This window comes from Fibrobacter sp. UWB3 (genome assembly GCF_002210405.1).
Lineage (GTDB): Bacteria > Fibrobacterota > Fibrobacteria > Fibrobacterales > Fibrobacteraceae > Fibrobacter.
The window spans coordinates 114,660-230,002 of the sequence record NZ_MWQJ01000005.1 but is presented as its reverse complement, the minus strand read 5'-3'; the positions used below and the strand labels follow the sequence as shown (position 1 = coordinate 230,002).

At 48.9% G+C, this 115,343-nt stretch carries 92 protein-coding genes and 1 tRNA gene (1 of these 93 only partly in view); 62 read left to right on the top strand and 31 right to left on the bottom strand.

Translation table 11 applies throughout. The features are described from left to right. The 9 genes from B7991_RS08035 to B7991_RS07995 form a co-directional block, all read right to left on the bottom strand. Positions 1-505 carry the 5' portion of an N-acetylmuramoyl-L-alanine amidase gene (locus B7991_RS08035; RefSeq protein WP_088630352.1) on the bottom strand. It extends 599 nt beyond the left edge of the window, so the window shows 505 of its 1,104 coding nt (coding positions 1-505); it begins with the start codon at positions 503-505; the stop codon falls past the left edge of the window. Between the two features lie 59 nt (positions 506-564). Further along, positions 565-1,047, bottom strand: coding sequence for an SsrA-binding protein SmpB (smpB, locus tag B7991_RS08030; RefSeq protein ID WP_103143257.1), 483 nt, complete (start codon positions 1,045-1,047; stop codon positions 565-567). Beyond that, on the bottom strand, positions 1,016-1,366 hold the full coding sequence (locus B7991_RS08025) for an HU family DNA-binding protein (RefSeq protein ID WP_088630351.1): 351 nt from the start codon (positions 1,364-1,366) through the stop codon (positions 1,016-1,018). Before B7991_RS08025 ends, smpB begins: the two co-directional genes overlap by 32 nt. A 32-nt stretch (positions 1,367-1,398) precedes the next feature. Next, entirely contained in the window at positions 1,399-2,400 is a 1,002-nt protein-coding gene (gene obgE / locus B7991_RS08020; RefSeq protein WP_012820189.1) for a GTPase ObgE, read from the bottom strand. Positions 2,401-2,593: 193 nt separating this feature from the next. Further along, positions 2,594-3,559: an N-acetyl-gamma-glutamyl-phosphate reductase gene (gene argC, locus B7991_RS08015; protein WP_088630350.1), complete on the bottom strand. Its 966-nt coding sequence runs from the start codon at positions 3,557-3,559 to the stop codon at positions 2,594-2,596. A gap of 126 nt (positions 3,560-3,685) precedes the next feature. After that, complete coding sequence (locus B7991_RS08010; RefSeq protein WP_088630349.1) at positions 3,686-4,183, bottom strand: YchJ family protein; 498 nt, start codon at positions 4,181-4,183, stop codon at positions 3,686-3,688. Positions 4,184-4,386: 203 nt separating this feature from the next. Beyond that, positions 4,387-5,007 (bottom strand): methyltransferase, encoded by a 621-nt coding sequence (locus B7991_RS08005; RefSeq protein WP_088630348.1) that lies wholly within the window; start codon positions 5,005-5,007, stop codon positions 4,387-4,389. Then, positions 5,001-6,074, bottom strand: a complete 1,074-nt coding sequence (gene rlmN / locus B7991_RS08000; RefSeq protein ID WP_088630347.1) for a 23S rRNA (adenine(2503)-C(2))-methyltransferase RlmN — start codon at positions 6,072-6,074, stop codon at positions 5,001-5,003. The genes B7991_RS08005 and rlmN overlap by 7 nt, the downstream gene beginning before the upstream one ends. Before the next feature lie 40 nt (positions 6,075-6,114). Further along, the gene (locus B7991_RS07995; RefSeq protein WP_088630346.1) at positions 6,115-6,480 is read right to left on the bottom strand and encodes a helix-turn-helix domain-containing protein; all 366 of its coding nucleotides are present in this window, start codon (positions 6,478-6,480) and stop codon (positions 6,115-6,117) included. A 293-nt stretch (positions 6,481-6,773) separates the two neighbouring features. Here B7991_RS07995 and B7991_RS07990 point away from each other — a divergent pair, with 293 nt between their 5' ends. From B7991_RS07990 to radA, 3 genes are all read left to right on the top strand, one after another. Then, positions 6,774-7,511 carry an SDR family oxidoreductase gene (locus B7991_RS07990; protein ID WP_088630345.1) on the top strand — a complete coding sequence of 246 codons (738 nt, stop codon included), beginning with the start codon at positions 6,774-6,776 and terminating at the stop codon, positions 7,509-7,511. Between the two features lie 271 nt (positions 7,512-7,782). Further along, positions 7,783-11,748, top strand: coding sequence for an EAL domain-containing protein (locus B7991_RS07985; protein WP_088630344.1), 3,966 nt, complete (start codon positions 7,783-7,785; stop codon positions 11,746-11,748). Between the two features lie 102 nt (positions 11,749-11,850). Next, complete coding sequence (radA, locus tag B7991_RS07980; protein WP_088630343.1) at positions 11,851-13,242, top strand: DNA repair protein RadA; 1,392 nt, start codon at positions 11,851-11,853, stop codon at positions 13,240-13,242. A gap of 72 nt (positions 13,243-13,314) precedes the next feature. Here the strand turns inward: radA and B7991_RS07975 are convergent, their stop codons facing one another. Beyond that, complete coding sequence (locus B7991_RS07975; RefSeq protein WP_088630342.1) at positions 13,315-14,634, bottom strand: pentapeptide repeat-containing protein; 1,320 nt, start codon at positions 14,632-14,634, stop codon at positions 13,315-13,317. Between the two features lie 122 nt (positions 14,635-14,756). On the opposite strand from B7991_RS07975, the gene B7991_RS07970 reads away from it, so the two are divergent. The 3 genes from B7991_RS07970 to B7991_RS07960 are packed head-to-tail and all read left to right on the top strand — an operon-like array spanning position 14,757 to position 17,106. Further along, a complete protein-coding gene (locus B7991_RS07970) occupies positions 14,757-15,953 on the top strand; it encodes an NAD(P)/FAD-dependent oxidoreductase (protein ID WP_088630341.1) in 1,197 nt (398 codons plus the stop codon). Positions 15,954-15,960: 7 nt separating this feature from the next. Continuing rightward, the gene (locus B7991_RS07965) at positions 15,961-16,407 is read left to right on the top strand and encodes a SufE family protein (RefSeq protein ID WP_012820171.1); all 447 of its coding nucleotides are present in this window, start codon (positions 15,961-15,963) and stop codon (positions 16,405-16,407) included. Positions 16,408-16,416: 9 nt separating this feature from the next. Next, positions 16,417-17,106: a hypothetical protein gene (locus B7991_RS07960; RefSeq protein ID WP_088630340.1), complete on the top strand. Its 690-nt coding sequence runs from the start codon at positions 16,417-16,419 to the stop codon at positions 17,104-17,106. A 161-nt stretch (positions 17,107-17,267) separates the two neighbouring features. On the opposite strand, the gene tsaE is transcribed toward B7991_RS07960, so the two are convergent. Continuing rightward, positions 17,268-17,681 carry a tRNA (adenosine(37)-N6)-threonylcarbamoyltransferase complex ATPase subunit type 1 TsaE gene (gene tsaE / locus B7991_RS07955; protein WP_088630339.1) on the bottom strand — a complete coding sequence of 138 codons (414 nt, stop codon included), beginning with the start codon at positions 17,679-17,681 and terminating at the stop codon, positions 17,268-17,270. 116 nt (positions 17,682-17,797) lie between these two features. Continuing rightward, a complete protein-coding gene (gene nspC, locus B7991_RS07950; RefSeq protein ID WP_088630367.1) occupies positions 17,798-18,925 on the bottom strand; it encodes a carboxynorspermidine decarboxylase in 1,128 nt (375 codons plus the stop codon). Between the two features lie 131 nt (positions 18,926-19,056). On the opposite strand from nspC, the gene B7991_RS07945 reads away from it, so the two are divergent. From B7991_RS07945 to B7991_RS07935, 3 genes are all read left to right on the top strand, one after another. Continuing rightward, positions 19,057-20,028 carry an iron ABC transporter permease gene (locus B7991_RS07945; protein ID WP_088630338.1) on the top strand — a complete coding sequence of 324 codons (972 nt, stop codon included), beginning with the start codon at positions 19,057-19,059 and terminating at the stop codon, positions 20,026-20,028. A 9-nt stretch (positions 20,029-20,037) separates the two neighbouring features. Next, on the top strand, positions 20,038-20,790 hold the full coding sequence (locus B7991_RS07940; RefSeq protein WP_088630337.1) for an ABC transporter ATP-binding protein: 753 nt from the start codon (positions 20,038-20,040) through the stop codon (positions 20,788-20,790). Positions 20,791-20,897: 107 nt separating this feature from the next. Continuing rightward, positions 20,898-21,728, top strand: a complete 831-nt coding sequence (locus B7991_RS07935) for a TraB/GumN family protein (protein WP_159462257.1) — start codon at positions 20,898-20,900, stop codon at positions 21,726-21,728. Here the strand turns inward: B7991_RS07935 and B7991_RS07930 are convergent. The 3 genes from B7991_RS07930 to rho form a co-directional block, all read right to left on the bottom strand. Then, the gene (locus B7991_RS07930; RefSeq protein ID WP_088630335.1) at positions 21,709-23,079 is read right to left on the bottom strand and encodes a sigma-54-dependent Fis family transcriptional regulator; all 1,371 of its coding nucleotides are present in this window, start codon (positions 23,077-23,079) and stop codon (positions 21,709-21,711) included. The two genes, B7991_RS07935 and B7991_RS07930, sit on opposite strands and share 20 nt — an antisense overlap. A gap of 3 nt (positions 23,080-23,082) precedes the next feature. Then, a complete protein-coding gene (gene proC / locus B7991_RS07925) occupies positions 23,083-23,889 on the bottom strand; it encodes a pyrroline-5-carboxylate reductase (protein ID WP_088630334.1) in 807 nt (268 codons plus the stop codon). A gap of 218 nt (positions 23,890-24,107) precedes the next feature. Continuing rightward, positions 24,108-26,174: a transcription termination factor Rho gene (gene rho / locus B7991_RS07920; RefSeq protein WP_369597609.1), complete on the bottom strand. Its 2,067-nt coding sequence runs from the start codon at positions 26,172-26,174 to the stop codon at positions 24,108-24,110. Positions 26,175-26,453: 279 nt separating this feature from the next. Here rho and folK point away from each other — a divergent pair, with 279 nt between their 5' ends. From folK to panC, 3 genes are read left to right on the top strand one after another with little or no spacing between them, the layout of a single operon-like run. After that, on the top strand, positions 26,454-26,963 hold the full coding sequence (folK, locus tag B7991_RS07915) for a 2-amino-4-hydroxy-6-hydroxymethyldihydropteridine diphosphokinase (RefSeq protein ID WP_088630333.1): 510 nt from the start codon (positions 26,454-26,456) through the stop codon (positions 26,961-26,963). Beyond that, positions 26,963-27,613, top strand: coding sequence for a deoxynucleoside kinase (locus tag B7991_RS07910; protein WP_088630332.1), 651 nt, complete (start codon positions 26,963-26,965; stop codon positions 27,611-27,613). The genes folK and B7991_RS07910 overlap by 1 nt, the downstream gene beginning before the upstream one ends. A gap of 2 nt (positions 27,614-27,615) precedes the next feature. After that, the gene (gene panC, locus B7991_RS07905; RefSeq protein ID WP_088630331.1) at positions 27,616-28,467 is read left to right on the top strand and encodes a pantoate--beta-alanine ligase; all 852 of its coding nucleotides are present in this window, start codon (positions 27,616-27,618) and stop codon (positions 28,465-28,467) included. 11 nt (positions 28,468-28,478) lie between these two features. Here the strand turns inward: panC and B7991_RS07900 are convergent, their stop codons facing one another. Continuing rightward, positions 28,479-31,442 carry a CHASE2 domain-containing protein gene (locus B7991_RS07900; RefSeq protein WP_254917887.1) on the bottom strand — a complete coding sequence of 988 codons (2,964 nt, stop codon included), beginning with the start codon at positions 31,440-31,442 and terminating at the stop codon, positions 28,479-28,481. A gap of 172 nt (positions 31,443-31,614) precedes the next feature. Between B7991_RS07900 and B7991_RS07895 the strand changes: the two genes are divergently transcribed. The 12 genes from B7991_RS07895 to B7991_RS07845 all read left to right on the top strand — a co-directional run bounded on the left by B7991_RS07895 (position 31,615) and on the right by B7991_RS07845 (position 44,891). Beyond that, on the top strand, positions 31,615-34,770 hold the full coding sequence (locus tag B7991_RS07895; protein ID WP_088630330.1) for a DNA translocase FtsK: 3,156 nt from the start codon (positions 31,615-31,617) through the stop codon (positions 34,768-34,770). Between the two features lie 36 nt (positions 34,771-34,806). After that, entirely contained in the window at positions 34,807-35,709 is a 903-nt protein-coding gene (ispE, locus tag B7991_RS07890) for a 4-(cytidine 5'-diphospho)-2-C-methyl-D-erythritol kinase (RefSeq protein WP_088630329.1), read from the top strand. A gap of 104 nt (positions 35,710-35,813) precedes the next feature. Further along, positions 35,814-35,885, top strand: a tRNA-Gln gene (locus B7991_RS07885). Positions 35,886-35,915: 30 nt separating this feature from the next. Beyond that, positions 35,916-36,542 carry a 50S ribosomal protein L25 gene (locus B7991_RS07880; RefSeq protein WP_088630328.1) on the top strand — a complete coding sequence of 209 codons (627 nt, stop codon included), beginning with the start codon at positions 35,916-35,918 and terminating at the stop codon, positions 36,540-36,542. A gap of 84 nt (positions 36,543-36,626) precedes the next feature. Next, entirely contained in the window at positions 36,627-36,779 is a 153-nt protein-coding gene (locus tag B7991_RS14840) for a hypothetical protein (RefSeq protein WP_015732304.1), read from the top strand. A gap of 22 nt (positions 36,780-36,801) precedes the next feature. Next, on the top strand, positions 36,802-37,356 hold the full coding sequence (pth, locus tag B7991_RS07875) for an aminoacyl-tRNA hydrolase (protein ID WP_015732305.1): 555 nt from the start codon (positions 36,802-36,804) through the stop codon (positions 37,354-37,356). A 121-nt stretch (positions 37,357-37,477) separates the two neighbouring features. Continuing rightward, the gene (locus tag B7991_RS07870) at positions 37,478-39,241 is read left to right on the top strand and encodes a hypothetical protein (RefSeq protein ID WP_088630327.1); all 1,764 of its coding nucleotides are present in this window, start codon (positions 37,478-37,480) and stop codon (positions 39,239-39,241) included. Positions 39,242-39,284: 43 nt separating this feature from the next. Continuing rightward, the gene (locus B7991_RS07865) at positions 39,285-40,388 is read left to right on the top strand and encodes a glycoside hydrolase family 11 protein (RefSeq protein WP_235002819.1); all 1,104 of its coding nucleotides are present in this window, start codon (positions 39,285-39,287) and stop codon (positions 40,386-40,388) included. Positions 40,389-40,507: 119 nt separating this feature from the next. Further along, positions 40,508-41,965: an IMP dehydrogenase gene (gene guaB, locus B7991_RS07860; RefSeq protein WP_073423085.1), complete on the top strand. Its 1,458-nt coding sequence runs from the start codon at positions 40,508-40,510 to the stop codon at positions 41,963-41,965. 196 nt (positions 41,966-42,161) lie between these two features. Next, a complete protein-coding gene (locus tag B7991_RS07855; RefSeq protein ID WP_088630326.1) occupies positions 42,162-42,917 on the top strand; it encodes a hypothetical protein in 756 nt (251 codons plus the stop codon). A 51-nt stretch (positions 42,918-42,968) separates the two neighbouring features. Further along, a complete protein-coding gene (locus B7991_RS07850; protein ID WP_088630325.1) occupies positions 42,969-44,060 on the top strand; it encodes an expansin-like protein in 1,092 nt (363 codons plus the stop codon). A gap of 78 nt (positions 44,061-44,138) precedes the next feature. Further along, positions 44,139-44,891: a hypothetical protein gene (locus B7991_RS07845; protein WP_088630324.1), complete on the top strand. Its 753-nt coding sequence runs from the start codon at positions 44,139-44,141 to the stop codon at positions 44,889-44,891. A gap of 96 nt (positions 44,892-44,987) precedes the next feature. On the opposite strand, the gene gatA is transcribed toward B7991_RS07845, so the two are convergent. The 5 genes from gatA to B7991_RS07820 all read right to left on the bottom strand — a co-directional run bounded on the left by gatA (position 44,988) and on the right by B7991_RS07820 (position 50,171). Then, complete coding sequence (gatA, locus tag B7991_RS07840; protein ID WP_088630323.1) at positions 44,988-46,406, bottom strand: Asp-tRNA(Asn)/Glu-tRNA(Gln) amidotransferase subunit GatA; 1,419 nt, start codon at positions 46,404-46,406, stop codon at positions 44,988-44,990. Then, complete coding sequence (locus B7991_RS07835; RefSeq protein ID WP_073423078.1) at positions 46,406-46,732, bottom strand: DUF4321 domain-containing protein; 327 nt, start codon at positions 46,730-46,732, stop codon at positions 46,406-46,408. Before B7991_RS07835 ends, gatA begins: the two co-directional genes overlap by 1 nt. Positions 46,733-46,803: 71 nt before the next feature. Continuing rightward, complete coding sequence (locus tag B7991_RS07830) at positions 46,804-47,940, bottom strand: cation diffusion facilitator family transporter (protein WP_088630322.1); 1,137 nt, start codon at positions 47,938-47,940, stop codon at positions 46,804-46,806. A 120-nt stretch (positions 47,941-48,060) separates the two neighbouring features. Beyond that, complete coding sequence (gene ung, locus B7991_RS07825) at positions 48,061-48,738, bottom strand: uracil-DNA glycosylase (RefSeq protein WP_088630321.1); 678 nt, start codon at positions 48,736-48,738, stop codon at positions 48,061-48,063. A gap of 2 nt (positions 48,739-48,740) precedes the next feature. Beyond that, complete coding sequence (locus tag B7991_RS07820; protein WP_235002818.1) at positions 48,741-50,171, bottom strand: class I SAM-dependent methyltransferase; 1,431 nt, start codon at positions 50,169-50,171, stop codon at positions 48,741-48,743. Between the two features lie 128 nt (positions 50,172-50,299). Here B7991_RS07820 and B7991_RS07815 point away from each other — a divergent pair, with 128 nt between their 5' ends. Continuing rightward, positions 50,300-51,814 (top strand): glycosyl hydrolase 53 family protein, encoded by a 1,515-nt coding sequence (locus B7991_RS07815; protein WP_088630320.1) that lies wholly within the window; start codon positions 50,300-50,302, stop codon positions 51,812-51,814. A gap of 55 nt (positions 51,815-51,869) precedes the next feature. Here B7991_RS07815 and B7991_RS07810 read toward each other — a convergent pair whose 3' ends face one another. The 5 genes from B7991_RS07810 to B7991_RS07785 form a co-directional block, all read right to left on the bottom strand. Beyond that, a complete protein-coding gene (locus B7991_RS07810; RefSeq protein ID WP_088630319.1) occupies positions 51,870-53,027 on the bottom strand; it encodes a GTP-binding protein in 1,158 nt (385 codons plus the stop codon). Positions 53,028-53,063: 36 nt separating this feature from the next. Continuing rightward, positions 53,064-53,480 (bottom strand): Fur family transcriptional regulator, encoded by a 417-nt coding sequence (locus B7991_RS07805; RefSeq protein WP_073423067.1) that lies wholly within the window; start codon positions 53,478-53,480, stop codon positions 53,064-53,066. A gap of 74 nt (positions 53,481-53,554) precedes the next feature. Further along, on the bottom strand, positions 53,555-54,784 hold the full coding sequence (locus tag B7991_RS07800) for a glycoside hydrolase family 18 protein (RefSeq protein WP_235002816.1): 1,230 nt from the start codon (positions 54,782-54,784) through the stop codon (positions 53,555-53,557). 3 nt (positions 54,785-54,787) lie between these two features. Further along, on the bottom strand, positions 54,788-55,660 hold the full coding sequence (locus B7991_RS14645; protein ID WP_141099852.1) for a hypothetical protein: 873 nt from the start codon (positions 55,658-55,660) through the stop codon (positions 54,788-54,790). Positions 55,661-55,727: 67 nt separating this feature from the next. Next, a complete protein-coding gene (locus B7991_RS07785) occupies positions 55,728-58,241 on the bottom strand; it encodes an ABC transporter (RefSeq protein ID WP_088630316.1) in 2,514 nt (837 codons plus the stop codon). 149 nt (positions 58,242-58,390) lie between these two features. On the opposite strand from B7991_RS07785, the gene B7991_RS07780 reads away from it, so the two are divergent. Continuing rightward, the gene (locus tag B7991_RS07780) at positions 58,391-59,275 is read left to right on the top strand and encodes a fibrobacter succinogenes major paralogous domain-containing protein (RefSeq protein ID WP_254917885.1); all 885 of its coding nucleotides are present in this window, start codon (positions 58,391-58,393) and stop codon (positions 59,273-59,275) included. Positions 59,276-59,442: 167 nt separating this feature from the next. On the opposite strand, the gene B7991_RS07775 is transcribed toward B7991_RS07780, so the two are convergent. Both B7991_RS07775 and B7991_RS07770 read right to left on the bottom strand, forming a co-directional pair. Further along, on the bottom strand, positions 59,443-60,045 hold the full coding sequence (locus B7991_RS07775; RefSeq protein ID WP_088630315.1) for a hypothetical protein: 603 nt from the start codon (positions 60,043-60,045) through the stop codon (positions 59,443-59,445). After that, positions 60,042-61,007, bottom strand: a complete 966-nt coding sequence (locus tag B7991_RS07770; protein WP_014547088.1) for a YihY/virulence factor BrkB family protein — start codon at positions 61,005-61,007, stop codon at positions 60,042-60,044. The genes B7991_RS07775 and B7991_RS07770 overlap by 4 nt, the downstream gene beginning before the upstream one ends. Positions 61,008-61,277: 270 nt before the next feature. Here B7991_RS07770 and B7991_RS07765 point away from each other — a divergent pair, with 270 nt between their 5' ends. From B7991_RS07765 to B7991_RS07720, 10 genes are all read left to right on the top strand, one after another. Next, positions 61,278-63,905: a carbohydrate-binding protein gene (locus tag B7991_RS07765; RefSeq protein ID WP_088630314.1), complete on the top strand. Its 2,628-nt coding sequence runs from the start codon at positions 61,278-61,280 to the stop codon at positions 63,903-63,905. Positions 63,906-63,970: 65 nt separating this feature from the next. Then, positions 63,971-65,806 (top strand): GDSL-type esterase/lipase family protein, encoded by a 1,836-nt coding sequence (locus B7991_RS07760; RefSeq protein ID WP_254917884.1) that lies wholly within the window; start codon positions 63,971-63,973, stop codon positions 65,804-65,806. A 113-nt stretch (positions 65,807-65,919) separates the two neighbouring features. Continuing rightward, on the top strand, positions 65,920-67,668 hold the full coding sequence (locus B7991_RS07755) for a GDSL-type esterase/lipase family protein (RefSeq protein WP_088630312.1): 1,749 nt from the start codon (positions 65,920-65,922) through the stop codon (positions 67,666-67,668). 482 nt (positions 67,669-68,150) lie between these two features. Continuing rightward, positions 68,151-69,092, top strand: a complete 942-nt coding sequence (locus tag B7991_RS07750) for a TIGR02147 family protein (protein WP_088630311.1) — start codon at positions 68,151-68,153, stop codon at positions 69,090-69,092. Continuing rightward, complete coding sequence (locus tag B7991_RS07745; protein ID WP_176421781.1) at positions 69,082-70,776, top strand: right-handed parallel beta-helix repeat-containing protein; 1,695 nt, start codon at positions 69,082-69,084, stop codon at positions 70,774-70,776. The genes B7991_RS07750 and B7991_RS07745 overlap by 11 nt, the downstream gene beginning before the upstream one ends. 226 nt (positions 70,777-71,002) lie before the next feature. Next, positions 71,003-72,286, top strand: coding sequence for a serine hydroxymethyltransferase (gene glyA / locus B7991_RS07740; RefSeq protein WP_088630309.1), 1,284 nt, complete (start codon positions 71,003-71,005; stop codon positions 72,284-72,286). Positions 72,287-72,665: 379 nt separating this feature from the next. Beyond that, complete coding sequence (locus B7991_RS07735; RefSeq protein ID WP_088630308.1) at positions 72,666-76,265, top strand: fibro-slime domain-containing protein; 3,600 nt, start codon at positions 72,666-72,668, stop codon at positions 76,263-76,265. Positions 76,266-76,437: 172 nt separating this feature from the next. Then, on the top strand, positions 76,438-78,156 hold the full coding sequence (locus tag B7991_RS07730; RefSeq protein WP_088630307.1) for a carbohydrate-binding protein: 1,719 nt from the start codon (positions 76,438-76,440) through the stop codon (positions 78,154-78,156). A 227-nt stretch (positions 78,157-78,383) separates the two neighbouring features. Further along, positions 78,384-79,082 carry a hypothetical protein gene (locus B7991_RS07725; RefSeq protein WP_085490715.1) on the top strand — a complete coding sequence of 233 codons (699 nt, stop codon included), beginning with the start codon at positions 78,384-78,386 and terminating at the stop codon, positions 79,080-79,082. Beyond that, positions 79,079-79,906 carry an ABC transporter ATP-binding protein gene (locus B7991_RS07720; protein WP_088630306.1) on the top strand — a complete coding sequence of 276 codons (828 nt, stop codon included), beginning with the start codon at positions 79,079-79,081 and terminating at the stop codon, positions 79,904-79,906. The genes B7991_RS07725 and B7991_RS07720 overlap by 4 nt, the downstream gene beginning before the upstream one ends. 42 nt (positions 79,907-79,948) lie before the next feature. Here B7991_RS07720 and B7991_RS07715 read toward each other — a convergent pair whose 3' ends face one another. Together B7991_RS07715 and B7991_RS07710 are read right to left on the bottom strand one after the other, a co-directional pair. Further along, on the bottom strand, positions 79,949-81,886 hold the full coding sequence (locus B7991_RS07715) for a BamA/TamA family outer membrane protein (protein WP_088630305.1): 1,938 nt from the start codon (positions 81,884-81,886) through the stop codon (positions 79,949-79,951). Continuing rightward, positions 81,883-85,857 carry a hypothetical protein gene (locus B7991_RS07710; protein WP_088630304.1) on the bottom strand — a complete coding sequence of 1,325 codons (3,975 nt, stop codon included), beginning with the start codon at positions 85,855-85,857 and terminating at the stop codon, positions 81,883-81,885. Before B7991_RS07710 ends, B7991_RS07715 begins: the two co-directional genes overlap by 4 nt. A gap of 238 nt (positions 85,858-86,095) precedes the next feature. Between B7991_RS07710 and B7991_RS07705 the strand changes: the two genes are divergently transcribed. The 7 genes from B7991_RS07705 (at position 86,096) to B7991_RS07680 (ending at position 93,185) form a co-directional block, all read left to right on the top strand. Then, the gene (locus tag B7991_RS07705) at positions 86,096-88,177 is read left to right on the top strand and encodes a peptidyl-prolyl cis-trans isomerase (RefSeq protein ID WP_088630303.1); all 2,082 of its coding nucleotides are present in this window, start codon (positions 86,096-86,098) and stop codon (positions 88,175-88,177) included. A 41-nt stretch (positions 88,178-88,218) separates the two neighbouring features. After that, positions 88,219-88,671, top strand: a complete 453-nt coding sequence (gene ndk / locus B7991_RS07700) for a nucleoside-diphosphate kinase (protein WP_014547101.1) — start codon at positions 88,219-88,221, stop codon at positions 88,669-88,671. Positions 88,672-88,711: 40 nt separating this feature from the next. Then, positions 88,712-89,557, top strand: coding sequence for a succinate dehydrogenase cytochrome b subunit (locus B7991_RS07695; RefSeq protein WP_088630302.1), 846 nt, complete (start codon positions 88,712-88,714; stop codon positions 89,555-89,557). Between the two features lie 11 nt (positions 89,558-89,568). After that, on the top strand, positions 89,569-91,482 hold the full coding sequence (locus tag B7991_RS07690) for a fumarate reductase/succinate dehydrogenase flavoprotein subunit (RefSeq protein ID WP_085490711.1): 1,914 nt from the start codon (positions 89,569-89,571) through the stop codon (positions 91,480-91,482). Then, positions 91,482-92,258: a succinate dehydrogenase/fumarate reductase iron-sulfur subunit gene (locus B7991_RS07685; protein WP_014547104.1), complete on the top strand. Its 777-nt coding sequence runs from the start codon at positions 91,482-91,484 to the stop codon at positions 92,256-92,258. The genes B7991_RS07690 and B7991_RS07685 overlap by 1 nt, the downstream gene beginning before the upstream one ends. 275 nt (positions 92,259-92,533) lie before the next feature. Beyond that, positions 92,534-92,770, top strand: coding sequence for a hypothetical protein (locus B7991_RS14835; protein WP_159462254.1), 237 nt, complete (start codon positions 92,534-92,536; stop codon positions 92,768-92,770). Beyond that, positions 92,757-93,185, top strand: a complete 429-nt coding sequence (locus B7991_RS07680; RefSeq protein ID WP_176421780.1) for a putative toxin-antitoxin system toxin component, PIN family — start codon at positions 92,757-92,759, stop codon at positions 93,183-93,185. The genes B7991_RS14835 and B7991_RS07680 overlap by 14 nt, the downstream gene beginning before the upstream one ends. 93 nt (positions 93,186-93,278) lie before the next feature. On the opposite strand, the gene B7991_RS07675 is transcribed toward B7991_RS07680, so the two are convergent. Continuing rightward, positions 93,279-94,298: a T9SS type A sorting domain-containing protein gene (locus tag B7991_RS07675; RefSeq protein WP_141099851.1), complete on the bottom strand. Its 1,020-nt coding sequence runs from the start codon at positions 94,296-94,298 to the stop codon at positions 93,279-93,281. A 183-nt stretch (positions 94,299-94,481) separates the two neighbouring features. Between B7991_RS07675 and B7991_RS07670 the strand changes: the two genes are divergently transcribed. From B7991_RS07670 to B7991_RS07580, 19 genes are all read left to right on the top strand, one after another. Then, complete coding sequence (locus B7991_RS07670; RefSeq protein ID WP_088630299.1) at positions 94,482-95,273, top strand: amino acid ABC transporter substrate-binding protein; 792 nt, start codon at positions 94,482-94,484, stop codon at positions 95,271-95,273. Positions 95,274-95,291: 18 nt separating this feature from the next. Beyond that, positions 95,292-95,951 (top strand): amino acid ABC transporter permease, encoded by a 660-nt coding sequence (locus tag B7991_RS07665; RefSeq protein WP_014547112.1) that lies wholly within the window; start codon positions 95,292-95,294, stop codon positions 95,949-95,951. 8 nt (positions 95,952-95,959) lie between these two features. Beyond that, positions 95,960-96,781, top strand: coding sequence for an amino acid ABC transporter ATP-binding protein (locus tag B7991_RS07660; RefSeq protein WP_088630298.1), 822 nt, complete (start codon positions 95,960-95,962; stop codon positions 96,779-96,781). Between the two features lie 175 nt (positions 96,782-96,956). Beyond that, positions 96,957-97,883 carry a porin family protein gene (locus B7991_RS07655; RefSeq protein WP_088630297.1) on the top strand — a complete coding sequence of 309 codons (927 nt, stop codon included), beginning with the start codon at positions 96,957-96,959 and terminating at the stop codon, positions 97,881-97,883. Between the two features lie 110 nt (positions 97,884-97,993). Beyond that, positions 97,994-98,695 (top strand): DNA repair protein RadC, encoded by a 702-nt coding sequence (gene radC, locus B7991_RS07650; protein WP_088630296.1) that lies wholly within the window; start codon positions 97,994-97,996, stop codon positions 98,693-98,695. 170 nt (positions 98,696-98,865) lie between these two features. After that, positions 98,866-101,235 carry an OmpA family protein gene (locus B7991_RS07645; RefSeq protein ID WP_088630295.1) on the top strand — a complete coding sequence of 790 codons (2,370 nt, stop codon included), beginning with the start codon at positions 98,866-98,868 and terminating at the stop codon, positions 101,233-101,235. Positions 101,236-101,390: 155 nt separating this feature from the next. Further along, positions 101,391-101,651, top strand: coding sequence for a hypothetical protein (locus tag B7991_RS07640; protein ID WP_254917882.1), 261 nt, complete (start codon positions 101,391-101,393; stop codon positions 101,649-101,651). 114 nt (positions 101,652-101,765) lie between these two features. Further along, a complete protein-coding gene (locus tag B7991_RS07635) occupies positions 101,766-102,578 on the top strand; it encodes a thymidylate synthase (RefSeq protein ID WP_088630293.1) in 813 nt (270 codons plus the stop codon). After that, complete coding sequence (locus B7991_RS07630) at positions 102,578-103,576, top strand: metallophosphoesterase (protein WP_088630292.1); 999 nt, start codon at positions 102,578-102,580, stop codon at positions 103,574-103,576. Before B7991_RS07635 ends, B7991_RS07630 begins: the two co-directional genes overlap by 1 nt. Positions 103,577-103,651: 75 nt before the next feature. Further along, entirely contained in the window at positions 103,652-104,959 is a 1,308-nt protein-coding gene (locus B7991_RS07625) for a deoxyguanosinetriphosphate triphosphohydrolase (RefSeq protein WP_088630291.1), read from the top strand. Positions 104,960-104,972: 13 nt separating this feature from the next. Then, on the top strand, positions 104,973-105,671 hold the full coding sequence (locus B7991_RS07620) for a pyrimidine 5'-nucleotidase (protein WP_088630290.1): 699 nt from the start codon (positions 104,973-104,975) through the stop codon (positions 105,669-105,671). 18 nt (positions 105,672-105,689) lie between these two features. Beyond that, entirely contained in the window at positions 105,690-106,496 is an 807-nt protein-coding gene (locus B7991_RS07615; RefSeq protein WP_088630289.1) for a metal ABC transporter permease, read from the top strand. A gap of 10 nt (positions 106,497-106,506) precedes the next feature. Then, on the top strand, positions 106,507-107,619 hold the full coding sequence (locus B7991_RS07610) for a hypothetical protein (RefSeq protein ID WP_088630288.1): 1,113 nt from the start codon (positions 106,507-106,509) through the stop codon (positions 107,617-107,619). Positions 107,620-107,771: 152 nt separating this feature from the next. Continuing rightward, the gene (locus B7991_RS07605; protein ID WP_088630287.1) at positions 107,772-108,581 is read left to right on the top strand and encodes a PDZ domain-containing protein; all 810 of its coding nucleotides are present in this window, start codon (positions 107,772-107,774) and stop codon (positions 108,579-108,581) included. Between the two features lie 190 nt (positions 108,582-108,771). Continuing rightward, the gene (locus B7991_RS07600; protein ID WP_088630286.1) at positions 108,772-111,159 is read left to right on the top strand and encodes a putative LPS assembly protein LptD; all 2,388 of its coding nucleotides are present in this window, start codon (positions 108,772-108,774) and stop codon (positions 111,157-111,159) included. A gap of 73 nt (positions 111,160-111,232) precedes the next feature. Continuing rightward, positions 111,233-111,805 carry a nucleoside triphosphate pyrophosphatase gene (locus tag B7991_RS07595; RefSeq protein ID WP_235002811.1) on the top strand — a complete coding sequence of 191 codons (573 nt, stop codon included), beginning with the start codon at positions 111,233-111,235 and terminating at the stop codon, positions 111,803-111,805. A gap of 3 nt (positions 111,806-111,808) precedes the next feature. Then, positions 111,809-112,741, top strand: coding sequence for a helix-turn-helix transcriptional regulator (locus B7991_RS07590; protein WP_088630284.1), 933 nt, complete (start codon positions 111,809-111,811; stop codon positions 112,739-112,741). Positions 112,742-112,752: 11 nt separating this feature from the next. Continuing rightward, on the top strand, positions 112,753-113,337 hold the full coding sequence (gene hisB / locus B7991_RS07585) for an imidazoleglycerol-phosphate dehydratase HisB (protein ID WP_014547135.1): 585 nt from the start codon (positions 112,753-112,755) through the stop codon (positions 113,335-113,337). Between the two features lie 478 nt (positions 113,338-113,815). Beyond that, the gene (locus B7991_RS07580) at positions 113,816-115,177 is read left to right on the top strand and encodes a hypothetical protein (RefSeq protein WP_088630283.1); all 1,362 of its coding nucleotides are present in this window, start codon (positions 113,816-113,818) and stop codon (positions 115,175-115,177) included. Positions 115,178-115,343: the final 166 nt, after the last annotated feature.

Here is a 115,343-nt window from a genome sequence, read left to right as displayed (position 1 = left end):
CGAGGTTCTTGCGCAAGAGCTTTGCGACGGCGAGAACGATATCTTTTTCTTGGGACTTCTTGCCCGAAGCGCCGGGGTCCTTGCCTCCGTGTCCGGGGTCAATCACGATGGTGCGGACTTCGCGCGTGCCTGCGATTTCTTGCTTCGGAGCCTTTGGCTTTACGACAACCGGCTGTGCAGGTTTCTGTTCGGCTGGCTTCACAGGCGCTGTGCTAGTTGCTTTGGCCTGCGCTGTTCCGTTTGATTTTGTTTGTGCCGTTTCGGTCTTTGTTACTGGGACTGCCGCAACCTTACTGGAAATCTTCTTGGCGTCGTTTTCTGCAATCCACAGGTGCCCGTTGTTGAGTTCCGGTGCTGCCGACAAATCGACCGTGCGACCGTTGCGCGTCATGTACGGAATGCCGACGGCGAACTTGAGTGTGTCCTTTGCTGAAACAATCGAGAATGTTTTTTGTACCGGATACCAGTGGAACGAACCCTTGATTTCGCGGGCGACAGACTCCACATCGACCCTTGCCGTAGCAGCGAGGGTTAGGCTACATGCGACTAGCAGTAAAGCTAAAATTAGCGATGAGCCTTGGCGGCGCGAGCCATTTCCATCTTGGCATCGCGGACTAGAATGTCCTGTCGCTTGTCGTGTTGATCCTTGCCTCGGCATATTCCTACTTCGAGTTTTGCAATACGGTTCTTAAAGTACATTTTCAGCGGGATGATCGTGCAACCCTTCAATTCCTTCGCCTTGCGCATCTTCTGGATTTCGTGCGTGTGGGCGAGGAGCTTTCTTCTGCGTGCAGGGAAATGGTTGAAACGGTTGGCGAAAAGGTATTCGTCGATATGCGCACCGACGAGCCAGAGTTCATCCTTGTTTTCGTCGATATCAATCCACGCTTCGCCCAAAGTGCACTTGCCGTTACGGATAGACTTGACTTCCGAACCGATAAGCATGATTCCCACTTCAAAAGTTTCATCTACAAAATAAAGATGGTTCGCCTTGCGGTTCTGGATAACGGGCGTACTAGATTCTTTCTTGATCATCTTTTGGGACAAAAGCCTCTTCTAAGTCGAAAGGAACGTTGTTGATTTTTTCGATCAAGTCCTTGCTGGGCTCAAACACCGGACGCACCTTGGCGGGGATGTTCACGAGTTCGCCAGTCTTGGGGTTCCGGGTGCGGCGTTCCTTGCGCTGTTTATTCTTGAAGCGACCGAATCCACGCAACTCGATATTGTTGCCCTCGATAACGCAATTGGAAATAGCGTCGATGAGTTCTTCCACGATGACTTTGGTTTTTACTTGCGTAAATCCAGTCTGGGAAGCGATTTCATCAACGATTTCCTTCTTAGTTATGTTGGACTGAGCCGCCTTCATATTAAAGAATTTACAATAATTTTAAGCAACCGTTACGCTTTTTTGCTCCAACCGATGCTTTTTTTGTGCATATGGGGCACTGCAGCGTCCAAAGCCTGCTGCAATTCAGCGCAACCTTCGCCAGTGACTGCCGATGTGATGACCACTTTCTGGCGGTGCTTCTTGAATTCCTTGATGGCGTTTTCGATGCCGAGGTCGCTCTTGTTAAGCGCTACGACAAAGTTCTTTTCGGCAAGCTTCGGGTGGAATGCCTTGAGCTCTTCTTTGAGAACCTTGAACTGCTCGTAGGCGTTTTCGGCAAAACCGTCAATCACAAAGAGCAACGTGTGCGTACGTTCAATGTGCTTGAGGAACTGGTGGCCAAGGCCCTTGCCTTCGCTTGCGCCTTCCAAGAGACCCGGAATATCGGCAACCACAAAGCTGTGACCGTTCACCTGGACGATGCCGAGCACCGGTTCAAGAGTCGTAAACGGATAGTCACCAACCTTCGGACGTCCGCTAGAAATCTTGTTCACGAGGCTAGACTTGCCTGCGTTCGGGAAACCCACGAGACCCACGTCTGCCATGAGCTTGAGTTCGAGGAACAGCTGGCGGACTTCGCCCTTTTCACCTGGAGTGCACTTGCGCGGTGCCTGCACCTTCGGGGTTGCGAAATGCTGGTTGCCCATGCCGCCCTTGCCGCCGCGAGCCGCAATCCACTTCTGGCCCGGTTCAGTCAAGTCCGTGAGGATATGGCCCTGTTCGTCCTTGACGATTGTGCCGCGCGGAACGCTAATGATCAAATCTTCGGCAGATGCACCGGAGCAGCGCTTGGCGCCACCGGGCTGACCGCTCTTTGCCTTGTAAATGTGCGTGTTGCCCATGTCGAGGAGCGTGGTGTACTGCTCGTTCACCTGCAAAATCACGTGACCGCCACGACCGCCATCACCGCCATCGGGACCGCCGAGGGGTACAAACTTTTCACGATGGAAACTGCAGATGCCGTCACCGCCTCTGCCGGAGCGAACTTCAATATTTTTTTCGTCTAAGAACATAGCCCAAATTTAGAAATTTTTGATGAAATTCATAGAGTACAAATTTCACCTCCAAAAACAAAAACGCCAAAACTCACGGAGCTTTGGCGTTTTCTGAAATTTGACTGGATCCTGCTCCTACGAACCTAATTCAACTAAGGCAACAAGTTGCCAAGTTTCATATATCGCGTTGCTCAGGATGACGGTTCGTGGATTAAACTAATCCGATCGTTTCGTCGAGGCCGAGCGCGATATTCATGTTCTGAATAGCGGCGCCGCTAGCACCCTTGCCGAGGTTGTCGATGATCGTCGTGACCTGCATGATGTTTTCGTTGCCGAAAACCTGGATGCGGGCGTTGTTCGTGTCGTTGCAGACCGTCGGGTCCAAGCGGCCGTTGAAGAGCACCGGAGCGGCTTCGTACGGTAGGACCTTCACGAACTTCGATCCTTCGTAATGCTTGGCGAGGATTTCGGTCAAGTCCTGCGGACCGACCTTCTTCGAAAGCATGTTCGGGAAGATGGCGACCGTCACGGCCATACCCTTGTAGTAGGGGCCAAGCACCGGGTTGAAGAACGGGACGTTTTCGAGTCCGCAGTACTTCTTCATTTCGGGGAGGTGCTTGTGGGCGAGCGCAAGCGCGTACGGGGCGGGAGCCATGATAGCCTTCGATTCACCAGCCTTGTGGCTGAGGGCCTCTTCGGCTTCGTATTCGGCGATGAGCTTCTTGCCGCCGCCGGAGTAACCGGTGATGCTGTAAGCGGCGAGGTTAGCGCTCTTCGGGAGGATTCCCGATGCAACGAGCGGATGGACGCCGAGGATAAATCCCGAGGCGTGGCAACCGGGGTTTGCAATGCGCTTGCTCTTGGAAATCGCTTCGCGTTGTTCGGCCGAAAGTTCCGGCATACCGTATGTCCAAGCCGGGTTCACGCGATGAGCCGTGGAGGCGTCGATGATGCGCGTGTTCGGATTCGTGCAGAGGGCGGCGCTTTCCATGGACGCTGCGTCCGGGAGGCAAAGGAACGTCACGTCAGATTCATTGATCATCTTCTGGCGTTCGTTCACGTCCTTGCGGAGTTCTGGATTGATCTTGAGAATTTCCAGGTCGTTACGTTTGGCAAGTCTCTCGAAAATTTGCAGGCCAGTGGTCCCTGCTTCGCCATCTACGAATATCTTGAACATTTGATTTAGTTACTAGTTAATAGTTGATAGTTACTAGGATTATTAAGTTATTAGTTTATAGATTACAGCTACTAGAAATTCTTGTTATGAAATTCTAGTAACTAGTAACTCAGAACTCTTAACTTCCTACTTATTCGCGCCGCAGCACTTCTTGTATTTCTTGCCAGAACCGCACGGGCACGGGTCGTTACGGCCGACAACCGGACCTTCGTGGCGGACAGTTTCCTGCTTCACGGCACGACCGTCATAGAAGTACCAGGCACCGCCCACCTTGTGGAATTCACCAAGTTCGTGGTGGTTGCGGGTGATGTTGCCCTGCTTGAAGCGAGCGACGAATTCGACCCAGCCGATGTTCTTTTCTTCTTCGGTCTTGGTCTGCTTGATTTCGATGCCGAGCCATTCGGACTGACGGCTCCAGGCTTCTACGCTCGGTTCGTCAAAGTCGTCACGCTGAGTGGCTTCGAGGGAGTCCTTGAGCCATGCAATTTCGTGCTTGGCATAAGCGGTGTAGCGGGAGCGCATAAGGGCTTCCGGGGACGGGGCGAGAGTGGTCTTCTTAATAATCGGTTCGCAGCAGTCGCAGTAGGCCTTGCCAGAACCGCACGGGCATAAATCGTTAGCCATAGTAAAATCCTTATAAAAAACTGGGCTAAAAATACAAAAAAATGGTGCGCCTGTGGAGTCTATCGCGCTTTTTTTACAAGTGCAAAGTCTAGAAAAAAGAGATGCCCGCTCGGAGGCGGGCATGACAGCTAAAGTTGCAACGAACTCAAATTCTAATGACTAATGACCATTGACCAATGACCAATGACCAATGACCAAAGGCATTACAGGCACTTCTTCAAGAGCCAGAATTCTTCCTTGCCTTCGCGGCCCGGAATGCTGTTCGTGGGCTTAATGCGTTCAACAATGTCGAACACGCCGTCCAGACGAGCCATGAGTTCGCCTTCGCTCATGCAGTGCGGAGGGCCCTGCATGGTCTTGCCGTTCATGAGCGGGTACATGAGGCAGATGAACACGCCGTCGTCCTTCATCATCTTGTAGCAGACTTCGAAGAATTCGTCGCGGCGGCCCGGATGGATTGCCGAGAACGTGCCGTAGTCATAAATGATATCGAACTGCTGGCCACCGCGCTTGGCATCCTTCGGAGAAAGGGTGAACAAGTCGAGGTCGAGGGAGCGCAAGTTCTTGTGCTTGCGGCTCAAGTGGTCCAGTTCATCAACGGCGGTCGGAGCAAAGTCGACTGCCAAAACTTCGTGTCCACGCAAAGCCCATGCCTCGGCATCATAGCCGAACCCGGCGCCTGGAATCAGCACAGAGCCGGTTGCGGGGCAGGAGGGGTGCTTGAAAAACTCAAGCAGGGCCGGAGTCGCCTTCTTGAAATTCCAGTAGTCCTTGCCTTCGGCATAGAGATTGTCCCAGAATTCCGGGAGGTTTTGCGTTAACATTCTTTACCTTCCTTTTTGTACGCTAATTGTCCACACGCAGCAAGGATGTCCCTACCGCGTGGATTGCGGATCGTTATTTGAATTTCAGCAGCTCGCACGGCGGCGAGGAAATCTTCCACCTCTTCGGGGGTGGGGGCGTGGAGCGTCGGGTCGTCGCCGTCGTTAAGCACGATGGCGTTCACCTTCACGCGGCGCGGGGCGCAGATGCGGATGAGCTCTTTTGCGGCCTTGGGCGTGCAGGTGATGTTCTGGATGAGCACGAACTCGAACGTCACATAGTTATCGGTGCGGCGGATGTATTCGTCAACCGCTTCCAAAAGTTTTTCGATAGGCCAAGTCTTGTTCACCGGCATCACGGACGAACGGTATTCGTTGTTCGTGCTGTTGAGGCTCACGGCGAGGCAGCAGGGCGTGTTGCGGTCCACGAGTTCCTTGATCTTCGGGACGACTCCCGAAGTGCTCACGGTCATGCGCTTTGCGCCCATGTTGAAAAGTTTCTGGTTGTGTAGCGTGCAGCAGACGCGGTGGACGTTCTCGAGGTTGTTGAGCGGTTCGCCCATGCCCATGAAGATAATGTTCGTCACCTGGGCGACTCCGCCTTCTTCGTTCATGAAGCCGTTGTCCTTCAAGTACCAGTTGACGTTGATGATTTCTTCGAGAATTTCGCCTGCTTCGAGGTTACGCGTGAAGCCCATTTTTGCGGTGCGGCAGAAAGCGCAGTTCATGGCGCAGCCGACCTGGGTCGAGACGCAAACGGAATAGCGACCGTTTGCCGGGATCATCACGGTTTCAATATGGTGACCGTCTTCGGTCTGGAAAAGCCACTTTACCGTCCCATCGACAGAAACAGAACGCTGGTCTTCCTTGAGGCCGCAAAGCGTGAACTGTTCTGCCATTTTTTCGCGGAGGGCAGGGGAGATGTTCACCATCTCGTCGTAAGAACGCACCTGCTGGCAGAATAGCCATTTTTGAATCTGGTCGGCGCGGTAGGGCTTTTCGTCAACGTCCCGAAGCCAAGCTTTGAGCTCGTCGGTTGTCAAAGTTTTTATATTGCGCTGCCATTCCATAGCCCTAAAAGATAGAAAATTTTAAGATTCTTGTTAAGGGCTAGGGCTTGTGTAATCCACCTGCTCGCTGTATGTATTCCAAACAGGGGTCTTCGCTTTCGGCTGCGTTTTGTATTAGCGGTGGTGTGGCACTGTCGATCAGTTTTGGGTGTTTTTGCCAAAAAAGGTGCTGATAAATGTTATCGAGTTCAGCCATGAGTGTACAAATATTTGTTTTTAGGGCTGACGAAAGTTGAAAAAGCGTATCGATAGAGGGCTGCTTCTTGCCGCATTCCATTTGTGATATGAATTGCCTGGATATCCCAGATTCGATCGATAGCGACTGTTGGGTGTGGTGCCTTTGTTGCCGAATCGAAATCAGAAGTAGCCTTATGGCTTCATGGAGTAGAATGGTCTCGTAATACATGTAGCCTAATTTTATGAAATTAGCGGAAACGTTCGTGCATCCTTTAGTTTGCAAAATGACGTAAAACTTTGATATCTTTTGATTTTGTTGATTAATTATGACATAAAATGTCGGTTAATTTGTTGGCTCAAAATTTTTGTTGTTTAAAATTAAATTGGTGTGTTTTAAAGGGGTGGGTAATAAGTCGTTACATTTGTATACAGAATCGTCTAGTGCCTTGGCGCCTGTTTTGAAAAAGATTGATTATTTTTCGTAGGGCAAAATTTACCGCGCTTTGCGCAAAGGGATACGGAATGATTGATGTAAAAGGAAAATGGTGCTTGGTAACGGGCGGGTGCCGTGGTGTCGGCCGCCTCATCGCTATCGAAATGGCTAAACTCGGTGCAAATCTCATTTTGCAGGGCCGCGACAAAAGCCATGCCGAAAAGGTTTTCGCCGAACTTGCTCCGTATGGCGTGCAGGTGAAGGCTGTGGGCTGCAATCTCGAAAACGAAGATGAAATTGACGCTGCCCTTGCCGAAATCGATTCTTTTGGCGTGCAGGTGGACCTCGTGTTCAACAATGCAGGCCTTATGAGCCACTATTTCGCCGATTACACAACGAACACGATGGATGATTTTCGTCAGGCGATGGCGGTAAACTTCTTTGCACCGATGAAGATTGCCTACCACTTTTTGCCGGGCATGATTAAGCGCGGTTTTGGTCGCATGCAGCTCACTACGAGCGGTATCGCCAATGAACCTGAACTTGCCGCTTACGCCTGCGCTAAGGCAGCCCTCACGAAGTTCGTGAAGGATTTCGCCTGCAAGCTCAATGGCACTGACGTGATGATGAACGTCATGGATCCGGGGTGGCTTCGCACGGATCTCGGTGGTCCGAATGCCCCAAATGCTCCTGAAAGCGTTGTTCCGGGTGCCCTTGTAAGCGTGCTCCTCGATGACAAGAAGAGTGGCCGCTGGTTCAGTGCCCAGGATTATGTGGGCATGAGCATTGTGGATGCTGTTGAAAACGGTCGTAAAGTTTTTGCTTAATTGCAAATTTAGCCCAACAGGCGAATTTTTAATCCCGCAGTCCTTGCGGGATTTTTGCTTTTTTGTGAAATTTCGGCCTTTTTAATGTGTGTCGCCAGTCACACTAATATTTTAATTTTAATACGAAAATACTTCACAAAACTTGCGAATTTCAAAAATTTATGCTATTTTAATAAATAAAGGTTATTTTTAACCTTTAGAGGGACATAGGGAGGGGAGTGGTTTTGGACTGTTATGGGATGTAAATCCTTCGCTGCGGAGGCGTGTGGTTATGTCTGATGCTGGTGAAAAAAAGATTCCTGAGGGGATTCGGAATGAATTGGAGCATTCCGAAGTTCCGCTTGCTGTCTACCGATTTGTAGATGGTCATATTCAGACTATTCTTGTTTCTGATGGACTTGTTCGTTGGCAGACCCCTGGTTGTACTCGCGAAGATTTGTTGAAGTTCCTCGATACGGACATGTACAGAGATGTCCATCGTGAAGACATTGTTTTTGTAGCGACTAAGGCTAAAGAATTTGCAAAAAACAAGAATGGGCACTACGAGGTTGTTTACCGCCAAAAACTGTATGGCAAGGACGAATACCGTACATTGCATGCCCAAGGTTACCATCGTATTTTGGATGATGGCTCTGAATGTGCAATTGTTGTTTACGACGATGTGACCTCTGCTTTTGATACGTGCAAGGATTTCCGTAATGAATTTGATAACAGCTTGATTGAGTTTTTGAACAATGACAGCGTAGAGCCTTTTGTCATTGTCGATGCCAAGACTCACGAAATCTACATGCTCAGTGCGTCTGTAGATAAGGTCTGGACGCCTGTAAAAGCTTTTGATTCCGGCATTACATTTGAAGAATATTTCTTTGACCCTAATGAAGTCCAGCTCATTACTCTTGACGAGGTCCTTGAAAAAGGTGAAGTCCTTGTTCCGAATTCCCGTACGGGCGGAGATTTGATTTTAAAGGCTTCCCTGATCAAGTGGCATGGTAAGGATGCGATTTTCCATAGGATAAGTGAAAGGACGGACCGTTATTTTGATACGTTGACGGGACTTCCGAATATGGAATATTGCCGCATGCGTGGCGAAAGCTATGTGACCGATATCCGGATTGCCGGAGGAACTCCTTCTGTCGTATTCTTTGACATTGTCGGGATGAAACTCTACAATAACGCCAATGGCTATGATAAGGGCAATGAGTTTTTGCTCAATTTTGCAGCGGCGCTAAAGAAAGTATTCCCGAATAACTTGATTTGTCGTTTAGCCAATGACCATTTTACGGTCGTTGCTGACATGAAAAACATCGAGAAAAAACTTTGTGAAATCCGCAAATATGTCAAGAGTGTCGTTTCCAAGATTTCGATGGATGTGAACATCGGGGTCTGTAAGATTGATGATTTTGAAACGATGGTCGATGCCTGCGAAAAGGCTAAGATTGCATGCAAGGTTCAGAAACAGTCTAGTGATAACTTTTTCCGCTATTACGATGAAGATTTGCGCAAGACGCTTGTGCTGCAGAATTACGTGGTAAACCACATTGACGAGGCTATAAATAATGGTTACATCAAGGTTTACTACCAGCCGGTGGTCCGTACGATTACGGAAACTTTCTGCGGTATGGAAGCGCTGGCCCGTTGGGTGGATCCGCAATATGGTTTTTTGAATCCGGCGGTCTTTATTGGCGCTCTCGAAGAATCTCGCCAGATCCATAAGCTTGATAGCCACGTCATTAACATTGTCTGTAAGGAAATGCGAGCGGAACTGGATGCTGGCAAACCGATTGTCCCTGTGTCCTTTAACCTTTCGCGTCTGGACTTTATCGGCTGCGATATCTTTGATGTCGTGGAACGAGCTCTTAAAAAATACAGCATTGACCGAGAATACATCCGAGTCGAAATTACAGAAAGCATCATGGCTTCGGATTCCTATGTCCAAAGCGAAATCCAGAGATTCCGTTTGGTCGGTTACGAAGTCTGGATGGACGACTTTGGCAGTGGATACTCTTCGCTCAATACGCTTAAGGATTACAAGTTCGATGAGCTAAAAATCGACATGGCGTTCCTTTCGAACTTTAACGATGCCTCTCGCACGATTATCAGTTCCACGGTTCGCATGGCGAAAAATCTTGGGCTAAAGACTCTTGCCGAAGGTGTCGAGACCAAGGAACAGATGGATTTCTTGAAGGGCATCGGTTGCGAAAAGGTCCAGGGGTACTATTACGGAAAACCTCAGCCGTTAAAGGATACCATGAAACACATGGAATCCATTGGTATGGCTGTCGAAGACCATAATGCACGTGTGGTTTATTCCAAATTGGGAAGCTTAGACTACCTTGTGGATTCTCCTAAGGGAATTCTCTCTTATAAGGATGGCTTGTTTAAGTTCTTGTTTGTGAACAAGCAGCTCGAAGAGCAGATATCGAGCCTTGGCTTTGCCCATATTGAAGATGTTGAAAAGGCCATCAATGATCCCGAGGATCCGGCGTACTATACGCTGCACGAAGCTGAAAAGGCGGCTTATACGGGTCCGCGTGAAATAACGTATGCCGCTCGTGGTTCGTATGTCTTCTTGAGTGGATACCTGATTGCCGATATTGAAGGTAACCACATTTATGACATGTCTCTACGCAATACGCACGTGAGCGCCTTTGATATCTCTTCACCGAGTAGTAAGATTACGTCGCTCCCGACAGATGCAAAGACAATCTTGATTGCCGATACGAATCCGCAGAACCGCGCTTTCCTTGAAAGTGTCTTGAGATCGAATTACAACTTGCTGATTGCCGAAGATGGCGAACAGGTGCTCAATTTCTTGCTGGAGTATGGTAACCGTATTTCGTTAGCGCTGGTGGATGCCGCTCTTCCGAAAATCGATGGCTTCAAGATTATTCAGAAATTCCATGGCGACAAGCATGAATTCCAGATGCCGTTTATCGTGATGACCGATAACGAAGAATTGGCAAAGGAAAGTGTCCGCTTGGGGGCTTATCAGTCAATCCTTACGCCGATTAAGAATAAGGATCAGGTCAAGTCGAAAATTGACGATGCCATCAAGAATACGGAACTGCTCCACCAGCTTGCGCTGAACTATATGGAATACGTCCCGGGTGGAGTTATCCTTTTGGAAGCTGTCAGTGGGGATATCCTTTATGTGAACGGGCGTGCTCTTGAAATCTTCGATTGCGATAACGTTGACGATTTCCGCAGCTTGGCGGGTAATAAGTTTGAGGGGGCTGTTCTTCCAGAAGATTATGCTGCCGTTGGTGAAACTCTTGAAACTCTGTTTCGGAGTAGGGGTGCTCTGCCTTCACAAACGACATACAGAGTCAGGACCAAGAAGGGATTTGTCAAACGTATTTACCATGTGGGTCGTTATTTTAGGGATACACCGTATGGACGCATTTTGTCGGTGTTTGTCTCTGAAGACGATATGGCTTTGAAAAATTACTTTGGTCGCAAGAATGCGTTCAAGATGTTCATGGCGTCTGGTGAGGCGACCCATACCAAGTCGTATGAGCCGGGATACAAGGGATACTTGTTCTGGAACCTTACGAAAAATTCTCCGGTTATCAGAATGGAAGGCATTAGCTACATTCCTGAAGAAATGAATGGCAAGTACACTTACGATGCTCATTACAACTACCTGTCGAGTCTGATGTCAAAGGATAGTGTAAATGTCCAGAAAAAGGCTAATTACACTCGTGAAAAATTGATTCTTGCTTATGCAAATAAGCGGGCCGTTCCTTCGCTGAATTTGAATTATAATTTGAAGAATGGATGGTTCTCCATCAAATCGACTTTTGACATGATGGCAGACCCGGATACGGGTGACGTGATTTTGAAACTCCAGAATGAAAACGATACGGATGTCGAAGCCTACAAGGAATTAACGGATGCGGTCGTTCTGAATCTGTATGACCAAATCATTTATCTCGATGGCAATACTAATAGACTATTGAGTCTATCTTGCCTTGAAGGTAAGCCTATGTATGTTCAAAGGTCTATATCGGATTCGATAGAGAATCTCTGTAAGTTGTTCCAGATGCCTGTTTGCTCTGTGGAAGCGTTTATGGAACGGGCTAATCGAAATAGTGCTTCTGGTGAAACTTATGGCAGAACACTGACGCTTGAAGATGGACATGTGAAGTTCGTTCGCGCAAAACCGCTGTATAATGGTTCTGAAAAGTACATCATTACCGTTTCGGATGTTACGCATGCCAAAAATGAATTGATATAAAGCTTTTCCTCCATGCAAAAAAGTCAATTTCCCGTCCTATGGGTGGGAAATTTTCCGTATATTGTCACCTTTTGACATTCTACTTTTATTATATTAGTGCACATGGTGGCACTAAATAAGTTGAAGAAAGAAATTGAGTATCTCTGTACGGAATGTGGCAATACAACTCCCAAGTGGGCGGGCAAGTGCCCGTTTTGCGGTGCGTGGAGCTCGCTTAAGGAACATGTTGTTGAACGGATTGCTGAGGGGGCTGGGCGTACAGGGCGTGGTCTTGGCGGGCCTGTCCATAAGGTGGTGTTGCTCAAGGATGTCGCGACAGAAGATACTCGGCGCTTGAGCACGGCGAATTCAGAATTTGACCGTGTGCTCGGAGGCGGCTTTGCTCCGGGAAGCCTGGTGCTTATTGGTGGCGATCCGGGGATTGGTAAATCGACGCTTGTGCTCACGACGCTTGCGACGATGAATGCTGCGGGTGTAAAGGCTTTATACGTGAGTGGCGAAGAGAGCGCCTGTCAGGTGAAGCTCCGCAGTGAACGGTTGAACGTTTCGGGGAGTGACATGATGCTCCTTTGCGAGACGAATCTCGAAAAGATTTTGGAGCAGGCTAAAGAGGTCAAACCTCAGGTCCTTGTGATTGACTCTATCCAGACGGTTTACAAGAGTGAACTTGCTGGGACTCCCGGCTGCGCGACGCAGTTGCGTGAATGCACACTGGACTTGATGGTCTTTGCCAAAAACTCCGGCTGCATTACAATTCTGATCGGGCACGTGACGAAGGATGGGCAGATTGCCGGACCTAGAATTTTGGAACACATGGTGGATACAGTCGTTTACTTTGAAGGCGACCGGAATCACCAGTACAGGCTCTTGCGCACTATCAAGAACCGCTTTGGGGCGACCGATGAAATTGGCGTTTTTGAAATGACGAGCCACGGATTGAATCCGGTGCTGAACCCGAGCAAGGTCTTTTTGCAGGAGGGTGTTCCGCCGACACCGGGGAGTGCCGTCTGCTGTACGATGGAGGGCTCGCGGGCGCTCCTGTTCGAAACGCAGGCTTTGGTGAACCAGACGAATTTTGCGGTGCCGCAGCGTGTGGCGGCAGGGATTGACCCGAAGCGCCTTACGATCATCCTTGCGCTTTTGGAAAAGTTCGGTGGTATAACGATTGGAGCCTCGGACGTGTTTGCAAGCATTGCCGGTGGCATGAAGGTGAATGATGCGTCGTCGGACTTGGCTTTGGCGCTTGCTGTGGCAAGCAATCACTTGGGAATCCCGCTTTCGCGACAGACGATTGCGATTGGGGAGCTTGGACTGTCGGGCGAGGTGCGTGGCGTAAGTCTTTTAGACCAAAGGCTCAAGGAAGCAAGCCGCCTAGGGATGACGGAGGCTGTTGTGCCGGCGAGTTGCAAGCTTTCGGAGAATGTCGGGCGGATGAAGGTCGTACGTGTGCATTCTCTGTCTGAAGCGATAAGCTGGCTTATGGACAAGAAGTAAGGCCCCTTTGGTGCTGCAAAAGAAAAGGGACGCTCCAATAGAGCGTCCCTCATTTCCGTTATTCAGATAGGCTTACTTGCGCTTTTCGCCCGGTCTGGTGAAACCGAATGCGCGCGGGTCGAAACCGTTGGGGAACTTGGTTCTTTCGTTGTAGGTCACGCGCTTGGCAGTGAACTTTTCAATCTTTGCGCCGGTGAGGTCTGCACCGGAGAAGTCCACGTCTTCCATCTTGGTGTCTGCGTCAATCTTGACACCTTCCATCTTTGCGTTGGTGAAGGTGACCTTGATGAGCTTAGCACCAGAGAAGTTTGCACCGGAAAGCTGAGAATTGTTGAATGCAGAGCGTTCGATGGTGGAGTTTGCAAAGTTTGCCTTGGTGAGGTCGGCGTTATCGAAGATGTCCTTGAATACGTAGGCACCGTCGAAAACAGCCTTCATGAGTTCGGCGTAGTTGAACACGTTCTTGCTGACGTTGGCGTCAAAGAAAGAAGCCTTGTTGAGTTTGGTCTTGTCGAAGGAGCTCTTGGAAACGTCGCCCTTGTCGAAAATGACACCGTTCAAGTCCTGGTTGTTGAACTTCATGTTCTTGACCTTGGACTGAGCGAACTTGGCCTTCTGGAGCTGTGTTCTGGAAAGGTCCACGTCATTGAAGGTGGTCAAGGAAAGGTCTGCTTCCTGGAGGTTCACGTTGTTGAAAACTGCACCGTCGAAGTCAGCCTGGGAAAGACCGGCCTTGGCGAAGTTCACGTTGTTGAGCTTCACGCTGGAGAAGTTTGCAGCGATGAGGTTGCAAGCCGTGAAATCCGTCTTTTCCATGGTGGTCTTGCGGAGGTCGCTGTTAGCCATCAAGGAACGGGAGAAGTTCGTGTTGGTGAGGTTTGCCTTGCTGAAGTCAGCACGGGTAAGGTCCATGTCCATCACGGAAGCCTGAGTGAGGTCTGCCTTGCTGAAGTCGCATTCGTCAGAGACCTTCATTGCGTCGAGACGGGCGTTCTTGAGGTTGGCCTTCGGGAATTTGCTATCGAGAAGCGTTGCGCGATAGAGGTTTGCGCCTTCGAGGTTTGCGCCTTCGAAGTTTGCAGAACGGATGTCTGCACCGCTAATCGTTGCGCCCTTGAGGTTTGCCTTTTCGAAGTTGGCGCCGCTAATCACAGCATTGCGGAAAGAGACTTCGGGAAGGTTTGCTTCTTCGAAGTTCGGAGATTCACCGGCAGAGCGCTGGAAGTCCGTAACGCCCTTGATGGCCCTTGCCTTCTGGAACTGGTAGTTGTCGATACGCTTGTCACGGAAGGAGGTGTTCAGGTCTTTACCTCTGAAATCCTGTGCAGACACGTTGAGCGCGAGTGCACCAAGGAGGCAGAGACCAAATTTATAGACGTTCTTCATATTCATAGTCAAATTCCCTTTATGAAAAAGTAAATCAAATAACGGATAGCCCTAAAATAACTAAAAAATTTGCAAAACTAACAACTAAAAATAAAAAGTGACCAAATAAATACTAATTTTACGTTGAAATGACTTGTTTTCGTTCAAATTCTTACAAAGTGGTGATCTGCGGGGCAGGTCCGGCCGGTCTTATGGCCGCTTACCAGCTTGGAAAATTGACGGGCGGTACAGGACAAATCCTGCTTTTGGACAAAAAGGAACCCTGGAAAGAGCCCATTTTTTGTGCAGAAGCGGTATCGACCCATCGTTTGAACGATTTGTGGCCTATTGATGAATCCTGGGTGCGTGGGAGCCTTTCTGGCATCTATTTTACGTCGCCCAAGGGCTATAAAGCTGAATTTTACAGCAAGGACTGCGGCCGTTTGCTCGACCGTTCGAAGTTCCACCATGCGATTGCCGATGCTTGTGTCGAGGCGGGCGTGGAATGCCGTTTTGATGCGCTTGTGAAAAGCATTGAAAAGGTCGAAAATGGCTGGAATTTGAATGTTCAGGTGGGTGAAGAGAAGTACTCGCTGTTGGCGGATGCTTTTGTTGATGCCAGTGGCCCCGGCTGCCGCCTGACGCGTGGCATTCCGTGCCTTGAAGGGATTGAATCGGGCGATACTGATTTGGAACCGGGCATTTTTGCTGTGGCCGAAGGCATTGAACATGAACGTGACCATATCGATTTGCTTTATGGAAGCGAATTTGAGGGCGGTTACGGTTGGATTTTCCCGCGTGATGGCAAGGAAGTGAATGTCGGTTTTGTGCTTTCGAAGGATGCAAAGCCGAATATGCCTTTGCGTGAAAAGCTCAAGCACTTTATTGCGACTTATTACCCGAATGCAAAGATAAAGGCGATTTACGGTGGCATGATTGCCTGTGGGCAGTCTAATAAGCCGCTTGCCAAGTGTGGCCTCTTTAAGGCAGGTGATGCTGCAAGTTGCGTGAATCCGTTGAGCCGTTCGGGGATTGTCGAGGCTTTGCTGAGCGGAAAAATCGTTGCAGAATCGGTTCATGAATGGCTGAATGCGACGGATGAAAACTCTCGTGCCCGTATCGAAGCATCGGTCCTTGATCGTTGGATGGCTAAGCTTGGAAAGTCCCATTTGCAGATTGCAAGGGCAAAGCCTGGGCTTGCAAAAATCAAGGATGAACAGTTTGACAAGGCCGCCAAGCGCCTCTCGAAGCTCCCGCGCGAGAAGCAGACTCTGCTTAGAATTTTCTTTGCGGTGCTTTGGTCTTGCCCGTCAGTAATTTGGAAAATGCGTTCTTTTTTGCATTAGTATGATTATGTCAGAAAGTATTGTTGATCGTCAAGAAAAGATTAGAGCAAAATTTGCTTCGTTTACAGATCCGGATGACAAGTGGAAATTCCTCTTGGATTTGGCTCGTGAGCACAAGGGAATGGATGCCTCCCTCAAGGCGGAAAAGTTCATTATCCAGGGTTGTGCCTCGACAATGTATCTGGTTCCGAAGTTTGATGGTGCAAAAATCCATTTTGAGATGGATGTAGAAGGTGGCACGACGAACCCGCTGATTAGCCGTGGTCTCGGTGCACTTGCCTTGCAGATTTTCAACGACATGGCTCCTGCCGATATCCTTTCGGTGGATCCGACGTTTTTCCAGCAGATTGGACTCAATGTCGGGCTTTCACCGACGCGTTCGAACGGTTTTGCAAGCCTTTTGAAACAGATTTATTTATACGCACGCGTCTTTGACGCAATTTCAAAAAAATAGGACGACTCTATGTTTAGTTTCTTGAATGGAAAAAGCCCGTTTGACGAGGCTGAAGAAAAACTGGAAGCCGGTGAAATAATCAATGGTAGACCGAAGCTTCCGCAGGCGCCGATTATGGGCTGGCAGGACGGTGTGTTCTTGCTCGTGCTCATCGGTTTAATCGTAGGTGGTTATTACTACTACCAGTACGCCAAGCAAAAGAGCGCTGATTCTTTTGCCAAGTGCGATGCTTTGTACGTTGCCGCTGAAACGGATGCTACAAAGTACGTGGATGCTGAAGCCTGCTATAATGAAACGTGGGACTTGGGCTTTGTGAGCGATTCCATGGAAATCCTCCGCCAGAACCGCTTGGGCGCTATCGAAGACTTGCGCAACCACCAGAAGGACTTGTATGCCGACGCCATGGGCGCCATGGCTGCTCGCGATACCGTTGCTGCATACAACGTTGTGAAGGAATACAAGGGCCCGATGCTTTTGAATCAGGGTGACCGCAAGGATTGGAATAACATTGCCGAAAACGAAGCTGTCAAGGCTAGTGTTGCTGCAGCCGCTGCTCGCGCCGATTCGATTGCTAGAGAAAAGGCAATTGCGGATTCCTTGGCTCAGGTTGCTGCTGAACTCCGCGCAAAGGCTGTTGCCGATTCTATTGAAAAAGCGAACAAGAAACTTGCTCGCAAGGGTAAGCGCAAGAAAGTCTAAAAAAGTTGACCCCGGCACAGAGACCGGGGTGACAATGTCGCGATGTCATGCCCGCCGGAGCCTGTCCTGAGCGAAGCCGAAGGATGCGGGCATCGCCTTTTTATGAGCGAGATGGAGATTCCCGATTAAATCGGGAATGACAATTTCTACGAAAAAAGGTATTACTTCGCGATTTTCTCAACAGTAATTTCGCGTTCTGTTTCGGAAACGATTTGGATTTTAACGACGTGGGTAATGCCTGCGTCGTTTTCTTCTAATCGCTCGGGCCATTCGATGAGGCTGATGCCGCTTTCGAGATAGTCCGGATCCATGCCGACTTCGTAAAGATCGGCGCCGCCTTCGAGACGGTAAAGGTCGAAGTGGAAAATAGGCGGGTTGTTCGGGTATTCGTGGAGGATGGTGTATGTCGGGGAGCAGACCGTGCCGTCGAAACCGAGCCCTTTGCAGATGCCGCGGCTAATGACGGTCTTGCCTGCACCGAGGTTCCCGTAGAGGGCGACTTTGTCGCCGACCTTGAGTTCCTTCGCAAAACCAAGCGCCCAGTTATATGTGTCTTGTTCAGAATGGAATAGCATAATGAAATGGAGTTGTTAGTCAATGGTCGTTGGTCTGTAGTTTATATTTGGCGCCTATGGCGCGATTATGCGACTAAGAACTAATGACTACTAACTAATTACTGTGGCGTTGTCAATTACAATTTTTCCTTAAACTGCTCGTACGTGAATTTGTGCAGTAGATGGAACTTGCCGTTTTCGTCGAACTTGCCGATGCTTGGGTGGCGCACACCGTTGAAGAACGTTGTCTTGACCATGGTGTAGTGGATCATGTCTTCGAAGATGATGCGGTCGCCGACCTTGAGCGGTTCGTCGAAAGAGAAGTCGCCGAGCTGGTCACCGGCGAGGCAGGAGTTGCCCGTGAGCTTGTAGGTGTGTGCCTTTTCGCCCGGGAATGCGGCGCCGATGACGCTTGGACGGTAAGGCATTTCGAGGCAGTCCGGCATGTGGGCGCTGATGGAAACGTTAAGTATTGCGATGTCCATTTCGTTGTGGACGATGTCGCCAACGCTTGTGACGAGTTCACCGGTTTGCCAGCCGATGGCTTCGCCCGGTTCCATGATGACCTGCAAGTGCGGGTAGCGTGCGGAGAAATCCTTGAGGATGCGCACGAGTTCGTCGCGGTGGTAGTCCTTGCGTGTGATATGGTGGCCACCGCCGAAGTTCACCCATTTCATTTGCGGGAGGTACTTGCCGAAGTGTTTTTCGAATGCGGCGAGAACGCCTTCGAGAGCGTCGGCATCCTGTTCGCAAAGCGCATGGAAGTGGAGTCCGTCAATGCCATCGAGGAGTTCGGGCTTGAATTCCTTTTCGGTCACGCCGAGGCGGGAGAACTTGCCGCAGGGGTTGTAAATGTCGGTTTCGACTGTCGAAAATTCCGGGTTCACGCGGATGCCGGCACTCACGCCGTGGGCGAGCGTCTTGTCCTTGTAACGTTGCCACTGCGAAAAGCTGTTGAACGTGATGTGGTCCGCTGCTTCGAGGATGGCGTCGATTTCGTCGTCTTCGTAGACAGGTGCAAAGACGTGGACTTCCTTGTTCATCTCTTCGCGCGCGAGGCGGGCTTCGTTGAGGCTAGAGGCGGTGGCGCCGGCGAGGTATTCGCCGATGAGCGGGAACGAACGCCAGAAGCTGTAACCTTTGAGCGCGCAGATGATTTTGACGCCGGTCTTTTTCTGGATATCGTCGAGGATTTCCATGTTGCGGCGGAGACGTGTTTCGTCAAGTACGAAACAAGGACTTGGAACTTGAGAATAGTCGAGCATGGCAAGAAAGATAGAAATTATTGTCTTGTCGCTCAAATGCTTTTTTGTATTATTCAGATGTATTGAATCGGAGCTTTTTATAAATTTGTTGAAATTTTCTAAGGTTGTGTTTGAATAATTGGAGGCTTGTTTTGCGGCGGTTGTTGATTGGTTTTATAGCGTTGGTGATTTTGATTGCGTTGTTATGCGTCGCCACACTTTGCTTTGGCGCGGTGAATATTCCGTTTGCGGATGTGGTGCAGGCGCTGTTTAGCCCGGGTGCGGATGTTTCGTCGAACATCTTGTGGAACTTGAGAATCCCGCGAATGATTGCGGCGATTTTGGCGGGGGCATCGCTTGCGGTGTCGGGCTTGTCGCTGCAGACTGTGTTTCGGAATCCGCTTGCGGGACCGTTTGTGCTTGGCATTAGCAGTGGCGCGAGTCTTGGTGTGGCGCTTGCGCTTTTGGCGGGGATTGGCTTTGGAAGTGTGGGCGTGCTGGGCTCGGCGGCGCTTGGGGCTTTGCTTGTGACGCTTGTCGTGATGTTTGCTGCGACGCGTTTTGCGCAGACGGGCGTGCTTTTGATTGTTGGACTTTTGACGGGCTACTTTATCGATTCGATTGTGAGCGTCTTGATTGCAGGGAACTCTTCGGAATCGTTGCGCGTTTATGTGGCGTGGGGCATGGGTAGCTTTGGGCGCGTGACGCTCGGTGATGTCTGGATTTTTGTGGCCGCTGTACTTGTGGGTTTGGTGATGATTGGCGTTTCGCTGCGGTACTTGAATGCGGCGCTTTTGGGTGATGATTTTGCACACGGGCTTGGGCTCAACGTGAAGCGTTCCAAGATTTGCGTGTTGCTCGGGGCGAGCCTTTTGGCGGGAGCGACGACGGCGTTTTGCGGGCCGGTGGCGTTCATCGGGATTGCTGTGCCGCATTTAGCTTATCTGCTTTTCAAGACGACGAACCATCGCGTGCTTTTGCCCGGGGCGGCGTTGTGCGGTGTGGCGCTTGCTCTTTTGGGAGGTCTTTTCCCGGCTTCGGTGCCGCTCAATGCTGTGCTTTCGCTGGTGGGCGTTCCTGTGATTATGTGGGTGCTTGTGCGCGGTTCCGGTGCGCGTTTTTAGGGGGTGGATATGAGTGAAGAAAATTTGCAGACTGCGTTGCTGGAGTGCAAAAATTTGCTGGTGGGCTATGGTAAAGCGCTCCCGTCTATGAAATTCCCGTTTGATTTTTCGCTTGCTTCGGGAAATGTTGTAGCTTTGATGGGCGAGAATGGTTGCGGTAAAAGCTCGCTGTTAAAAACGTTTGCTGGGTTGCTTGCGCCGGTGGCGGGCGAGGTTTCGCTTGAAGGGAAATCTCTTACGGAATGGGCGCCTCGTGAACGCGCTCAGGAAATCTCGCTTGTTCGAATGTCGAGTGCAGTGCCGCCTCGCATGAGCGTGAGCGAATTTGTGCGCTTGGGCCGCTCGCCGTATTCTGGAATTTTTGACAGCCGCACAGAAGAAGATAATCGTATTGTCGAAAATTCGATGGCGCTTTTGGATGTGGCAAATTTTGCAAATCGCCCGATTGCCGAATTGAGCGATGGCGAGCGCAGCCGTGTGTTCTTGGCGGAGGCCGTGGCGCAGCAGGTGAAAATCTTGTTGCTCGATGAACCGAATGCTTTCTTGGATATCCCGCGTAGCCATGCGCTATTCCGCTTGCTCAAAAAAATTGCCGTGGAACGCCAAATGGGCATTGTTGTTTCGACGCATTCCGTGGAATACGCGGAACGCTATTGCGATAAGATTATGGTCGTAAATGGCGGAACGGTAAAGGTGGCTTCGGCAGCGGATGCTCGTAAAAATGGACTTTTAGACTGGACGGAAATATGCGACGCTCTTTGATTTTATTTTACGCTATTGGTGTGTTTTGTGTTGCGCTTTGCTTGTCAGCGTGTGCGGGTAACCGGAGTGTGGCGAGTTCTTCGGAACAGAAACATTTCTTTTGGAAAGTGTCTGATGAGAATTCTTCGGTGTGGGTGCTGGGGAGTATCCATTTGGCGGATTCGACCTTGTACCCGCTTGCTCCTGTGATTGATACTGCGTTTGCACGTTCGGACGAGCTTGCCGTCGAACTCAACATGAACGATGAAGAAGTCGTGAAGGAGATTGGCAAGGAATCGGTTTCGCAGGGAATGCTTGAAGATAGGTTGCTCCGTGATATATTGCCGCCAGAAATGTGGAAGTCTTTAGATAGCCTTTGTGCGGCCTGGGATATTCCTATGGTGGTATTTGAAAAAATGCGCCCCTGGCTTGTAGCGACAACGCTGAGTGCGTATGCATTTGAACAGGCTGGATTGAATCCTGAATATGGGATTGACTATGTGCTTTTGGATAGAGCGGCGTCAGATGGCAAGGCGATTGTTGGCTTGGAGACTGCTGAAGAACAGATTGGCGCGCTTGCAGATACGACGGAATCTGATTCAGCGGGTGTGTATTACTTAAAGACGACTTTGCGTGAAATTGCGGAGCTTGAAACGCTTGTGAAAAACTTGATTCACGCCTGGAAAACGGGTGATGAAGATTTATTGCGTAGCTTGCTGGATAAAGATGACGAAGAAGACGAAAGCGAAGATTCTTTGTCTAGCGATCAGAAATTTAAGGAAGGTTACGAACAACGTGTTTATGTGAATCGCAATGCTAAAATGGCTGAATCTATTGCGACCTTCTTGCGCGAAGATAGAAACGTTTTTGTCGTGGTCGGTGTAGCGCACTTGGCGCTTGAAAAAGACAACGTGATCGATGCGCTTCGCAAGCGCGGTTTTAAGATTGAACGTTTTTAACACTTAAGCCGAGTCGTGTGAGTCGGTTGTAAAGGGCCGTGCGGTTCATGCGGAGCCGTTCGGCGGCAAGGCTTACGGAACCATCGCAATTGCGAATGGTCGATTTCAAAAATTCTCGTTCTTCGTCGAGCTGCAAGTCGCGGAATTCTTCGTAATTGCTTGCTGTGAAAGCTTTTATCGCGGCGCGGTCGACGCTAGTGAGACTTGCTGAATCGTTGTCGGAACTTTCGTCAATTTGCAAGTCTTCAGCGCGTAAAATGCCCGGATCTGTAAAGCAGAGGGCGCGCTGGATGACGTTTTCGAGTTCGCGAATGTTGCCAGGCCAGTTGTGGTCCTGGAGCTTTTGCAAAGCTTCGGGCGAGAGCGTGTAAGGCTCGCCGGCAGGTGAGTACTGACGGATAAAGTAATTCGCCAGGTCTTCGATGTCTTCTTTGCGGTCGCGGAGCGGCGAAAGTTGCATCGGAATTACGTTCAGGCGGTAGTAAAGGTCTTCGCGGAAGCGTTTTTCGCGGATTTCTTCGCGGAGGTCGCGGTTGGTGGCGGCGATAATGCGCACGTCTATATGTCGCGTCTTGTTTGCGCCGATGGGGCGGATTTCGTGATTCTGGATGACGCGCAAAAGCTTGACTTGAGCGTGGAGCGGCATGTCGCCGATTTCGTCTAGGAAGATGGCTCCGCCGTTGGCGTCTTCGAAAAGACCGATGCGTTCGTTTTGGGCGCCTGTGAATGCTCCGCGCGTGTGGCCAAAAAGTTCACTTTCGAAAAGTGATTCCGGAATGGCACTGCAGTTGACGGTGACGAATTTGTCGTAAACGCAAGCGATAGCTCGTGCGACTAGGTCCTTGCCAACGCCCGATTCGCCTTGAATAAGGACGGGGCCTGTGTGCAAAATGGCGCGTTCCACGTTTTTGCGGAGGCGCTGCATGGCATCGCTTTTGCCGACGAGGTGCGACATTCTTTCGCGGAAAATGCGCTTCGCATTGTAGATTTCCTTGAGCCTCGCAATCTTGCTCATCAAGTGGAGGCGAAGTGCCTCAACAGAGAGAATCGTGTCGTAGAGCTTGCTTGAAACTTCGGTATAGCTTTCGGGAGATTCCGCATAGGCGAGAATCATGGAATCCGGGCTAAAGTCGCGAAGGCTTGCAAGCAGTTCTGCATTTTTTGCAGTGAAGGAATCGAGGTCCCAAATGACAATTGCGGCGAGCGGAGTGCGCAGAGCCTCTGCGATTTCTGGAGCCTCGTCGCTTATGGGTGTGTGAACATCGACGGTGTTATCCACAGAAGAAAGGACGTCCAAGATGAACGAGGACGTCGAAGTTTCTTTTGTGAAAAAGTCGATGGACGGGCGCACGCTTTACTTGCCCAGTTCCTTGCTGCGGTTCGTGCCGGCGACAACAGCCTTGATTAGCGTGCTGCGGAATGCGCCTTCTTCGAGGGCGTCGATGCCAGCGATGGTTGTACCTGCCGGAGAGCAAACCATAGCGCAGAGGTCGCTAGGGCTCTTGCCGGACTGCTTGACGAGTTCGACGCTGCCTTCGATGGTGCCGAGAGCGAGCTTCAAAGCGACATCGCGGGTAAGACCAGCCTTTACGCCGCCGCGGGTAAGACCTTCGATGAATTCAAAGACGTATGCCGGAGCGCTGCCGGAAAGTCCGGTCACGGCGTCGATGAGGGATTCTGCAACGCGGCAGGTCACGCCGATGTTGCCAAAGATTTCTTCGGCGAGCTTGAGCGTTTCGTCGGAGACGCCGTCGGTGGCAAGGCCAACGGAGCCCTTGCCAACAGTGAGCGGCAAGTTCGGCATCACGCGGAGCACCTGGTTCTTTTCACCGAGCACTTCGATGAGGCTCTTGCGGGCGACACCGGCCATGATGCTGATGAACGTCTTTTCGCTCTTGAGAGCGGATGCGGCTGCCTTCCATTCGGCGGCAACGAGCTTGAAAATCTGCGGCTTGACGCAGAGGAATGTGACGTTAGCCTTTTCGATGCCTTCGGCAAAGCTTTTGACGCGGACGCAACCGAGGGCGCTCACGGCTTCGGCAGCCTTGTCGCTTGGGTCAAAGAAGAAAATGTTCTTGGCGTCTGTGCCTGCGTTCAAAAGACCGCGGAGGATGGCTCCGCCCATGTTACCAGTACCGGCAAAGAAAATCGTTGTGTTCATTTTTTGTGTCCTTTTTAAAACTTTATGGATTGCTTCGTTGCTTTGCAACTCGCAATGACGTTACGATGGTAAACGTAAAAATATTTTCGTTCGTCAAATGGTGATGCCGGAACAAAGTCCGGCATGACAGGGGATAAAAAGGACTCTTTATAAAAAGACGACCCCGGCACGGTGGCCGGGGTGACATTGCGCTTGACGGGGATTTCGTCTAAATTGTATTAGACTTTTGGTTTGGAGAGAACGGCGAGGAGTTCTGCGTTTGTCTTGAGCTTGCTCATGAGCTTGAGCAGGTTCTCCATGATGCCTGTTTCCGTCTCGTTCTGGCTACCGCGTCTGAAGTTCCAGGCGGCATTCTGTTCGAGGAGCGTAAGCAAGCGTTCTTCTTTGCGGGTGCCGGACTTGAACACGTCAATGGCTGGCCAGATGCGCTTTTCAGCGATGCGGCGGTCAAGCACGAGTTCCATGTTACCGGTTCCCTTGAATTCTTCGAAGATCACTTCGTCCATGCGGCTGCCGGTTTCAATCAATGCCGTGCCGATGATGGTGAGGGAGCCGTTCTTCTGGACTTCTTCGCTAATTGTGCCGTCTTCGTTCTTGACCGTGCGAATCTTGTCCTGAATCTTACGGGCTGCACCGAAGAATTTCTTCGGGAACTGCATGGCGTTAGCGTCCACACCACCAGACAAAATCTTGCCGGAGTGCGGAATCACAACGTTGTTTGCACGAGCGAAACGCGTGATGGAGTCGAGCAAAATCACGACGTCCTTCTGGCTCTCGACGAGGCGCTTTGCCTTTTCCAAAACCATGTTGGCGACGCGGGTGTGGTGTTCAGGCGGTTCATCGAACGTCGATGCGACAACTTCAGCCTTGATATCGATTCCCTTTTCAGCAGCCTTTTCCTTGATGTCCGTGATGATGTCTCGCATTTCGGTGACTTCTTCCGGACGTTCGTCGATGAGGAGCGTGATGAGGATGATTTCAGGATGGTTCTTCGCAATAGCGCGGGTCACGTTCTGCAAGAGAACGGTCTTACCGGTACGCGGAGGTGCGAGGATGATACTGCGCTGACCCTTACCGATCGGGGAGAACAAGTCCATGATACGGGTGCTGTATTCCGTTTCATTCCATTCGAGGTGGATCTTTTCTTCCGGGTGGATCGGCGTTAAATATTCGAATGCCACACGGCGGCGCATCTTGTCTGGTTCTTCAAAGTTCACGCGGTCGATGCGGCGCATGGAGAAGTACTTATCTTGTTCGCGAGGCGTGCGCACAAGACCTTCAATCGTATCGCCAATCTTGAGGTTGAATTTACGGATAAGGTTCTGGCTTACGTAAACGTCATCGGCGCTGGTCTGGTAGTTCTGATCCGGCATGCGGAGGAACCCGTGACCTTGCGGTGTGACTTCGAGGACGCCTTCCGTATAAATGATATTGCCTTCGTTTTCGAGGCTCTGCAAAATGTAGTTGAGGGACTGTTTGCGCATTCTGCGGAAGTCCACTTCCTTTTGCACGGCGAGTTCCTGGAGTTCGCTCATGGAGAGTTTGCGGAACTTGAGCCAGTTTTCCTTGGCCTTTAATATGGCTTCGGAACCCGGTGCTGGGAGCGTAGCAGAGTCATCGACAAATTCTTCTTGCTGGAAATTGCGGTTATTGCGATTGTTCTTGTTGAACTTGTTGTTCTTATTGAACTTGTTGAATTTGCCGTTCTGGTTGTTGAAGCGGCGGTCGTCCTGACCTTCGCCGTTTTGAGCCTGGGCTTCACCTTGCTGTTGTGCGTTTGGGTCTGCATTCGGATCGGCAGAAACTTCACCTTGATTTTCTGATGGAGCTTGGGCTGCATCAGTGTTTTGCGGAATTACAATTTCACCGTTGCTTTCACCTGTGAATGCGCTTTCTTCGGTAGATTCGGCTGGCTTGTAGTTTTGTTCGCCCGTGTAAATCGGTTCTGCAATGGCATCAATGTTTGCTACACCGTACTGTTCGGCGAGGCGCTTTTCGGCAGCGGCAATACCATCGACCGGCTGTCTTTTTTCTTGAAATTCTGGTTCGGCATCGGCTTGAACGTTCTGTTCGAATTCGGGTTCTTTGCGAGCCTTTGTCTTTGGATTTGGCTTTCTGCCACGACGTTTGGGCTGCGGTGCGTCCTCGGCATTATCCGGCAATTTGTCGGGGGTTCCTAAATATTCTGGAACAGGAATGCCTGTGCTTTCTGGATAAACGAGATCCGTCAAAGAAGGAGCTTGAGTATTTTGTTCTGAATTCTGATTCTTAGGTGTTCTGGGCACGATTGCGTCCTATAATTACATATTTCAAAAAATGAAATAGACTATATAATTGAAACGATAATAAGGGCTTGTTGCCCCATAAATTTTATTGATGATTAATATTACGTCCCGAAATAGCGGAACGGGTTAAAAGATACATTAAATTTTGTGAAATGTCATAAAAAAATTTTTTTTTATGAAAAATATTAGGAGTTCCCTGTTTTGATGTTCCCAAATTTGACTGGATCCTTCCGCTTTCAGCGTCAGGATGACAATGGCTAAATTTATTATATTTGGGGCGTGGATTCCTTAAACAGAGTATATATCGCACTCGGAAGTAATCTTCCTGACCGCTCGGCTCACTTGAAAGCTGGGAGGGACATGCTTCGCCGTATAAGCGCAGGGGGCTGGGTTGAAAGCCCTATTTATGAAACACCACCTGTTGGACCGGCTGGCCAGGGACCATATTTTAATCAGATCGTGAGCTTCTGGTATGATGGCGACCCGGTAAAGTTACTCTATTACTTAAAAGGATCCGAGCTTATTCTTGGACGCAAGGACCGCGGACATTGGAATTCTAGGGAAGTGGACCTGGATTTGCTGTTCTTTGGTCGTGAAGTTTGTGAAGGTCGTCCGACAATTCCGCATCCTCAAATCTATAACCGCCAGTTTGTGCTTGTGCCGCTAAGCGATATTGCACCGGACTGGGTAGATCCGAAGACGAACAAGACCGTCAAGGACTTGCTTGTGGAATTGCTTGAAAAAGAAGAAAAGATTCCGTTCCGCGTTATTGAAGGGGAGGAACCCTGATGCTTCTGGATAAGAACATTCATTTTATGGCGATTGAAGGCGTAATTGGCGTTGGTAAGACCTCGCTTGCCCGTGCCATTTGTGAACGCTGGAACGCCATGTTCATTGAAGAAAACTTTGCTGAAAATCCGTTCTTGCCGAAGTTCTATGAGAACCGTTCGGCGTACGCTTTCCAGACGCAGCTCTTCTTTTTGCTCGACCGCTTTAAGCAACTCCAGAATTCTGCCTTGCAGAGCGACTTGTTCCATGATTTGCTGGTGAGCGACTACACGTTTGACAAAGACCGCATCTTTGCCTCGCAGAACCTCACTGAAAATGAAATGACGATGTATGACCAGGTGTCGAACGCCTTGAACCACGATATCCGCAAGCCGGATTACGTTGTCTATTTGCAGGCAAGCGTCTCGACTCTTTTAAAGCGCATCAGGGGTCGTGGTCGTGCGATGGAAAAGACCATTGACGGTAACTACCTGAGCGACTTGCAGGACCGTTATGACCATCATTTTTGGCATTACACCGACGCTCCTGTGCTTATCATCAATACGGATAATATCGATTTTGTCCATAACGAAAGCCATTTGCAAATTGTGCTGAACGCCATTGCGTCCTGCCCAAGTCAAACGACTTATTTTGTTCCAGAAGGTAACTAATCATGCAGATAATTAAGTCTATCGATTCCCTACGTCAAACGCTTGCTCCTCTTGCGAAAGAAGGGAAAAGAATCGGTCTCGTTCCAACGATGGGTGCTCTCCATGAAGGTCATGGCGCTCTTATCAAGGCATCCGTGAGCGAGTGCGATGTGACTGTTGTAAGTGTGTTCTTGAACCCCATCCAGTTTGGCAAGAACGAGGACCTGGACAAGTATCCGAAGCGCTTGGAAGCCGATGCAAAGCTTGCTGAATCTATCGGTGCCGATTACGTTTTTGCTCCGTCCGTTGCTGAAATGTACCCCGATGGCGATCCGATGACGCTTGTCCGTGATGAAGCTCTCGAAGGCATGTACTGCGGCGCTTATCGCCCGGGACACTTCCGTGGCGTTTTGACAGTCGTTTCCAAGCTGTTCCTCATTTCTGGCGCAAACGACGCTTACTTTGGCGAGAAGGATTACCAGCAGGTGTTCCTGATCGAAAGAATGGTGAAGGACTTGAACTTCAACATCAAGATTCACCGCGTGAAGATTGTGCGTGAAGAAAGTGGCCTTGCTCGCTCTAGCCGTAACGAATACTTGACTCAGGAAGAACGCGAACAGGCTCTCGGCATTTACAGCGGTTTGAAGGCTGCAAAGGCTGCCTACGAAGCTGGTGAACGCAGCGTCTCGAAGATTCGCGATATCGTCGTGAAGTCCATCGTTGCTGCTCGTGGCGTTGTGCAGTACGTGGAAGTGGCTAACCAGAAAAACTTGCAGAAGTGCAATGGAGCCCTTGCCGCCGAAGACAAGGCTGTGATTCTTGCCGCCGCCTTCTTTGGAAAGACTCGCCTCATCGACAATATGGAACTGAACTAGGAATTCCCCCGCTATTTCTCAGTAGCGGTAAAGATTCCGTCCCATTTTTCGCCTGCGCTTGCAGGCGGATTTTGTTTATAGGCTAGGCAACGCTTGATGTAGACCTGGCTTGGGCAAGTCTTGCTGCCCGGATCGCGTTCAGGCAAGTGCGGCTCGAATTCTAGGCACTTTGTGAATAGCTCGATGGCCTTGTCCCATTGCATGTTTAGGTAAGCGCTGCGAGCTTGTGCCCAGAGTTCACAAAGCTTGTGGAGTGAATCTGCTTTTTGATCGTTGGCGTAGGCGAGTAGTTCAAACGTCTCGACAGGTTCATCTTTACCCACGACGCGGATGATGTCGAGTGAACGATAGATGTACTGGCTATCGATTTTCTGTTCGACAAGCTGGTCAATGGTGTTCTTGCAAACATGAATGTAGGCGCCATACTGTTTGGCAGCGCTTTCAAGGCGTGCGGCAAGGTTCACTTCATCGCCCATCATGGTGTAGTTCTTGCGCATGGTGGAACCCATGTTTCCGGTCACGATATTGCCGGTGTTGATGCCTATTCGCATATGCATGTTGTGGACGACTTCTGGCCATTTTTGACCTTCGCCTACCCATTTTTTGCGGAGCCTTAAAAGCTCGCTTTGCATGTCTAAAGCCGTGTTGCAGCCTCTTCTGGCGTGGTCATCGTATTTCACCGGGGCGCCAAAGAATGCGATGATGGCGTCGCCTTCGTACTTGTCAAGAGTTCCTTTGTTCTTTACAATCAAGACGTCTGTCATGGCGGTTAAGTAGTCGTTCAAAAGTTCAACGAGCTTATTTGCACTTCCGATTTTTTCAGAGAACGTCGAGAACCCTTGAATGTCGGTGAAGTAGGCTGTAATTTTAGATTCTTCGCCGCCGAGCTGGGGCGTTTGACCGCTGGCTACTAATTCGTCAATCATTTCTGGCGAGATGTATTGCTTGAACGAACTTTCGATGAACTTCTTTTCTTTGTTTTCGAAATAGGCTTGCACGACCATTGCAAATGTATTTGAGATAATGATGGCCAAAAGCTGCTTGGAAACGCCGATATAGATGTTGTGCTTGAAACAGATGTAAGCGAGCAACGTGTAGAGAACCGCTATGCCGATCATTAAAAGTAGCGATACGAAACTTCTGAAGTAAAGCCCTATGAATGTGCAAATCAACGCCAAAATAATTACAATATAGCGCTGATAACGTTCTTTTAATACCGTCAGGTAATCATCTTCGAGGATGTTCTTGATGATGTTGGCATGGACGAGAATGGCTGGGATGTTTTCTTCGTGCGGACCGTTGACGATATCGAAAAGTGCAGAAACGGAAGACCCGAGAATAATCGTCTTTCCGGCGTACTGGTCAAGATTTGTTGTGTCTCTGAAAATATCGTAGTAAGATACGTGCTTGAAAGTCCTTGTCTCGGGAGCGACATGGTTGAAGCGTCCCTTGTACTTGATGAGGAATTGCCCGAGTGTGTCAATAGGAATTCTTTTGTGCGGCCCGAATCGCATTTCTTCGCCGGGCTTTAATGCGCTAATCTGTTTTTCGTCTGCTTTGAGAATTTCTTTTAAAATCCTGTTTGTGAAAAAGCTGATGGAGGCAGACCATTCATCTTTGGCCTTGTTGTAGCTGATGTCCATGTTGCGGGACAGGTGCTTGTGTTCCCCAATCTTGATATCGCGGTAGCTCTTTTCAAAGAAGTGTATTGTATTGAGGACGCTTGGCGTGATGCTGATTTCTTCATCATCGTCACTTGTGATGACGTAAACGCCTTCGTCATCTTCGCTTTTGGCTATTGTAAAGCCGCTATCGAGTTCTATGGATTGACCTTCTTTTATTTTGCCGAAGATGTCTTGGGGAAGCTTTCTTAGAATGTTGGAAAGCGTTGCGTTTAGTTGCTGTTTTTCGTCTACAAAAATGTCAAAAGTTAATTGCCCATCGTTGTTTCTTTTTGCTGTTACCTTGAATGAAGTTTCGACAAGATTTGCTTTTTTAACACCGCTTTCCTTGATGCTTTTCATCTTGTCGCGGAGCGATGTGAACATGGGGTAGGTGAAGTTCGGATACGTGGTGTTGTATTCGCCGCTGGAGTCTCGGTAGATGCCAAAGGGCTTGCCAATGTCGATATATTCGCCCATTTTGACGGTGATATCTTTGGGGTCCTTGTGGAAAAGGTGTGAAATGGTCATTAAGGAGAGTGCCGAGTAAATACGCTGCGGGGCAAGCTTGTCCTCATCGACATATGGGAATTTGTACAACATTCTGATACGGCGGATTGTACCATCGTTGTCGGGGTATGCATTGACGGCTCCTAGACGTGAGCCTGCGTTTGCTAGTTCCGGGAATACGTTATCGAGAATCTCTCGGGCTTCGATGTCTTGCGGCTTATTCACCTGGTTTAACTGCAGTGTCGAGGAAAAACCTACCTCCTTGGCGCGTTCCCAGGTGCTGAGCGGTTCCCAGTTGCTTTTGTTCTTGTAATGGGAGGCGTCGTTCATCAAGAAGCTGATAATGCAGATGCCTGAATTGCGAGTGGATTCGACCAGCATGGAGTCGTAGTTGTAGAAAGAACTGATTTGCGAGAAGTAATGGGCATGGCTTGTATCGGGGTCAAGTTGGGTAAGGATTTCTTGGCATTGAGCCCCTTTTCTCTTTCCGAAGTCGGCGTCCTTGAACAGAATATCGAATGCGATTGCTGCTGCACCGCCTTCACCCAGGTTTTCGATGACTTTGGCGTGGATGGATCTATCCCAGTTGTAGTAGTGCCCTAGTTTTAGCAGCGATTTCTCATCGATATCTGCAATGATGATATTGGGGTCATTGTAAGGCTTGCTTTCTAGGACAATGCCGTCTTTGATTCCGGTGGAATCAAGGACTTCCGTATTCAATTTAAAGAACTGGTCGTAAAAAATGTTTTCAGCCGATTCTGCGATATAGTTTTTCTTGGAATTGCCAAAGATTAGGATGAGCAATACGGCGATTGCCGAAAAAGCAACCCCAAAAAAAAGTTTTCTCTGATTTTTTGAATTTTTCTGTGCCATGACGATGAAAAAATAATAATTGAGCAAATAGTGTCATTTTTTGTATCAAAGTTAGGATCGTTATTAGACTATATTTATTACCGCAATTAGAGGAGCGTATTTTTTGGCTGTTCAGAAGAAAAAAACTGTAAAGAAACCGAAGAAAACTAAAGTAGAACCGAAAACGGGTGCACAGGAGCCGGATTCTTATTTTGTAACGATGATGGTGGGGTACCTGGTGTTGCTCGCTGGTGTCATCCTTTTGCTGGGTTGTATCACGATTTCGATTGTGGGCGAGCACGAAAACTGGCTGGGAAATTACTTTGGCGTGATGTTCCCGAGCTTTATGACGTTCCTTTTTGGGCGTGTGGCGGTTGTCGTGTTTACGGCAGCGCTTGTCCTTTGGGGGCTTTTTATCGCGATTGCTTCGCTGCGTGCAAAGTTGTTGCGCTTTGCGGTTGGTGCAAGCTTGCTTGTGGTGAACGTGTCATTTTTGATGTCGCTTAAAAATTTTGGCGATAAAAGCGTCTCGAATGATGCGCTTTCGATGAGCGGTGGCGTGTTGGGAGAGTTCTTTTTGCAGAACTTGGCGATTCCCGTGTTTGGGCGCGTTTCGTATGTGGCTCCGCTGATTATACTGTTGACCACTTTGGCTTTGATTTTGGTACTTTCGTTTGGGGTTCGTCCGAGGCACTTTAAGTTTGTGGCGCAGACGATGCGTTATTTGACGGGGCTATTTGGACGCCGCCATAAAGAGGATGTTGAGCCGAAGACGGAATATGTGCCGAATATCCGCGACGAACGCTCTGAGAAAAAGCAATTACGCCGTGGCGTGGTGATGGAAGACGAGACGATGATTTTTGTCCCGGATTCCGTGAAGATGCGCAGGCGCGGGAAGGTGGAACCTTTTAATGGCCGCCATAATTGGCTGACGGACGATTTGGATATCAATCGTTCGGAAATGCAGACGCAGGTGGGGGAATCGTTTGGGTTGCCTCAGTATGCTGGGAATGCTTTACCTGAAAATGCGGCGGGGAATGCGCAACCGGGCAATTTGCAGGATGCGCCGCTTGGGAATGCCGAGAATGTGCCTGCGGGTGCGACTTTGGGCGGTGCTGACGAAGATGGAGTCTATGAAGATCCTGAAATCCGTCGCCTGGAAGAAGAATTGCGTTTGAATGAACGCCACATGAATGCACTCCAGATTCTGGAAATCAAGGAACGCATTGGCGCACTCCGCCGTGCTCGCGACTTGATTGACTGGGAAAAGGGCCATAAGGGCCGTATGCAGGTGAAGGGCGATGTGCGCCGTACGGCGGGCTCTGAAACAGTGAATGCTGCGATTGCTGGGAATGCTGGTGTGAATGCGGGTGGAAATGCTGCAAATGTCGGCAGTGCTGCTCGTCGGACTGCTGAAAGAACTGTTGTTGGAAAAGTTGAAGTTCCGAAATCTGCGAAATCTTCGACAAGTGCCAATACGATTGTCCGTGATGCAACGCTTTCGGATTCTGTGGCAACGCGTGCGGCAATCCATGCCGAAGAGCTTTTGGGCGGCGATGGCGCCTACGTAGAGGACTTCCCGGGAAGCCCGGCGGTTGATGATGACGAAACGTTTGCTCCGGTAGTCGTGACGGCTGATGAAGTGGGCGAGGACCCGACATTTGGTGAAGGTGAGTTTGCTGGACGTTCTCGCGGTGGTGAAGGTCGCGCAAATGCTGGTGAAAGTGCGCGCCCAGCAGCGAAGGCTGTCCAGTCTGCACAAATTCCGCCCGCACCTACAGCCTCTTACGACGAATACAAGATTCCTGAAATTTCGAAGATTCTCGACACGCACGAAGTGCAGACGGCGGATTACACCGAAGAAGAGTTGAATGCCATCGGCAAAATGCTCGAAGAAAAGCTTGAAAACTTCAAGGTGAAGGGCCGCGTAATCGGTTGCGAAACGGGCCCGATGATTACCCGTTTTGAAGTGGAACCGGGCCCGGGCGTGAAGGTGAGCCGCTTCTCGGCATTGCAAGAAGACTTGGCGCTCCCGCTCAAGGTCTCGTCCATCCGCATTCTGGCGCCGATTCCTGGCAAGGCTGCTGTCGGTGTGGAAATCCCGAATCGCAAGTTCCAGACGGTGTTCTGCCGCGATGTGTTCATGAGCGAAAAGTTCAAGCCCGCGCATGACAAGATTCTTGTGGCGCTAGGGAAGGACATCACCGGTGAATCGTTCACGATGGATTTGGCGAAGGCACCGCACTTGCTGATTGCAGGTCAGACGGGTTCCGGTAAGTCTGTTTGCATTAACGCGCTCATGGCGTCGATGCTCTTTAGCAAGACTCCGGATGAACTCCGTATGATTCTTGTGGACCCGAAGGCGGTGGAACTCAAGATGTACGAAAACATCCCGCATCTCCTCGCGCCTGTCATCACGAAGCCGGAAATTGCTATCCAGGCGCTCCAGTGGCTTTGCTACGAAATGGACCGCCGTACGGAAGTCTTGGCATCTGCAAAGGTGCGTAACATCGGCGGCTTTAACGCAAAGTTTGAAGCGGGTGAATTGCCAGATGAAGTTCCTGAAGAAGATCGTGGCCACCGCATGGCGTTTATCGTCGTGATTATCGATGAAATGGCGGACCTCATGATGGTCGCCGGCAAGGAAATTGAAAAGTCTGTGGCTCGCTTGGCGGCTAAGGCTCGTGCCGTGGGTATCCACTTGGTGCTTGCTACGCAACGCCCGTCTGTGAAGGTTATTACGGGTATCATCAAAGCGAACTTGCCGACGCGTATCAGCTTCAAGGTTGCTTCGCAGATTGACGCTCGCACGGTGATGGACCATGCCGGTGCTGAAAAACTTTTGGGCCGTGGCGACATGCTTTACAAGGCTGTGAATGATCCTGATCCGGTGCGCGTGCATGGTGCATTCCTCAGCGACGAAGAAGCCGAACGCTTGGCCGATGCCTGCTCCGACCAGAACGTGTTCTATCCGCAGGTGGAATCGTTCGATGTATCGGGTGGTGAAGAAGGCGATGAAGAGGGCGGTGGTTCTCTCAAGAACGAAAAGCTCGACAAGTTGCTTTTTGAAGTTGCGCAATGGGCTATTAGTGTGAACGGTCTTTCGACTTCGGCTGTGCAGCGCCACTTTAGCGTGGGGTACAGCCGAGCAGGGAAGATTGTGGACCAGCTTTACGGCCTTGGCGTGTGTGGTCCGAGCAAGGGCAACTCGAAACCGCGAGCCATGCTTATTGGAATGGACGAGCTCATGCAACTCGAACGTTCCGGACGATTCGGGTAAAAATTGGAAAAGATTACTGACTAACGACTATTGACTATGAAAGAATACGCTCCTGCTAAAATCAATTTGTTTCTCGATGTTATCCGCAAGCGCGAAGATGGTTACCACGATTTGGGAACTGTTTTCCAGACGGTTGATGCGGGTGATACTGTCGAAGCGACGCTCCGCGAAGATGGTGAAATCCATTTGACGTACAACGAACCGCAGAATTACCCGCTGGAATCGGACCTTGTGTTCAAGGCCGCGAAAGCGCTCAAGGAATTTGCAAAGTGCAACCTTGGTGCCGACATCCATCTCACGAAGGTCATGCCGCTTGGAGCTGGCCTTGGCGGTGGCAGTGCAGATGCTGCGGCAACGCTCCGCTTGCTCAACAACTTGTGGAACTTGAACCTCTCGTTTGAAACTTTGGAATCCATTGGTGCCCGTCTTGGTGCCGATGTGCCGTTCTTGGTTCGTGGCGGGACCGCTTTTGCCGAAGGTATCGGCGAGCGTTTGACGTTTGTGGAACCGCTGGACCTCCCGGAAGGGGCTGCGCTCCTCATTGCGACCCCGCTTGATTCCGTGCCGACGAAAGATGCTTATGCTGGCGTCCCGAAATCTGGCCCGGACCGTTGGGAACAGTACAAGGCTGCTTGGAATGCTCAAGATGCCGCGCAGTTCAAAGCCGCGCAATCCCAAAGCGCGAAGTCTACAATTCCGCAGTTCCTGAATCCGGATTCCTATTTCAACGCATTCGAAATCTCGGTTTTCCCGACGCACCCGCTTGTCGCCGAGATGAAGCAGAAATTCATTGAACTTGGGGCTGATGTCGCCTTGATGTCTGGTTCGGGCGCTTCCGTTTTCGGGATTTTTAAGACCAAGGAACTCGCTGAAAAGGCTGCCGCCGTTCTAAAGCCGATTTCCCGCTACCAGACCGTCACCAAATTCTGGCATAGGTAGTGCCGCTTTTTTGTCAAAATGTGCGAAAAATGACTTTTTTCAGCTCTTTTTTTGCACGTTTGTCTTTGACAAAAGGGACTTTTTTACTATCTTTGTCGCACCATTGGGGTATCGTCAAGTGGTAAGACAACGGATTTTGATTCCGTTATTCGTAGGTTCGAATCCTGCTACCCCAATGAATTTTTTTATCTAATGGAGATAACACAATGGAACTCACAACGCTCAAAGCTGCCTCGAGAGTGCTAGGTGCAAACCGCGACAACGCCCGTTTGCGTAAGGCTGGTCAGATTCCGGCCGTCTATTATGGTAAGGGTATCGAAGCTAAGAACATCAGCGTCAGCGAAATCGACTTGCGCAAGGTTCTTGCTCCGGGCAAGCGTTACACGCTTCTTGACCTCGAAATCGATGGCAAGGCTGGCAATCCGGCTCTCGTCTACAGTGTCCAGAAGGACGCTCTCACCCAGAAGATCACGCACGTTGACTTCATCAAGATCGCTGATGACGAATTCGTTAAGGTTCGCATCCCGGTCAAGCTTTCCGGTCTCCCGGTTGGCGTGAAGACTCAGGGCGGTCTCTTCTCTCAGGAAGCTCGTTATCTCATGCTCGCTGCTAAGCCGGCAAGCATCCCGTCTGTTCTCGAATTGGACATCTCCAACTTCGAAACGAACGTGACCTTCTACGCTAAGGATTTCAAGCTCCCGGAAAACGTTACGCTCGCTTCTGGCCCGCGCACCGTTATCTTCACGATTTCTTCTAAGTCCAAGAAGAAGGATGCTGCTGCTGCTGCTCCGGCTGCTGACGCCGCTGCCGCTGCTGCTCCGGCTGCCAACTAATTCTGGCAACAAGCTGAAAGGCTTTAAGAGACCTGCTCCGATTGGGGCGGGTCTTTTTTCGTTGAAAATTCTATATTTTAAGTTATGAAATTACTCAAGCTTTTATCTTGCCTTTCTTTTATCGCCCTTCTTGGGTGTGCTAGTTCTGAACCTGTCGTGCAGCAACAGGATAGCAATGCTGATGAAGTTCGCGCAAATTCCGCAAAAGCGTATAGCGAACTCGATGCGGAAAAGTAACGATATTTTTTAAGGTTTTATTATGTATTTAATCGTCGGTCTTGGAAATCCTGGAACGCAGTATTCGAACACGCACCACAATGCTGGTTTTATGGCAGTTGAAAAGCTCGCTGACCCGAGCAAGGACTGGAAATCGGAACACAAGGCGCTCACCATGAAGGTGAACATTGCAGGCGAAGAATGCCTCCTCGTCAAGCCGCAAACCTATATGAATCTTTCTGGTGAAGCAGTGCAGGCGCTCATGACGTGGTACAAGGTCAAGGTTGATCATTTGCTCGTTTTTAGCGATGATATTAATTTGGATGTAGGCCGTATCCGTTGCCGCAAGGACGGCAGTCATGGTGGCCAGAATGGGCTCCGCAATATCATTGAACATGTGGGCGACAAGTTCCCGCGCATCCGCTTTGGCGTGGGCAAGTGCCCTCCGAAATTTGACCTCAGCAACTGGGTTTTGGCGAAGTTCTCGCCCGAAGACCGCCCGAAATTCGATGAAGCAATCGCAAAAGTCCCCGCACTCGTAGAATGCTATTTTAAACTCGGCATTGAGAAGTGCATGGAGCGCTACAACGGGAAGTAAAGCCGTTATATGCAACGGATGCAACAAAAATATTATGACCTCGACTGGTGATGAACTTGTCGAGGTTCTTTTTTATCCCTTAAATTGTATATTTAAGACAAATGTTAAGGGGACAAAGAGTATGAAATTGTTTTGTTGCAAGGATGAGGCTTACTGCTATTTGGGCGCGTTGTTTCTGGTGGCTGTTTTGTTGACAGCTTGTGCTGGCGATAATAATGGTAATGCCATTGGTCCGGATGCTCAAAACGAAATCAGTTCTAGCAGCTTGTCGAGCAGTGCAGAACCTGGTGAATTTTCTCTTGACGCATCGAGTAGTAGCCAAAAGACTGCTGTTCGGACAATTCATGGTTTTGCTCAAAGAACGCCTTTTGTCGATGGTTCCGTTGTTCAGTTGACGGCATTGGATGAATCTACTTTGGAACCGATTGGGGAAACTTTTACAGGAATAGTGGATGGCGGATTTAGTCGCTATTCTGTTGAGGTTGATTCGCTAAAGTCTAGGTATGTTCATATTTCGGTAACGGGGGATGTTCTGAGCTACTATAACAGTATGCCGGAAGAAAAAGAATATACTTTATATGCTATTACTGATTTGGATTCTCGTGATTCGGTAAACATAAATCTGTTGACTCATTTGGAATTTGATCGCGTCCGAAAACTTGTTCGTGATGATAAACTTTCGTTTGCAGAGGCTAAAAAGCAAGCCGAAAAAGAACTCTTTGAAATCTTCCATATTACGATGAAAAAAAGCAACGATGCTTACTTTGCCGAAGACTGGAGCCTTTTTGGAGATAGTTTGGGTGACCAAGCTTTGATGGGGTTGACCGTCATTTTTAATATATATAAAGCGACAATATATGCTTTTTCAGATTTTTTTGCTAAGGATGGTAAAATTGTTAATGATACCATAATCTATAAAATGGCCCAAACGGCATTTAATAGTGGGGTTGTTAGAATTTCGGGAGATATTTATTTATCACCAGATTTGAATCGCTTCCGCTCTAGTTTCAATCGTTGGAAAAGTATTTATGGCACCAGTTTTGACATGAGCTCGGTTGCGTACCATGGTATGATTCCCGAATTTGAAGAGGTTGTTGAAAATTTTTGGCGTAGTGAGTTTGGTCTTGAAAAGTGCGATAAGGAACATCTAGGGACTGTTGGAAAAACGCGTTATGACGAATATTATACGTGTGCGCAGGATTTCTTGGTGGGTACGGTGACCAATTCAGAGTACTATTGGCGTGTTGCGAATAGTTTGGAAGCTAATTCTTATGGAATCAAATGCGATAGCGCGGATTATTTTATAACGCCGGGAAGTGTAGAGTCTTCTTTGATTGTTTGCGATTTAGGTTCGTGGCGTTATGCTTTGGATGTCGAAAAACAAGTTGGTTTGTGTACAAATGAAAATGAAGGCTCGCTTGAAGATACGGATAAATATGGTTATGTCTGCATGTCGAATAAGTGGGAGGTGTTTACCGATACGCTTGAGGATGAACGTGATGGCAAACGCTATGCCTATAGCAAGGCGGCCGGCCTTTATTGGATGATTGACGATTTGGGCGATACCACGTTTACATGGGCGGAGGCACAGTGCCCTGAGGGGTGGAGGCTCCCGACTGTGGATGAATGGAATAATTTGCAGAAAAAATTGGGCGGTTGGAGGATCCCATCAACGGACGGGCATCAAATGCATCTCATTGATGGGGCGCATTCCTTTAAAATGTGGTGGACATCCAGTGAATCTACGGAAGACGATTTGTTTGCCATTGCGTTTGTGGCTGAATATTCTCCAATGGACTATCTGCAAGCACAGTATTTTTCATTGGGTTCACGTAGTGAACTTAAAAGCCGCAAGAACAGTGTCCGCTGCGTGAAAGAACCCTAAAAGTTATTATATTGAAATTAAACTTTTGGTGGAGAAACGCATAATGAATAAAATGGTCATTATCGCTTTCGGTATGGGACTTTCGGTGGCTGCTTTTGCGCAGGATTTCTGCAGCTCGGCCAAACATACTGGTGCAAGCAAAAAAGTGAACGGGAACGAAGTGAGCTCGTACAACGGTGTCGGTTACGAGCTTTGGTACGACAGGGCTACTTCAGGTTCGCTTACAATTTATGAAGATGGATCCATGGCATGTTCTTTCCAGAATGCTGGAGACTACCTTTGCCGTGCGGGGCTTTCGTTCGATAGCGACAAGAAGTATAACGAACTTGGCGGCGATATGCTTGCGGAATTCAAGCTCGTGAAACAGAATATCAATGGTGCCGATTACTCCTATGTCGGTGTCTACGGTTGGATGGAAGAAGTTTCGAAATCCCCGAGTAAGCTGGTTGAATATTATGTTGTCGATAACTGGCTGACAGGGTGGAGGCCTGGTGATTGGGTCGCTAGCCATAAGATGGGCGATTACACAATCGATGGTGCCAAATACTCCGTTTATTGGGGAGAACATACGGGCCCCGCCATCAAGACCAAAGGCAATACGACTTTTTTGCAGTATTTCAGCATTCGTGAAAATGCCCGTGATTGCGGTATCATCAATATTAGCGCTCACATGAGACAGTGGGAAAAGCTGGGCATGGAGATGGGAAAACTCTACGAAGCCAAGGTCCTTGGCGAAGCCGGAAGCATGGGAAACGGCGTTTCCGGTACGGCTGATTTCCCGCACATAAAGGTTTACGTCAAAGGTGAAGAAGTTCCGTCGTCCAGTTCTGTTGCTTTAAGTTCAAGTTCTGTGGCGTCGAGTTCCTCTGAAACTGTGCCGAGTTCGTCATCGGATGTGCTCGCAGAATCTTCGAGCAGTGTTGGCGGTTCTTCGAGTTCGGGGACCGATGCGATTCCGTTTACGGTACAGCGCTTTGACAAGGCTGGGATTTATCAAGTGTTCGATATGCAGGGGAATTTCCTCGGCAGGGTTGAGCTGAAGAATGGTGTGTCGCTTAAGCAGGCTGTAGAAAGCAAGTTCGCCCGCTCGTCCGTTTATCTGGTCAAGCGTGGGGCCTTTGCCAAGACGATTGCTGTCGAGCGCTAATTCATCGCTCGTAATTTACCGCTCATCGCCAAAACGCTCTTTTTTACATATTTCTAGCGCAAAAGAACTAGGATTTAAAACCGAAAATTACTATATTCTATGCGCAAAAGAGGTACTTTATGAAACTTTTGCCAGAAGCTTTGACGTTTGATGACGTCTTACTCGTTCCCGCTGAATCTTCTGTTCTTCCGGCTCAGACGGATGTGAGCACCCAGCTCGCCCCGAATATCAAGCTGAACATTCCTATCATCAGTGCTGCAATGGATACCGTTACGACGGCTCCGTTGGCTATTTCCCTTGCTTTGCAGGGTGGCCTCGGCATTATCCACAAGAATATGTCCATTGAAGACCAGGCCGAAGAAGTTCGCAAGGTCAAGCGCTGGCAGTCCGGTATTGTGACCAATCCGGTGACGCTTGATGCCGATGAACCGGTGTCTGCTGCTTTTGAACAGCGTGCTCGCAACAAGGTGAGCGGTTTCCCGATTCTCTCCAAGGGTAAGCTCGTCGGTATGCTCACGAGCCGCGACCTCCGCACCGTTAGCGACATGAACGTGAAAATCAGCACGGTCATGACCAAGGATCCTGTGACGGCAAGCCCGAAGGTGAGCCTCGCCAAGGCGAAGGAAATCCTCGCCGAAAAGCGCATTGAAAAGCTCCCGCTCGTGGACGCTTCTGGTGCTTTGAAGGGCCTCATCACGATGACGGACATCTTGAAGCGCGAAAACAACCCGAACGCAAGCCTTGACAAGAATGGTCAGTTGCTCGTCGGTGCTGCTGTCAGCACTTCTGCAAATACTCTTGAACGCGTTGCTGCCCTCGTGGACGCAGGCGTTGACCTGTTGATTATCGATACGGCTCACGGCCACCACATCGGTGTGCGCAACATGGTGAAGACCGTTCGCAAGAAATATCCGAAGCTCACGATTTGCGCCGGTAACGTTTGCACGCCGGAAGCTGTCGAAGAACTCGCCAAGTGCGGTGCCAACATCGTCAAGGTGGGTATCGGTCCGGGTTCCATCTGCACGACCCGTATCATTGCTGGTGTCGGTTACCCGCAGTTCTCCGCTGTCGTGGAATGCGGCAAGATGGCTCGCAAGGTCGGCGTGAAGATTATCGCTGACGGTGGCCTCAAGTTCTCTGGCGATATCGTCAAGGCTTTGGCTGCTGGCGGTCACGCTGTGATGGTGGGCTCTCTCTTTGCCGGTACCGAAGAAGCTCCGGGCGAAGTCATCCTCGCTGATGGCCGTAGCTACAAGAGCTACCGCGGCATGGGCTCTCTCGGCGCCATGAAGGCTGGCTCTGCTGACCGTTACTTCCAGGGTGGCGTTCAGGAACCGCGCAAGTTTGTTCCGGAAGGCATCGAAGGCCGTGTTCCGTACAAGGGACCGCTCCGCGACACCGTTTACCAGCTCATTGGCGGTATCCACTCTGCTATGGGTTATGCCGGTGCTGCAAACCTTGAAGAACTCTACAAGAAGGCAACGTTTGTCCGTATTACGGGCGCAGGCCTCCGTGAATCTCATCCGCACGATGTGACCATCACGAAGGAAGCTCCGAACTACAGAACGGGCGACTAATTTTAACGTCGTGATGTCGTCATGGCGGACTTGATCCGCCATCTATTCTAGTTTGTCATTGCACGTTGTGCTTGATTGGCTTGCTAGAGTGTCATCCTGAACTCGCTGAAGTTACTTTGGTGAAAAACCGGTGCGCAAAAAGCGTGCCGGATTTTTGTTATATTTTTTTTCGAACAAATTTTAGAAGGAGTTGAAAATGAGATTAGTGAAGTTGATGATTCCTATGGTTCTTGCAACTGCAATTTTGGGCTGTTCAGGGACAAAACAACACAAGGATGCGTCCTGGACACAAAAACCGGCTAGTATGAACGTTTTGTTTACGGAACCTGTAGTTTTGAACAAAGAAAAAGATTCTGAAGACTCTAAGGAATGGACCGTTTTCCCGTGGTTTTATACAAGTGTGAATGATGCTTCTGAAATGTCAACATTTTCCGAAAAAACTGTGGATTCGAGAGACACGCTCATGATGTCTGAAAATATGGAAAAAATGAAGGAGTGGTTCTCGAGCAATGTGGACAATACGCTTAAGTTTAACTCGAATGTTCATTATAAACTGGATGGTATCTCGAAAGACAGAGTCACGTATTCTGTAGAGGTCTTGGATGGCGATAGTCTTCGTGTGCCAAAGCCGGTTTCGATGTCTGACGGTGCCGAAGTTTATTTTGTGCTAGACAGTATCGAAATGAAGTCTTACCAGAACTTGAATCTTTATAATTCGGGGTTAAGCACGCCTGCTTTTCCAATCCCGGTTATGGGGTATCGAACAAACAACTGCGTCAAGATTTCGGCTTCATACGCTTTTTATGATGCAAAGGCTGGAAAACGAATGGATTTTGGACGCTTGGATGAAGATCAATGTTCCAAGGAACGGGTAATCGAGCATGACTGGGTAAATGTTTTACGAGAATTGATTTTACACATGATCGAGAAAACTCCAATTGCGCAGTTTTAAATAAGGATCGCAGCTTCGCCAGGCTGCGTTTTTTTGATATATATTAGTGTTATGAAGTTGAATGATCGTTTTACTTCGGTTGCTGTTATGGCTTCATTGCTCGCAGGTTTGCTTGCGGTGCCGTTTGCGCTTGTGGCGTGCGGTGATTCTGACAGTTCGCCTGCGGCTGTGGGCGAGGATACATCTTCTTCGCAAGTGTTTTCGTCTTCTGAAAAACTCGCAAGTTCCAGTTCGGAGAAGTCCGTGAGTTCTTCGTCAGTGAAGTTCGCGGATTCCTCGTCTGCGAAAAAAGTTGAAAGTTCGAGCTCGGGAACGCTCGCGGAATCTTCTTCTTCTGAGAAGGTCGCTGAGTCTTCGAGCAATCGCGCGTCCTCAAGTTCTTCCGAGAAACCTGCCGGTTCGTCGGACAGTGGTGTTTGCACGAACTGCGATAGCTATACGGCGGCAGACCCGACGCTTGTCGAGAACGGCGGCAAGGGTTCCGTGACGACTTACGGGAGCATCACTGCGAAAGAAACTAGCCTTGGCGGCGCCTGCAATTACGGACAGACTAACATCCAGTACTATGCGGCAATCCATGTGAATGTTTCTCCGGGGGATGATAAGGGCCCGTGGGATGGTGGCATGGCATGTGGCGGCTGCGTTCACGTGAAGGCGAAAACGCCGGATGGCTGGAAAGAGGTAACCGTGCGCATTACGGACCGTTGCCCGGATGCCGACTGCGGTGTGGATTTGGGCGGTGCGCCTGCTAGCGATATCATGGGAATCCAGGTCGGCCGTTATTACGGCGAATGGGAATTCGTGAGTTGCGAAGGAGTCGAAGGCGTGTGGGGCGATTCCACATCCATCTGGGTTAAGGAAGGCGCTAGCACGTACTGGAGCATTATTCAGGTTCGTAACCCGAAAGATGCTGTCCGCAAAATTGTGTTCAACGAGGTAGATGGCGACAAGACTTATCCGCTTGAATTTGTCGTGGGAACAGAAAACTTCTGGACTGTTCCGAAGGAAGTCCTGCAATCAGAAAAAAGTTACAGTGTAGTCGTCACTTATCGTAGCGGTACCGATGACGAATGGATTTTAAAAGGTTCTGATTTAGCGGTGCCGGAGGCAAATCTTTATCTGTACGAACACCGGAAGAAATAAGTTTTTGTATATTTGTTATAAATATAACACCCAAACGAAATTAATTCGTTTGGGAATTTGTTTTAAAAAGGAGTTGGTATGAATCGAACAAAACTTATTTTTGTGGTTTTGGTACTGTTGCTTTTGACTGGGTGTAGTCCGAGGGTTGTTATTTCTGAAAATTGGAATTGGCGCCCTGCGACAATTGCTGTGATTTTTACAAATCCGGTTGTTGCTAATACAGACGATATTGAAGATGACTTGCCGGAGTATGTTAATTCTTTTCCGGTGTGGATGTCTGCAGAATTAAAGAGAAACATTGAGGCTAAGGCCGAAGATTTTAATGATCATTCTCGGATGCATGTTTCTGTTGTGGCTTATCCGTTGGGCATTTCGGGTGCAAATAATTTTTATATGGGTGAATCCGGAGTGATGATAAACGATAGGGATGTTTTTGCTATTGATGATGAGCGATTAGCTTTGCCAGATGCTGATGTCTATTTGTTTGTCGATTCCATTCAAATCAATTCTGTGCTTACAGGTGGGGGATTGGGCTTGCTTGGACTTTTACTGCACGAAGGCGTCTTGACGATGTTGGGTAACTATGGTTTTTATGATGGCAAAACTCATGAGCGTTTAGGCTATGGCTCCTTGGGGGCTGTTGAACAGTATGCTTTTGGTGTTTCAAGATCCAACTGGGAAAACCTTATGGAAATTGCCGTTAAGAAATTGTTCGAGGATACGCCTGTTCTTGATTGTGCTTATTGCTCTGTACGTGCCGACGCTAATTGGAAAGAGAAAAGGGCTACAACGCCTCGTAAAGAGGCTCCGAAGAAGAGTGTCTGGGATTAGAAACGCTCAATTTTAAAAATTGCTCAAAAAACAAAAACGGCGCCTTGAAGGGCGTCGTTTTTTGCGAGTATCGCGGCTTTTGGAAACCGCGATATTTTACTTGTTCAAGCGCTCGGTTGCTTCGGCGACTGCGAGCAAGTCTGCTTCCTGGAACGGCTTGCCAATCCACTGGAGGCCAACCGGGAGTCCGCCTGCCATACCGCACGGAACGCTCACGCCCGGAAGACCGGCGAGGTTCAAGCTAACGGTGTAGATGTCGGAGAGATAGACCGCCATCGGATCAGATTCGTTCATGCCGCACTTGAGCGGGAGACCCGGCATCGTCGGGCTAGCAATCACGTCGCAGGTCTTGAAAGCTTCGGTGAAGTCGTCCGTGATGAGACGGCGAACCTTCTGGGCCTGCACGTAGTAAGCGTCATAGAAACCGGCGGAGAGAACGTAGCTTCCGAGGAGGATACGGCGTTGCACTTCCTTGCCGAAACCTTCGCTGCGGGACTTGGCGTAAAGGTCGAAAAGCTTACGAGCTTCGGGACTGCGGTAGCCGTAACGCACGCCGTCGTAGCGGCTGAGGTTGGAACTAGCTTCTGCCGTTGCAATGATGTAGTAGCTGGACACAGCGTAGCTGATGTGCGGGAGGCTCACTTCCTTGATCGTGGCGCCTTCGGCTTCCATCTTCTTAAGCATGTTTTCGATGGCGGCCTTGCATTCTGCATCGAGGCCTTCGCCAAAGTATTCCTTCGGAACGCCGATGACCTTGCCCTTTACGCCGGTGCCGAGCTTTGCGGTAAAGTCTTCGGTCGGACGAGTGCTCGTGGTGTTGTCATGCGGGTCGATACCGCAAATCGCACCGAGGAGCGTGGCACAGTCGCGAACGGTTGCACCGAACGGACCAATCTGGTCGAGAGAGCTTGCGTAGGCGAGGAGGCCGTAACGGGAAACGCGGCCGTAGGTCGGCTTCAAACCGACAACGCCCGTGCATGCTGCAGGCTGGCGGATAGATCCACCCGTGTCAGAACCGAGAGCGCAAGGAACTGTGCCAGAGGCAACGGCGACTGCGGAACCACCCGAGGAACCACCCGGAACGCGGGATTCGTCGAGTGGATTCTTGACCGGGCCGTAGTAAGAGGTTTCGTTGCTGGAACCCATGGCGAATTCGTCCATGTTCGTCTTGCCGACGATGATGGCGCCTGCGGCTTCGAGTTTTTCAAGTGCTGTTGCAGTGTAGGGGGCAACAAAGTTATCGAGAATCTTGGAGGCGGCCGTGGTGCGAGTGCCGGTCAAGCACATGTTGTCCTTCACGGCGACCGGGATGCCATCGAGGGCGCCCAGAGACTTGCCTTCGTCGCGGCGCTTGTCGCTTTCCTTAGCGCGTTCGAGAGCGCGGTCGTTCAGCACCGAGATATAGGCGTTCAAATTCTTTGTAGATTCAATTTTTTCGAGGGAAGCCTGAGCGAGCTTTTCGGCAGTGGTACTGCCGTTAGCCAGTTGAGCCTGAAGTTCCTGAATAGTCTGCATTATCTTTCTCCGGACCATTTCATGATGTAAAGAGCTAAACCCATGCCAACTGCACTTAGGGCATTCACCTTGAAGCCAAAACCAAGCGCAAATTTGACGAGGTACAAATCAATGACGACGGGCTGCGGGGTATCGCCAGAAAAACCGATACTGTAATCGGCAGCCGCAGTAAAAATGTGGTGAACGCTGTTATCGTATCCACCGGCGTTCAAGAGGACTCCGAGTTCGCCAAACAAAGCTCCGAGAGCTTCGCTCATGATGCCGCCTAAAATGAGGCCGACAAAAATAAAGAGGACGACACGTGCCAATGAGTTCTTGTGAGTCATGCCGCAAATATAACAATTTGCAACGTCATCCTGAACCCTTTATGGGTGAAGGATCCAGTAAAACTTGAATATTATCCCAAATCGATATCGGGTGAAACCTGTATCGTGAAGTCGGGGTAAAGCTCAGCTGCTTCGCTCTTGATTGTATCAAGGGCTTCTTGGGCGTTCACGCCGAATTTGATAACCACGTCAAAGCGCATTTCCTTGGCTTCGATGTCCACGTAAAAACCGTGCATCTGGAGAGCCCAATCGTGTGACTTGACTTTGTCTAAAATCGTGTCGCGGATTTTGGCGGATTCGTCGTTTTGGGTGTTGTAAGAGTAAACGCCGATAGCGGTGAGGATGACGCCTGTTTCGCTGTAGACCTTCTTTTCGAGCTTGCGTGTGAGGGAATCCAGGTCGGCGACGGTCATGGTATCGGGGAGTTCCACGTGCACGGAGGCGAGCTTCTTTTCGGGGCCGTAATCGTTGATGACGAGGTCGTATGCGCCGTGGATGCCTTCTTCGCTGCGGATGAGGCTCTTGATTTGCTTGGTGAGTTCGTTGTCGTTTTTCTTGCCGAGCAAGTCGCTGACGGTGTCTTTCAACATTTCAAAGCCGGCCTTGATAATGAAGATGGAAATCAGAACGCCGACGTATGCTTCGAGCGAGAGTCCCGTGAAAATAAAGATGAGTGCCGAGGCGAGAACGGAAAGGGAGAGGATGGCGTCAAAGAGCGCATCGGAGCCGGAGGCGATAAGCGAACCGGAATTCACGCGCTCGCCTTGCGATTTCACGTAACGCCCGAGGACGACTTTCACGACTACGGCGATGGCGATGATGACTAGTGAAATGGTGGAGTAATCGGCTTCTTCGGGGTGGATGATTTTTTTGATGGATTCCACACAAGAGGTGATGCCCGCGTAAATCACGATGGAGGCGATGACCATGGCGGTCAGGTATTCAATGCGGCCGTAACCGAGCGGGTGCTTTTCGTTGGGCAATTTTCGCGAGAGTTTGTTGCCGACAATCGTGATGATGGACGAGAGCGCGTCCGAGAGGTTGTTTACGGCGTCGAGAACGACAGCGATGGAGTTCGCCATAAGGCCGATAACCGCCTTGACACTCGCGAGAATGACGTTCGTGACAATCCCGACAACGCTAGTCTTGACGATGACTTTATTGCGGTTTTCTTCGTTGTGCTTTTCTTCATTGCAGTTCTTTGCCATATGATTCTCCTACTAATTTTTCTTTGGATTATCGCTTTGCTCTAATCCCAAATGCTAACCTCGGTCATGCCAAAACAAGTTTTGTCGCGACTCTCGGCTTTCGCATTTGTCGTCTCTCGTCTATTTTATGCTCCAGTCGATGGGTTCGAGCCCCTTGCTGACAAGGTAAGCATTTGCCTTGCTGAAGTGCTTGCATCCGAAGAATCCGCGGTATGCCGAGAGCGGGCTCGGGTGCGGGGCGGTAAGAATCAGGTGACCGCGATTGGGCGCGATGAGCACTTGCTTTTTGATGGCGAAACTACCCCAGAGCAAAAAGACGAGGTTTTCGCGGACTTGCGAAAGACGCTGGATAATCGTGTCCGTGAACTGCTGCCAGCCAATGCCTGCGTGGCTTGCCGCCATGTGGGCGCGCACCGTGAGCGATGCGTTTAAAAGCAAAATTCCCTGGTGAGCCCAGCCTTCCAAGTTCCCGTGTGGTGGCGGTGTGATGCCGAGGTCATCGTGGAGTTCCTGGAAAATGTTCACGAGGGATGGCGGCGGCTCGATTCCAAACGGCACCGAGAAGCAAAGCCCGTGAGCCTGACCTGGATTGTGGTACGGGTCTTGTCCGATGATGACGGCCTTGACTTTATCGACGGGGCAATAGTCTAGGGCCGCAAAAATCTGCGGTCCGGGGGGATACACCACGTGATGTTCCGCGTGTTCCTGCAAAAGTTTTGCCTTGATTTGCTTAAAATACGGCTGTTCGAACTGGTCGGCGAGCAGTTTTAGCCAAGATTGTTCAAGTTTTACGGACATGGTTAGGTTGTAGGTGTTTGGTTATAGGTTTTAGGAACGGCTCCGCCGCTTGTCATGCCCGCGGAGGCGGGCATCTCCTTTACAGGATTCGCGAGTATCGCGATTTTCTCGCCGTCGAGACGTGTGTAGAATAACGTTGCGCTGTTTTTGCCTTTGGGCTTGAGGCGTTTGATTTCTTGATCGGGGTCGACTTTGACGCCTCGCAACTTGAGCGTGAGTTTTCCAATGTCGTGCGATTTGAGCATCGCGCGGACGGCGCCTGTCGAAATCTCGGACGATTCCAAAATCTCGTAGTTGGCGAAGGCGGGCGAGGGGAGTGGTTTTTCGCTGGTTACGTAAGCTATGCCCGGCGAAATCAGATGCGTGGTTTCGTCGTGCGCGAGGGCGACCACTCCAAAGAGGTGGCTGCGGAGCAATACTGGTGCGGGTTCCGCGATGAACTTTGAAATTCCGCCAAGAGGCAAGTCGGATTCGCTGCTCGATGTGCGGTAAACGCGGTCGCGCCCTTCGAGTTCGTAATTGTGATCGTATTGCGATTGCTCGTTCTCGTTGCGGGCTTCGCGTTTTTCGTCGCGGGCGAATGTCCAGTTGGCAATTTCGTTCCCTGTTTTGTCGACCATCACGGCGCGGACATGGTCGGGATTCTTGGCGAGCTCGCCGAACAGTACCAAACATTCTCGGCAGTCCGTGCGAGAACCGATGTACAGGATTTCTGTGCCTTGCGGGATTTCGCAAATGGGGTATCCGGGCGGAATTTTTGCCATGCCGCCTTTGTAGTGCTTCGAAATTTCGATGACTTCTTCGAATGTGGGCGTGAGGTTGCGCAGGTCACGCTGGTTCTCGCCTTCAATCGCGCGGCGGGCAGGGTCAATCGTGAAATAGTCGGCTTTGGGGCGGGCGAGCGTCGCATTCTTGGAATCGTTTTCTTTGGTGACTTCGCGGACATCGGCGAGGATGGTGTGCGCGTCGCTAGATTCTTGCGAGACACCTCGCATTACGCTGCTGTTGTAGCGGAACATTGCAAGTCGGTTTTCGTCGAGGTCCACGCCGATGGTCAAAAAGTCCTTGGGCAGGTAGAAGGAATCGCCGCCCATGCCGCAGCAAAGGTCGTGTACGACGGGGGTGCCTTCACTACTGTTCTTGTTCGTTTGGCGAGCGCATTCCCAAAGCGTAGCTTTCCAGCGTCCGATATCTTGCGCTGTGCTCTGTTCCAGCGCTAGTTTGTCGCAAAGGAGGAACGCGGTACTCTCGATTCCGAATTTTTCGCGAAATTTTGGCACGAGAGCCATATAGTCCATAATGACGGCTCGTTCTTCGTTGCTGAATTCCTTGGCTAGCTGCGTCGAAACTTGCAATGCATCCAATTTTTTCTTGGTTGCAAGCTTGATGAAATCCTGAACTTTAGCCGAAGTGAGTAAATCCGCGTTGAACATGCTAGAAATTTAATTTTTATGCGGGAATTTTACAATTTAAAATTTTGAGGATTAGCGATTAAGATGTATTTTTATGTATGTCATTCCCGCCTCTGAGCGGAAATCTCCTTTAATAGGATTGGGTTGGTATGAAGTTTTTGAAAAATCTTGCGGCGTGCGTGTCTTGCGCTTCTGTTGCTTTGCTAATGCAATCTTGTGGTGACGATACGGCTTCGTCGCCTGTTTATGCTTTGAGTTCTTCGTCTGTGCAAGAATCTTCGTCATGTCATTCCGGACTTGATCCGGAATCATCTTCTAGCGTACCGGAATCCTCGGCTCAAGAATCCTCGTCGTCTGTTGAAAATTTATCGTCCTCTAGTCAAGATGTGGGTGGCCCCTCGTCCTCGGAAACTTCTTTGTCGGCAGGGACGGAATCGTCTTCAGCCGTGGCGACATTGTCTGCGGTAGAACCGACGTCGTCTGAAACGTTGCAGAGTTCCTCCTCGTCCGAAGCTCAGTCATCGGTGACAGAATCCTCGTCGTCTTCTAATGCGTCGCAACCCTCCTCTGCAATAGAATCCTCGTCATCGCAAGCGCCCAATTCATCTTCTGCACAACCTATAAAAATTGATTTCTACAATGGCGCCGATATTTCCGAAGTCCAGGAATACGAACGAAATAATACGAAGTTCTACGATGTCGATGGCAAAGAAAGCGACATCTTCACAATCCTGGAAAATCACGGATTTAACTCCATTCGCTTGCGCACGTTTGTTTCGCCCAAGGCAAAGTACGGCTATGCGGCGAGCGGTTGCGGTCATGATTCCGAAGCGTATGGAGACAAAGACCACGTTGTTGCTTTTGCCAAGAAAGTCAAAGCGGCGGGCATGGGGCTTCTCGTTGATATCCATTACAGCGATGTCTGGGCGGATCCTGGCAAGCAGATTATCCCCGAACGCTGGCGTAACGTGAATAATGCCAATGCGATGGCGGATTCCGTGTACGCATACACCAAGGATTTGATGATTGCACTTAAGAATGCTGGTGCAACGCCAGACATGGTGCAAGTTGGCAATGAAACGACTCCAGGCATCTTGATCCACAAGCCAAACAGCAAAACAGACTGTTGGGGAAATGGTGTCGATAAGGCTGCGACTTCTGTCAATGGCGATATGGGAACATCGGCGGGCAAGGCAAATGCCGCCAAGTATTTCAATGCGGGCATCAAGGCGGTCAAGGATGTTTCGCCGACAACGAAAACGGTGCTCCACATCGAAAGCATCCGCAAAGAAGAAACCGTAAAGTGGTGGATGGGCGTCATCTTTGATGACTATAAAATCCCTGCTGACGTGATGGGCTTCTCCGCTTACACGGCATACGGCGACGGCACACCCGATAAGTGGAAAAATTTGTTCAATACGATTACGACAAAGTATTCAAAATTGGAATTTATCGTTGCGGAATACAATGGTGGTGATTCCGATAACCACTACAATTTCGACAAATCCCGCCAAAAGACTCGTGAATCCGTCCGCGAAATGAACCGCTGGATCGGCTCGTTCTTCTGGGAACCGACAATCGGCGGTGCGTGGGGCTCGGGACTTTTTGACTGGCGTGGCAACGACCTTTACGCAAACGCTAAGGCTTTTGAAGAGTTTTTCTAAAAACGTAAAAGGGACCTTGCGGTCCCTATGCTATTTCAGCTCGTTTTTTTTGCGGTTATGCAAACGCTCTTTCGTCAAGACATTTTTCAAGCTCGACAATGATGTCGTCCTTGTTGTAGCCTTTGCCGATGAACACAACCTGGTTTTCGCGGTCGCCAAATTGAGTGTCCCAGTTTTCTTTTATTTCAGGATTTTCGTCAATGTACGATTGCTTTACGTCTTCGCGCAGAGCATCAATCCAGTACGAAACGGGCAAAATCGAGGAATTACGACCTGCCTGTTCGAAAAGCTGCACGTCCTTGCTGGCGTCTGAAAACCAGATGTAGCCCTTGGAACGGATGAGCTGTGACGGGTATCTGTTGTTGACAAATTCCATAAAGCGGGTTCTGTTGAACGGGCGTCTAGCTTCGAAAACGAACGATGTGATTCCGTATTCGTCAACGCAACCATTGTTCTTGCGACCTGGCTGGGTTAATGTTGCGGTAGCCTTCTGGATGGCCGAAGAGGAATCAATTTGATCATAGTTGAACGGCTTTGTCGTCATGATTTTTTCGATGTCGATATCGCCGTTGACGGAATGGATAATCGGGGCTCGCGGCTGGAAATCGCGAACAACGGATTCCACTTCCTTGAGCTGGTCTGCGCTGAGTAGGTCGCACTTGTTCAAAATGATGAAATTGCAGAATTCGATCTGATCTACAATCAGTGTGGAAATTTCTTCATCGCTCAAGTCGTACTTTTCGGCGAGCGAATCTCTTTCTTCTCTTTTCTGCTTTAATTCGCTAAGGAATTCGCGGTAAATTCTATCGCCATCGACCACTGTGACGATGGATGTCAAGTAAACATTCGTATTCGGGTTGTCTTCTTCGTAAGCAAGGAAACTTGCGCTCACCGCACCCGGATCGCTGATGCCGGAGGCTTCGACAAATACGACTTCAATGGAATCGAGGTTGGAAATTTTTTCAATCTGCTGGATGAATTCATCGCGCAAGGTGCAGCAGATGCATCCGTTTTGCAATTCGAACATCGGGCATTCGGTGACGTTCGAACCGTTCTTTTTCAAAATCTCAGCATCGACGTTGATGCTACCCATATCGTTTACGATTAGGGCGACTTTTCTCTTTTCTTGCTTGAGAAGATTGTTCAAAAGCGTGGTTTTACCCGACCCCAAATACCCGGTGATGAGTACCACCGGTTTCTTATTCTTTTTCATAAGAATCCTTTGTAAAAAAAATATGTAATTAAGTTGTTAGCTCGCTAGGCGGCAGTTCTCACAAAGTCCGTAAAAAACAGTGCGGAATGGATCAAGTGCAAAACCATGTTCTGCCATCAGGTGCGAACTCAGCTGTTCAAGATCGTGACATTCGAGATGGATGAGCGTGCCGCATTTTTCGCACTTCAGGTGAAAATGCGAAACTTCTTTGTGGCATTCTTCGCCCATGTATTGGAAGCAGGCGGCGTTCTGTTCGCCAAGGAAATACTTTTGAACAACGCCCATCGCCACAAACTTTTCAATCTGGCGATAGATAGTTGCAATGCCGATAGAAATGTTCTGCTTCTGGAAATAAGCCGCCACGTCTTCTGCTGTGAAATGGCGGCCCTGCATCGCTTTGAAGCAAGATAGGAGCAGTTCCTGCTGTTTGGTTTTGTATTTAATAATGCCCATGCTTATCTCGAAATTTGATAACCGTTATCAAATTATACTAAAGTAAGAGATGTTTGGCAAGGGGAAAGGTATATTTACGGTTCCACTCTAAAAATAAACTTGTTCTTTAGGCGACTTTCGTGGCCTTTGTTTTGTACGCTTTTTCCGAGGGCATCTACGCGCTTTGTTTGCGCATTCGTTTTTTTCGAGGCGTCTAGCCGAGAGCTCGTCGCACGCTTCTTGTGAATGTCACGGATTCCCGTCGTTTCTTCGCGCAGTATGACAGCGATGCTATCGAGAATCGGATTTCCGACGCCTTCGATGTAGTCGTGCGAAACTTCCCAGACCATGATGCCTGCGTAACCATTCTCCTTGACCCATCGCGATTTGACGGCGGAAGAATGCGGGTCTTCGAAGGTCACGTATCCGGTTGAAGATACGCCGTAGGGCTCTACAGCGACGCTGTCATAGAAGTATTTCCAGTCGGTGTTTGTGACGATATCTTTGTATGCGATTTGCTTGGCGGTTCCTTTGGTAAAGTCTGTGCCCGGTCCTGTTGCTCCTTGAAATTCAAAGCCGAATGACGGAATTCCAAAGACCATTTTTTCTGTCGGGACGCCGCGCTTTTTCCAATAGTCGCGTGTTTCTTCCCACGACCATGTGGTGTATCCATCGTGTGGGTATAGCGGCGAATCGAACATGGCTTTGTCATCCCAGTCGCCGGTAATATCGTAAGTCATAAAGCCGAACCAGTCCAAGTTTTTCACGAGAACTTCGGCTGTGAACCATTTTCCGTAATAGGGCGAGCAGGGGAGCGCTGCCGAAAGGCTTTTGTCTTTGGGGAGGGCTTCGCGTAGTTCTGTGAGCAATTTGCTGTAGGCGATAGTGTCTGCCTCGGGGACGGGATTGTATTCCCATTCCCAGTCCATATCAAGCCCGTCGAGATTGTGGTCAGCGACGTATTTGACGAGGTTTGCGACGAATTTTTGACGGAGCGCATCGTTTGATGCAACGGGCACGAAGTTGTCGCTTTGTCCGCCACCGCCGAGCGAGACGATGACTTTTGTACCGGCTGCATGGGCGAGCGTTACCATTTCGTCGAGTGCGCTTGGGTCTTCTGCAGCATCTCCGCGCAATGAACCATCCGTGTTTGGCGTGATGAAACTCCACAGCACGTGTGTTAATTTGTTGTACGGAACTTTATCTACAGTGTAGGCGGGCTTGTGCCATTTGCCCCAATCGGGGTAATAACCGATAAACAGCGGAGCGGCCCATGCTGAGCAAAATGCTGCGTAAAGTAAAATCGAGAGTGCAAACTTTTTCACGTGCTACTCCTTTTTTAAACATTCGTCAATTGAATTTTGGATGAACGCTTGATAGTATGGGTTTATCGTAGAAATTCCATCGCATATTTGCGTCTTTGCTAGAATTCCTATAAAGGCGCTGTTATGCTCTTGCGCGGTGTTGATACATGCTTGTTCATCACTAGAGAGTAATTTTTCTTTTTTTACGCTGTCAATGTATGCTTGTGTATCATCGAAAACATCAGGATCTGTTCCGTATACAAAATCTGTTTTTTGACAAAGTGGGGATGGTGCTGGAGAAGAAAACTTAGTCTTGTATTCTTCGAAAGAATAGAGAAGGCTGTCTATTACGTAATAATCTTTTTTCCCTGGGTCGAAGTATTTTTTTTCATAAGCACTGTCGTTGGAACATTTGAATAAATCTATATGTTCGTAACTGACGCAATGTGTTTCGATAAGGAGATTGCTGCCGATTTTCTCAAGTTCCTTTTCGATTTCGTTAAGTTCTTCTAATGAACGGGAGTCATTTTGTTCAAGACTATTTATTAATTGATATATTTTATGATGCCCATTCATGTCTCCAACGCAAAAACCGGAGTATGATTTTTCTAATTTACACGTGATTGAAGTGTCTCTTGCTAGTTTATATGGGCCTAATTTTTCGACGCTGGAACTGCTTGGAATGATTTCAATTGAACTGCTTGAAAAAACTTCTGTAGAACTACTTGAAACTGTTTCAGAACTACTCAATGGAATGTCGGTAGAACTGCTTGAATACGTTTCACTTTCATTGCTGTATGGAACGGATGAAAAATTTTCGCTGTCTCCGCCGCAACTAGCCCAAAATAGAGCTGTGGCCGAAAACAAAATCCTTTTCCAGTATTTGCGAATGTTCATAAATCCTCCTTGCAACGTCCCGTGCGGTACATCTAAAATATAATTTTTGAATTACAGAAAGATATTTTTATTTCCGCTTCAGTTCCACCACATAATCCGCGGCGTCGACGAAGTCTTGTGCATGTTCAATAGCAATGACGGTGTGGCCGGCATTGCAAAGTCCGTGAATGAGGTCGAGCAATTGCTGAATATCCTTTTGATGGAGACCGCGGGCGGGTTCGTCAAAGAGAAATAGCGTGTTCGGCGCTTTGGCTCGCGCGAGTGTAATGGAAAGGCGGAGTCGAGCGCGTTCGCCACCGGAGAGGTGTGCTGTCGTTTGACCGAGTTTCAAGTAGTCAAGGCCTGTGTCTACAAGCGGTTTCAGTTTTTCAGCGAACGGCTTCATGTTCGTGAAGAGCTTGTATGCGCTGCCGATTTCCATGTCCAAGATGTCAGCTATGGAAAGCGACTTGAATCGGATTTCCAAGACTTCATCGCGAAAGCGCTTGCCGAGGCAAACGGGGCATTCGGATTCTTCGTAGCCGAGCGGATCGTAGATGACTCCTTCGCCTTTGCAATTTTCGCAGCGACCGCCGGGGGCGTGCATGCTGAATTTGGAGGCGGTGTAGCCACGTACTTTGCTTTCGGGGAGCTTGGCGAACAAGTCGCGTAATAGTGTGGTGAGGCCGATGGCGCTCAAGACGGTGCTGCGTTTGCTTCCGTGAAAATCTCCGGTTGTGAGAATCGAAAGAGCGTCGATGCCGAGGCTCTTGAATTCTTCGGCTTTGGCGCGTTTGGCGATGTTTTCAAAAAGGAGTGTCGATTTTCCGCTGCCGCTTTGGCCGGTAATCACGCTGAATTTATTGATGGGGAAGGCTGCGTTGACTGGCGCCATGTCAAACTTCGCGAAGTTTTCAACGAGAATCGCTGTGCTTTCTTTGGTGTTTTGGATTGCCGCCGAGCGGGAATCTCCTTTTACACCTAATTCACGAATCCACTTTCCTGTGGGCGATCCCGGATTGTTCAGCACTTCGTCGCGAGAGCCTTGGAACAAAATCTCGCCGCCTTTTTCGCCTGCGCCTGGCCCCATTTCAATGATGTAATCAGCTCGCTTGATGATTTGCGGATTGTGCTCAATGAGCACGAGCGTATTGCCACGCTTGCGGATTTTTTCGAGAACTTTCCAAAGTGCGGCGACATCGCTAGCATGGAGACCGCTGGCGGGCTCGTCTAGCGCAATCAAAAGACCATTCAAATGTCCAGTGCTAAGGCTTGCGAGCTTGAGTCTTTGCAATTCGCCGCCCGAAAGCGTTTGTCCCGCGCGTCCTGGCGTGAGGTAGCCAATGCCCAAATCGTTGATGGCTTCAATACGGTCGAGGAGCGAATTGAAAGTCGCCTTTAGATTTTGACCGACTTTATTGTCAAAAATTTGGTGCAGAAGTTCTGGTAAATCTGCAAATTCCGTCGTGAGAATTTGCTTGTAACTGACATCGTCTACAGTCGCGTTCAAGTATGTTTTCTTGAGGCGGAGACCATTGCAATGCGGGCATTCCGTATTTTCGTCTTCGTCGCTTTCCGAGGCTTCCAAAAGTCCCGTGCCTTCGCAATATTCGCAGACACTGGTGCGGCTGTATGACGAGAACGCACGCGCATCTAGGCTCGCAATAGCTTCTCGTATGTCGCTTGTTTGGTGCTGTTTATCGTTTGCATTCGGGCAGCACGGCTTTGTGCTGTAGAACTTGCGTTCACCTGCAATGTCAAGCGTAATTGCAGAGTGCGTGAGCTTTAGCGTTCCGTCAACAGCTTCTGCGATTCGCGTGCGTGTGTTTTCACGGACGATGATTCTATCAACGATGATGAAAAATTCCTTGGGTGTCAAGACTTTTTCGCCGGGCAGCAGGTCAGCAAGCGAATACATGGTGCTGTCGGCAATCGCGCGTGTAAAACCCTGCGCCAAAAATACGGCCGACAGTTTATCCAACGTCGTGCGACTCTTACTCTGCGCTTTCTTTTTGTCATTCCTGTCTGCATTGATGTCACCCCGCACTTGTTGTCTTTGACCACTTAGAGCTTTAGCTCTTATGTGGTCATGATCCGCGTATGGGGACGGGGTCGCCATTTCCGCATTTCCCGTTTCAATTTTCGCCAAGAACTGTAGCTTTGTCCCAACGGGCATTCCTGCAATTTCGCGGATGATTTCTTCGCGGCTCTGGCTCACCATCGGGGCTCCGCAAATGGGGCAGGCGGGCTTTGCAAACGCAGCGAATAATGTTCGCAGTGCATTGTCACATTCGGCAATCGAAAGCGCAGATGCTTTTGCGGGTGCTTCTCCACGCGTGGCGGCAATCGCTAAACTCGCCGGAAGTCCTTCGGCGCTGTCCAGCGGAATCGTTCGCTTACCACCGAGCAAATCTGCCGCAAAAGGCGAGAGCGTTTCAAGGTAACGGCGCTTGCTTTCGCCGTGGAGCGTGTCCATCACAAGCGTCGATTTTCCGCAACCCGACGGTCCACATACAACCGTAATTTTCCCCAGTGGAAACTGGGCGTCCACATTTTTCAAGTTGTGCAGTCTGCACCCGCGAAGAGAAATGTAATCAAGCATCGTTTAAAAGATAATTTTATAAAAAGTGGTTTGCTCTGAAAATGTAAGGATTTTTCTGTAAAAAACTCATTGCATAACGCGACATAGTCGCGGTTCCGATTACTATATTTCGTATTATGAATAAATTTGCTCTTCGTATATTGATTTTCATGATGATTTTCCTTCTCGCTTGCGGTGATGATAGCGGCTCAATTACTGAGCCTTCGGACGAGTCTTCCTCTAGCGTTGTTCAATCTTCGTCTTCGGCAAAAACAAAAAAATCGTTAAGCAGCAGTTTTGCAAAATCGAGTTCTGGCAAAAAAACGTCATCGTCGAGTAAAAAAAACGAGCAATCCTCATCTTCTACTAATCGTAGCTCGTCTAGTGTTGTTTCGTCGTCTTCAGACAAGCGTAGCTCATCCAGTGTAGCTTCGTCGTCAGCACGTTCAAGTTCTTCTAGTGTGTCCCTGATAGTTGATCCTTCTACAGTAGTTGTGGATTCCATAATAGACTCCCGCGATGGCCAAACGTACAAGACTGTCTCCATCGGCGCCCAGACGTGGATGGCGGAAAATCTCAACTTCAAAACGGACTCTAGCTTCTGCTATAACAACGAGGAAACCAACTGCACAAAGTACGGTCGGCTTTACACCTGGGCAGCTGCGGTCGGCAGATCGGAGAGCGACTGCGGCTATGGCAATACATGCTCTCTGCCGTCAGGAAACATCCAGGGGGTATGCCCGAGCGGTTGGCACCTGCCGAGCAAGGCCGAATGGGAAATTTTGTTCAACGCAGTCGGCGGACGATCAACTGCTGGCAAGGTTCTCAAGTCCACGTCCGGGTGGTATAATAATGACAACGGCACGGATGCTTTCTCGTTCTTGGCGTTGCCTGCTGGCTACAGGGGCTACAAAGGAGGTTTCTATAGCGTGGGCGACCGCGCGTACTTCTGGAGTTCTACTGAGGCCGATAGCCATCTTCGTGTACAACATGAGCTTGTACAGCATCACTGGCAATGCGTACCTAGGCAACTACAATATGGTCAACGGGTTTAGTGTTCGTTGTCTAAAGGACTAGCAGTGAGGAACTCCATAGGAGTCCACTAGCCTCTAAAAAACGAAAAGCCCGCGCAGTTTACTTACTGCCGGGCCATTTTTCATTAGAAACTTTACTGGTTCCCTCGCGCTGCTCGGGATGACGAGCTAATGTTCGGGATGATGAACTAAAATTCCTTAAACGTGAATCTCAGTTCTCCAAACGGAGTGCGGAAATCCTTGTTTTGGAGGTTGTTTGCTTCGATGCCGGCGAACAGCCTGTAACCGCCGCCCACAGAAACTTCGAGAAGTTTCGTGACGCGGAAGTTGAATTGAGCGGCGAAGTCAGCAACAAAGAATGCGTCTTCGGCCTTGAATCCGTCTTCATCACCCTTGTCCATAAAATCGACTTCACCACCGCCAATGCTCATGGGAAGCGAAATCGAAAAGAAACCATCGCGGAAAACGACCGGTTCGACAAATGCACCGAATGCATGGTAGTCGATCATCTGAGAATGGTGAACCTTGGGGTTTTGCACGTCGCTAAGGATCGATGAACTGTATGCACCCAGGCTAATGTAGGGATTCAGCACGAGGCCGATGCGGAGAGTCATGAAAATTGTGCCATCGCGGGCAATCAACGAGTTGCCGCCGCTAACGCCCAAAAGTGCGCTCCATCCCGATGTATCCAATTTACCCGGTTCATAATCTTGTGAACCCTGGAGTTCGGCGTGGGAGCTTACGGCGAGTGCGAGCGCCATGAGGAGAGATGTCAAAAGTTTTGTTTTCATAGTCCGTCCGTGTTTCCTTCCCATCTCCAGTTCTTTGCGCTGACTGCGGGCCAGTGGCAGATTGTCCACACGAGACTGTTGCCGCACAAAATGATGGACCAGACGCCAAAGAGCAGGAAGAGGAATAGTGGAATAAAAGCGAGTGATCCGTAGAAAATGGACATACGCGTGACCATTGCCGTCTGGATGAGCATCAGAATCTTCACGTAGATGTTGATGGCAAGCCAAGAAAGCAAAGTCGAGAGCATCGACGCCAAGAACAGCTTGCGGCGGGTGTAGGGCTTGTGGCCTGCCGGGCGCGCCGGGAGCGCATAAAGCATAATGAAAATCACGAGGAGAGCCGCGATGTGGAATGCCGAGTACCAGAATACGGTGATGAGCGCCTTGATGACTTCTGGCGAAAAGTGGAATCCGTCAACAATGATGACTTTGAGCACGTTCTGCACATGGTTCACGAAACCTGCGAACATGCCGACTACGGCAGCCCCGATGAGGAGGAATGGCGTGTAAATCTTAATCTGGCGAATCAAAGTTCTCGAGGTCTTGTTTTCCCAGACCACGTTGAAGTTCGTTTCGAGGCTTCCGAACGCGAGGATAAACGTGACGAAAAGACCGCCAGCACCGATAAATCCGAGTTTTTTGATGGGAATGTGCTCGGCGTTTTCGACGATGTCCATGATTTGCTCGGTCGGCCAGTCCAGATTGAGCATGTCAATCACGATGGGGAGGTAGTCCGAAATGAAGTTACCGAACCCGACAGCGAGAGTGATGGAGGTGAGCATGATGAGGAGTGGAACGACTGCCACGAGCGTCGTGTAGGTCAAAGATGCGGCACGGGTCATTCCGTGATAGTACAGGAATGACTTTCCGGTGACAACCATGATTTTTACAAATGTCGGAGAACGGGCTGCGATATGATCGAACAGCCATTCCCACGAAAAATTTTTCCACCAATGCGGCATACTCGTGTTAAATATAGTTAAAGGAACGACTTACGAGAACTTTTGGCGCGTTTCGTTTCGTTTTTTTACGAAAACTGAACTTTTGTGGTCGAAATTTCCTAAAAACAGGTTTACTAATGTAGACAAATAATAAATTCCTTTTGTGGACTTTTTCTAGCAAATTATCGTTTGAAAGTTAAAAGTATAATAAAAAATGTGGACTTTTTATTGAAAAGAGATTATATTTGAAAGAAACAAGAGTTTGGTTTTACACCGTTAGGAGCGTTGTATATGGGATCCAATCGTAATTTCAAGTCTATTCTTGTAAGTTCTGCGCTTGCTGCGGGGCTTGCTGTTCCATCTTTTGCTGCGCCTCGTCAAATGGAAAACTTGACGCGCGGCCTTGTCGCGTCAAACGTGGGCAAGGGTATGCTGGTTAGCTGGCGCTTGTTGGGCACCGACGATCCGGCGACGGAATTTGTCCTCTATCGTGATGGAAAGAAGATTGCCTCGGTTGGTAAGTCTGCCGGCACGAGCTACCTTGATGCTGCGGGCGCAACGACCTCCAAGTACACGGTGGCTGCCGTTGTCGATGGTAAAGAACAGTCCCAGATTGGTCTGTCTCTCGTTTTGGATAAGACGGTCTCGAACAGCGGAAATTCCTTCCCCTACAAGACGATTAAACTTGAAGTTCCTGCTGCTCAGACAATGCCGAACGGTGAAAAGTGCACTTACGTTCCGAACGATATGAGTACTGCCGACCTCGATGGCGACGGCGAATACGAATTGATTTTGAAGTGGGATCCGTCTAACGCACACGATAACTCGCAAACGGGTTATACGGGTACGGTGTTTATCGATGCCTACAAGCTCGACGGCAAGCGCCTGTGGCGCATTGACCTTGGCAAGAACATCCGTGCGGGTGCTCATTATACGCAGTTCCAGGTCTTTGACTACGATGGCGACGGCAAGGCGGAAATGATTGTGAAGACCGCCGACGGTACAATCGACGGAACAGGCAAGGCGATTGGCGACAAGTCCAAGGATTACCGTGACGGCAACGGCCTTGTGCTCAAGGGACCGGAATACTTGACCGTTTTCCGCGGTGCTGATGGCGCTGCGGTTTCGACGATTGATTTTGTGCCGAGTCGAGACATCAACCAGCATGTGAAGGGCAAGGATGGCAAGGGCTACTGGGGCGACAACTACGGTAACCGTTGCGAACGCTACCTGGCTGCGACTGGCTACTTGGATGGCGTCCATCCGAGTGCAATTTTGGCACGTGGTTATTACACGTCTGCTTATGTGGTTGCGTATGATTTTGATGGCAAAACATTGAAGCAACGCTGGTACCACAAGTCTGAAGACCCGGGCAAGGGTCTCTATGGCGAAGGAAACCACAGTCTTCAGGCGGCTGACCTCGATGGCGATGGTTATGATGAAGTGTTTTTCGGTGCTGCAGCCTTGAACCATGATGGTACTTTGCGCTACCGCACTGGTCTTGGCCATGGCGACGCTCACCATATCGGTGATCTGGATCCGGACCATCCGGGGCTTGAATCCTGGGATGTGCATGAACACAAGGATGCTCAGTATACCGAAGAAATGCGCGGCCATGACGGTAAGGTTATTTGGGGTACTCCGCAGCCTTCTTCCGGTGGAGTGGACAATGGTCGTGGCATGGCGGCGGACGTTGATTCTGAATATCGTGGCTATGAAATGTGGTCTGCAAAGGGTGGTGGAATGAAAACCGCTAAGGGTAAGCTCATTGGAACGCCTGCAGTGTCTCAGAATTTCCGTATTTATTTTGACGGTGATGAATACGATGAGCTTTTGGACGGTGCTTTTGTAACAAAGTTTAACTCCATCGACAAGAAGTCCGAAACTTATTTTGACGGTCCGGCCGCGCTTGGTGTAACGGGTTGCAATGGCACCAAGAATACTCCGAGCCTTATTGCAGACTTGTTTGGTGACTGGCGTGAAGAACTCGTTGTGCGCTCTGAAAAGGATCCGACGACGATTTATATCATTGCCACTCCGGTTACAAGCCCGCATCGCGTCTATACCTTGATGCACGACGCCACGTACCGTACTGCGGTTGCCTCCGAAAATACAGCCTATAACCAGCCGCCGCACTTGGGCTACTACTTGCCGGATATGGTCAAGTCTCTCAAGCAGCCGGATGTTTACGTTGTTGGCGAAAGTGTTGAAGTCCCGGTTGATACGACTCCTGTCGTGAACGATGGCGAGTCCATCTTGGATGCCTCGAAGCCGAAGGAAGGTGCTGGCTGGACCGAAAAGGATAACGAAGGTTACCTCAAAAATGGCTATTACAACTTCGAAAATACGCTTGCTAGCTATGCCATCTGGGAAATCTTCTCGCAGAAAGAAGCCAAGACAACGCTTACGATCCGCTTTGCAAATGGCGGAACGAGCGGCCGTAACATGGCCCTCACTATGAACGGTAAGTCCGTGGGAACCGTAAGTTTCCCGGCTACAGGCTGGACGACGTATAAAGAAGCGAATATTGATGTGACGCTGAAGGCAGGTGTGAATACGCTTAAGCTCTCTTCGATGACAAGTGATGGTGGCCCAAATATCGACTTGTTTACGTTCGGTATTGATGACGTGGAACTTTATGATGGTTCGCAGAAAACGACGATTGCGGCTTCTCAGACGTTTATGCCGAATGTGTATAATCCGGTGACGGGAATTCTTAGAACGCGCGAAGCAGGCCTTGCTGAAATCTATGCCTTTGATGTGACAGGTAAGCTCGTTGGCGGAATCTCCCGCAATGTGACTGCCGGAACGTCTAAGGTGATGTTTGACCGCGAAATGCTCCCGCGTGGTGCTTACATGATGGTTGTAAAATTGAACGGTCGCGTGATTTCGAAGAGCTTGCGTAAGGCCGCAAAATAACTTGTGTGCTTCCGGGAGTTGCTCTCGGAAGCTTTTGGGATTTTTTAAGAGGTTTTCAAATGGGTATGTTTTCTAAGTTTTGGCAGGGCGTTGTTGCGACTTCGATGATTGCGGCTCCACTTGCAATGGCTAAGGTTACAATTTATATGCTTGGCGATTCCACCATGCAGGACTGGGCTGATGGTTATTATCCCAAACAGGGCCAGGGCCAGGATTTTCATTACTGGTTCGATGTAAACAAGGCGGCAGTGGTGAACCGTGGACAGGGCGGCATGTCGCTTGGTGGCGGCGGTAAGGACAAAAAGGGTAACACCGCGGTCGGCTATTACGACATGTTCTTTAAGAAGGGCTGCTCCAATGGTGGCTGCATTGCGGACAAGTTGCAGGCTGGCGACTATGTCGTTGTCCAGTTCGGTATTAACGACGTGAACTACAGCACGGAAGACTTCTTTGCCTCCAACATGAAAAAGCTTGTGAGCGATGTCAGGGCGAAAGGCGCTTATCCGATTATCATGAGCCCGATTCGTCGCTTGTACTATGATTCTCCAACGCAGATCCATAACAGCTATCGTGGCTACCCGGCTCTTAATCAGAGCCTTGCAACGGAATTGAACGTTCCGTTTATCGATATGAGCGAAATGGTCGCGAACTACATGATTTCTGTGGGCGAACGCTATTCGGCACAGTTTATCTTCAACTATGCTACAAAATCTGAATATAGCAACTTGGGCAGTGACCAGACGGACCAGGTGCATTTACAGATGAACGGTGCGAATGCCTTTGGACGTATCATTACAGAACAGATGCGCGCCCACAAGGATCCGATTGTGAAAAAACTTGGCGACTACATGGCGCCTATGTACCAGGTAGATGTCAAGGTGAGCCCGGAAGGCGCTGCCGAAGCGACTTCTCTTAGCGCTTACTACCCGAAGGGCATGACGGTTATGCTCAAGACAATTCCGAAGTCCGGCAAAAAGTTCTTGGGCTGGTATGACGGTAACGGCAACAAGGTCGGCGCCCCGAGCCGCTCCAATGTAAAGTCTCCGTACATCCACACGTTTGTCATGGGTTCTGCATCGACGCAGTTCACTGCAGTGTATGAAGGCGGTACCGCTCAGAAGTACACGGGCGATGGCAAGGCTTTGACCGCATTCCCGACAACGACTCCGAAGAGCCTTGACGATGTGACGTTTGAACCGTTCACGCCGATTGATGGTAGTGAAGAAACAGAAACCAAGGTAGATAAGGATATCAAGAAATTCTTTGACGCAAGTAAGCCGGATACTGCAGGAATTGGCTGGACCCAAACGGAATGGACTGGCTATATTGGCGATGGCTATTTCAACTTGGATAACACGAACGTGTCGTTTGCAAGTTACAAGGTGAAGTTCCCCGGTGCAGGCTACGTGACGCTTGCTGTGCGTTACGCCAATGGCGGTTCTACAGACCGTATGTTCAATGCCTACCTTGACCACGACTACTATTTGAGCGCCCCTCCGACAGGTGGCTGGGACAAGTGGGATACCGCTTACGTTGTGATGGATGCGCCGCAGGGCGAAGCCGAACTCAAGTTTATGTCGGTGACTTCTGATGGAGCTCCGAACCTTGATGCGTTTGGCTTTAACCTAGATGGTGTCTGCCGTGTTGGTGTGGATTGTGCAACGACTGCGTTGCGTGCAGGCGCCGTGCGTGCGGAATCTCAGCTCCATGGCGGTCTGCTCTCGCTGACGGAACGCGCTGACATAAGTGTGTTTGATATGAACGGAAATCTTGTCGTGCGTAAGGCTGTTGATGCAGGCGAAGTCGATTTGTCCTCGCTTGTGCGTGCAAATGGACTTTACCGCGTGATGGTCCGCCAAGGCAGTAAAAAGCTTGTTGCAACATTCGCAAAGGTAAGGTAGTGTTTTTTGTCATCCCCGCGTAGGCGGGGATCACCTTTCAAAATACAAGATGGAGATGCTCGACTGTCATCCCGGACTTGTTCCGGGACGGGCATGACAATAAAGGAATTACTATGAATAAGTTTATAAAATTCTTTTTTGCTGCCGCTGTTTTCACAGGTGTCGCTGTAAGCGATTCCACCAGTTTTTCGATTTACGTGGTGGGCGATTCGACCGTGCAGACGTATAAGGATAACGTCTATCCGCAAACGGGCTGGGGCCAGGTGCTTGGGCATTTCTTTGACGCCTCCCGTGTGAAAGTCCTTAACTATGCAATCGGTGGCCGTAGCTCTAGAACGTTTATCGAAGAAGGCCGCTTGGACGAGGTCAAGGGAAAGCTCCAAAAGGGCGACTACCTCTTTGTGCAATTTGGCCATAATGACCGCGACTATTCAAAGGCCGCGCGTTATGTGGAGCCGTCGAAGTTCCCTGGATTCATCCAACAGTATGTCGATGCTGGCAAGGGCAAGGGCGCCAATGTCGTCCTCGTCTCTCCAATGAACTTGAACGGTAGCCGCAACGTGTTTTCGACGGGCTCTAACAACTACGATGCCCGCGGCATGATGCAGACGGTTGCCAAGAATAACAAGATTCCGTTTGTCGATTTGAACATGAAGTCGTACAACACGTATAACAATACGTACAAAGGTATGGGCGATTATGTGACCCGCTATCTCTACAAAAAGCTGGAAAAGGGTGAATACCCGAATTTCCCTGATGGAGTGAACGATGGTACGACGCACTTCCAGGAAATGGGCTCGATGGGCCACGCCCAGATGATTTGCGAAGAGCTTGCAGATAATCTCAAGTCCAACACGAACCTCTCTGCCGAAGCAAAGGCTGCGCTTACGACGCTTGTGTCTGCAATTAAGAAGCGTTATACCATCAAGGTCAAGACGAACCTCTCGAATTACAACGGTCTCATTACGCAGACGCAGTATTTCCCGGCGGGTTCCCCGATGACGCTCCGCGTGACGCCAAACGGCCAGACGTTTGAAAAGTGGGTCGATGATGACTGCAACGAAGTTTCGAAGAACATGATTTATTATGGCTTCAAGACGAAGGCCCGTGACATCACATACACGGCGATGTTCAAGGGCGGTGCCGCTTGCACGCCGATTTCTCATGCTTCGGAAGATTCTTACGAAGAAGGTCCTGGTGGCGGTTCTAGCAGTTCAAGCGGTGAAGTGGAAGTCAAGGAACTCGACGAAGCTCTGTGCTCGCTCAAGGCTGGTACGGATGCTTGGCCGTCAGTGATTGACATGGCGGAACCTGAATTTGGAGATGGCTGGACTGAAAAGAATCATGAAGGCTATACTGGCGGCGGTTTCTTCAATCTTGATAATTCTGCCTACAGCAAGGCCACGTACATGGTGACTTCGGACCAGTCTGCAGAAAAGGCCCGTGTGATGATCCGCTATTCGTTTTCGGGAAGCGCTAATCGCGATATGAAGGTTACGGTAGATAATGGCACCTACGATGTGACATTCAAGTCCACCGGAAGCTGGGACAAGTGGGATACGGTCTATATCGACAACGTCTGGGTGGATGCCTTGGACTTCAAAGTGATTTTACAGTCGGCGACGGCAGATGGCGGCCCGAATATCGACATGATTGCGTTTGATATGAAGGATGTTTATCGTACCGGTTGCAAGGCTGTTCGCGAGAAGAATAAGCAGACTACAGCGCTTGTTGGCAAAAAGCTTGCTGCGCAACCGCGTACAAAAGGCTTTACGGTCAATGCGCTTGGCCAAAAAGTGCAAAATGTTCGCAATCAGTCGGATTTGCGAAACCTCCCCAAAGGCAACTACTTCCGCTATTAAAAACGAAAATTCCATTTTTAGTTGGATATTACGTGAATATCTTCAAAATAAGCTTGATATTCACGTAAAATTTTGATGTTGTATGTAGTTAAAATCCGCTTGAATGCGGATTTTTGCTTTAAAATGAAAAATTTTGAGCTTTTAAAGCTTAAAGCACTGTCTAAAAGGTGGCGAAAGATACTTTTTGCTGAATTTTTAATAAGTTTGTCTGAATTTTTACGTGAGAAAATCTGATAATTCGATATTTTTCACGTAAAAAATGAACTTTTTTAGATTTTTCAAAAAAAATAACACATTTTTTATAACATAATGTGGACATAAAATTTGCAAAACTGTGGACAATAATGTATATTACTATTAGTAACTCTTTCTAATAAAAGGAGATGTCCGTCTGTCATCCCGGACGAGTTCCGGGACGGGCATGACAATCACAAGTTCAGACCTCAAAGGGGCGAAGCCCCGACCTCATAGTTTATAGCCTAATGATCAATATCTTTGAATATCTGAATTACCGCGATTTTTTGAAAGATGCCTACGAAGAGCGCCATGCAAGTGATTGGCGTTTTAGCCATCGTTTTATTGCCGAAAAAGCGGGCTTCGATTCATCGATGTTCAATAAGATTTTGCAGGGCAAGCGCAATTTGACCGACCGCATTGTCGAAGTTTTTGCGTCTATCTTTTGCAGTGACGAACGCGAAAAAGCGTACTTTGCAAACATGGTTGCTTTTAACCAGGCTAAAACGCATACCGAAAGTCGCCAATTCCTGGAAAAGCTTGTGGCGTCCAAGGAATGCAAGGTGGAAAACTTGGCGAAGGACCAGTTTGAATATTTTGACCATTGGTACCATGCTGTCGTTCGTGAACTTGTGACTTTTTACCCGTATGTGGGTGACGATGCCGCCTTGGGCCTTATGGTGCGCCCGCCGATTTCTGCAAGCCAGGTAAAGTCTTCGATTGCGCTTTTGGAACGCTTGTCGATGATCAAGAAAAACGAGCAAACAGGATTTTATGAACAAACGCAAGGTCTTGTTTCGAGTGGCTTTGAATCGTACAATACGGCGGTGAACGCTTACATCCAACAGAATCTGGACGTGGCGCAAACGGCGATGGACCGCTTTGATCGCGGTGAACGCAATCTTTCGACGCTCGCATTTGGTTGTGACGAAACGACTTATAAAGAGCTTGTCGAAATGGTGCGCAGGTTCCGTCGCGAAGTGCTTGCTAAAGTAGGTGCGTGTCAAAAGCCGAATCGCGTTTTCCAGCTCGGCATGCAACTTTTCCCGCTTTCGGACCCGTATCCGCCACCGCAGAGGCGTGGGCGCAAACGCCGCATTCGCGGTGCCGAAATACAGAATGCTTCTCGTGAAATCACGGATGAATCTCGCGAACCTGATGAAGTTCAAGGGGGCAATCATGAAAACTAGTTTGATGACGATTGCTCAAATGCGCTTGCTTGCTTGGCTTGGTGTCCTTTCGATGCTCCTTGCAGCATGTAGTGAAAAAAATGTCGCTGGTGGCACCGAAGCCGAATCAACTATTGCTTTGTATGTTCAAATGGCGGATGGAACGCCCGCTTCGATGGCGCGCGTCCGCATTTTGCCGGACAATTACCTTTCTAGCGGCCCTGCGGAAGAAGCTTGGAATGAAACCAATGAGGATGGGCACGTTTCATTCGAAGTCCGCAATGGTCGCTATACCATTGAAGCTCGCAATGTGAGCGAAACGGAAGCCACGGGCGCTGTGCTTTCTATAGCGCTTGATGCCAAGGCCGATTCCAAGGTTGATACCATCAAGTTGGGCGAACTAACGTCTATTGAAGGCTATGTAGTCCTTGGTGAATCGCCTGTTGTCCGCGTGGCGGGCCTTGACCGTTATGTTGTTCCTGATAGTACAGGGCATTTTGTAATTGACTCGCTTCCGCAGGGGAGCTTCGATGTGCAAATTGGCGACCCGGAGGAAGTCCATTCGACGACGGTCCAATCCAATGCAGGGGATACTTTGTTTGTTGACGGCTCCGATGTGGCTTCGGACATCAAGGTCGTAAAGCCTGAAATCGCAACAACAACAGAATATCCCGAGAGCGACTGGAGTGCTCATGAAGCCTTGCTCAAACAAATTCAAGGCTATGCAGTTGGAACGCTTGGTGCTACTGGAAAAACCGACAGCACGGGAAAAATTGAGAAAGTGGAAGGCGAAGTTTGCATTGTCACGACAACTGAAGATTTAATTGATGTTGTCGACTCTTCAAAGGTGGATTCGTTGGGAAATTACGGAACTAAGGTCGCCTTGTCCCAGGGCTCTTTCCGTGAATGCGCCGAGAAGGATACTCCAGTCTGGATTCTCTTTGAAAAAGATGGAACGTACAATTTGCGTTCGCCATTGCGCATAAAGTCTGATAAAACTGTGGATGGTCGTGGGCGTGATATTCGCATTACGGGCATGGGGGGGGTGACAAATGAATCGTCCAATCTTATTTTTGAAAACTTGACTTTTACGGCGCCTGCGATAACAGCTCATGATACAACAAGCCGTCGCGCTCTCTCGATTCATAACCGCACGCACCATGTCTGGGTGGACCATTGCACGTTTGAAGAGTATCCGCTAATCTTGGTTGATGTCAAGCGAGGCTCGAATGCGGTCACGCTCTCGTGGAATCGTTTTGAAAATGCACAGTCCGGCATTTTATTTGGGCTTGAACCGGACATTTACGTGGATACCGCTCAGACGCTTACGATGCACCACAACTACTTTGCGAACATGGAAGCTCGCGGTGTGCTTGCTCGTCATGGCAAGTTGCATGCGTACAACAACTTCTTCTATGATGTAAAACAGGCTGGAATTGAATGTTCTGATTCAGCGTCCTGCTACATCTCAAACAATGCGTTCAATATCGAAACGCCGGTTGCTGTGTACCGCCTTGAAAACGAAGACGGAACGCCGGACGAATCGACGCTTGGCTTTGTTAAAATGGACGGGAATATGTTTGGCCTTGGTGGCGAGGATCTCGCTGGCGATGCCAATGGCTATGAACTGGATTATATGGTGTTAGTAGAAATCCCGGATGCAGAGCTTGCCGTCCGTGTCAGGAATGAATCCGGTCCCCGGTAGAATCTTGCTAAGCCGGGCGTTACGGGCTGGCCCCGGAACAAGTCCGGGGCAGGCTCTAAGCCCGTAGAGGGGGTGGAGAGTAACAACGTGCGAACCAGGGGGATACATCCCCCTTCCATAAAAAGATTGCACTTTGTGCTAGTTTTAAGAAAAATCTCTCGTCTCTCGTCCCTCGTCTCTCGTCTAAAAAAGCTATATTTGGGACGCGAACTTTAAAGGAGCTATAATGCTTAAATCTACATTGCAACAGACCGATCCGGAAATCTATAACATCATCCAGAAGGAAGCCGAACGCCAGGAATATGGTATCGAACTTATCGCTTCTGAAAACTACACTTCCAAGGCTGTGATGGAAGCCATGGGTTCTGTTCTCACGAACAAGTACAGTGAAGGTTACGTTGGCAAGCGCTACTACGGTGGTAACGAAGTTATCGACGAAATGGAAGCTCTCGCTATCGATCGTTGCAAGAAGCTCTTTGGTTGCGACCATGTGAACATCCAGCCGCTTTCCGGTTCTCCGGCTAACGCTGCTGTCTACTTCGCCGTTCTCAAACCGGGTGACAAGGTCCTCGGCCTCAAGCTCGACCACGGTGGACACCTTTCTCACGGCCATCCGGTGAACTTCTCCGGTATGCTTTACAACTTCGTGCAGTACGAAGTCGATAAGGAAACGGGTCGCATCGATATGGACAAGGTCCGCGAAATTGCTCTCCGCGAAAAGCCGAAGATGATCCTCGCTGGTTTCTCTGCTTACAGCCGTAACCTCGACTGGAAGCGCTTCAAGGAAATTGCAGACGAAGTTGGCGCTCTCACGATGGCTGACATTTCTCACATTGCTGGCCTCATCGCCGGTAAGGCAATCGAATCTCCGGTGCCGTACTTCGACATCGTGACGACCACGACCCACAAGACTCTCCGTGGCCCGCGTTCCGCTATCATCATGTGCAAGGACCGCACGATCCAGAAGATGGTGAAGGGCGAACTCAAGGAAGTTTCTTTGGCCAAGGAAATCGACAAGGGCGTGTTCCCGGGCATGCAGGGTGGTCCGCATGACCACATCAACGCCGGTAAGGCCGTTGCATTCCTCGAAGCTCTGCAACCGGAATTCCAGACCTACGCCAAGAACGTCATCAAGAACGCTCAGGCTATGTCCGATGAAATGCAGAAGCTCGGTTACAGGGTTATTAGTGGCGGTACCGACAACCACCTCATCGTTGTCGATATGACTTCTCAGGGTGTTTCCGGTAAGGAAGCCGAAGTGGCCATGGAAAAGGTCGGCATCTCCTGCAGCCGTTCTACGATTCCGTTCGATCCGCGCAAGCCGATGGACCCGTCCGGTGTCCGTCTCGGTACTGCTGCTATCACGACTCGTGGCTTCGACGAAGAAGACACTCGCGAAGTGGCCCGCATTATCGACCGCGCTATCAAGGCTAAGGACGACGATGCTGCTCTCGCCAAGATCCGCGAAGAAATCGTGGCTCTCTGCAAGAAGCACCCGCTTTATAAGTAGGACAAATGCGTTGGTTGAGTGTCGCGGCCAAACTTGTTTGGACATGACCGAGACCAGCATTTAACGCCGTTGGCGTTCGTGGCTGCGGTTATGCCATATCTGAATACAAGTATTCAGTTGCGTCATAACCTTGCACACTATTGGTACTTGAACGAAGTGAATGTACAAGTAGAATTAAAAGGCGACCCGTTAAAAACGGGCCGCTTTTTGCATTTGTGTCATACGGAAGCTTTACTCACGACTGTCATTCTGGAGCCACGCAGTGGCGATAGAATCCAAACAAGTGTTGTCTGTAGAGGACACTTTGCAAAGCTCGCCCTTTTTTTGTGTGATTTTGTACGCTTCCCGTTTTAGATTTATCCCCAAAAAAGGTGTCGGGATGTTGAAAAAATATGTGTTAGGGCTGTTTCTAGGCATTACGGCTGCTTTTGCAAGCGGCCAACAAAAAACAATTGCTTTCTTTACTCCGTGGTCGAATACGAATGCTGTCCTTTATATGGGCGGCGATTCTGTAGCCACCATGACTTCGCTTGAAAATTACTGCGGGTGGTTCAAGGCTACGGTAGATGCCCCTGAAAGCGATTTCAAGGTTTACTTTAAACAGACCGTCGGATTTAATTATGTCGGCGCCGAAGGCTTGGTCTCGACGGAACCGACTATGGCGACTGGAATTGCGCTTGATTCTGTGGTGGCCCTTTCGGATACGATTTGGGTTCAAGGCTACAAGACGGATGTGCCCGCGCTATTTTCGAAATATCCTGGCGTTCTTGGCGATTGCCCGCTAAAGAAAATTCCTGTGACTGTTTACGACTGGCTTCATGGAACTAAGGGCGATGGAGACGGTAGCGGTAAAAATGGCGACCCGGCAAACGGTGTGAGCGCTGATTTTGGGTCGGGTGGATGCTCTGGCAAATCGAAGGCTGTGACGGGCATGGTCGAATACAATCTCGGTCCAAACGGCGTTCCTGTTCGTGCAAATCCGTTCCCGGAAAACTGCAAGATTACGGATCATTTGGATAGCTGGTTCTTGCCACAGGTTATCGGCATGGATACTGCGGGTAACGAGTACACCAATATGACTTGCCGCGACCTTTATGTTTCTTTGGACGATGATGGATTTTGGCTTGCAGAAGTGTCGAAAGACCGCATATCGGAAGGCAACGAAAAGAATTCAGATGGCATGTTCCTACTGGATGATTTTGAATATCTCGATGATGCAAAGACCGTTCCGAATCCTTATTTTGACCAACTTAAGGGAACAAAAATCGGCAAGCATAATTTTGGCTATACTGCAAAAATTCAGGCGACCTTTGAATATGTTCCAGGGCAGTATTTTGATTTTTATGGAGACGATGACGTTTGGGTGTTTATTGATAATCGATTGGCTGTAGATATCGGTGGCCAGCACGCCCAAGTGGCGGGTGCCGTGGATCTCGATACGATTGGTCAAAATACTGGGAACAAGCTTGTTCCTGGAAAGACTTATGATTTCCACATCTTTTACGTTGAACGCCATACGGGTTCCTCGAATTTCCGCATGCGCACCTCCATTGACTTGCATGTGGATGCGTCGATTTTCTTGACGTCTGATAATCGCGATGAAGGAAAGCGTTTTGAAATTTGGCAAATCAATAAGAAAAATAAGCTGTCTTGCAATTACGATGCAAATTCAACGGAACTGGATACGATTGGAGGCGTCTCTACGTTTACGCTCACCGGCGGAAATCTTGCAGAACCTGAAATTCTTGATGTCGGAACGCATTACGAAGGCATCGTAATTACAAGCGATTCGACATTCTACATTGACTCGGCGGCGATTGTGTCGAATGTTGCCCTTGCTCCTGGTCATTACTTCTTGGAAATTACGTTGAAGGCAGATCCCAGCCAAAAGACTAAAGTTGAAATTACGGTTCCCTCTTATGCGGTGCCAAGCGTTGCTTTTATGAAGACGGATTGGACTATTCTCGGAAAAAATGTTTCTGGCGATACGGCGCAAATTGGCGAATGGGCGTATGCGACCTATCAAGTGAATATTGCCTTCTTTGAAGAATGGGCGAAGGTCAACAATTACAATCGAAAGATAAATCTATCATTCTCCGATGTGAATATTGATATTTTGGATACTGTGGACGGAAATAAAATCAATGCTGTGAATTTGGATGCAAATGGAAAAGCAACATTCTTTGTCCGTGCTAATGCGCCTGTGTCGGGCGTGACGCTTACGGCGAAGGGTGCTGCTGCAGGTGTGTCCGTGTGGACGGACCTTGTGTTTGCGGCTCCGCCTGTTCCCCGTGTGTCAAATGCCATTGCGATTGACCGAAACGGTGATGGTCGTGCCGATAGTTTGTATGTGCATTTTGATAAATCTCTCAAGCAAAAGAGCAAACTCGATTCTATCCAGTTTACTTTTGGGGAATCGTTTAATACGACCTCCAAGTTTACGATTGTCAATGAAAATGATATTGTAATTACGGCTGAAAACTTGACTCCGCAAAATTGCTCTGGGGATGTGTGCGGCTTTGGAAGCAAGGTTTTTACAGGGGGCATCTCGGACGTTTATGTCGGAAGTTTAAACAATTGGTTTACCTATGAAGACAAAGGAAAGACTGGTCGCTTCTATATGGAAAATGAACCCATTGCTGATGGGGTCGGGCCTGTTATTCTTACGGCTGTAAAATCAAAAAATAATAGTGGAAATGTAATGCTCTTGCTTACTTTCAGCGAAACCGTGTCCGATGAATCCAAAAAGAATTTTGTACAAATGTTCGATTTTCTCTGTGTACGTTCAGGAGAAAATCGTACTCCTGAAAATCCGATGCTGCAAGGAGGGGCTGATAAAACCATGTTGCTCATTTACGGGGCGACTGCAAAAGATGCGGTGCTCCCGACTGGTGGTGATCGCGTTCGTTTTACCGTTGATGGAATTGTTACAGACCTTGCACAAAATAAGGCCCATAAAGAGAACCCTTGGGTTGTCATAGCCGGGGATCAGGAACTTTCTCTTGAAAGTCCCAATGTGGTACTGATTGGCGAAGATCCTTATGATATCATCAAGAAGGATTCCGTTACACAGGCTCTGCTTATTCCTAACACAGCGCAGAATGCTCAGGAAATAGGGGATTCTCTTGGCGTTCAGGGAAGTCTTGTCGATTTCGATGTCTCGAAAATTATGATTGAACAGACTCAGACTGCAGTGAATCATCTTGATGCGTTTATTGAATCTCGAATTGATAATACGGTCCACTACGACACCACCGTTACAAGCATCAGCGAAGAAGAAGCTCTTGTGCAACTTTTTAACGACATCCGTACCGTAGTTGTGGATACGTCTTACGGGTTTAGCGAAGAGACGGTCAACGGGATTTTAGACGGAGCTATAAACGAGGGTAATTATAAATTAATAGTTCGACCGGAAGACCAGGCACTTATCGCGACGATGGTCGAAGCGAATGTTGATGCGAGCCGCGATACCACCATTGCGATAGATGAAATTTTATCTGTAACGCAGGCAGACTTGTTCGATGCAATTCGACAAGGAAAAATGGATAGAGAACTTTTGCAAGCCGGTGTAAGCCAAGAACTGATTGATGCCATAAAAAATGGCGATGTAAATGAATTCAATATCGGTGAATATCGCAGTGGCGAAAGAACTGTAATTTCGGGTGATGATGTTGAACTTTATTACCATACGCGGTATTTCAGTCACTTGGGAGAATTTGTTGGAGATTATTCCAGTTCAATTAAATGTTCGGATCGTGATTTATATGGAGAAGAAGGTTGCTTAAAAAACAAGGGAAGAATTTTCCTAGCTTGGAATATGCGCTCTAATAATGGCCGTTTAGTGGGCACCGGAGTTTATATCGAACGCCTTGAAATCAAGGTTATCGTGAACGGGAAAAAAAATATACACCAGGTTCGGGATAAATTGATGGGCGTACGCCGTAAAGGTGGCGCGTTGTCTCATAAAAATAGTCTTTGAAATTGAAACATATACAACACCCACAGACTCCAAATGCGCAGACTCGAAAGAGCCTGCGTTTTGCAATTCAGGGTGCTTTTAGCATTTTGTCAATGTTTTTTGTAACGTAGTTTGTTCTCTTTACCTTAAAAGAGGGTATTTTCATGCATAGAAAAATGTATGGGAGATATGTATGGAATGTTTAAAATTATCCTTTGCTGCGCTTTCTTTGGCCGCTGTTTCGGCTTTTGCGGGCCCCATCACAACGGTTCCTTGGAACGGTCATCCGGGTGCAGCCACTTTCACGTTTGACGATGGTCTCCATTCCCAAACGAACAACCTGACCTTCCTGGACAATATGCCGGATGTGACGGTGACATTCTTTGTTTGTACCAACACGATGGGCTTTGGTAGCAATACGCAACCTCATTTGAATTATGCAAAGAAGGGGCATGAGATTGGGAACCATACGGCGACTCATAAGAACTTGACGCAGAGCGCCGACTTGAATTCGGAAATTAGTGGCGCGGCCTCGAAACTGCGTGGTATGGGCTTGGAAGCGACATCTTTGGCGACTCCGTATTGCGCGCAGAATCAGACAGTCAAGAATGCGATTAACAAGGAACATTTCATTAGCCGCGGGTGCGGCGGTTCTGGCCTTACGGGCTGGGATACGGAACCTGATTGGATGCAGATTGATTCCCACTATTGGCAACAGAATGGAAGTACGGTGTCGGCATTCAAGAGCAGTGCGGACCAGGCGGCAAGCCAGAGCAAGTGGCACGTGCAACTGAACCATGGCGTAGGTGCTGACTGGGACGTGATTTCTGCCGCCGACATCAAGACGCTTATTGAGTACGCGGTCAGCAAGAAGTTGTGGGTGGCGAGCTTCTCGACGGTGGGGGCGTATTTGCGTGCTCACTTCACCATTGACAAGGCGGCCGCAACGAACACCGCAAACGGGTTTACGGTCAAGTGGACATCTCCGCATGCGCATATGCCAAAGAGCGTGCCGCTTCGCGTAAAGATTCAGGGCGCACAAGGCAAAACTGTAAGCCAGAAGGGTAAAGAGGTCAAGCCGAATTCCGACGGTACTTACACAATCGAATTCATGGCGCTTGAACTTGAAGTTTCTGGCGAACCGATTGAAGTCAAACCGTTCAAGGGCGCAATTGAAATTCCGGGAACTCTTGAAGCCGAAAATTATGATACCTACGCTTACAGCGATGCCGATGGCAAGAACGATGAAACAGGCTATCGTAGCGATGATGCTGGCATTGTCAAGGGTGGCTCTGGTTATGCGCTCGGCTACACGAGTGCTGAGGATTATTTCGAATACACGCTCGATGTGAAAAAGGCGGGTAAGTACAAAGTAGTTATCAATGGAGCCACTGGCAATTCTACAGCGTCTTCCGTGACTGTTTCTGTAGGCGATAAAAAGGTTGAAACAGAAATCCCGTCTAAAGGCGATTGGGTCACGTATTCCGAAGTGGAAGCGGGCGAGTTGGAACTTGCTGCGGGCAAGCAGACGCTCCGCCTTACAATCAATACAAACTATATAAATGTCGACTGGATCAAGTTTGTGGATGAATCTGCGCAATCTTCAAGTTCTGTTCCTCAGTCCTCAAGTTCTGCGAATCCGGCGGTTTCTAGCTCGTCAGCTCTCGCGCGGTCCAGCTCTTCGGCAACAAATGCGATTATACAGAAAATTGCGTTTGAACATGGCGTAGCGATGGTGCGTTGCCTGGTGTTCGATTTGAACGGTCAACTGATTAAGTCCGCGAATGTGATGGCGGGTTCCGTAAGCGAAGCCTGGAATCTCGTGAAGACTGGACTCCGAAAAGGCGCTTACATCATGCGTTATGGCGAAGCGGGTCAAGGCTCGCATGTCGTGAAAGTTCGTTTGCAATAGCCAAAGACTATTAACTAACAACCAATAACTAATAACTAATAACTAATAACCAATGATAAATAGCTCTCGCTCCCGAGGGCTTTTGACGCCTATGGCGTCCGCCGCTACGCTCGGTCATATCGACAAACAAGTTTGCCGCTGCGACACTCGCTTGTGGGCTTTTTTATTACAAATCTTTCGTCTTTAGTCTCTAAAAAACTATCTTTGTATTATAAACACGAGGTTTTATGCAGTCCTGGACCGAAATCAAGAATATTGAAAACCCCACAGAAGAACAGCAGCTTGAAGCGATTAAGCTGAACTGGTATGCCATCAGTCTTATCCAGAACCCGACTGAAACAGTGCAAAAGGCTGCATTTGAAAAAAATGAGCAGGCCATTCTTTACGTGAAGTGCGGTCCGTGCGAAGCTTTGAAGCAGGCGCTTAACGCTATGGACGAGGCTAAGTTCCTCGCCGCATTTAAGGCTGAACCGAACTTGCTCAAGTTTATCACGAATCCCGCTCTTCTCAAGGTTGCTGTGTCGCAGGACTGGCGCATCGTCCGTAAGATCGATGGAGCCTCCGATGAACTTTGGGCCGAGGCCGTTCGTCAGAGCGCGGACGCTTTGAAATTTGTACACAATGCTGGCGAAAAAGTGCTCGTCGCTGCTGTGGAACGTGACTGGAAGTACATTCAGGAAATCGAAGTCCCGACGGCGGCTGTCGTTGTTGCTGCGGTCAAGCAGGACTACCATGCGTTTGAATACGTGAGCATCCGCCGCCGTACTGAACCGGTGCAGCTCGCCGCTGTCCGCACGGACTGGCGTTGCATCCAGTACTTGCAGCGTGCTAGTGAGAAGGTGCAGATGGAAGCGGTCAAGGCTTCTAAGGATGCCCTCAAGCTGATCAAGAATCCGGCTCCTGCTGTCAAGGAATTCTGCGCGTGATTGAGCTTGATTCGGTAACATTCCGTTATCCGAAATCCACGGCAGATGCTCTGTCTAATATTTCTCTCAATATCCCGCAAGGGAGCTTCTTTGCGCTGATTGGTCCGAATGGTGCCGGCAAGACAACTTTGTTGCGCTTGCTTTGCGGGCGCTTGGGCGCTTTCAAGGGCTCCGTCAAAATCGATGAGTCTTTGCGCAATTTTGCGGGATTTCTGAATGCCGAAAAGTACGGTGTGCTTCTCGAAAATCCGGGCGTTTATCCGAAACTTTCCATCAAGGAATACCTCCAGTATTTTACAGGCTTTTATGGCTTTGGCGCAGAGGATTGGCGCGAAAATGGAGCCATGCTGGAACGTTGCAAGACCTTTGCCGAACGCCTGAAATTGCCGCCTCTCGATAAGCGCTTGGAAACGCTCTCGCTTGGGAACCGCCAAAAGGTACAGATTGTCCGTGCGCTTTTGCATAGCCCAAAGCTTTTGATTCTCGACGAGCCTGTTGCAAATCTCGACCCGATTTCAAGAGATACGGTCTGGCAATTGCTCGACGAATGGCGCAAAGAAGAAAACGGAACGGCTATCGTCTGTTCTCATGTGCTTGCTGAAATGGACCAGTGGGCAACGGATTACGCTATTATCGACGGCGGTCGCGTCTTGAAAAGTGGGCGAGTTGCCGATGTCGGAGCCGATACCACTTCGTTTAAGATAAATGTAGCTGGCGCGACTCTAGAACAAATCCGTGCTGCTCTTGCCGCCGCCGGAATCTCCGCCGACGTTAATCTTGAACACACAAGCCTTTCAAAGCTTTATCGTTCAATTATTCAGTAAATTCCTAATTGGCGGTCTTCTACCAGCTGCTGCGCTGCCACTTTAGAATGCCTGCGATAAGTCGAAGGCGAAACGTCCCCATTTAAATTTGGTGGAGTTCCTCTTGCTTTCATCCAGGCTTGTAAGCCCAGTAAGAATGGCGTAGTCCAGACGGAACGTGAGGAATTGCCAATGATAGCGGATGCCAAGACCAAGGCTTCCTTCCTGAGCGTCTTTATAGGTGTCATCCTTCGAATCGACAACTTTTGCCCAATCGAAAAATTGAACAATCTGCCAAGCTCTCAAAGATTTCCATGGCAATGTCCAACGCAATTCCTCGTTTATGCGATAATACATTGGCGTGAGTGCCGTATTGATGATTTCTTGAGTTACTTCTTTAGTTTCTTTCGTTCCGTCTTTTTTCTTCGTGGTGACTTCGGTTGTCGATTCTGAAGTGTAACTGGCGTAAATGCTGCGGAAACGGTAGCCGCGTACAGAACGGGAACCACCTTGGTAAAATACGCGGGCGTCATCTTCGATAGCTGTGTTGAAAAATCTGCCGATGCTTCCGCTTAATGCCCCGTATAGCGTCCAGAAAAGTGGCATGTACAGGTTGACCGTTGCTTCACCATAAGTGTAGATGTGTCCGTCTTCGTAGTCTTTCTTTCCGCTAAAGTTTGTGCCAAGGCCCGCTGTCGGGAAAACGCGAATACCTTTTGTCGGGTTGAAGTAATCGTTGGTGTAGTCGAACGTCAAGCCGATTTCGCCTTTGAGCTTGAAAAGTTTATCTTCATTTTTGTTCACGTATCGCGTATCTATAGTACCACGGAATCGAATGTTATTCGTGATGCCGAATGTCAAGTCGCCGCGGTTGATGATTTCGTAACGCTCTTCGACACTGTCCGGGTAAGCAGGCGGGTTGATTTTTTCGTGGTTGAAAGAAAGTCGGTCTACAAAACGGATAGCGGTCGGAATGAACGTGAACGCCGTTCCGAACAAAAGCGGGTTCGCGTACCCGAGCGTGATTTCTTGCTTATGCTGTGCAATCTGGACGCTTGTCGAAAATTCGTTGAACTTTCCAAAGAAGTTCTTGTGATCGGCGTAGGCCATAGCGCCAAATCCGTAGATTTCTTCGAAGAAAAATCCGTAACGAGCTTCGCCAGGCACGCGTTCAATCACATCGAGATGAACGTCCGAAAGTCCGTCTTCACGAAGTGAATCGTTCAACTTGACCTGCGTAAACAATTGCGTAGAATAGAGCTTGCTCTTGAAGTTGAAATACTGGTTACCGTCAATGATTTCGTTTTTAGGAATTCGCCAAAGTGAAGAAAGCCACGATGTATCTGTAAGCCCTTGCTCGGGAGTTTGCTTTCTTTCGTTCTTGTTGATGACGCGCTGGGTCGTTGTGATGATGTTACCCATCAAGACTTTGGGACCTGGGTTCACATTGATGATGACGTTAATTTGTTTTGCTGTTGTATCGACATGTTCTTCGGAAGAAATGTAAACGTGCAAGTTGCCTTGTTTGCGGTAGGCCTTCTGGATTTCTTGCAAGTCTTCGGAAATATCTTCCTGATTGTAATACCTGTGCTTTGTAATCTTTAGCGATGCCAAATTTATAGGGATGGGCTCGTCGCCAGCCGAAATGATTTTGGCGTCGTTGAATCTATAGCAATCACCTTCGCTTACACTAATGGCATAGTTGCGCTGAATGTTCCCGTTCGAAAGCGGTTCACGATGGATTTCCAATTTTAAGTCGAGACTGAAATACCCGCGGGAAAAGTAAAGAGCCTTGATGTTTTCCGAAGAAAGACGCATCAAGAAGTCTTGCTTGATGGTATCGAGTTGCCCGAATTCATCGGGAATGTCGAGCTGCTCGTTTAGTTGGAACTTCGAGAAAATCTTGTTGCCTTCGATGGAAACGGACCATGGACTCTTATCATCGTTATCCGCAAATGCAATCGACGAAAAAAACAATAATGCACAAATCAATAAAATCATTTTGCTTTCTCCGTGGACGTTGTATCGCTAGAATTTTTTTGACCAAACTTATTAAAAGTCGTGGAGTCGACGATTGACGGATCGTTCGGTTGGCGCATCGCTCTTGGCGGGCGGACCGTTTCGCAGTGGCCGATACCTAAGATACAGGGGTTCCAGAACTTGTAGGTGTAGTTGATACCGATGTTCTTTTCGACACGGCTTTCGTTGTTCGTTTCTGTACCCGAGTTAGAAGTGTATTGCTTTGAAATCAGAAGTCCGTTCAATGATAACGTTGGCGAGAAGTGGTTTTTGTGCGAGTATTCTTTGTCTTGGAATACAGGGAGCGTGTAAGTCGCGCCAAATTGCAATGCCTGTTCGTAAACCGGGTCGATACTCTGGTCTTGTGTGTAACCGAAAATCAAGCTCAAGTTCTTGACCCAGCGATCCAGGGAAATCGGAACCTTGACGTACGAAGAGTCCTTGTCGTTGCCGGAGTTGTCGAACAACATCACCTTCATGTCGATATCGCCAATGTAGTCGCCGCCCAATGTCTTGTTTGCGGTAGAAGAAATAACTTTACCGATGGCCTTGCCGGCGAGCTTGTTCCAGTCGGCAGAAACGCCATCCTCTGTAGCGATACATCCAAGGAATATGTTGCGATACGTATCAGCTGCGGTTGATTCTGTTCCGCAGTTGGAACTCGGCATCGGTTGCGGGTTTGTAATGGTTCCCTGAATATCAAAGTTGATCGGGCAGGTCTCTTTGTCCTTGTCCTCTTGTTCTGTACAGTAGGGGAGTTCCTGCGTACTTGAAACATCGATAATGCCTTGCTGCCAAGGTACGTCGTTCCAAGAAATGTTGAAGCTGCTGAGTTCAAATTCGTAAATGTCTTTGACGCCGATGAATCCGTTGTCTGCGTTGGTCACGTCGCCGCGCAAGATGGGTCTTGTCGTTGTGCCGAGCACCCAGATGTCGAGCGTGAGCGGGAATGAGGCAAAAGGCGTGATGATTTCGACGGAGTCGCTTTGGGAATCGCTGATGTGGAACGTCAAGTCAATTGGGCTTGATACAGAAATCTTCGCTTCGGTCTTTTCTTTGTTGCGGAGGTTTGCAATGGCATTGTTAAAGAGCGATAGCAGCTTGTCGAGGGAACTTGGAGTGATTTCAATGTCCAGATCCTTTCTATAGACCAACTTATCTATAATGAAGTTGCCGTTGACGCTCTTGTTCTTAATCTGTCTGTCCTGCGTATGCGGAATATTGAGCGTGATGTCGCTCTTTCCTCTAAGATTTGCGGTACCGAACGTTTCATCGTTAAATTTGTACTGGACCAAAGGAATGTTTGCAACGAGAGACATCTGGTCTTCGGAATCTTCCAAGTGGCTTGTGACGTTTTTGACAGTGACGGTGTGGTTGTCCGTTTCAAGAGTGTAGCTGTCGGTGCTGATGTCGAGAGCTTCAAGCCTCATCGTCTTCACGTCGTAAAGCAATGCGGCGAGAATCAGGTCTCCACGATCGTTCTGCGTCGAAATCTCGTTGATGGCAAGCAAGCCGTCTTTGAGGTCGCCGCGCACGCGGAGCGGGAAGTCCATGGGGAGTGTTCCATAGCGGACGATGGTGGAATCGGACCACAGCTTTGCTGAAATTCCAGCCAATCCTTCGCGGAGTTTTGCCTGGACGTCGATTCTCATGTCGGTCTTGTCGATTTCGGCGCGCGTTTCCGGGATAAGCCAGGTTCCACCAAGTTCGATCGATCCCAGGAAGTCGAGGTCGTTGTTGATTGTACCGTGGCCTTGGATGAAGCCGCTGTTCGGGCTTATATAGGTGAGCTCAACTTTCCTGTTGTCTTCGAAAATATCATCTACGACAATGTTGGTGTTGCCTGTCCAGACACCGTTCAAAATATCGAAGTTGGTGAGCAGTTCAATTTTGTTCTTCTTAGCTGAAACATTCAATAGCTTGAGGTTTAAGAGCTCTGGCGGAATATTTGTAAAGCTCAGGTCTTTGAATTCGATATTTCCGAGCAAGCCAGATTCTTCGTCGAAAGAAATTTCACCGTTGAAGCTACCCGAGGCAAGCGTTGTGTCGCCAAGCGGTTCCAAAAGAATCGGCAAGTTGAAGTCTTGTGCCGATGCCCAGGAATGCAGAACCTGGATGGGGAGCATGGCTGTGGGCTTGAAGTCTGGATTCGAATCGTTCGGCAATACGAACGTTGCTTCCATGGCGACCTTGTTGCTGTTGTGCATAAAGACTGCCGTATCGATAAATACGGTGTCGCCAGCCTCTCTAATCTTGGTGTGCCCGTGGAGAATGAACGGCTCCACATTACCGTCGATGTCAAGCTCCGCGGAGCCAACTCGAGAATCAAGATTGTAATCGATTGTGCCTGTAACGGTTCCCTTGAGCTTGTCGTTGAGCTCGATGTCCGAGAACGGGATCGTGGAAATTTCGGCGTGGTCTGCTTGAGCCCAGACGAGGAGCGAGTCGCCAACGTGAACAACCGTTTCGGCAGAACCGCCATTCTTTTGCTTCAGTTTCCAGGAGGTGTGGAGAGTCGGTTCGTGATAGTCGACATCACCCGTAATTGCAAATTCCTCGTTGGGGGTGAAAAGCGTGATTTTTGGGAAATCGATGAATCCTCGGCCAAGGTCAAGCACTAGCTGCAAACGGAGCGAGTCTGCCTTGAAATGATACGCGTTGATGATGGAATCAATTTTTACGTAGGCGCGCAACTTGTTGTTCTGGAACGAGCCGATGATTTTGGGGTTCTTTCCGATTTCGACGTTTCCCTTGACCCAGTCCAGAGCCCAAGGTTCCATGGCCGAGAGATTTGCGGCGAAGAATACTTTAAGGCTGTCCTCGGTTTTGACGTGAGCCTTGATGACGGAACCTTCGCGGGTTTCGATGGAGGCGTCGATGACATCCCCGGTTTTGGTAATCGACTGGATGTCCATGTCCATGGGCATCATCTGCGGGCCATACATGGCACTCATGTAGGCAATTTCACCAGAGAAGTCGAAATCCAGCTTGTCGTTGATAACACCGTCGAGGTTGATGTGGCCGCCCTCGTTGTTGCGGAACACGGACTCGATGTTCGTCTGCTTCGGAGAGCCGTTGACCTTGATCGTTGCGTCGAGAGGCAGGAATGGCCAAACTTCTCCGATGTGCGTTTTAAGGGTGAAATTGTACTGGAGCGTCTTTTTGGTGAGCGATGTCGAAACGCTGCCGTTCAGGTTCAGGTTGCTGATTCCCGGAATGGATTTCGAAAGCTTCATGGGGACCCAGCTGAGAGGATCTTTGACGCTGACGTTTGTCGAGGCTTTTAGCTGGGTGAGGTCGTTTTTGGGGGCCGAGGCGTTCAGTGCAATATTGTCGTTTTTGGTCTTGATGGCGCCGTTGACGACGAGGTTTTTCTCTGAGAAGTCTACATCGAGTTGCAAGGACGTGGGTTCCTTGACGAAACTGCCCTTGATGCTATCGGCGGCGAACGTGATATTCTTTTGGCTGTTGTTTTTTAGGAGGATGTTCTGTGCTTGCCAGCCCATGTCGCCCATGGTGAAGTCCAGTTTTTTCAGCGTGAACTTTACAGGGAACGGCACTCTGATCTTATCGGGGAATTCGATGGCTTCTAGCGCTTTTGTGGTGTCCTTGCCCGAAGACTTGGTCGTTGTGTCCGGAACGAAGTTTGCAGAGACCTCGCCTACGTCGAGGTCAATCCCCCTGTTTTCTCCGAGTATCGTCACATCTAGATGCGGGCCACGAATCATGTATGTGGATTGCCCTTGTTCGACCTTGATGGAATCGTAAAAATGGTCCAAGAGGTTGTTTTGGCTATGACCGTAAGGCGTGATTGTGACATTGCCAAACGTGTGCGGAGTTGAAAGAAGCTCTTCTATGGCAAAATGAACATACCAGACGCCTAGTGCGACGGCGCCCACGACAGTCGTTATAACAACGGCTTTTACAGCGAATATTGATAGAATACTCTTCAAGTGCCCCTAATATAGATAATGTTCTCTTTTGATAAATGGTTGCTTATGTGGAACTTATGGCATGAAAGTATATGCAATATGGATATGTAAATTATTGTTTATTTGGGATAAAGTAATTTGTGGCTGGCTGTTAGTTATGGGTTTGTTGTCTCTCGTCTTTAGTCTCTCGCCTTACGCATTTGTCGTCTTTCCTCAAAAAAATTTGTTATATTCACGCACACATATTCATGAGGACTATATGAAAAAGGCTTTGCTTGCGTTTTTTTCTTTCTGTACCCTCTTTTTTACAGGGTGCAATTCCATCGGAGACAAGGATACTCTCGTAGCCAGGGTGAATGGTGAACCTATTTTCAAGGAAGACTACGCCTTTATGATGCGTGTGGGGAACATCGTTCCCAATACCGAAGCAATGAGAAAGGCTTCGGGTTCCCTTTTCAGCCGCAAGGCCCTCTATACAGTTGCTCTTCAGAAGAATCCTGAGTTCAAGGATCAGCTTGCTGCCCATAGTGCTGCTATGGAAAACTACCTGCTCACTTTTACATACCAGCGCCTCTATGCGATGGATCGCTTGATGTATAGCGACGACGAACTCGCTTTCTTCTACGACAAGCATCGTGACCAATTCCCGGATTCTCTTTCCTACATGAATCTTCGTGATAAAATCGCTGATGCAAAGTACATTGAATCGAACATGGACTCCTTGAAGGCTTATGCCTATCAGCATAGAAACTTGGCCGATTCTTCGAGTGAAGTCAAGATTACAGATGAAATCAAGGAACGTTTCGTCTCGGACTATCGCCAACGGATTGTGCGCGAAATGGGTCCGGCTCTCATGAAAAAGTACAATATCCAGGAAGTCGCTATCGAAATGCCGACGGTGGAAAACTATTATGCAAAGCATAAGGATTTGTACATGACTCCGTATTCCTATGTTGTGTACCATGTGGAATCTTCGGACTCTGCCGCTTTGGCCAAACGCTTTAATGGCAAAAACGTGGACCTCAAGAAGTTCATGAAAATTGCATCCAAATACAGTGAAAACAAGGAAACAAAGAAGGCAAAGGGCTTTGTCGGCAAGGTTGCTTACGGCCATGCTCTTCCGTATGGAATCGGCTTTGTTCAGAGAATGTTCTTTGAACTCGACAGCTTGACGGATGGCTCTGTATCCTCGGTTATCCGTTCGGAATCGACAAATCGTTTCCATGTTTTCTATCGCGTTTCGGCTGTTCCTATGGAACCCAAACCGCTTGATCGAGTTCGTAGAGCCATCGAACATGAACTTGCAACGACCGCAAACTACGAATTGGATTCGTCCTATGTCCTCGTCACAAAGAATGGCGAACCTGCAATCCGCGAAAAGGATGTCCTTGCAACATATGAAGATAATCCGTCGATGCTCCGTTCTCGTAGAGCCCATGACCAGATTGTGAAGGCTCTTGCGCTTCAGCTTGCTTTTGCCTCGGAAGCTCGTGAAGTCGGACTGGACCGCTCATGGGAGTACAGGGCTTTGCGCCGTCAGAGCGATGTCGATTACGTTATCAGCCTTTATAGGAAAAAAGTGCTTACTAATATTGCCGTTCCTGAAGATTCCCTCAAGGCTCTTTATGCGCGTATGGGCAATCCGGCACACCCGAACATGGAGTACGAAGAATCCCGTCCGGAGCTGAGCGACTGGTTTGTCATTCCGGAAAACCTCATGAAGAGAACGTACTACTATGCCGAAGACGATTTCTTGCCGGAAACTTATGAACAGGCTAAGAAGCGTGTCTTCGAATCTGCTTATCTGGTATTCCGTTCTGGCCGTTGGGATAAGGAAGTCGTTTCTTCTTGGGGTACGGCTAAGGTCGATCTCTTTGCAGACAACATTACGCTCTTGCCGCAGGAATCTTCTCCGGAACTTGCCATGAGAGCTGCTGATTCCCTTTACACGCAGGCTAAGAGCGTTGAAAAGGCTTACCTTGCATGGAACGGCATCCGTGAACGCTATGTGGAAATTGACTCTGTGGCAAAGAAGGCTACGTTTGAACTTGCCCATGTCTATAGTGACAAGGAAGAATTCGACAAGGCCCAGCGCGAATACAGGGCTTTCTACCGCACGTGGCCGGATTCCCCGGATGCCGAAAAGGCCATGTTCAGCCGCGGCTTCATCCTGAACGAAAACCTGCACAAGGATGATGAAGCTCTCCAGGTCTTTGAAGAATTCAAGAAGCGCTATCCGAAGAGCGAACTCAACGAATCTGTCGATTGGCTTGTCCAGAACATCAAGAGCAACGGCAAACTCGCCGATGATTTGATGAAAAAAATCGAAGCAGAAGAGTAAAAAATCTATATTTCTCACATCTTTAACTAAAAGGTACTACTATGGAAATGACATTTGCAATGATCAAGCCGAACGCAGTCAAGTCTGGCTTGGTTGGTCGTATTATCGATCGCTACATCAGTGCCGGTCTCTCTGTCTGCGCCGTCAAGATGCACCAGATGACCTCCGAAGATGCTCGCGGTTTCTACGCTGAACACGTCGAAAAGCCGTTCTTCCCGGAACTCGAAGCCTACATGACCAAAGGCCCGTCCGTGATGCTTGCTCTCGGTGGCGAAAACGCAATTGCAAAGGTCCGCGCTATTAACGGTGCTACCAATCCTGCCAAGGCGGAACCGGGTACCCTCCGCTACGATTTTGCTCCTTCCATGACCGAAAACGTCGTTCACAGCTCCGATAGTCCGGCTTCTGCAGAACGCGAACTCGACTTCTGGTTCAAGAAGGAAGAACGCTACGCTTACGAAATGCCTTCTCTCAAGGCCTGCTGCGTCCTCTAATTTTTAACAATAAAACAATCCTTCTAAGGAGTAGACTCAAATGCAATGGATCATCAAGTATCTTACCTCGTCCATTGGTAAGAAGCAGATCATGGGATGCACAGGCGCCTTCTTGGCTCTGTTCATCTTTGGCCACATGTGTGGCAACTTCCAGCTCTTGAACTTCGACCAGGCTGCGGCACAGGCGTCCTACAACGCTTATACCGAATTCCTGACCGGATTCAACCCGCTCCACTTCCCGGTGAAGATGATTTACCTCGTCGAACTGGTACTCGTGGCTGCCTTCGCCATTCACATCTTCCTTGCTATCAAGTTGAAGATTGAAAACAAGAAGGCTCGTGGCGGAATCGAATACGAAGTCAACGCACGCAAGGGCAAGAAGACTTTCGCAACCTTCACCATGATCTGGTCTGGTCTCTTCATTCTCGGCTTCCTCATCCAGCACCTCATGATGCTCAAGTTCGGTGAACACTACCTCTACATGAACGACAAGGGCGAAATCATCCGCGACATGTGGCTCACCACGATCCAGATGTTTGCAAACCCGGGCTGGGCTGCATTCTATGTTGTTAGCATGTTCGTGATCGGTATGCACCTCTTCCACGCCATCTCCTCTGCATTCCAGACGATGGGTATCGCTCACCAGAAGTGGACTCCGATTATCGATATCGCCGGTATCGTTTATAGCGTCGTCGTAGCTCTTGGCTTCGGCATCACCGCTGTTGCCTCTTACTACCTCGCTAACCAGCCTGAAACCCAGGCTCTTATCGAAAAGTCCCGTAGCCTCCAGCAGCAGTACGAACAGCAGAAGGCAAATGCCAACAAGGCTGTTTTCGTTATTCCTTCTGTTGGCGAAGTACAAGTTTCTTTCAATATTGAAAAGTAAGGAGCCCACTAATGATTCTTGATTCTAAAATCCCCGGTGGTTCCATCGAAGAAAAGTGGACCAAGCACAAGTTCGAACTCAAGCTCGTGAACCCGGCCAACAAGCGTAAGTTCACAGTGATCGTCGTGGGTACTGGCCTTGCAGGTGCATCTGCTGCCGCTTCCCTCGGTGAACTTGGTTACAATGTCAAGTCTTTCTGCATCCAGGATAGCCCGCGCCGTGCCCATTCCATTGCTGCACAGGGCGGTATCAACGCTGCAAAGAACTACAAGAACGATGGCGACTCCGTTTATCGTTTGTTCTACGATACTGTTAAGGGTGGTGACTTCCGCGCTCGCGAAGCCAACGTTCACCGCTTGGCAGAAAACTCCAACTTGATCATCGACCAGTGCGTCGCTCAGGGCGTTCCGTTCGGTCGTGAATACGGTGGCCTTTTGGACAACCGCTCTTTCGGTGGTACGCAGGTTTCCCGTACGTTCTATGCTCGTGGCCAGACGGGTCAGCAGCTCTTGCTCGGTGCTTACCAGGCTCTCATGCGCCAGGTTGCTGCCGGTAAGGTGAAGATGTTCCCGCGTCGCGAAATGATGGACCTCGTCGTGATCGACGGCAAGGCTCGCGGTATCATCGTCCGTAACCTCATCACTGGCGAACTCGAAAGCCACGTTGCAGACGCTGTGTGCCTTTGCACTGGTGGCTACGGTAACGTTTACTACCTCTCCACGAACGCTCAGGGTTCCAACGTCACGGCTGCATTCCGTGCTTACAAGCGCGGCGCTCTCTTTGCAAACCCGTGCTACACGCAGATCCACCCGACCTGCATTCCGCGCCATGGCGACCTTCAGTCCAAGCTCACCTTGATGAGTGAATCTCTCCGTAACGATGGCCGTATTTGGGTTCCGCGCAAGGCTGGCGATACCCGTTCTCCGGACCAGATCCCGGAAGAAGAACGTTACTACTACCTCGAAGAAAAGTACCCGAGCTTCGGTAACCTCGTTCCGCGTGACGTGGCATCCCGTAACGCCAAGCAGGTTTGCGACGCAGGTCTCGGCGTGGGTAACACCAAGCAGGCTGTGTACCTCGACTTCGCCGATGCTATCCAGCGTATGGGCGTTGCAGGCGTCTCTGCCAAGTACGGCAACCTCTTCCAGATGTATGAAAAGATCACAGACGAAGACCCGTACAAGGTCCCGATGCGCATCTTCCCGGCTATCCACTACACCATGGGTGGTCTCTGGGTTGACTATGATTTGATGTCCACCATCCCGGGCTGCTTCGTTCTCGGTGAAGCAAACTTCTCCGACCACGGTGCAAACCGCCTCGGTGCATCTGCTCTTATGCAGGGCCTCTCCGACGGTTACTTCGTGATTCCGTTCACCATCGGAGGCTACTTCGCAGGTACCAAGCTCGAAAAGGTTTCCGAATCTGATCCTGCTTTCACTGACTGCAAGAAGCAGACCGAAGAACGCATCCACAAGCTCCTCTCCATCAAGGGTCACCGCACTGTTAACGATATCCATCGTGAACTCGGTAACATCATGTGGGAATACGTTGGCATGGCTCGTAACGAAGCCGGCCTCAAGACGGCTCTCGAAAAGATTCCGGCACTCCGTCAGGAATTCTGGGAAAACGTCAACGTGCTCGGCTCCGAAGGTTCCTTCAACCAGAACCTCGAACGTGCTGGCCGCGTTGCTGACTTCCTCGAATTCGCCGAAGTCCTCACTCTCGACGCTCTCCATCGTAAAGAATCTTGCGGTGGCCACTTCCGTGAAGAAAGCCAGACTCCGGAAGGCGAAGCAAAGCGCGATGACGAAAACTTCTGCTACGTCGGTGCTTGGGAATACAAGGGCGACGGTATCGCACCGGAACTCTCCAAGGAACCTCTTACCTTTGATAACGTCCACCTTGCTACTAGGAGCTACAAATAATGAGCGGACTGAATTTGACTTTGAAGATTTGGCGTCAGAAGGATGCCAAGACCAAGGGACAGTTCGAAACTGTCAAGATCAACGATGTTTCTCCGGACATGTCCTTCTTGGAAATGCTCGACATTGTGAACGAAGAACAGATGAAGCAGGGCAAGGAAGGCTTCGCTTTCGACCACGACTGCCGCGAAGGTATTTGTGGCATGTGCTCTCTCGTCATCAACGGTATGCCGCACGGTCCTGACCATGCAACGACTACCTGCCAGCTTCACATGCGCAAGTTCAAGGATGGCGACACCATCGTGATCGAACCGTGGCGCGCTGCCGCATTCCCGGTTATCCGTGACTGCGCTGTTGACCGTACCGCATTCGACCGCATCATCCAGGCTGGCGGCTTTGTTTCCGTCAACACCGGTGCTGCTCCTGAAGCATCTACGATTCCGGTTCCGAAGGCTGATGCCGACCGCGCATTCGACGCTGCCGCTTGCATTGGTTGCGGTGCTTGCGTCGCTGCATGTAAGAACGCATCTGCTATGCTCTTCGTCTCTGCTAAGGTTTCTCACCTCAGCTTCTTGCCGCAGGGCAAGGTCGAAGCAAAGAAGCGCGTTTTGGCCATGGTCGCTCAGATGGACAAGGAAGGCTTCGGCAACTGCACGAACCTTTACGAATGCCAGGCCGCATGCCCGAAGGGTATCACCGTCGATTACATCGCCAAGATGAACCGCGAATACCTCGGCGCCACCGTGACCTACGCCGAAAAGGTGTACGGCAAAGACTAGTTTTCTGTATTGTCATGCCCGCCTCCGAGCGGGCATCGCCCTAAACGCAAAAAGGACCGCAGCGATGCGGCCCTTTTTGTATGTAATGTGATTAATCGCTGATTTAATCGATTAATCACTTTTTCGAAGATGTCGAAATGCCGTTTTTCGCATAAAAACGGTAATTTTTCATATGGCATGAATTTTGCATACGTAATTGTGTAATCCTATGGGGATTTGCATAAAGAATGGAAAAAATTTATATTACAAGGGGATTTTGCTGTATGAGGGCATTTATGTCTACTCCCGCAACAAAGAAGTTTACGTATAGCCAGATAATGTCGTTGGCTTTGCAGCTATCTGATGCAGAGCGTGCTCAACTATGTCGTGATTTAACTCTTGCAGACCGTGCTGAAAGCTTTGGTCGCTTGAGTGATTTAGTTGCGCCTTGTGATTTGACTGATGATGAAATTCGCGAGGAATGTGAATCTGTTCGTCAGGAAATGTACGAGGCGCGCCTTGCAAAAAAGTAAGAAACCACAAAGAATTGTCGTTGATACTAATTTATGGATAAGTTTCCTTATTGGTCGCCGATTAGGGGCTTTGCTTGAATTGTTCAGAAATATTGAATATGATTTTGTATCGACGCAAATAATGAGAGACGAAATTCATAATGTTGCATTACGTCCAAAATTTCGAAAGTATTTTTCGGAGGATGCTGTTAGAGCATTGGATAATTGGCTTGTTTTGCATACTTTGAATTTCGATTTGGATGATATTCCTCAAAGATGTCGCGATCCTAAAGATGATTATTTGTTAGAGCTTGCTATCAAGTCTAAGGCTATTTATTTAGTTTCGGGCGACGATGATTTACTTGATATAGGTGAAATTGAAGGCTGTCGTATAATGACGTTTTCCCGATTTTTGCAGGAAGTAGGCTTGTTCTAATGCATAAAATACTTTTTCGTCCAAATCTTTCGGGCAAAACATCAAAAAAGGACCGCAGTGATGCGGCCCTTTTTGTATGTTTGCAATTATAAATTATCTTATTTGAATCTTGTATTTTTGCGTATTATTGCCGGAAACAACATTCAATATATAGACGCCCCGATTCAAATTATCAAGCGGAATGTAATGATTGGTTGCGGCGTCTCCTTCATATATTCCTTTGAGTATTCCGCGAACATCAGAAATGAGAACCTTAAGTTCAGATGCTATTGGACTTTTTACCAATAAACTGTTGCGATCTTTGATGAAGTGGAACTTGAGGCGAGAGAATGTGCCGATGTGTAGCGTCTGTTTGGGCTTATAAATTGCTGCTGTTGCACTGGTGTCATTTGGTAATTGACAATAATTATCGATGTCTTGGTTGAATACAGAAGCGTGTTTATAAGGTCCTATGGCACAGAGGTTAAAACGGTAGCGGCCGGGATCTGCCTGGATTTTGAAATTGATGTAAACAAGTTGCTTTGCCGCTTGTTCTCCATTAATTTTTACTTCGCCTGTGTACCAGGAGGGTTGTTCGAATTCAGACCACGGAATGCATTGCGTTTTTGCCACATTTGGGGCTTCATCTAGAATTTTTGCAGGAATAGCATTGCTTAGGGTTGCTTCAACATTTTGGCTGAGACCAAGTTCAAGAATCGGTGCAACTTCGGATTTGTATATAATGCAGATGCCTCCCCAGTCAGAGGCGTCTGCGGCGATTGGGGTATCATCTGTTTTAGAGGTTTCTCCTGCGACATTGATATATGCTGATATGAATGGGGTTGCTGTAGAAGTTCCCTGATCAAGTACGGCTGTGCCGCAAACACCATTGCAAAATTCAAGAAGGGGTTCAATCGCAAAATCCCAGTATTCATTGCCGAGCTCGGTTGGCAATAGGGTCCTTGATAAGCCGTTTTGCTGATGATCGTCGGAAAAAAGCCAGTAACCAGCGGTTTCTGTACCTCCATCAAGATTGGTATAGACGTATGGGACGATTTCATACCCAAACCAGTCGTCAAACGAAAATGAAGCCGTTGCTGCTAAAAGTACAATTGATGATAAGAATTTGTTCATAGTATTAATGTAAAAAATAGCGAGGGGAAAAGTATTGAAAAACTCGTAATTGTCCAAAATTCTCGGGAAAAGGTCAATTTTTCGGAAAATCCCCAAAAGAAATTGTAGCCTGACGGCATTTGCGGCGCCTTATAACCACTCTCTTTCCTATATTTCCTTCAGAAATTAAAAAAGGAATCAAAGATGAAAAAGATTTTTGCGATGCTTGCGGCTGTTGCTTGTGCCGCAGTTCTCTCTGCCTGTAACGAACAAAAGGCCGAAGCGAAGGTTGCTGCCGATGAATCCTTCAACAAGGTCAAGGCGGCTGGCGTGTTCGTGCTCGGCCTCGACGATTCTTTCCCGCCGATGGGCTTCCGCGACAAGGACAACAACATCGTGGGCTTTGATATTGACCTCGCGACAGAAGTTTGCGCTCGCTTGGGCATCAAGCTCAAGACGCAGCCGATTTCGTGGGACGCTAAGGAACAGGAACTGAACACCGGCAAGATTGACTGCATCTGGAACGGCATGAGCGTGGACAGCGCCCGCGCAAAGGCAATGAACCTGAGCGACCCGTATCTCAAGAACCGCATGATTTTCACGGTGAAGGATAAGGCTCTTGCAAATCTCGCTGCCCTCGCCGGCAAGAAGATTGCCGTGCAGAACGGTTCTACCGCCCAGAAGCTTTTGGATGCATCCGAAGCGGGCAAGGCTGCTAAGGAAATCGTCCCGTTTGACGACAACCAGACGGCGCTCATGGATTTGGACAAGGGTGGTGTCGATGCCGTGTTCCTCGACGAAATCGTTGCCAAGTACTGGATTGTGACGAACGCGAAGGACTACACGGTGCTCGAGGAAGGCCTTTCCGACGAAGTCTACGCTGTGGGCTTCCGCAAGAAGGACCAGGCTCTCCGCGATTCCGTGAACAACGTCCTTGCTGCAATGAAGGCTGACGGCAAGTTCGCCGCAATCTCCTCCAAGTGGTTCGGCAAGTAATGGTCGGCGCGCAATCTCATGTCTGATTTGAATTCCCTACTCCCGATTCTCTGGGGCGGCTTCTGCACGACGCTCGCGATTTTCGCGCTGACGCTCCTGTTCTCGATTCCGCTCGGCTTGCTTGTGGCGGTTCTCAAGATGAGCCGCTACCGCATTGTGCGTTACCCGGTATCGTTCTACATCTCGGTGATGCGCGGTACTCCGCTGCTCCTCCAGATTGTGGCGATTTATTTTGGCTCGTACTATTTAAGCGAATACACGGGAGTGGAGTTCTCGTTTGACCGTTTTCCGGCGGTGATTGTTGCGTTCTCGATTAACTATGCTGCATACTTTGCTGAAATCTTTCGCGGTGGCATCCAGTCGATTCCGAAGGGCCAGTACGAGGCTGCAGCAATGCTCGGCCTTACGCGCGGTCAAACTTTTTATCGCATCATTCTTCCGCAGGTGGTCAAGCGCGTTGTGCCTGCAAGTGCAAACGAAGTCATCACGCTTGTGAAGGATACTTCCTTGGCGCAGGTGATTGCCGTGACGGAACTTTTCGCACTCGCCAAAAAGCAGCAGGCCGCTTACGCGAGCATTTATCCGTTGTTTGTTGCGGGTGTATTCTATTACATTGCAAATCTTCTTTTGAGTGTGTTGTTCGCTTACGTTGAACGTAAGTTGAACTATTATAAGTGAGGCGTGTCATGGATTCTCAAGTTCAGTCTGTTATTATCAATGACGCACCTCTAGATTCTTCTCCGATTCTCGAAGTCAAGCATTTAAAGAAGTCGTTTGGCGACTTGCATGTGCTCAAGGACATCTCGTTTGACCTCAATGCGGGCGAGGTGCTTTCGATTATCGGGCCTTCTGGTTCCGGTAAGAGCACACTCCTCCGTTGCCTCACGCAGCTTGAAACGTTCGAGGCGGGCGAGGTGCGTGTCGATGGCAAGGACATGGTTGTTCCCGGTTCTTGCATTGGTGGTAAAATCAAGTACGCTCCCGCAAAGACTCTCCGCGACATTCGCCTTTCTACAGGGCTTGTGTTCCAGAACTTTAACTTGTTCCCGCACTTGACCGTACTCCAGAACTTGACGCTTGCGCCGATTCGCGTGCTTCACGATTCCCGTGAAGATGCCCGTGCGCTGGCTCGATTCTTGCTCAAGCAGATGGGCCTCGAAGGTAAAGAAAAATCTTACCCGTGCGAGCTTTCGGGTGGTCAGCAACAGCGTGTGTCCATTGCGCGTGCGCTTGCTTTAAAACCAAGGATTCTCTTCTTTGATGAGCCAACGAGCGCATTGGACCCAGAACTCACGGGCGAAGTCCTCAAGATTATCAAGAAACTTGCTGAAGACCGCATGACGATGGTCATCGTGACGCATGAAATGGCGTTTGCTCGTGATGTGGCGAACAAGGTCATGTTCATGGACCAGGGCGTTGTCGTGGAACAGGGAACTCCGGACTTTGTGTTCAGCCAGTCTCAGAACAAGCGCTTGAGCTCGTTCCTCGAAAGATTTTCAAGAACATAATACATCCAAATTTGCTGTTTATTCCCAAATTTTGGCGTGTTGTAGATTTTTAAAACATTTTTGGTATTTTTTTGTAAAAAGTTCTAGAAATGTTGTCTACTATTTTTGTATTTTATCCTTCATCTAACAAATTTTGAATTTTTAAATAACATTTGTGTTATTTGAAGGAGATTAAATGAAAAAGCTCTTTATTGCATCCGCTATCGCTATGATGTGCCTTAGCGCAAACGCTTTTGCCGAAGACGATGGCTATGGTAACGATATCCCGGCAGCAAGGTCCGAAGGAACCGTCGATGACGGTTACGGCAATAAGCTCCCGTCGAACGAACCTGAATACAAGAGCTTCGAAGAGGCCCGCTCTTCGTCTTATGGTAGCCCAAGTAAGGGCTCTAAAAAAAATGATAACCAGCGTACGCGTTTTGGTCTCCACCTTGGCATTGGTTTTGCCTCTTTGGCCAATTATCCGACCGATAAGGATTTCGTCAGACAGTATGGCGAAAATGAATGGCTCGGTGTTTCTGGCGATATCGGTTTGATCGTCAAGTTCCCATTGAATCCGATTCTTTCATTTGTTCCTGAATTGAACTTTGGAATGACCTACCTTTCCGAAGAAATTAAGGGCGCTGACGGCTACGACGAATATTGGCATGAATACAAGGTGAATGATGCTAAGACACTTTACAATGTCAATATTCCGCTTATGTTGCGCTTGCAAGTTCCGTATGTGTATGTCGAAGGCGGTGTTCGTCTTAATCTCAATTTGGATACGAGCCATGAATACGAATATACGGACGAGGATGGCACTCCTTTTCAGTACTACGACTATAAAGACGGTGAAATTAAAACCGTTAAGCGTGATGCCGAAGATGAATGGAAAGTCAAGACGTTTATCCCGTCCATTGTTGCCGGCCTTGGTACAACATTCCTTGCCAGCGGTTTGCAATGTGATCTTGGTCTCCGCTTTATTTGGGACCTTAGGGGAATTGAAGAAAATGACAAGGAAATCTACGCTTTTGAAGATAAAAAATTGCGCATAGCAAGGGTTGTCGAAAACGAATCAAGTTTGTTCGCTATTCAGCTAGTCCTCAACGTTTTCTTCTAATGTTTAGATGGCGGGTTAATCCCCGCCAATTTTTTTTTCAAAAAAATAGTAGTCGAAATTCTGAAAAAAGCGTGTTTATATAGTAGAAACCTATCTTAAGGAGATACTATATGAACCATAACCCTGTTGCTGTTTTTCCGAAGCCTGAATTTAACATGATGCCACGGGAAAAACTGGAGTGCTCAGGTGTCAGTGCCTTGAGTAACGAAGAGTTGCTTGCGATTATTTTGGGGAGCGGTAGCCACGAGTGCAGTGTTTTTGAGCTTTCTAGGCGACTTTCGGAGTTTTTGGCGCTGGAAACGTCAGTCCCGTCGCTTGCTCGTCTTAAGAGCATTCGTGGACTTGGAAAAGTCAAAGCCGCACAGATTTTAGCTTGTTTGGAGCTCTCGGGACGCTTTATTTTAAGCGACAAGGCGATACCTGTTTCTGTCCCCGAAGATGTGCTTTCTCGCGTTGCGTATATGAAATACGAATCGCAGGAACATCTGGTTGTCATTTCGCTGAATTCTGCAAATTACATCATTCGCGTCCATGAATTGACGACGGGGCTTGTCAATCAAACACCTGTTCACCCGCGTGAAGCTTTTGCTTTGGCTATCGAAGATCGCGCTGTTTCTGTGATTTTTGTCCACAATCACCCCTCTGGATCGCTGGAACCGAGTCCAGAAGACATGTCTATAACGCGAATTTTATGCGCTTCAGGTAAAATTTTGCAAATACCAGTTTTGGACCATATTATCATTGGTAAATCAGGGTTTACAAGTTTGTGCCGAATTTATCCGGAAATCTTCGAAAGTGCGTTTTATAAGTGAATGTTTTGTAAATAAAAATAAATAAAAGCGAAAATAATAAAAAGTATGTATTATTTATCAATCAAAACTAACGTCAAAAAGTGCGGACTTTTTTTTAAAGAGTTATATTTCACATAAACATTACTATAAGTACAACTCTACTCAAGGGTTGGTCAAAACAAGGAGACTCTATGAAACGAGTAGCAATGGGATTGGCCCTAGCTTTGGCGGCATCAACCGCCTTTGCTGGTCATGCCAATACGATAAACAAGACTGGCTTTGCTGGTGTCAATAAGACACAGTCTGCTCAGTCTCTTGGTCATTCCAAGCTTGTGTTTACAGCTTTGGGTGATTTTGCATTCGGTAACGATATGTTCAAGACTGGCGATGCTACACAGCCTTACGCCATGAACAACAGCTTCAACCGCCAGCAGGCTGAGGTTGCTGATTACATCGGTGTCAGCGCTTACGTTGGTCTTGCTATCGGTCTTTTGGACTACTTTGATATCGGTGTGACCATGCCGGTCTACTATGACAAGTTCAAGGGTAAGACCACTTGCCGTGAAAACCCCGATACCCATGCTTTGGAAACGGCTCAAGGTACGCCATGCGATGGCGCAGACCTCTATGGTGCAAATGCAGGTTACATTGGTAACTTGACGGCTAGCATTAAGGCTCGTGCTCCGATTCCGGCAGACGTTCCTATCGACTTCGCCGCATTCTTTAGATATTCTTTCCACACCGCCAAGAACTCCAAGCAGGGTGTCTGGATTCGTGAACCGGAATTCATTATGAAGGACTTGGGCTATGCCTTCCCGTTCGGTTCCGAAAAGTCTGTTATGACTGTTGGTGGCGCTTTGACGTTCGACCTTTCCAAGGTTGATATCATGCCTCTCCTCGTTCACGTGAACGGTGGTTACCGCATGTCCATGGACAAGGCATTCTTGTCCTTCCCGTTCGTGAGCGCTGCTCTTGAATTCTACGTTCTTGACTTCCTCTCGTTCTTCGGTGAATTCTACATGGATCTCCAGACTGATGACTTTGTTTGGAACTATCTCAAATACCAGGACGAATCGGGCAAGCAGAAGCTCGACATGAAGCAGATTACTGGTGCTGCAGTGTTCCACCTTCCGGTGGGCCTCGATCTCCAGATCGGTGCTTCTTTCTACATGGGTAACGACAACTACATCAACTATGTTAACGTTCTTGAAAAAGAAGCTGATGATGGTTCGATCCAGTTCACGACGGCTACGAAGACTCGCGTGAACCCGTCTGTTGCTTTGTTCGGTGGTCTTACTTGGTCTGGCTTCCTCATGCCGCAGGACCGCGATGGAGACGGTGTGGCTGACGGTGATGACCGTTGCCCGGATGACTATGGTCATCGTTTGAACTCTGGCTGCCCGATGGGTAACCCGGATAGCGACGAAGACGGTGTCTGCGACGCTTGGGTTTCTGAAAAGGGTATGCTTGACGAATTCCGCAATGTTTGCGAAGGTATCGACCAGTGCCCGAACGAAAAGGGTAATAGCACCAATGGTTGCCCGACGGATGACCCGGACCCGGATAAGGACGGCGTCTGCGATTCTTGGGTAAGCCAGAAGGGTCAGCTTGACCAGTTCAAGGAAATTTGTGAAGGTATCGACCAGTGCCCGGCTGAAGCTGGTACGCTCGTCAACAACGGTTGCCCGGAAGACAATCCGGATCCGGATGGCGACGGTCTCTGCTCTCCGTGGGTCACCGACAAGAACAAGCTTGACCAGTATGCCGGCGTCTGCAAGGGCTACGACATGTGTCCGGGTGAAGCTGGTGCTGCCGGCAATAAGGGCTGCCCGTGGGATGATCCGGACAGCGATGGCGACGGTATCTGCGACGAATGGGTTGTTCAGAAGAAGCTCGGCTACTACTTCGAAAAGGCCGCTGAAGACGAATCTGTTGCTAAGGAATGGTTCATCTCCAAGACCTGTAAGGGTCTCGACAAGTGCCCGCTCGAACACGGTGTTGCCGCTAACGATGGTTGCCCGCTCCCGGATCCGGACCTTGACAAGGATGGCGTCTGCGATGCTTGGGTCACCGAAAGAAATATGTTCAACCTCTTCGAAGGTGTCTGCGCTGGTATGGATCGCTGCCCGAATGAAGCTGGCGACGATGGCTTCGGCTGCCCGAAGAAGAAGGTAGAAAAGCTCGAAGGTATCTCCTTCAAGAGCGGTTCTGCTACTGTCAACGCTAACGCTAAGAGAATCCTTAAGGGTATCGCTCAGAAGCTCAAGGAAGACGAAGCCTATAAGGACCTCAAGATTGTGATCCAGGGTCATACCGACAACCGCGGTAAGGCTAAGAAGAACCTCAAGCTCTCTGACCGCCGCGCTAAGGCCGTTATGAAGCAGCTCACGAAGTTCGGCGTTGCTAAGAACCGCATCAAGGCTATTGGTCTCGGCTCTACCTGCCCGGTTGACGACAACTCTACGGCAGATGGTCGCGAAATGAACCGTCGTATTGAAATGCACTTCGTCACACCGGAAAATGACGGTATGAAGTGCGAAAGCAACTACGTTGGTGACTAATAACTTTTAGAGTCTCAACCAAAGCCCCGGGCATAAGCCCGGGGCTTTTCTTATAATCGCAACTACGTTGCCATTTTGTCATCCCGGCCGGAGCCTGTGCTGAGCAAAGTCGAAGCATGCCGGGATCGCCTTTATTAATTGCTAAATTATCACATATGACAAAACTTGATGAAATTCTGACCGCAAATAATTTTAGCAATCACGATCTCGTTGAAATGCTCCCTGTGAACTTGAACCACAAGATGGTGCAGAAGGCGCGCCTCGGCAAGAAGCCCGTGCCCAAGCACACGCAAGACTTGATTTTGCAGGCTTTGAACAAACTCTTGTTGCAAACCGCTGCTGAAGTGGAAGGTAAGGTCGCTAAGCAGTACAAACGCGTGGACGTGTTCGGAAGCGACGAAGTCGCCTCGGCTTAAGAAAATGTATTGATGTCATTCTGAGGACGAAGTCGCTTCGGTTTGAGAAAACGTAATGACGTCATTCTGAGGACGAAGTCCGAAGAATCCAGTCAATTTTTATATAATTACAATATGCAGCAATACTTAGATCTTCTTAAAGATATTATCGATAACGGTGTGGACCGTTCCGACCGCACTGGCACCGGCACTCGCTCTGTGTTTGGCCGCCAGACTCGCTTTGACCTTTCCAAGGGCTTCCCGTGCCTTACGACCAAGAAACTCCACTTGCGCAGTATCATTCACGAACTGCTGTGGTTCTTGAAGGGCGATACGAATATCAAGTACTTGCACGATAACAAGGTTACGATTTGGGACGAATGGGCCGATGAAAATGGCGACTTGGGTCCGGTTTACGGTCACCAGTGGCGCTCCTGGCCGACACCTGATGGTGAACATATCGACCAGATTGCGAACTTGATCAATAGCCTCAAGAATAATCCGGATTCTCGCCGTCATTTGGTTTGCGCTTGGAACGTTGCCGAAGTTGACAAGATGGCTTTGCCGCCGTGCCATTGCCTTTTCCAGTTTTATGTGGGCGGTGTAGGCGCTAGTGGCAAGCGCAAGCTTAGCTGCCAGCTCTATCAGCGCAGTGCCGACATGTTCCTTGGCGTGCCGTTTAACATTGCGTCTTATTCGCTCTTGACGATGATGCTTGCTCAGGTCTGCGGTTACGAAGCGGGCGAGTTTGTCCATACTTTTGGCGACTTGCATTTGTACAGCAACCACTTTGACCAGGCTCGTGAACAGCTCTCGCGTACGCCGCGTGCACTCCCGACGATGAAGATGAATCCTGATGTCAAGGACTTGTTCGATTTCAAGTTCGAAGATTTTGAACTTGTAAATTACGATCCGTGGCCGACTATCAAGGCTCCGATTGCGGTTTAATGAACGCTTCTATCGACTTCATTGGCGATATTCATGGGCACTACGATGAACTCGTGGTGCTCCTTAAAAAGCTAGGCTACGAAGAACGCGGCGGTGCTTTCCGTTATCCGGGCGATGAACGTACGGTTGTATTTTTAGGCGATTACATTGACCGCGGGAGTCAAGTGCGCGAGACGGTGAATCTCGTGCGCGCCATGCGCGATGCAGGTTCTGCTGTGGCGCTGATGGGCAATCACGAGTTCAATGCGCTTAGCTTTTGGCACGAGAATGGAGCCGGTGGGCGACCTTTAAAAGCGATTCACGGCGGTTATTTGCGTGAGCATACTTTTAACAAAGTAGCGATTCACGTGAAGACGGTCGAGAGCTATCGTGGGCGCAAGGCGGAATTTCAGGAAATGCTGGATTTCCTCAAGACGCTCCCGTTTTACTTGGAAACGGATTTGTTCCGTGCGCAGCACGCCTGCTTTGACTTGAAATGCGCCGAGTTGCTTAAAGCCGAAAACATCCATTCTTTTATGGATGGCGATTTCGATGAGTTGATTGCTCGTGCGAATGACAAGGATGATGAATACGATGATTCGCTGTACTGGCCGATAAGTTTGTTCTTAAAGGGACCGGAATTGGATTTGCCGGAGGGCGTGACGTTCCGCGATGCAGAAGGCGTACTTCGCAAGCGCACTCGTATTCGCTGGTGGATTTGCCCGAAGAACAAGAATTTGCAGGAACTCAGTTTCCAGCCGGGCGTGGAATTGCCTCCGCGTGAAGTTCCGCTTGAAATCCAGACTCGCGATTTTTATGGCGAAAATGAACGCCCTGTTTTCTTTGGACATTATTGGTTGACGGGATTGCCTGAACTTATTCGTGATAACGTTTGCTGCCTGGATTACAGCGTTGCAGGCTACCGCGGTGACGGGCGCCTTGTTGCTTACCGTTTTGATGGTGAACAGAAACTCGATAACCGAAAGTTCGTCTCGGTCGAAGCTGGAACAGCATTATAAAAAGCCCATACCCCATAGCCCAAAGCACCGAAGGTGCGACCCCATGGCTGATTGCCTTATTGCTATATTTATTATATGCTACAATGGGATACGCTTCTTTCTGCAACGCGTTACGGTCACCCGGCCGATCCGGACCCGAACCGTTCTGACTTCCATCGCGATTACGACCGCATCGTTTTTTCTACCGCATTTCGTCGCTTAGGCCGCAAGACTCAAGTCCACCCGTTTTCGGTGAATGACCATGTTCACAGCCGCCTCACGCACAGCCTCGAAGTTTCGAGTGTGGGCCGTAGCCTTGCGATTACGGTGTATCACCTGATAAAAAAACATTTGCCGAAGTACGTGAACGAATACCAGTTTGGTACGATTGTGCAGTCGGCATGCCTCGCTCACGATATTGGAAACCCGCCGTTTGGCCATGCGGGTGAAGCCGCTATCCGCGAATGGTTCCGCAAGAATCGCCATTCCGCACCGATGTCTGAACTTAATGACAAGGAAATTGCGGACTTCGAAAACTTTGATGGTAATGCTCAAGGCCACCGCATTTTGAGCAAACTCGAATACCACTTCCTCGATGGCGGCATGCGACTCACGTATGCGACAATCGGTTCGATGATCAAGTACCCGCGACTTGCGTATTACGGTTGCCCGACAAGCTTATTCCGCACCGAAGCGGAACTCTACCGCGAAACAGCCGAGATTCTGGGCATCCCGGAAATCAAGGACGGCGTTTGGGCTCGCCATCCGCTCGTGTACTTGATGGAAGCGGCTGACGATATTTGCTATTCCATCCTCGATGTTGAAGATGCAATTGAACTTGGCATTTTGACGTTTGGTGATGTGCGCAACATGTTCAGTTTCTTGTGCGGTCCGGAAGTCGATATCGACCGCGAGTTCGAAGAAAACGGCCAGAACTTCAGAGACTTTCTCAGCAGCATCCGCGGGCGCGCTATCCAGAACTTGATTGATGACGTGGCTGTGCTCTTTGTGAAGCATTACGACCGCATCATGGAAGGTTCGCTCGACAAGCACTTGATTGACCTTTCCCGTTCCGATACAATGGAAGGCATCCGCATTGCAAAGCGCTTGGGCGTAGAACGCATTTACCCTGACCGCCGCAAAACAGAACTTGAAGTCGGTAGCTATACGACGCTCAGCACTGTGCTCGATGCGTTTATCAACGGCGTTTACGATTACCGCCAAAACGACCGCAATTCGTACCGTGCAAACCGCATTGTCCGCTTGATTGGGCAGGCCAAGATTGGTCAAAGTGTGACGACCGCCGAAGCGTACCATCAGGTACTCGACTTTGTGAGCGGCATGACGGACAATTACGCCACTTACCTTGCTCGTCAAATTGGCGGGCTTGCCATGGGCTATTAAGAGGTCTTGCTCTGTGAGTGCGCTGGATATCGGCATCAAGAACGATGCTTCGAAAATTTGGCTATTCGATTACGACTTGACGCTTTACGGCGAAGAGGAACGCTTTGTCTTAAATTCGCTCGACCATCGCATTGCTGAGTTTGTCCAAAAGACCGTGGGCGGGACGTTTGAAAGCGCCACAGAAATCCGCAAGGATTATCTGCATCGCTTTGGTACGACGCTTTCGGGACTCATGGCGATGAACGGCACGCATCCCGATGACTTTTTTGACTTTATCCATGAACCCGAATACCTGATTTACCCGAAGGTGGCGCCTGAAAAGCTTGAACTCCTGAAGTCGCTTGAGGGGCATCGCTTTGTGTTTACGAATGGGCGAGGGGACTGGAGCCGCGCGGGCATGGCGCACATGCAGCTCGATTCTGCAATTGAGGATGTTTTTGACCTCAAACTTATGGATTGGGAAGGCAAACCTCACGTGAGCGCGTACGATAAAATCGAAAAATGGCTTGTGGCGCGGGGCGTCTTGGCTCAAGAATCGTCAGAAAAGTCGCAAATCGTGCTGCTCGAAGATTCGCTCCGCAATTTGGAACCCGCTCATGAGCGGGGCTGGACGACGGTTCTCGTGAATCCGAACATCCAAGCGCCCGGTTGGGTGGATTTTCATATCCCGCATTTACTAAATTTAAGAGAAAAACTCGTTCTTAACCACTAATAACCAAAAACGAATAACATGCTCGATTTACTTTCCATGGATTTTTTGCAGAACGCCCTCATCGCAGCGGTGCTTGTGGCCATTGCCTGTGGCGTTATGGGAACGTACGTCGTGGTGAACCGCTTGACGGCGCTTTCGGGTGGCGTGGCGCATGCCTCGTTTGGTGGGGTCGGGCTGGCTTGCTTTATCGGCTTTTCGCCGATGCTTGGCTCGCTTGGTTTTGCACTTGCCTGTGCGATGCTTATGGGTGCGCTCACGTGGCGTGACCGCAAGCATGCTGATACGTTTATCGGGATTATCTGGGCGGCAGGCATGGCGCTTGGCGTGATTTTGACCGATTTGACGCCCGGTTACAGTGGCGAGATGATGAGTTTCTTGTTTGGTAGCCTTTTGACTGTGCCGACGGAACTTCTTTGGTGGATGGGCGGCTTGCTTGTGTTCATCTTGGTTGCTGTTTCGGTTTGTTTCCGCAATTTCCTTTCGATTTCGTACGATCCGGAATTTGCACGTGTCCGTGGCTTACCCGTGCTGAATTACTACATGCTTTTGATTGCGCTGATTGCGCTCACGGTTGTGATTGCCGTGCAGGCGGTGGGCATGATTCTCGTGATTGCGCTCCTCACGATTCCCGCTTACATTGCGGAGTGCTATGCCAAGAATTTGCTCCAGATGATGGTCATTTCGGTTTTTGTTTCGCTAGTGCTTGTGGTGCTTGGACTTTTAGTCGCTTGCCAGTTGAATTTTGTCGTCGGCCCTACGATTATCGCAGGCGGCGTCATCTTGTACTTGCTCAACTTTGCCGTTAAAAAGATTGTGAAAAAATAGGAGAGGGAAAATGTTTTCAATGTTGCGCGTTTCTGTAGTTTTGGCATGTTCGTTCTTGGCGACGTCGGCTTTTTCTGCGGTTGCCCGAAATGCATTTAACAACATGGACGTCAAAACGTCTTATTCTGAACTGATGCAGGAGAAAAATGCCCGTAACGATTCTTTGTTGCCGGCTTTTGATGGCGACAAGGCTTTTGCCGAAGTGCTTCGCCTGAATCCGAATTTCTGGAGCATGGGTAGTGCCATCAAGAAAGAAGAATCTCTTGTGACGAAACTCCATGTCAACATGATTTTTGTGGATGGTACTCGCGAAGAACCGTTCTGCGAACTCGAAAAGAATGCTCGGAATACTGCTGACGAATGGAACGTGCGCATCGGTGCGGACTTCGTTTCTGCAGGTTCCAATACGGTCCATATTCACGTGCAGCAGTGCTTGGACTATGTGCGCGACCAGCTCGGTTACGCCATCAAGAAGGGTGACAAGATTATCCATGTGCCGCCCAAGGAAACGCTTGAAAAAATCAAGAAGAGCGAAATTCCGGATGCTATCGATATTGACCTGCAGCAGACGCTCCTCAAGGCGCACGAAGATGTGAATCTCACCGGCAAGTGCCCGAAGGATATCGAAGCTTACATCATCCTCATGAATGTCTACAATCAAGTCAAGAACATGAAGATGGACTACGTGGTCATCAATGACCAGCTGAACAAACAGCGCAATGGTGGTTCCCGCGTGCAGTCTTGCGCCTTTAGCCGCGAATGGAACAAGCGCTATCAGGAAAGCGCAAGCTTCGAATGCGATATCGATAATGACCGCTGCACCTACCGTCAGGAAAATGACGGCGATACGGAATGGTCTATCAACTACGAAAAGGATCGCTTTGAATACATCAACAAGAAGTTCCTCTTCTTCAACCGCAATCCGATGAGCATCCACAAGGGTGGAACTATGATGGATTTGCGCCTGATCCGCCTCTCGACCACGCTTTATCTCGAAGCTTACATCGATTTGAAGGGTGAACCGGTAACGCTTGGCCTTATCGTTGTGCCGGGTGACAAGAGCCTCAAGGATTACGAAGACGACCGCCCGTCTTACGAAGAATCCCGCGAAATGACCGAATAATCGGGTTTTTGCAGTATTTGTTGAAATGATATGCCGGCCATAGAGCCGGCATTGCCTTTTTACAGCCCGTTTAGACGCAATTTTTAGGGGCTTTTCTTTGAAAAGGCGGTAATTTATATTATATTAAGAAAGTAAAAATTAAGGAGATTTTTATGAATTCTTTCGTTAAGGCTTCTTTGATTGCCGCAATGATGACGGCTCCGCTTATGGCTGACGAATCCTTTGGTGGCGTCGGTATTACGATTTATCAAGTGCGCGAAGGTGTCCATGTGGCAGAAGTCATTCCGGGAACTCCGGCTGCAGAAACCAATCTCCGTGCTGGCGATGTCATCACGTCTGTTGATGGTGTAAGCCTCAAGGGACAGGATATTGAATTTTCAAAGTCTAAGCTTCGCGGTCAGGTCAATAAGCCGCTCGAAATCACCTATACGAGCAATGGCGAAACCTATTCTACCGTGATTCGTCGCGCTCAGATAACGGTGAAGGACTTGGACAACAAGGCTGTCAAGAGCTGGTATGGCGACAAGGACCGCGTGAACGTTCAGGAACTCGAAACGTTTGCAAGTGCTACTGAAAATGACAAGCAGCTCGTTGCTGTGCTTAGCCGCGGTAACCTCATCAAGAACGATGTTTCTGTTGCTTCTGCTGATGTCAACGGAATTTATGTGGAAAAGGCAAAGTCTGCTCCGAAGTTCTCCAAGGCTACTCCGGTTCATTCGGGTGATGCTAGCCTCCGTCTCTTCAACCGCAAGGCTATTGCATTTACGCTCAAGTCTCCGGGCCGCGCCACTGTAACGATCTTGAATGCCGATGGCGAACTGGTGACAAAGCTCAGCCTTGATAATGCTGTCGCTGGAGTGAATTCGCTCAACTGGGACGGCTCTCAGGTTCCGAATGGCCGCTATGTTATTTCCATTGATCACAATGGTTGCGTGAGCGGTGCAAACGCTGTGCTGAAGTAACTTGCGCCATGCGCAATTGCCTAGCTTGCTGGGTAGATTTTTGTAAGCTTGAAGAACGCTTCTTTCACGGAGCGTTCTTTTTTTTCTATCTTGTTGCACCGTGATTTTATCCAAAACCCATCGTTTTCTGTGGGCCGTTTTCGCAATTGTAATCGCTGCGGTCTTCGCTCCTTGCTCTTATGGCGAGGAGATGACTCGCTTTGAACTTGAAGAGCGCGAACAGCCTGTAGAAGATACGACTGAGGTTGATTGGATGAACGATACGACTGGTGTAGATACGATTGAATATCACGCCGTCGATCTTGTGTATGATGTAGAAACTTCGACGTTCAACTTGAACAAGTCGGCGCAGCTCAAGTACCGTACGGCAACGCTCGAATCTGACACGATCTGGATGGACCAGAAAAATCAGATCCTTGCTGCTTCTGGCAATCCGATTCTCCGTGAAGCCAAGAACCCGTCGCTTTCGGGTATGCGGCTCAAGTACAATCTCAAATCCAAAATAGGCGAGGTCTATTTCGCGACGACGTTCCAGGATAACCAGCAACTGAATGGTATGGAAGTCCGACGTTTGCCGGATACGAGAATCCAGATTGCTCGCGGTGACTTCAGTACGTGTAACGATACGACGCACCAGCACTTTTACTTCTATGGCCGCCGCATGGTGGTGAAGCCCAAGGAAACGATTACGGCAAGGCCTGTGGTCTTGAACATTGCCGATGTGCCGGTGGCGGTTCTGCCGATGATTGTGGCGCCTCTCAAGAGCGGACGCAAGTCGGGGCTTTTGACTCCCAAGTTCGGTGGTGACCAGAAACAAGGTTACTACTTGCGTAATATCGGTTTCTATTATGCCGCAAATGATTACTGGGATGCAACTCTTGCCGCAGACATTATTGAAGGTGACGAGGCTAGGTTCGAACGTTCTACGCTCTCGGGCGAAATCCGCTATAAGAAACGCTATCTGTTGGATGGCCGCCTCAAGTACACGAGTTACCTCGAAGAATTTGACTTTGGACGTAGTGGCTATGATATCGAGTTCTCGCATAACCAGAACTTGACTCCCGATGCCAAGCATACATTGAGTGGCCAGGGCTCTTTTGTGAGCGATAGGGGAGTCCGTAAAAACAACTCGCTAGAGGCAAGCACAATCTTGAACCAGCAGGCGAATGCTTCGTTGGCGTACTCTGGTAAATTCGGTAACAATAAGAGCTTGACGGTTAAGATTTCGCAGAACCATAACCTCACGACGGGCATGCTCGAAAGGGATTTGCCTGATATCCAGTACCGCATGAGCGGCAACCTTTTCAACTTTGAACTGGACGAAGATGAGGTGGCGGCCGAAGACGGCTCGTTCCAGTCGTTCCTTGAAAAGTTCAACTATAGCTTTACGAACCGTTTCAACTACAAGTCGCACCGTGAACGTGATACGACGCAGAACAAGGATACGACCGCGCATTACCTGGGCTATACGGGTACGTACACTTTGGATTACTCTGGGCGCCTTTTTGACGTCATCAACATTACGCCTCGTGCTTCGTTTACGGGCTATTGGACGGGCACGTCTTGGCGTAATCCGAACGATTCTCTGTACAAGAGAAAACGTTATATGAGTTTCAATCCGGATGAAGGTACGTTCGGTAATGTTGCATACAACCACAATTACAGCTTGACCGCCGATACGAAACTTTATGGTATCTGGGTTCCTGAAATCGGTCGCTTTACCGGTGTCCGTCATGTGCTTTCACCGAGTATTTCTTACACGTACGCTCCTGAAATTGATACGGTCAAGAAGTTTGCTCCGCACCCGTATTTGGGACAGTATCCGTATCAAGAAAAGCAACAGACGATTGGCTTTAGCCTGAGCAACGACTTTGATATCAAGTACCTCAAGGTGGTAGGCCATGTGGATACGACAGGCGATTCTACGAAAAAGGCAAAAGCGGTTGAAGACCAGTATGGCACGCGTCGCTTGCTGACGACAAGGCATAGTTTTTCGTACAACTTTGCGGCGGACTCGCTGAATTTCTCGGATATATCATCTTCGTTCGGTTTCCAGATTTTGCCGGATTACATGTTTACGATCAATACGCGTCATAGTTTCTACCATAAGTATGACACGAATCCGAACAAGGTAAGGTTTCCGGAACTTACATACTGGGGCTATGAGCTTTCGAAGAATTTCCATTGGAGCGGTACGTTTAATGGAGGCCTTCCTTCGCAGCTTGAAAAGTATGAAATGCTCAAGTGGTCTTTGAGCTTGGATTATCGCTATTCGTTCAGCAGTACCCGCGTGGCTAAGAATTTGTTTAAGGACAACATCTCGCATTCGACGGGAATCTCGGCGACGTTCCAGCCGACCGTCAACTGGGATGTCTCTTATAGCACCCGTTACGATTATAACGAAGGTAAGTTTGTCTCTCATGAATTCACGTTCAAGCGTGTGTTGCATTGTTGGCAACTCGATTTTACATGGACGCCGACAGGCCCTGCTGCAGGCTGGAGCTTCTCGATTTACGTGCGCGACTTGCCGGATATCAAGCTTAACGCCGGCAGCACCGATACAAAGAGTTATGAATAAGTTAGATGAGAGAACGCCTCTTCGAGCCTGTAGACGAGAGACGAAAGAGTTAACTGGTAACTAAAAAGATATTATGATTGAATCTGAAATTGTTCTGGCTAGCGGTTCTCCGCGCCGTTCCGAAATTTTAAAACAGTTGGGTGTTAAGTTCCGTGTGGTTGTCTCGGGCGAAGATGAAAAGCCCACAAGCACAAACCCGCTTGATTTTCCGCGTGAAAACGCATGCATCAAGGCGCTGTCCGTTTCTCGCCAGGAACGCGATGCTTACGTGCTCGGCTTTGATACGCTCGTGTTTTTGGACAACGTTCCGCTGGGCAAGCCCAAATCCGAAGCAAACGCACTTGAAATGTTAAGCAAGCTAAACAATCGTAGCCATTTTGTCATCACCGGAGTTGCGATTGCCCGTAACGGAGAAATCCTCAGTGCGTCTGAGGAGAAAACAGAGGTGTTTTTCAGAAACTGCACCTTACAAGAACTCAAAGATTATGTAAATTCTAAGGACCCGATGGATAAGGCTGGCGCCTACGGCATTCAGACGAATGGCGCGCGCTTGATCAAGTCTATCAACGGTTGCTACTACAACGTGGTTGGGTTGCCAGTTGCACGTACACTGGAAATGTTGGATGGTTTACAAGTTAGGGTATAGCAAATGATTCAGTTGGAAGAGAAAAATCCAAACGAACGCCTTGGTGACTTCTTGGCCCGCGTTCGTGAATCTCAAGGACTTACTATTGATGATCTTTCCGAGCGCACGAAAATCTCGGTAAAGATGCTCCATTTTATTGAATCGAGCGATTGGAAGTCTTTGCCGGTAGAAGCTTATGTCCGTAGCTATTTGAATTCTGTGAGTTCGAAGCTCGGCTTGGATGCAAAGGCCGTCCTTAAAATGTACGCCGAAGAAGTGGGCTCTAGCTACGAAATCCGTGAAGCTGAACCCATCAAGAATATCGCTCCGATGACCGAAGACGAAAAGAAGCCGCGCAGCAAGGCCGTGCCTATAGCTATCGTGGTTATTTTGGCTCTTCTCATTGTCGGACTCCATTTTGTGAACCGTGAAAAGGTCGCTTCTGACGCTAGCGCCAATCCTCCTGCGGCGGTTGCTGCTGAAGAATCCGCAGAAGTCAATCAGGATATGCCTGAAGGTGCTGAAGCAGTTCCTGTTGATTCCGTCAAGAACGAAAAGGTGACTCAGGCCGAAGTCGACAAGGCTGTGAAAAAAGCCGAAAATCTCCCGGCATCTGCAACGATCTTTATCTCTTCGACCTCCAAGAAAGATACGACGGTGACGGGCCCAGTTTCGGATAACGGCCGTACTCGTATTGAACTCGTCGGTTCTGGCGAAATGCGTTCTTGGGTCGGCATCAAGCGTGATGAAGACGATGATGATTTTGTGAAAGAAGCGAACATCGCAACGGTTGACAACAAGCTTGTCTATACCGCAAGCGGTACGCTCTACATTGTGATTGGTGAACCGCGTGCCATTGGCAAGATGTACTTGAACGGCGTGGAAACTCCGGTGCCCGTGCCGAAGTTTGGCCGTGTGGCTCGCTTCAGCGTTTATGACGGTCGTGTCCTTAAATAAGAGGTGCTAAGATGCGTTCTTCTAAGATTTCTCGTAAGACGAGTGAAACCGACATTCAACTTTTCTTGAATCTGGACGATTGCTCTAGAGGCAAGATTAGCTCGGGTTCGGGCTTCTTGGACCACATGCTGAATTTGTTCCAAGTGCATGGCGGATTCCACCTCGATTTGACCTGCAAGGGCGATACCGAAGTCGATATGCACCACAGCATGGAAGACATCGCCATTGTGCTTGGCCAGGCTCTCGTAGAATGCCTCGGCGACAAGAAGGGCATCGAACGTTATGGTTTTTACTTTGTCCCGATGGACGAAGCCTTGAGCCGCGTGTGCATCGACTTTAGCAACCGCATCGGCTTTGTGTGGAACGTGAAGCTCCCGGCTGCAACTGCAGGCGGAATCGAAGCTAGCATGTTCGAACACTTCTTCAAGAGCCTCTGCGAAAACGCCCGTATGAACTTGCACGTGGAACTCTTCTATGGCAATGATAACCATCACTGCCTAGAATCCATCTTCAAGGCATTCGCCCGCGCCGTCGCCATGGCCGTCGCACCTTCCCGCAACGTGAAGGGCGTCCCCAGCAGCAAAGGCGTGCTGTAAGGTAATCTCGTCTTCCTGAGCCTACTAGGCGAAGGATCCAGTGAAATCTCGAATAGTATTGTCATGCCCGCCTCCGAGCGGGCATCGCCTTTTTTATTACGTCATTCTGAGCGAAGCGAAGACAACCTCATAAGGCGAGAGTCTCAGCCATACTCGTATGGATAAGACCGAGCCAAAGAGGTTGGGGCTTGCCCCATCCAGTGAAAGTCCTAGTGTAAAACGAGACGCGTCGCGATCGAGAAGCGCAAGAATCGCTGAATTTGTCTTGCCCGCGAAAGCGGGCTTTTCCTTTATATAGTCATGCTTGACATCGTAGTGCTCAGAACATTCTGATGAGCTTATGTTTTTTTTGGGGGGGCGTAAATTGTTTAGTGTTGTAAATAAAATGTGGGTAAAAAATACAAAATAATTAACAAATGGTTTCTTTTTTGTAAGATAAATTCTATCAAATAAAATAAAAAAGAAAAAAGGAAATTATATGAATGCTGAACAACGTAAAAGTGTTTTAGAAGTGATTCAAGAATTTGATAATTCTAATTTGGAGTCGTTTTTAAGGATTCGGTTTAATAGAAGGCCCTCTATGGGGAGTGTTTTTGTTGGTGATTACGGTTATACGTTGTTCACGTTAAGCACTTTAGTAAAAAAAATATTCAGCCAATTCAAAAATAGATTGGATGCAGATTATTGGCAATTTTTACCTATATCTTTTAATTATCCAAATCATGGATTAATTGATATAGATGATGCTTTAAGAAAAATTTTGCAATTTTTAAAAACTCAGGAATATAAAGATGCCGCTTATTATGTAAATGTTTTAGCGTTATATCAAATTACATATGGCTTTTGGAATGCCAATGTGGAAACAAGATTTGAACAAAGTGAAAAATTGCTGGCTGAATTAGAAAGAAAAACTAATGAGTTGTCGGAATTGAATATGCGGCATGATGTTCAGTTTAGGAATATGTTGAATGATGCGAAAGTTCGTGAGTCAAGTATAAAAGCTTTGATGGATAAAGCTAATGATTCATACAACAATATGCTGAAAACTCAAGAAAACGTGAATGTCAATTTAGAAAATATTAAAGGTGTTGTTGCTAGAGCTGATGATATGGCGGAATCAATTTTGAAACGACGCGATGAAAATAATAAAATAGCTGATGAATTACTTAATAAATCAACAACCATTTCAGAACAATTGAATGCATCACAAAAGTTGATTAATGACGCAAAGGTGGAGTTGGAAAATGTTGAAAAAAAGACTAAAGAAAGTCTTGATGTTGCTCAAAAAAATAATGAAAAAACAAATGGTTATGTAGAAGAAATAAAGAAAATGATAGGCTTTGTTGCTGATGGAACATTAAGCCATAGCTTTAATAAACGAAAAGAAAATATAAATGATAAAGCTCGTTTTTGGTTGATTTTAAGTGGCATCTTACTTTTGGCCGCAATAATTTGGATTATATTTGTTTTTACTGAGCTTTCTGCTGCAACAGGAATTGTTTGGGCGGATATTCTTATTAATGCAATTAAATCATCGTTAGGAGTTTTTGCGTTTGGCTATGCATTGAATGAATATGGAAAAGAACGAAATTTAAAAGAAGAGTATGCTTTTAAAGAATCTGTTGCTTTGACGTTGACTGCATATTTACAGCAGTTAGAATCCTGTGATAAAGAAGAAATGAAAAATCTTTTAGTTGAAACGGTAAATAAGCTGTATACAAAACCGGTGATATCAACAAAAGAGTATAAGATGATGAATGTGGATACGAAAGATATTACAGACAAACTGCAACCTGTAGTTGATTTGGTTAAATCGGTTACAGAAATAAAAAAAGAATAGTCTTTTCCACATCTTGTAAACCTTTACATGGCGGAACTTCGGTTTCGCCATTTTCTGTAAAATTCGGCGATTTCGTAAGAAATTAAAAGCAATTATTTACGGCTCTCTTCTCGAAATTTTGTGTTAAAAGTTTTATGTTTTCCTCGGTTTGGGTGATTTAGTGAGT

Coding starts and splice junctions, on each gene's coding strand:
- B7991_RS08025 (WP_088630351.1), bottom strand. CDS start 1,366: ATGAAGGCGGCTCAGTCCAACATAACTAAGAAGGAAATCGTTGATGAA.
- obgE (WP_012820189.1), bottom strand. CDS start 2,400: ATGTTCTTAGACGAAAAAAATATTGAAGTTCGCTCCGGCAGAGGCGGT.
- argC (WP_088630350.1), bottom strand. CDS start 3,559: ATGTTCAAGATATTCGTAGATGGCGAAGCAGGGACCACTGGCCTGCAA.
- B7991_RS08010 (WP_088630349.1), bottom strand. CDS start 4,183: ATGGCTAACGATTTATGCCCGTGCGGTTCTGGCAAGGCCTACTGCGAC.
- B7991_RS08005 (WP_088630348.1), bottom strand. CDS start 5,007: ATGTTAACGCAAAACCTCCCGGAATTCTGGGACAATCTCTATGCCGAA.
- rlmN (WP_088630347.1), bottom strand. CDS start 6,074: ATGGAATGGCAGCGCAATATAAAAACTTTGACAACCGACGAGCTCAAA.
- B7991_RS07995 (WP_088630346.1), bottom strand. CDS start 6,480: ATGTATTACGAGACCATTCTACTCCATGAAGCCATAAGGCTACTTCTG.
- B7991_RS07990 (WP_088630345.1), top strand. CDS start 6,774: ATGATTGATGTAAAAGGAAAATGGTGCTTGGTAACGGGCGGGTGCCGT.
- B7991_RS07985 (WP_088630344.1), top strand. CDS start 7,783: ATGTCTGATGCTGGTGAAAAAAAGATTCCTGAGGGGATTCGGAATGAA.
- radA (WP_088630343.1), top strand. CDS start 11,851: ATGGTGGCACTAAATAAGTTGAAGAAAGAAATTGAGTATCTCTGTACG.
- B7991_RS07975 (WP_088630342.1), bottom strand. CDS start 14,634: ATGAATATGAAGAACGTCTATAAATTTGGTCTCTGCCTCCTTGGTGCA.
- B7991_RS07970 (WP_088630341.1), top strand. CDS start 14,757: ATGACTTGTTTTCGTTCAAATTCTTACAAAGTGGTGATCTGCGGGGCA.
- B7991_RS07965 (WP_012820171.1), top strand. CDS start 15,961: ATGTCAGAAAGTATTGTTGATCGTCAAGAAAAGATTAGAGCAAAATTT.
- B7991_RS07960 (WP_088630340.1), top strand. CDS start 16,417: ATGTTTAGTTTCTTGAATGGAAAAAGCCCGTTTGACGAGGCTGAAGAA.
- tsaE (WP_088630339.1), bottom strand. CDS start 17,681: ATGCTATTCCATTCTGAACAAGACACATATAACTGGGCGCTTGGTTTT.
- nspC (WP_088630367.1), bottom strand. CDS start 18,925: ATGCTCGACTATTCTCAAGTTCCAAGTCCTTGTTTCGTACTTGACGAA.
- B7991_RS07940 (WP_088630337.1), top strand. CDS start 20,038: ATGAGTGAAGAAAATTTGCAGACTGCGTTGCTGGAGTGCAAAAATTTG.
- proC (WP_088630334.1), bottom strand. CDS start 23,889: ATGAACACAACGATTTTCTTTGCCGGTACTGGTAACATGGGCGGAGCC.
- B7991_RS07910 (WP_088630332.1), top strand. CDS start 26,963: ATGCTTCTGGATAAGAACATTCATTTTATGGCGATTGAAGGCGTAATT.
- panC (WP_088630331.1), top strand. CDS start 27,616: ATGCAGATAATTAAGTCTATCGATTCCCTACGTCAAACGCTTGCTCCT.
- ispE (WP_088630329.1), top strand. CDS start 34,807: ATGAAAGAATACGCTCCTGCTAAAATCAATTTGTTTCTCGATGTTATC.
- B7991_RS07880 (WP_088630328.1), top strand. CDS start 35,916: ATGGAACTCACAACGCTCAAAGCTGCCTCGAGAGTGCTAGGTGCAAAC.
- B7991_RS14840 (WP_015732304.1), top strand. CDS start 36,627: ATGAAATTACTCAAGCTTTTATCTTGCCTTTCTTTTATCGCCCTTCTT.
- pth (WP_015732305.1), top strand. CDS start 36,802: ATGTATTTAATCGTCGGTCTTGGAAATCCTGGAACGCAGTATTCGAAC.
- B7991_RS07870 (WP_088630327.1), top strand. CDS start 37,478: ATGAAATTGTTTTGTTGCAAGGATGAGGCTTACTGCTATTTGGGCGCG.
- B7991_RS07865 (WP_235002819.1), top strand. CDS start 39,285: ATGAATAAAATGGTCATTATCGCTTTCGGTATGGGACTTTCGGTGGCT.
- guaB (WP_073423085.1), top strand. CDS start 40,508: ATGAAACTTTTGCCAGAAGCTTTGACGTTTGATGACGTCTTACTCGTT.
- B7991_RS07855 (WP_088630326.1), top strand. CDS start 42,162: ATGAGATTAGTGAAGTTGATGATTCCTATGGTTCTTGCAACTGCAATT.
- B7991_RS07850 (WP_088630325.1), top strand. CDS start 42,969: ATGAAGTTGAATGATCGTTTTACTTCGGTTGCTGTTATGGCTTCATTG.
- B7991_RS07845 (WP_088630324.1), top strand. CDS start 44,139: ATGAATCGAACAAAACTTATTTTTGTGGTTTTGGTACTGTTGCTTTTG.
- gatA (WP_088630323.1), bottom strand. CDS start 46,406: ATGCAGACTATTCAGGAACTTCAGGCTCAACTGGCTAACGGCAGTACC.
- B7991_RS07835 (WP_073423078.1), bottom strand. CDS start 46,732: ATGACTCACAAGAACTCATTGGCACGTGTCGTCCTCTTTATTTTTGTC.
- B7991_RS07830 (WP_088630322.1), bottom strand. CDS start 47,940: ATGGCAAAGAACTGCAATGAAGAAAAGCACAACGAAGAAAACCGCAAT.
- ung (WP_088630321.1), bottom strand. CDS start 48,738: ATGTCCGTAAAACTTGAACAATCTTGGCTAAAACTGCTCGCCGACCAG.
- B7991_RS07820 (WP_235002818.1), bottom strand. CDS start 50,171: ATGTTCAACGCGGATTTACTCACTTCGGCTAAAGTTCAGGATTTCATC.
- B7991_RS07815 (WP_088630320.1), top strand. CDS start 50,300: ATGAAGTTTTTGAAAAATCTTGCGGCGTGCGTGTCTTGCGCTTCTGTT.
- B7991_RS07810 (WP_088630319.1), bottom strand. CDS start 53,027: ATGAAAAAGAATAAGAAACCGGTGGTACTCATCACCGGGTATTTGGGG.
- B7991_RS07805 (WP_073423067.1), bottom strand. CDS start 53,480: ATGGGCATTATTAAATACAAAACCAAACAGCAGGAACTGCTCCTATCT.
- B7991_RS14645 (WP_141099852.1), bottom strand. CDS start 55,660: ATGAACATTCGCAAATACTGGAAAAGGATTTTGTTTTCGGCCACAGCT.
- B7991_RS07785 (WP_088630316.1), bottom strand. CDS start 58,241: ATGCTTGATTACATTTCTCTTCGCGGGTGCAGACTGCACAACTTGAAA.
- B7991_RS07780 (WP_254917885.1), top strand. CDS start 58,391: ATGATGATTTTCCTTCTCGCTTGCGGTGATGATAGCGGCTCAATTACT.
- B7991_RS07775 (WP_088630315.1), bottom strand. CDS start 60,045: ATGAAAACAAAACTTTTGACATCTCTCCTCATGGCGCTCGCACTCGCC.
- B7991_RS07770 (WP_014547088.1), bottom strand. CDS start 61,007: ATGCCGCATTGGTGGAAAAATTTTTCGTGGGAATGGCTGTTCGATCAT.
- B7991_RS07765 (WP_088630314.1), top strand. CDS start 61,278: ATGGGATCCAATCGTAATTTCAAGTCTATTCTTGTAAGTTCTGCGCTT.
- B7991_RS07760 (WP_254917884.1), top strand. CDS start 63,971: ATGTTTTCTAAGTTTTGGCAGGGCGTTGTTGCGACTTCGATGATTGCG.
- B7991_RS07755 (WP_088630312.1), top strand. CDS start 65,920: ATGAATAAGTTTATAAAATTCTTTTTTGCTGCCGCTGTTTTCACAGGT.
- B7991_RS07750 (WP_088630311.1), top strand. CDS start 68,151: ATGATCAATATCTTTGAATATCTGAATTACCGCGATTTTTTGAAAGAT.
- B7991_RS07745 (WP_176421781.1), top strand. CDS start 69,082: ATGAAAACTAGTTTGATGACGATTGCTCAAATGCGCTTGCTTGCTTGG.
- glyA (WP_088630309.1), top strand. CDS start 71,003: ATGCTTAAATCTACATTGCAACAGACCGATCCGGAAATCTATAACATC.
- B7991_RS07735 (WP_088630308.1), top strand. CDS start 72,666: ATGTTGAAAAAATATGTGTTAGGGCTGTTTCTAGGCATTACGGCTGCT.
- B7991_RS07730 (WP_088630307.1), top strand. CDS start 76,438: ATGGAATGTTTAAAATTATCCTTTGCTGCGCTTTCTTTGGCCGCTGTT.
- B7991_RS07725 (WP_085490715.1), top strand. CDS start 78,384: ATGCAGTCCTGGACCGAAATCAAGAATATTGAAAACCCCACAGAAGAA.
- B7991_RS07715 (WP_088630305.1), bottom strand. CDS start 81,886: ATGATTTTATTGATTTGTGCATTATTGTTTTTTTCGTCGATTGCATTT.
- B7991_RS07705 (WP_088630303.1), top strand. CDS start 86,096: ATGAAAAAGGCTTTGCTTGCGTTTTTTTCTTTCTGTACCCTCTTTTTT.
- ndk (WP_014547101.1), top strand. CDS start 88,219: ATGGAAATGACATTTGCAATGATCAAGCCGAACGCAGTCAAGTCTGGC.
- B7991_RS07695 (WP_088630302.1), top strand. CDS start 88,712: ATGCAATGGATCATCAAGTATCTTACCTCGTCCATTGGTAAGAAGCAG.
- B7991_RS07690 (WP_085490711.1), top strand. CDS start 89,569: ATGATTCTTGATTCTAAAATCCCCGGTGGTTCCATCGAAGAAAAGTGG.
- B7991_RS07685 (WP_014547104.1), top strand. CDS start 91,482: ATGAGCGGACTGAATTTGACTTTGAAGATTTGGCGTCAGAAGGATGCC.
- B7991_RS14835 (WP_159462254.1), top strand. CDS start 92,534: ATGTCTACTCCCGCAACAAAGAAGTTTACGTATAGCCAGATAATGTCG.
- B7991_RS07675 (WP_141099851.1), bottom strand. CDS start 94,298: ATGAACAAATTCTTATCATCAATTGTACTTTTAGCAGCAACGGCTTCA.
- B7991_RS07670 (WP_088630299.1), top strand. CDS start 94,482: ATGAAAAAGATTTTTGCGATGCTTGCGGCTGTTGCTTGTGCCGCAGTT.
- B7991_RS07665 (WP_014547112.1), top strand. CDS start 95,292: ATGTCTGATTTGAATTCCCTACTCCCGATTCTCTGGGGCGGCTTCTGC.
- B7991_RS07660 (WP_088630298.1), top strand. CDS start 95,960: ATGGATTCTCAAGTTCAGTCTGTTATTATCAATGACGCACCTCTAGAT.
- B7991_RS07655 (WP_088630297.1), top strand. CDS start 96,957: ATGAAAAAGCTCTTTATTGCATCCGCTATCGCTATGATGTGCCTTAGC.
- radC (WP_088630296.1), top strand. CDS start 97,994: ATGAACCATAACCCTGTTGCTGTTTTTCCGAAGCCTGAATTTAACATG.
- B7991_RS07645 (WP_088630295.1), top strand. CDS start 98,866: ATGAAACGAGTAGCAATGGGATTGGCCCTAGCTTTGGCGGCATCAACC.
- B7991_RS07640 (WP_254917882.1), top strand. CDS start 101,391: ATGACAAAACTTGATGAAATTCTGACCGCAAATAATTTTAGCAATCAC.
- B7991_RS07635 (WP_088630293.1), top strand. CDS start 101,766: ATGCAGCAATACTTAGATCTTCTTAAAGATATTATCGATAACGGTGTG.
- B7991_RS07630 (WP_088630292.1), top strand. CDS start 102,578: ATGAACGCTTCTATCGACTTCATTGGCGATATTCATGGGCACTACGAT.
- B7991_RS07625 (WP_088630291.1), top strand. CDS start 103,652: ATGCTACAATGGGATACGCTTCTTTCTGCAACGCGTTACGGTCACCCG.
- B7991_RS07615 (WP_088630289.1), top strand. CDS start 105,690: ATGCTCGATTTACTTTCCATGGATTTTTTGCAGAACGCCCTCATCGCA.
- B7991_RS07610 (WP_088630288.1), top strand. CDS start 106,507: ATGTTTTCAATGTTGCGCGTTTCTGTAGTTTTGGCATGTTCGTTCTTG.
- B7991_RS07605 (WP_088630287.1), top strand. CDS start 107,772: ATGAATTCTTTCGTTAAGGCTTCTTTGATTGCCGCAATGATGACGGCT.
- B7991_RS07600 (WP_088630286.1), top strand. CDS start 108,772: ATGACTCGCTTTGAACTTGAAGAGCGCGAACAGCCTGTAGAAGATACG.
- B7991_RS07595 (WP_235002811.1), top strand. CDS start 111,233: ATGATTGAATCTGAAATTGTTCTGGCTAGCGGTTCTCCGCGCCGTTCC.
- B7991_RS07590 (WP_088630284.1), top strand. CDS start 111,809: ATGATTCAGTTGGAAGAGAAAAATCCAAACGAACGCCTTGGTGACTTC.
- hisB (WP_014547135.1), top strand. CDS start 112,753: ATGCGTTCTTCTAAGATTTCTCGTAAGACGAGTGAAACCGACATTCAA.
- B7991_RS07580 (WP_088630283.1), top strand. CDS start 113,816: ATGAATGCTGAACAACGTAAAAGTGTTTTAGAAGTGATTCAAGAATTT.